The organism is Streptomyces sp. NPDC048639 (assembly GCF_043199075.1).
GTDB lineage: Bacteria > Actinomycetota > Actinomycetes > Streptomycetales > Streptomycetaceae > Streptomyces.
In genome coordinates, this window is the sequence record NZ_JBICVP010000011.1 from 56918 (window position 1) to 171364 (window position 114447).

At 71.5% G+C, this 114447-nt stretch carries 97 protein-coding genes, 4 tRNA genes and 4 pseudogenes (1 of these 105 running past the window's edge); 42 read left to right on the forward strand and 63 right to left on the reverse strand.

Going from position 1 to position 114447, the window contains the following annotated elements; genetic code table 11:
• Window positions 1-231: 231 nt before the first annotated feature.
• The 7 genes and pseudogenes from ACGFNH_RS27415 (at window position 232) to ACGFNH_RS27445 (ending at window position 7996) form a co-directional block, all read left to right on the forward strand.
• Complete coding sequence (locus tag ACGFNH_RS27415; RefSeq protein ID WP_393658136.1) at window positions 232-1410, forward strand: phosphatase PAP2 family protein; 1179 nt, start codon at window positions 232-234, stop codon at window positions 1408-1410.
• Window positions 1304-2602 (forward strand): annotated as a pseudogene (locus tag ACGFNH_RS27420) (hypothetical protein); the annotation flags it as partial. The gene ACGFNH_RS27415 and the pseudogene ACGFNH_RS27420, both read left to right, overlap by 107 nt.
• 184 nt (window positions 2603-2786) lie before the next feature.
• A complete protein-coding gene (locus tag ACGFNH_RS27425; protein WP_393658138.1) occupies window positions 2787-4346 on the forward strand; it encodes a hypothetical protein in 1560 nt (519 codons plus the stop codon).
• A gap of 79 nt (window positions 4347-4425) precedes the next feature.
• On the forward strand, window positions 4426-5781 hold the full coding sequence (locus ACGFNH_RS27430; RefSeq protein ID WP_393658140.1) for an AAA family ATPase: 1356 nt from the start codon (window positions 4426-4428) through the stop codon (window positions 5779-5781).
• Window positions 5782-6022: 241 nt separating this feature from the next.
• Entirely contained in the window at window positions 6023-6391 is a 369-nt protein-coding gene (locus ACGFNH_RS27435) for a hypothetical protein (RefSeq protein WP_393658142.1), read from the forward strand.
• 913 nt (window positions 6392-7304) lie between these two features.
• Window positions 7305-7829 (forward strand): bifunctional DNA primase/polymerase, encoded by a 525-nt coding sequence (locus ACGFNH_RS27440; protein WP_393658442.1) that lies wholly within the window; start codon window positions 7305-7307, stop codon window positions 7827-7829.
• Window positions 7830-7922: 93 nt separating this feature from the next.
• A tRNA-Lys gene (locus ACGFNH_RS27445) sits at window positions 7923-7996 on the forward strand.
• Window positions 7997-8123: 127 nt separating this feature from the next.
• Here the strand turns inward: ACGFNH_RS27445 and ACGFNH_RS27450 are convergent.
• Window positions 8124-9368: a M6 family metalloprotease domain-containing protein gene (locus tag ACGFNH_RS27450; RefSeq protein ID WP_393658143.1), complete on the reverse strand. Its 1245-nt coding sequence runs from the start codon at window positions 9366-9368 to the stop codon at window positions 8124-8126.
• A 927-nt stretch (window positions 9369-10295) separates the two neighbouring features.
• Between ACGFNH_RS27450 and ACGFNH_RS27455 the strand changes: the two genes are divergently transcribed.
• Complete coding sequence (locus tag ACGFNH_RS27455) at window positions 10296-11951, forward strand: putative bifunctional diguanylate cyclase/phosphodiesterase (RefSeq protein WP_393658444.1); 1656 nt, start codon at window positions 10296-10298, stop codon at window positions 11949-11951.
• Between the two features lie 24 nt (window positions 11952-11975).
• Here the strand turns inward: ACGFNH_RS27455 and ACGFNH_RS27460 are convergent, their stop codons facing one another.
• From ACGFNH_RS27460 to ACGFNH_RS27470, 3 genes are all read right to left on the reverse strand, one after another.
• Window positions 11976-13091, reverse strand: a complete 1116-nt coding sequence (locus tag ACGFNH_RS27460) for an LLM class flavin-dependent oxidoreductase (RefSeq protein ID WP_393658145.1) — start codon at window positions 13089-13091, stop codon at window positions 11976-11978.
• 605 nt (window positions 13092-13696) lie between these two features.
• Complete coding sequence (locus ACGFNH_RS27465; RefSeq protein ID WP_393658147.1) at window positions 13697-14431, reverse strand: decarboxylase; 735 nt, start codon at window positions 14429-14431, stop codon at window positions 13697-13699.
• A 523-nt stretch (window positions 14432-14954) separates the two neighbouring features.
• Entirely contained in the window at window positions 14955-15896 is a 942-nt protein-coding gene (locus ACGFNH_RS27470) for a decarboxylase (protein WP_393658149.1), read from the reverse strand.
• 224 nt (window positions 15897-16120) lie between these two features.
• Between ACGFNH_RS27470 and ACGFNH_RS27475 the strand changes: the two genes are divergently transcribed.
• Together ACGFNH_RS27475 and ACGFNH_RS27480 are read left to right on the forward strand one after the other, a co-directional pair.
• Window positions 16121-17086: a D-2-hydroxyacid dehydrogenase gene (locus tag ACGFNH_RS27475; RefSeq protein ID WP_393658151.1), complete on the forward strand. Its 966-nt coding sequence runs from the start codon at window positions 16121-16123 to the stop codon at window positions 17084-17086.
• Window positions 17087-17393: 307 nt separating this feature from the next.
• Window positions 17394-18800 (forward strand): amidase, encoded by a 1407-nt coding sequence (locus ACGFNH_RS27480; protein WP_393658153.1) that lies wholly within the window; start codon window positions 17394-17396, stop codon window positions 18798-18800.
• On the opposite strand, the gene ACGFNH_RS27485 is transcribed toward ACGFNH_RS27480, so the two are convergent.
• Window positions 18778-19281, reverse strand: coding sequence for a DUF3830 family protein (locus ACGFNH_RS27485; protein ID WP_393658155.1), 504 nt, complete (start codon window positions 19279-19281; stop codon window positions 18778-18780). The genes ACGFNH_RS27480 and ACGFNH_RS27485 overlap by 23 nt on opposite strands.
• Window positions 19282-19401: 120 nt before the next feature.
• Between ACGFNH_RS27485 and ehuB the strand changes: the two genes are divergently transcribed.
• From ehuB to ACGFNH_RS27515, 6 genes are all read left to right on the forward strand, one after another.
• Window positions 19402-20313: an ectoine/hydroxyectoine ABC transporter substrate-binding protein EhuB gene (gene ehuB / locus ACGFNH_RS27490; protein WP_393658446.1), complete on the forward strand. Its 912-nt coding sequence runs from the start codon at window positions 19402-19404 to the stop codon at window positions 20311-20313.
• On the forward strand, window positions 20310-21050 hold the full coding sequence (ehuC, locus tag ACGFNH_RS27495) for an ectoine/hydroxyectoine ABC transporter permease subunit EhuC (protein ID WP_393658157.1): 741 nt from the start codon (window positions 20310-20312) through the stop codon (window positions 21048-21050). Before ehuB ends, ehuC begins: the two co-directional genes overlap by 4 nt.
• A complete protein-coding gene (gene ehuD, locus ACGFNH_RS27500) occupies window positions 21047-21697 on the forward strand; it encodes an ectoine/hydroxyectoine ABC transporter permease subunit EhuD (RefSeq protein WP_393658159.1) in 651 nt (216 codons plus the stop codon). Before ehuC ends, ehuD begins: the two co-directional genes overlap by 4 nt.
• A complete protein-coding gene (ehuA, locus tag ACGFNH_RS27505) occupies window positions 21687-22499 on the forward strand; it encodes an ectoine/hydroxyectoine ABC transporter ATP-binding protein EhuA (RefSeq protein ID WP_393658161.1) in 813 nt (270 codons plus the stop codon). Before ehuD ends, ehuA begins: the two co-directional genes overlap by 11 nt.
• 232 nt (window positions 22500-22731) lie before the next feature.
• Window positions 22732-23490, forward strand: a complete 759-nt coding sequence (locus tag ACGFNH_RS27510; protein ID WP_393658163.1) for an IclR family transcriptional regulator — start codon at window positions 22732-22734, stop codon at window positions 23488-23490.
• A 153-nt stretch (window positions 23491-23643) separates the two neighbouring features.
• A tRNA-Lys gene (locus ACGFNH_RS27515) sits at window positions 23644-23717 on the forward strand.
• 92 nt (window positions 23718-23809) lie between these two features.
• On the opposite strand, the gene ACGFNH_RS27520 is transcribed toward ACGFNH_RS27515, so the two are convergent.
• Window positions 23810-25492 carry an AMP-binding protein gene (locus ACGFNH_RS27520; RefSeq protein ID WP_393658165.1) on the reverse strand — a complete coding sequence of 561 codons (1683 nt, stop codon included), beginning with the start codon at window positions 25490-25492 and terminating at the stop codon, window positions 23810-23812.
• Window positions 25493-25660: 168 nt separating this feature from the next.
• The gene (locus ACGFNH_RS27525; protein WP_393658167.1) at window positions 25661-26248 is read right to left on the reverse strand and encodes a lytic polysaccharide monooxygenase; all 588 of its coding nucleotides are present in this window, start codon (window positions 26246-26248) and stop codon (window positions 25661-25663) included.
• A 231-nt stretch (window positions 26249-26479) separates the two neighbouring features.
• Here ACGFNH_RS27525 and ACGFNH_RS27530 point away from each other — a divergent pair.
• From ACGFNH_RS27530 to ACGFNH_RS27545, 4 genes are all read left to right on the forward strand, one after another.
• Window positions 26480-26553 (forward strand) — tRNA-Lys (locus ACGFNH_RS27530).
• 111 nt (window positions 26554-26664) lie between these two features.
• Window positions 26665-27345, forward strand: a complete 681-nt coding sequence (locus ACGFNH_RS27535; RefSeq protein ID WP_393658169.1) for a FadR/GntR family transcriptional regulator — start codon at window positions 26665-26667, stop codon at window positions 27343-27345.
• 345 nt (window positions 27346-27690) lie between these two features.
• Window positions 27691-29610, forward strand: a complete 1920-nt coding sequence (locus tag ACGFNH_RS27540; RefSeq protein ID WP_393658171.1) for a glycosyltransferase family 2 protein — start codon at window positions 27691-27693, stop codon at window positions 29608-29610.
• Window positions 29607-31538, forward strand: coding sequence for a galactose oxidase-like domain-containing protein (locus ACGFNH_RS27545; protein WP_393658173.1), 1932 nt, complete (start codon window positions 29607-29609; stop codon window positions 31536-31538). Before ACGFNH_RS27540 ends, ACGFNH_RS27545 begins: the two co-directional genes overlap by 4 nt.
• A 221-nt stretch (window positions 31539-31759) precedes the next feature.
• Here ACGFNH_RS27545 and ACGFNH_RS27550 read toward each other — a convergent pair whose 3' ends face one another.
• From ACGFNH_RS27550 to ACGFNH_RS27610, 13 genes and pseudogenes are all read right to left on the reverse strand, one after another.
• Window positions 31760-32800, reverse strand: coding sequence for a glycoside hydrolase family 6 protein (locus ACGFNH_RS27550; protein ID WP_393658175.1), 1041 nt, complete (start codon window positions 32798-32800; stop codon window positions 31760-31762).
• A gap of 433 nt (window positions 32801-33233) precedes the next feature.
• Complete coding sequence (locus ACGFNH_RS27555; protein WP_393658177.1) at window positions 33234-33920, reverse strand: class F sortase; 687 nt, start codon at window positions 33918-33920, stop codon at window positions 33234-33236.
• Between the two features lie 15 nt (window positions 33921-33935).
• Window positions 33936-34694, reverse strand: coding sequence for a hypothetical protein (locus ACGFNH_RS27560; RefSeq protein WP_393658179.1), 759 nt, complete (start codon window positions 34692-34694; stop codon window positions 33936-33938).
• Window positions 34695-34931: 237 nt separating this feature from the next.
• Window positions 34932-35711: an HAD-IIA family hydrolase gene (locus ACGFNH_RS27565; RefSeq protein WP_360849305.1), complete on the reverse strand. Its 780-nt coding sequence runs from the start codon at window positions 35709-35711 to the stop codon at window positions 34932-34934.
• 266 nt (window positions 35712-35977) lie between these two features.
• On the reverse strand, window positions 35978-37063 hold the full coding sequence (locus tag ACGFNH_RS27570) for a 2-aminoethylphosphonate ABC transporter substrate-binding protein (protein WP_393658181.1): 1086 nt from the start codon (window positions 37061-37063) through the stop codon (window positions 35978-35980).
• 24 nt (window positions 37064-37087) lie between these two features.
• Window positions 37088-37885: an ABC transporter permease gene (locus ACGFNH_RS27575; RefSeq protein ID WP_393658183.1), complete on the reverse strand. Its 798-nt coding sequence runs from the start codon at window positions 37883-37885 to the stop codon at window positions 37088-37090.
• Window positions 37872-38756 (reverse strand): 2-aminoethylphosphonate ABC transporter permease subunit, encoded by an 885-nt coding sequence (locus tag ACGFNH_RS27580; RefSeq protein WP_393658448.1) that lies wholly within the window; start codon window positions 38754-38756, stop codon window positions 37872-37874. The genes ACGFNH_RS27575 and ACGFNH_RS27580 overlap by 14 nt, the downstream gene beginning before the upstream one ends.
• 235 nt (window positions 38757-38991) lie before the next feature.
• Window positions 38992-40089, reverse strand: a pseudogene (locus ACGFNH_RS27585) (ABC transporter ATP-binding protein); the annotation flags it as partial.
• A 1-nt stretch (window position 40090) separates the two neighbouring features.
• Window positions 40091-40768: a phosphonatase-like hydrolase gene (locus ACGFNH_RS27590; RefSeq protein WP_393658450.1), complete on the reverse strand. Its 678-nt coding sequence runs from the start codon at window positions 40766-40768 to the stop codon at window positions 40091-40093.
• Window positions 40769-40914: 146 nt separating this feature from the next.
• Window positions 40915-42033 carry a TIGR03364 family FAD-dependent oxidoreductase gene (locus ACGFNH_RS27595; protein ID WP_393658185.1) on the reverse strand — a complete coding sequence of 373 codons (1119 nt, stop codon included), beginning with the start codon at window positions 42031-42033 and terminating at the stop codon, window positions 40915-40917.
• Between the two features lie 208 nt (window positions 42034-42241).
• On the reverse strand, window positions 42242-43030 hold the full coding sequence (locus tag ACGFNH_RS27600) for a GntR family transcriptional regulator (protein WP_393658187.1): 789 nt from the start codon (window positions 43028-43030) through the stop codon (window positions 42242-42244).
• A 454-nt stretch (window positions 43031-43484) separates the two neighbouring features.
• A complete protein-coding gene (locus ACGFNH_RS27605) occupies window positions 43485-44381 on the reverse strand; it encodes a hypothetical protein (protein WP_393658189.1) in 897 nt (298 codons plus the stop codon).
• A 395-nt stretch (window positions 44382-44776) separates the two neighbouring features.
• Window positions 44777-46183: an ROK family protein gene (locus tag ACGFNH_RS27610; RefSeq protein WP_393658191.1), complete on the reverse strand. Its 1407-nt coding sequence runs from the start codon at window positions 46181-46183 to the stop codon at window positions 44777-44779.
• 55 nt (window positions 46184-46238) lie between these two features.
• On the opposite strand from ACGFNH_RS27610, the gene ACGFNH_RS27615 reads away from it, so the two are divergent.
• Window positions 46239-47486, forward strand: coding sequence for a Gfo/Idh/MocA family oxidoreductase (locus tag ACGFNH_RS27615; protein WP_393658193.1), 1248 nt, complete (start codon window positions 46239-46241; stop codon window positions 47484-47486).
• Between the two features lie 233 nt (window positions 47487-47719).
• Window positions 47720-48196 (forward strand): heme-degrading domain-containing protein, encoded by a 477-nt coding sequence (locus tag ACGFNH_RS27620; RefSeq protein WP_393658452.1) that lies wholly within the window; start codon window positions 47720-47722, stop codon window positions 48194-48196.
• 237 nt (window positions 48197-48433) lie between these two features.
• Here the strand turns inward: ACGFNH_RS27620 and ACGFNH_RS27625 are convergent, their stop codons facing one another.
• The 8 genes from ACGFNH_RS27625 to ACGFNH_RS27660 form a co-directional block, all read right to left on the reverse strand.
• Entirely contained in the window at window positions 48434-49753 is a 1320-nt protein-coding gene (locus ACGFNH_RS27625) for an MFS transporter (protein WP_393658195.1), read from the reverse strand.
• Window positions 49750-50319 (reverse strand): ArsR/SmtB family transcription factor, encoded by a 570-nt coding sequence (locus ACGFNH_RS27630; protein ID WP_393658454.1) that lies wholly within the window; start codon window positions 50317-50319, stop codon window positions 49750-49752. The genes ACGFNH_RS27625 and ACGFNH_RS27630 overlap by 4 nt, the downstream gene beginning before the upstream one ends.
• 457 nt (window positions 50320-50776) lie before the next feature.
• A complete protein-coding gene (locus tag ACGFNH_RS27635) occupies window positions 50777-51634 on the reverse strand; it encodes a fumarylacetoacetate hydrolase family protein (protein ID WP_393658197.1) in 858 nt (285 codons plus the stop codon).
• 188 nt (window positions 51635-51822) lie between these two features.
• Window positions 51823-52728, reverse strand: coding sequence for a YidC/Oxa1 family membrane protein insertase (locus ACGFNH_RS27640; protein ID WP_393658198.1), 906 nt, complete (start codon window positions 52726-52728; stop codon window positions 51823-51825).
• A 347-nt stretch (window positions 52729-53075) separates the two neighbouring features.
• Window positions 53076-53381, reverse strand: coding sequence for a DUF6412 domain-containing protein (locus tag ACGFNH_RS27645; protein WP_393658200.1), 306 nt, complete (start codon window positions 53379-53381; stop codon window positions 53076-53078).
• 154 nt (window positions 53382-53535) lie between these two features.
• Window positions 53536-55068: a sodium:solute symporter gene (locus tag ACGFNH_RS27650; RefSeq protein WP_393658202.1), complete on the reverse strand. Its 1533-nt coding sequence runs from the start codon at window positions 55066-55068 to the stop codon at window positions 53536-53538.
• A complete protein-coding gene (locus tag ACGFNH_RS27655) occupies window positions 55065-55316 on the reverse strand; it encodes a DUF3311 domain-containing protein (protein ID WP_393658204.1) in 252 nt (83 codons plus the stop codon). The genes ACGFNH_RS27650 and ACGFNH_RS27655 overlap by 4 nt, the downstream gene beginning before the upstream one ends.
• A gap of 100 nt (window positions 55317-55416) precedes the next feature.
• Window positions 55417-56139 carry a class E sortase gene (locus ACGFNH_RS27660; protein WP_393658206.1) on the reverse strand — a complete coding sequence of 241 codons (723 nt, stop codon included), beginning with the start codon at window positions 56137-56139 and terminating at the stop codon, window positions 55417-55419.
• A gap of 377 nt (window positions 56140-56516) precedes the next feature.
• Between ACGFNH_RS27660 and ACGFNH_RS27665 the strand changes: the two genes are divergently transcribed.
• The 5 genes from ACGFNH_RS27665 (at window position 56517) to ACGFNH_RS27685 (ending at window position 61570) form a co-directional block, all read left to right on the forward strand.
• Window positions 56517-57515 carry a YecA family protein gene (locus ACGFNH_RS27665; protein ID WP_393658208.1) on the forward strand — a complete coding sequence of 333 codons (999 nt, stop codon included), beginning with the start codon at window positions 56517-56519 and terminating at the stop codon, window positions 57513-57515.
• A gap of 174 nt (window positions 57516-57689) precedes the next feature.
• Window positions 57690-58070 (forward strand): very short patch repair endonuclease, encoded by a 381-nt coding sequence (locus ACGFNH_RS27670; protein WP_393658455.1) that lies wholly within the window; start codon window positions 57690-57692, stop codon window positions 58068-58070.
• 174 nt (window positions 58071-58244) lie between these two features.
• The gene (locus tag ACGFNH_RS27675; RefSeq protein ID WP_393658209.1) at window positions 58245-58775 is read left to right on the forward strand and encodes a nuclear transport factor 2 family protein; all 531 of its coding nucleotides are present in this window, start codon (window positions 58245-58247) and stop codon (window positions 58773-58775) included.
• 176 nt (window positions 58776-58951) lie between these two features.
• Window positions 58952-60133, forward strand: a complete 1182-nt coding sequence (locus tag ACGFNH_RS27680; RefSeq protein ID WP_393658211.1) for a serine hydrolase domain-containing protein — start codon at window positions 58952-58954, stop codon at window positions 60131-60133.
• A gap of 453 nt (window positions 60134-60586) precedes the next feature.
• Window positions 60587-61570, forward strand: coding sequence for an NAD(P)H-dependent flavin oxidoreductase (locus tag ACGFNH_RS27685; protein ID WP_393658213.1), 984 nt, complete (start codon window positions 60587-60589; stop codon window positions 61568-61570).
• Between the two features lie 87 nt (window positions 61571-61657).
• On the opposite strand, the gene ACGFNH_RS27690 is transcribed toward ACGFNH_RS27685, so the two are convergent.
• The 6 genes from ACGFNH_RS27690 to ACGFNH_RS27715 form a co-directional block, all read right to left on the reverse strand.
• Window positions 61658-62854: an ABC transporter ATP-binding protein gene (locus ACGFNH_RS27690; protein WP_393658215.1), complete on the reverse strand. Its 1197-nt coding sequence runs from the start codon at window positions 62852-62854 to the stop codon at window positions 61658-61660.
• 12 nt (window positions 62855-62866) lie between these two features.
• The gene (locus ACGFNH_RS27695; protein WP_393658217.1) at window positions 62867-63700 is read right to left on the reverse strand and encodes a carbohydrate ABC transporter permease; all 834 of its coding nucleotides are present in this window, start codon (window positions 63698-63700) and stop codon (window positions 62867-62869) included.
• Window positions 63700-64644 (reverse strand): carbohydrate ABC transporter permease, encoded by a 945-nt coding sequence (locus ACGFNH_RS27700; protein WP_393658219.1) that lies wholly within the window; start codon window positions 64642-64644, stop codon window positions 63700-63702. Before ACGFNH_RS27700 ends, ACGFNH_RS27695 begins: the two co-directional genes overlap by 1 nt.
• Entirely contained in the window at window positions 64641-65984 is a 1344-nt protein-coding gene (locus tag ACGFNH_RS27705) for an ABC transporter substrate-binding protein (protein WP_393658221.1), read from the reverse strand. Before ACGFNH_RS27705 ends, ACGFNH_RS27700 begins: the two co-directional genes overlap by 4 nt.
• Window positions 65985-66304: 320 nt before the next feature.
• Window positions 66305-67192, reverse strand: coding sequence for a hypothetical protein (locus ACGFNH_RS27710; RefSeq protein ID WP_393658223.1), 888 nt, complete (start codon window positions 67190-67192; stop codon window positions 66305-66307).
• Window positions 67193-67623: 431 nt separating this feature from the next.
• Window positions 67624-68979: a DUF445 domain-containing protein gene (locus ACGFNH_RS27715; RefSeq protein WP_393658225.1), complete on the reverse strand. Its 1356-nt coding sequence runs from the start codon at window positions 68977-68979 to the stop codon at window positions 67624-67626.
• Window positions 68980-69235: 256 nt separating this feature from the next.
• Between ACGFNH_RS27715 and ACGFNH_RS27720 the strand changes: the two genes are divergently transcribed.
• The gene (locus tag ACGFNH_RS27720; protein WP_393658227.1) at window positions 69236-70546 is read left to right on the forward strand and encodes an SGNH/GDSL hydrolase family protein; all 1311 of its coding nucleotides are present in this window, start codon (window positions 69236-69238) and stop codon (window positions 70544-70546) included.
• Between the two features lie 168 nt (window positions 70547-70714).
• On the opposite strand, the gene ACGFNH_RS27725 is transcribed toward ACGFNH_RS27720, so the two are convergent.
• The 4 genes from ACGFNH_RS27725 to ACGFNH_RS27740 are packed head-to-tail and all read right to left on the reverse strand — an operon-like array spanning window position 70715 to window position 74150.
• A complete protein-coding gene (locus ACGFNH_RS27725) occupies window positions 70715-71428 on the reverse strand; it encodes a DUF1707 domain-containing protein (protein ID WP_393658229.1) in 714 nt (237 codons plus the stop codon).
• Between the two features lie 31 nt (window positions 71429-71459).
• Window positions 71460-72458: an ATP-binding cassette domain-containing protein gene (locus ACGFNH_RS27730; RefSeq protein ID WP_393658231.1), complete on the reverse strand. Its 999-nt coding sequence runs from the start codon at window positions 72456-72458 to the stop codon at window positions 71460-71462.
• 17 nt (window positions 72459-72475) lie between these two features.
• Entirely contained in the window at window positions 72476-73297 is an 822-nt protein-coding gene (locus tag ACGFNH_RS27735) for an ABC transporter permease (RefSeq protein ID WP_393658457.1), read from the reverse strand.
• Window positions 73298-73352: 55 nt separating this feature from the next.
• Entirely contained in the window at window positions 73353-74150 is a 798-nt protein-coding gene (locus ACGFNH_RS27740; RefSeq protein ID WP_393658233.1) for an ABC transporter permease, read from the reverse strand.
• Window positions 74151-74373: 223 nt separating this feature from the next.
• On the opposite strand from ACGFNH_RS27740, the gene ACGFNH_RS27745 reads away from it, so the two are divergent.
• The gene (locus ACGFNH_RS27745) at window positions 74374-76668 is read left to right on the forward strand and encodes a transglycosylase domain-containing protein (RefSeq protein ID WP_393658235.1); all 2295 of its coding nucleotides are present in this window, start codon (window positions 74374-74376) and stop codon (window positions 76666-76668) included.
• Window positions 76669-76867: 199 nt separating this feature from the next.
• Here the strand turns inward: ACGFNH_RS27745 and ACGFNH_RS27750 are convergent, their stop codons facing one another.
• A complete protein-coding gene (locus ACGFNH_RS27750) occupies window positions 76868-77170 on the reverse strand; it encodes a GroES family chaperonin (RefSeq protein WP_393658459.1) in 303 nt (100 codons plus the stop codon).
• Window positions 77171-77255: 85 nt separating this feature from the next.
• Entirely contained in the window at window positions 77256-77576 is a 321-nt protein-coding gene (locus ACGFNH_RS27755; protein ID WP_393658237.1) for a DUF3618 domain-containing protein, read from the reverse strand.
• A gap of 134 nt (window positions 77577-77710) precedes the next feature.
• Here ACGFNH_RS27755 and bcp point away from each other — a divergent pair, with 134 nt between their 5' ends.
• The 4 genes and pseudogenes from bcp (at window position 77711) to ACGFNH_RS27775 (ending at window position 79654) form a co-directional block, all read left to right on the forward strand.
• Window positions 77711-78178 (forward strand): thioredoxin-dependent thiol peroxidase, encoded by a 468-nt coding sequence (gene bcp / locus ACGFNH_RS27760; protein WP_393658239.1) that lies wholly within the window; start codon window positions 77711-77713, stop codon window positions 78176-78178.
• 147 nt (window positions 78179-78325) lie between these two features.
• A pseudogene (locus ACGFNH_RS27765) lies at window positions 78326-78848 on the forward strand (HNH endonuclease).
• Window positions 78849-79370: 522 nt separating this feature from the next.
• Entirely contained in the window at window positions 79371-79517 is a 147-nt protein-coding gene (locus ACGFNH_RS27770; RefSeq protein WP_393658241.1) for an HNH endonuclease, read from the forward strand.
• 54 nt (window positions 79518-79571) lie between these two features.
• A tRNA-Leu gene (locus ACGFNH_RS27775) sits at window positions 79572-79654 on the forward strand.
• A gap of 54 nt (window positions 79655-79708) precedes the next feature.
• Here the strand turns inward: ACGFNH_RS27775 and rdgB are convergent.
• From rdgB to ACGFNH_RS27795, 4 genes are all read right to left on the reverse strand, one after another.
• Window positions 79709-80311 (reverse strand): RdgB/HAM1 family non-canonical purine NTP pyrophosphatase, encoded by a 603-nt coding sequence (rdgB, locus tag ACGFNH_RS27780; protein WP_393658243.1) that lies wholly within the window; start codon window positions 80309-80311, stop codon window positions 79709-79711.
• A gap of 311 nt (window positions 80312-80622) precedes the next feature.
• The gene (locus ACGFNH_RS27785; RefSeq protein ID WP_393658245.1) at window positions 80623-80994 is read right to left on the reverse strand and encodes a hypothetical protein; all 372 of its coding nucleotides are present in this window, start codon (window positions 80992-80994) and stop codon (window positions 80623-80625) included.
• A 378-nt stretch (window positions 80995-81372) separates the two neighbouring features.
• Window positions 81373-82104, reverse strand: coding sequence for a ribonuclease PH (gene rph / locus ACGFNH_RS27790; protein ID WP_393658247.1), 732 nt, complete (start codon window positions 82102-82104; stop codon window positions 81373-81375).
• Window positions 82105-82382: 278 nt separating this feature from the next.
• Window positions 82383-82658, reverse strand: coding sequence for a glucose PTS transporter subunit EIIB (locus ACGFNH_RS27795; protein WP_393658461.1), 276 nt, complete (start codon window positions 82656-82658; stop codon window positions 82383-82385).
• Window positions 82659-82828: 170 nt separating this feature from the next.
• Here ACGFNH_RS27795 and ACGFNH_RS27800 point away from each other — a divergent pair, with 170 nt between their 5' ends.
• Together ACGFNH_RS27800 and ACGFNH_RS27805 are read left to right on the forward strand one after the other, a co-directional pair.
• Window positions 82829-84100, forward strand: a complete 1272-nt coding sequence (locus tag ACGFNH_RS27800; protein ID WP_393658463.1) for a PTS transporter subunit EIIC — start codon at window positions 82829-82831, stop codon at window positions 84098-84100.
• Between the two features lie 169 nt (window positions 84101-84269).
• A complete protein-coding gene (locus ACGFNH_RS27805; protein WP_393658249.1) occupies window positions 84270-85574 on the forward strand; it encodes a PTS transporter subunit EIIC in 1305 nt (434 codons plus the stop codon).
• A gap of 66 nt (window positions 85575-85640) precedes the next feature.
• On the opposite strand, the gene lysX is transcribed toward ACGFNH_RS27805, so the two are convergent.
• Window positions 85641-88994 (reverse strand): bifunctional lysylphosphatidylglycerol synthetase/lysine--tRNA ligase LysX, encoded by a 3354-nt coding sequence (lysX, locus tag ACGFNH_RS27810; RefSeq protein ID WP_393658251.1) that lies wholly within the window; start codon window positions 88992-88994, stop codon window positions 85641-85643.
• Between the two features lie 80 nt (window positions 88995-89074).
• On the opposite strand from lysX, the gene ACGFNH_RS27815 reads away from it, so the two are divergent.
• A complete protein-coding gene (locus ACGFNH_RS27815; protein WP_393658253.1) occupies window positions 89075-89905 on the forward strand; it encodes a hypothetical protein in 831 nt (276 codons plus the stop codon).
• Window positions 89906-89967: 62 nt separating this feature from the next.
• Here the strand turns inward: ACGFNH_RS27815 and ACGFNH_RS27820 are convergent, their stop codons facing one another.
• Window positions 89968-90720 (reverse strand): MBL fold metallo-hydrolase, encoded by a 753-nt coding sequence (locus ACGFNH_RS27820; RefSeq protein WP_393658255.1) that lies wholly within the window; start codon window positions 90718-90720, stop codon window positions 89968-89970.
• A gap of 221 nt (window positions 90721-90941) precedes the next feature.
• Between ACGFNH_RS27820 and ACGFNH_RS27825 the strand changes: the two genes are divergently transcribed.
• A complete protein-coding gene (locus ACGFNH_RS27825) occupies window positions 90942-91487 on the forward strand; it encodes a type II toxin-antitoxin system PemK/MazF family toxin (RefSeq protein ID WP_393658257.1) in 546 nt (181 codons plus the stop codon).
• Window positions 91488-91642: 155 nt separating this feature from the next.
• Here ACGFNH_RS27825 and ACGFNH_RS27830 read toward each other — a convergent pair whose 3' ends face one another.
• Window positions 91643-92680 carry a LysR family transcriptional regulator gene (locus ACGFNH_RS27830; RefSeq protein WP_393658259.1) on the reverse strand — a complete coding sequence of 346 codons (1038 nt, stop codon included), beginning with the start codon at window positions 92678-92680 and terminating at the stop codon, window positions 91643-91645.
• A gap of 283 nt (window positions 92681-92963) precedes the next feature.
• Here ACGFNH_RS27830 and snpA point away from each other — a divergent pair, with 283 nt between their 5' ends.
• Window positions 92964-93635 (forward strand): snapalysin, encoded by a 672-nt coding sequence (gene snpA / locus ACGFNH_RS27835; protein WP_393658261.1) that lies wholly within the window; start codon window positions 92964-92966, stop codon window positions 93633-93635.
• 188 nt (window positions 93636-93823) lie between these two features.
• Here snpA and ACGFNH_RS27840 read toward each other — a convergent pair whose 3' ends face one another.
• The 7 genes from ACGFNH_RS27840 to clpS all read right to left on the reverse strand — a co-directional run bounded on the left by ACGFNH_RS27840 (window position 93824) and on the right by clpS (window position 98860).
• Window positions 93824-94774 carry a PLP-dependent cysteine synthase family protein gene (locus ACGFNH_RS27840; RefSeq protein ID WP_393658263.1) on the reverse strand — a complete coding sequence of 317 codons (951 nt, stop codon included), beginning with the start codon at window positions 94772-94774 and terminating at the stop codon, window positions 93824-93826.
• Window positions 94774-95079, reverse strand: coding sequence for a MoaD/ThiS family protein (locus tag ACGFNH_RS27845; protein WP_393658265.1), 306 nt, complete (start codon window positions 95077-95079; stop codon window positions 94774-94776). The genes ACGFNH_RS27840 and ACGFNH_RS27845 overlap by 1 nt, the downstream gene beginning before the upstream one ends.
• A 146-nt stretch (window positions 95080-95225) precedes the next feature.
• Window positions 95226-95336 (reverse strand): putative leader peptide, encoded by a 111-nt coding sequence (locus tag ACGFNH_RS27850; RefSeq protein WP_393658267.1) that lies wholly within the window; start codon window positions 95334-95336, stop codon window positions 95226-95228.
• A 161-nt stretch (window positions 95337-95497) separates the two neighbouring features.
• Complete coding sequence (locus ACGFNH_RS27855; RefSeq protein WP_393658269.1) at window positions 95498-95923, reverse strand: Mov34/MPN/PAD-1 family protein; 426 nt, start codon at window positions 95921-95923, stop codon at window positions 95498-95500.
• A gap of 131 nt (window positions 95924-96054) precedes the next feature.
• Window positions 96055-97518, reverse strand: coding sequence for an amino acid permease (locus ACGFNH_RS27860; protein WP_393658271.1), 1464 nt, complete (start codon window positions 97516-97518; stop codon window positions 96055-96057).
• Between the two features lie 440 nt (window positions 97519-97958).
• Window positions 97959-98549: a DUF2017 domain-containing protein gene (locus ACGFNH_RS27865; RefSeq protein WP_393658273.1), complete on the reverse strand. Its 591-nt coding sequence runs from the start codon at window positions 98547-98549 to the stop codon at window positions 97959-97961.
• A complete protein-coding gene (clpS, locus tag ACGFNH_RS27870; RefSeq protein ID WP_393658275.1) occupies window positions 98549-98860 on the reverse strand; it encodes an ATP-dependent Clp protease adapter ClpS in 312 nt (103 codons plus the stop codon). Before clpS ends, ACGFNH_RS27865 begins: the two co-directional genes overlap by 1 nt.
• A gap of 135 nt (window positions 98861-98995) precedes the next feature.
• Here clpS and ACGFNH_RS27875 point away from each other — a divergent pair, with 135 nt between their 5' ends.
• A complete protein-coding gene (locus ACGFNH_RS27875; RefSeq protein WP_393658277.1) occupies window positions 98996-100324 on the forward strand; it encodes a nicotinate phosphoribosyltransferase in 1329 nt (442 codons plus the stop codon).
• A gap of 448 nt (window positions 100325-100772) precedes the next feature.
• The gene (locus ACGFNH_RS27880; protein WP_393658279.1) at window positions 100773-101357 is read left to right on the forward strand and encodes an isochorismatase family protein; all 585 of its coding nucleotides are present in this window, start codon (window positions 100773-100775) and stop codon (window positions 101355-101357) included.
• A gap of 262 nt (window positions 101358-101619) precedes the next feature.
• Here ACGFNH_RS27880 and ACGFNH_RS27885 read toward each other — a convergent pair.
• Window positions 101620-101937 (reverse strand): annotated as a pseudogene (locus ACGFNH_RS27885) (hypothetical protein); the annotation flags it as partial.
• 127 nt (window positions 101938-102064) lie between these two features.
• Window positions 102065-104416: an immune inhibitor A domain-containing protein gene (locus tag ACGFNH_RS27890; RefSeq protein WP_393658281.1), complete on the reverse strand. Its 2352-nt coding sequence runs from the start codon at window positions 104414-104416 to the stop codon at window positions 102065-102067.
• A 366-nt stretch (window positions 104417-104782) separates the two neighbouring features.
• On the opposite strand from ACGFNH_RS27890, the gene ACGFNH_RS27895 reads away from it, so the two are divergent.
• The gene (locus tag ACGFNH_RS27895; RefSeq protein WP_393658283.1) at window positions 104783-105088 is read left to right on the forward strand and encodes a hypothetical protein; all 306 of its coding nucleotides are present in this window, start codon (window positions 104783-104785) and stop codon (window positions 105086-105088) included.
• Between the two features lie 13 nt (window positions 105089-105101).
• On the opposite strand, the gene ACGFNH_RS27900 is transcribed toward ACGFNH_RS27895, so the two are convergent.
• The 3 genes from ACGFNH_RS27900 to ACGFNH_RS27910 form a co-directional block, all read right to left on the reverse strand.
• Window positions 105102-105821 (reverse strand): RDD family protein, encoded by a 720-nt coding sequence (locus ACGFNH_RS27900; protein ID WP_393658285.1) that lies wholly within the window; start codon window positions 105819-105821, stop codon window positions 105102-105104.
• Between the two features lie 66 nt (window positions 105822-105887).
• Window positions 105888-107804 (reverse strand): RDD family protein, encoded by a 1917-nt coding sequence (locus tag ACGFNH_RS27905; RefSeq protein WP_393658287.1) that lies wholly within the window; start codon window positions 107802-107804, stop codon window positions 105888-105890.
• A gap of 256 nt (window positions 107805-108060) precedes the next feature.
• Window positions 108061-108468 carry a DoxX family protein gene (locus ACGFNH_RS27910; RefSeq protein ID WP_393658289.1) on the reverse strand — a complete coding sequence of 136 codons (408 nt, stop codon included), beginning with the start codon at window positions 108466-108468 and terminating at the stop codon, window positions 108061-108063.
• Window positions 108469-108665: 197 nt separating this feature from the next.
• Between ACGFNH_RS27910 and ACGFNH_RS27915 the strand changes: the two genes are divergently transcribed.
• On the forward strand, window positions 108666-109013 hold the full coding sequence (locus ACGFNH_RS27915) for an STAS domain-containing protein (protein WP_393658291.1): 348 nt from the start codon (window positions 108666-108668) through the stop codon (window positions 109011-109013).
• On the opposite strand, the gene ACGFNH_RS27920 is transcribed toward ACGFNH_RS27915, so the two are convergent.
• From ACGFNH_RS27920 to ACGFNH_RS27935, 4 genes are all read right to left on the reverse strand, one after another.
• Window positions 108951-109955, reverse strand: a complete 1005-nt coding sequence (locus ACGFNH_RS27920; RefSeq protein ID WP_393658293.1) for a sigma-70 family RNA polymerase sigma factor — start codon at window positions 109953-109955, stop codon at window positions 108951-108953. The two genes, ACGFNH_RS27915 and ACGFNH_RS27920, sit on opposite strands and share 63 nt — an antisense overlap.
• A 231-nt stretch (window positions 109956-110186) precedes the next feature.
• Entirely contained in the window at window positions 110187-111554 is a 1368-nt protein-coding gene (locus ACGFNH_RS27925) for an FAD-binding oxidoreductase (protein WP_393658295.1), read from the reverse strand.
• A gap of 84 nt (window positions 111555-111638) precedes the next feature.
• Window positions 111639-112739, reverse strand: coding sequence for a teichoic acid biosynthesis protein C (locus ACGFNH_RS27930; RefSeq protein WP_393658297.1), 1101 nt, complete (start codon window positions 112737-112739; stop codon window positions 111639-111641).
• 661 nt (window positions 112740-113400) lie between these two features.
• Window positions 113401-114447, reverse strand: partial view of a WS/DGAT domain-containing protein gene (locus tag ACGFNH_RS27935; RefSeq protein ID WP_393658299.1) — the 3' portion only. The gene runs 411 nt beyond the window's last position; 1047 of the gene's 1458 nt are visible here — the last part of the coding sequence; its start codon lies beyond the right edge, outside the window; it ends in the stop codon at window positions 113401-113403.

Below are 114447 nucleotides of genomic sequence, written 5' to 3' on the forward strand. Positions count from 1 at the left end.
GGTGGCGCCTTTGTTCCTTTTGTGGCGCCGCTTTCCATCATCGCTCACCGCCCTGCGGACAACCCGGCGGGCGATCTCCGCGTCTTCCCTCTCGCACACCCGCCAACGGGGGCCGGACAGCAGGTGAACGTGGTGCTGCGAGGTCACCGGGGCAGTGTGTACCGGATCCGGCTTACACCGTACGGTTGACCGCGCGCCTGTTCGGCGCCTGAACACTTGGAGAGCGTCCGGATGCCCCGTACCGCGCCCGCACCCGTGCCCGCGCACCGCGCCGGAGGATCACGCGGCATTCTTCCTCGCTGGTGGTCCGAGCTGTCACTGCTCATCGTGGTGTACGGCGCGTACTCGGCGGGCCGGCTCCTGGCCCGGGGCGACACGGCGATGGCCGTCGACCACGGACTCGCCATCCTCCGCATCGAGAAGACGCTGTACCTCAACGCCGAGCATCCGCTGAACCGTCTCTTCACGGAGTACGCGTCCCTGGGCATACCCGCCGACTTCGCCTACGCCTCGCTGCACTACCTCGTCACCCCGGCCATCCTCGTCTGGCTCTGGAAGCGCCGCGCCGCGCACTACCGAATAGCCAGGACCTGGCTGATGGTCTCGACCCTCATCGGCCTGGTCGGCTTCACACTTCTCCCGACCTGCCCGCCCCGGCTCCTCGCCGAGGGGTACGGCTTCGTGGACACCATGGCGCAGTACGGCTCGTACGGCTGGTGGGGCGGCGAGGCGAGCGCGCCGCGCGGGCTCGGCGGGTTCACCAACCAGTACGCGGCGATGCCGAGCCTCCATGTGGGGTGGGCCCTGTGGTGCGGGGTGATGCTCTGGCGCCACGGGCGGTCCCCGCTCGCCAGGGCGGCGGGTGTCGCCTATCCGCTGCTCACCACCATCGTCGTGATGGGCACGGCGAACCACTACTTCCTCGACGCCGCCGCCGGTGCGGCGGTCATGGGGATCGGGCTGCTGCTGGCCCGGCCGACGCTGCGGCTCGGCGACAGGATCCGTGACCGGGTCCGCGTGCTTTCCTCCACCGCCGCCCACGCCACCCCGGACTCGCCCGACTCCCCCGGTCCGCGCGGCTCTTCGGCCCTCCCCGGCCCCTCCGCCGCGCCGGCGCTCCCGGCGCAGCGCACGCGCGCCGCCGCGACACACGACGCGGCAACCGCTTCCGCGGTCGCCTCCGTTGCGGACTCCATGGGCGACTCCCTGGCCGGCTCCCTGGCTGCCGGATCCGGCGCGGAGGGGGGAACCACCACGCTTGTCGGTGACGGATGCGAGACTTCGGCGGGTGAACGGTTCCCTCGACAGTCGAGCCGCGGCGGCCGATCCCAGGACGCCGCCACCGCGGTCGGCGCGGCCACCTCAGGCTCCACCCCGGCCGGCGACGGCGCTCCGGCAGCGGCTCGCTGAGCTGCGCGGGCCCACCGCGCTGCCGCATCCGCTGGACGCCCGCGCCCTCGCGGCGCTCGCCGCCAACCCGGGCTGCCGCCGCCGTGCGCTGCTCGACGGCGCGGGGGTGGACAAGGCGGCGCTCGCTCACGCACTCGGCGCGCCCGCGAACTTCGGCCAGTCCCAGTTCGCCTTCGTCCGTGGCAACGCATTCGAGGCACGCGTCCGGGCGGACGACGGGGCCGAGCTGATGCGCCTGCTGTGCGCGAGCCTCGGTGCCGGCCAGGAATTGCCCGGGGAGGTGTCCGTACCCGACCTGTCGGCCCCGGGCCCTGAGGGCCGGACGGCCCGTACGCGCCTGGCCCTTGAGGAGGCGACCGAAGCCGGCCGCTGGTCGCTGCTGTTCCACCCGATGGTGGCTCTCGACGTGGCGGGCTCGCGCGCGTATTTGGAGCCGGACGCGGTGGCGGTGCACCCGGATGGGAGATGGACCGTCGTCGAGGTCAAGTCCTTCCCTGTGGTGGACGGTTCGGCCGACGCCGCCAAGGTGGGCGCCGCCGCGCGGCAGGCCGCCGTCTATGTCCTGGCGCTGGAGGACCTGGCCTCGGAGCTGGGCGCCGCGGGCCCCGGCCCGGACAGCGGCGGCGGCCCGGACGGCGGCGGCCCCGTCCGGCACACCGTGCTGCTGGTCTGCCCCAAGGACTTCTCCAACCTGCCCACCGCCGAACCGGTGGACATCCGCAGACAACGCGCCGTCACCCGGCGGCAGTTGGAGCGCCTCACCCGGATCGAGGAGATCGCCGCCGCGCTGCCCGACGGCACCACGTTCGACCTCCGCCTCGCCGACGACGGCAGGACGCCGACACGGCCGGCCGACGAGCTGACCGCAGCCGTCGAGGCGGTCGGGGCGACGTACGCGCCGGACTGCCTCGCCGCCTGCGAGCTGGCGTTCCACTGCCGAGCCCGGGCGCGTGAGGCCGGTGCGGTGGAGGCTGTCGGCCGTTCGGCCCGCGGCGAACTCGGCGGCCTGACGACCGTCGACTCGGTCCTCGCGGCGGCCTGCGGCGAGGAGGGGGACAAGCGCCTCGACGGCGAGGAGTACGGCGTGGCCGACGCGGACGACCCGGCGGTGGCCGCCCTCCGCCGCGCCGCGGCCCTGCGCGCCGAAGCGCTGTCCACCACGGCCGGGCGGGGCGGTGCGGCATGCGGCTGACCCGACCGCACCCCGGGCACCCGCCCACCCTGCTCGGGCACCCGCCCACCGCTCCGGCGGGGCGCCCGTCCGCGAGGACGGCCCCGCACGGGGTGAGTGCACCACGCCGCGTCACCGCGCGGACAACCCGGCCCGCCACCGCCACCGCGACCGCCCATGTGCACCGCCGGGGACCGGAGTTCGCATGTCGCTGATCACGACGCTGGCCCGCCTGGAGGCCGTACGGGACGGTCGCGCGCGCCCGAAGACGACGGTGCGGCACCGCCAACTGTCCGCCCGCCCACTGGCGTTCGTCCCCCTGACCACCGCGGGCGAGGCCGGCGCGCCCCTGGGCGCCCTGGTCGGCACCGAGCGCGACGAGCCGCGGTTGCTGGCCGTGCCCCAGCCGCGCGACCGCGATCTGCGGTTCGCCTTCCTCTCCGAACTGGCCGACGCCGTCCTGCCGTACCTCGAGTCGTATGCGGACGGCGTCGAGACCGAGGAGCGCAAGGAGACCGATCCGGAGACGGGCAAAAGAGTCCCCGTCGAGGTCGAGTTGTGTGCGGACGCCCCGCAGATCCTGGTGCCCAGTACGGCGGGCGTGGAGTTCGTACGGCTGCTGGGCCGGTCGATGCGGTTCCGCCGCACCGCGGAGCAGGACCCCGACACCCCCTACCCGGCACCCCCGCGCGTGCCGCTGCTCGGCCGCTGGCTGACGCACTACGGCGAGCGGTCCCGCGTCCCCGGGTCCTCATTGCTGCTCTCGATGACCGGGGCGCTGTCGCGCCACTGGGCGACGGGCCAGAGCGACGTCGAGGACCAGCACCTGGGCGCGCTCCTGGCCTGGATCGACCCGGGGGAGGGCGAGTCGGGCGCGGAGGCTGCGCTGCGCGCGGAGCTGGAGCGCGGCCACGACGGGCTGCTGCGGTGCCCGCCCGCGGGACCCGCCACCGACCCGGTCTTCGACAACAAGCGGCTGGCCCCCGCGATGGTCCGCTACGACGCCGCACGCGCCTCGGACGCACCGAGGGCGGTCACCCGCGCCGAGGAGGAGATCCGCGACCTCCTCCTCTCCCAACTGCGACCGACATGGGACGCCCTCTGGCACGGTGTCGATCTGCTGCGCGCCCTCCCCGAGGGTGACCATGTCGCCGACCGCTGGAAGCGGGACCGCTGGTCCTACACCGGCCACCGCGACCGCGTACGGGCCGGTGAACCGCCGCAGCCGAAGCGGGACGACGCCGTCACGGCCGCCCAGAAACTGGCGGCGCGTGAGACGGCCCAGGCGCTGCTCGACGCCCAGGAGGCGCTGGACGACCCCCTGGTGATGGCGGGGCGACGGATGGCCGGCGAGGCGTTCGCGGGCGAGGTGACCGAGGTGGTCATGGCGTACAGCGAGGCGAAGGTGCCCCGGCCGCGTCCGCTCGTCACGATCCGCACCGGCGACCGGCCGCATCTGGCCGAATCCGTGAAGGTCCATCGCGCGCTGGCGGACGGCAGGACCCAGACGGGAGAGTTCGTGGGCCACGAGCCGGACGGCGGTCTGGTGGTGCGCCTGACGGGCGGGATGGGGCGCGGCAAGGTCCCCGAGCCCGGTTCGGTGCCGGAGTCCGGTGACCAGGTGTGCTGGACGGTGTTCGAGCACGCGCCGCGCGGCGGCCCCGAGTTGCCCGATCCGGAGCGGACACCGTGGACGCACGGCGGCCCGCCGGGGTCCGCGACCGCCGACAGCCCCGACCCCGTCACCTCGGAGGACCACCTGTGACGCGTACGCCCCCGTCACCCCTGCCGCCGCGGTCCGCGCCGGCGCCGGCCAGCGCCTGCGCTTCCGGGGAGGCGGGGCGGTGACGGACAACACCGACAGCCGCGGACTCGATCCGGGTGCCGCCGCGGCCCGTGCCACGGACGCGATCCTGCACGACACGCTGCACGGCAGGCACCGCGGTGTGGTCGTGGACTCGCCGCCCGGCGCGGGGAAGTCGACGCTCGTGGTACGGGCGGCACGGGAACTGGCCGCCGCGGGGCGCCCGTTGATGATCGTGGCGCAGACGAACACCCAGGTGGACGACCTCGCCGACCGGTTGGCGACCGCCGACCCGGACCTCCCGGTGGGCAGGCTGCACAGCAGCGAGCCGCACCCGTACGACCCGGTGCTCGACGAGCACCCCTCGGTCGTCATGTCCTCGAAGGCCGCTGATCTGAAGGGGCTGGAGGTCGTCGTCTCCACCGCGGCCAAGTGGGCGCACACCAAGGGCGTCGAGCCGTGGCCGCATGCCATCGTCGACGAGGCGTACCAGATGCGCTCGGACGCGCTGCTGGCGGTGGCCAGCCTCTTCGAGCGGGCGTTGTTCGTCGGCGACCCGGGCCAGCTCGACCCCTTCAGCGTGGTGGGCGCCGAGCAGTGGGCGGGCCTGTCGTACGACCCGTCGGCCAGCGCGGTGAGCACTCTGCTCGCCCACAACCCGGACCTGCCGCAGCACCGCCTGCCCGTCTCCTGGCGGCTGCCCGCCTCGGCCGCGCCTCTGGTCTCCGGCGCCTTCTACCCGTACACGCCCTTCCGCAGCGGCACGGACCACGGCGACCGGCGGCTGTCGTTCGGGACCGCATCCGACGGCTCGGCGGCGGACCGCGTGCTGGACGAGGCGGCCGCGTCGGGCTGGGGGCTGCTGGAGCTGCCCGCCCGGCGCACGCCGCGGACGGACCCCGAGGCGGTACGGGCGGTGGCCACGGTGGTGCGGCGGCTGCTGGACCGCGGCGGAGCGGCCGTCAGCGAACGCTCCGAGGAACCCGTACCGCTGACCGCCGACCGGATCGCGGTCGGCACCGCGCACCGCGACCAGGCGGCGGCCGTACGGGCCGCACTCGCGGAACTGGGCGTCACAGGCGTCGCGGTGGACACGGCGAACCGGCTCCAGGGCCGGGAGTTCGACGTGACGGTCGTACTGCATCCCCTCTCGGGACGGCCGGACGCCACGGCCTTCCACCTGGAGACGGGACGGCTGTGCGTGCTCGCCTCGCGGCACCGGCACGCATGCATCGTGGTGTGCCGGGCGGGGGTGGGCGATCTGCTGGACGAGCATCCGTCCGCGGAGCCGGTACAGCTCGGGGTGACGGTGAAGTTTCCCGACGGCTGGGAGGCGAACCACGCGGTGCTCGCGCACCTCGCCGAGCACCGGGTGACGTGGCGGGGGCCGGGGTGAACGCCGTCGACCTGGGCTCGGGCAGGGGCAGGGGGCGGCCGGAACCGCCGGGGCACGGCGGCGAGCACGAGGGGGCGGCACCCGACCGGACGCCCTCATTCCGGTGGGTACTTGCCAAGCGCGGGACAATGAAGGCGTACCCGGGCCCGCAGGGGCATGGGCAGAGGAAGCGTTGCAGCGAACGGAGCGATCGGCGCACCGGCCCGGCCGGGCGGCGTCGGAGAACGTCGGAGGTAGGTCCATGTCGGAGCCGCGGCCGGCTCATCATCAGGCGGACGACCCGCAGCGGCGGCTGCGGCCTGCGGCGCTGATCTTCGAACCCCCGGAGGCCGTGGAGGGCGAGGAGCACTTCTTCGACCTGGAGTCGATGGAGGATCCCGGCGAGCTGCTGGCCAGGGCGACGGAGCTGGCGGTGGCGTTCCAGGAGGCCGCGGACCGCGCCACGGAGTTCCAGGCCATCGCGGCAGCACAGCTCGCCGACCCCAAGCGGTTCGACAGGATCTCCCCCGCCGCGATCGCGGAGCGCGCGGACTGGAGCGAGGACTACGCCCGGAAGATGATCGAGTTCGGCCGCGAAATGCTGAAGGGCGGCGGCCCGGCCGCCGAGTAGTGCGGCGGGAGGCACGGCAGAGGCGGCACGTGGACGGGCCGGTGGCGGTCGCGGTGCGGCGGCTTTCGTGGACGGCCGCTTTCGTGGGGCAGCGGCTTTCTTGGGGCTCGGTGGGGCGGTCTGTCTGGTTCGGGTGGGGGTTGTTGCCCGGGTAGCGGCCGGTGATGGGTGCTTGAGCATCCGGACGGGCACAGGCCCTGGCTGAGCCAGGTACCCGGAAGTACTGCCGTCGCCCGGTCACGCAACAGACCGACCAAGGCGCCCCGCCCGGGCAGCCGACTGAGCCGGTCCCCGGAACCCGTCGCCGAAATGCTTGACCGAAGGCAAGCAACTCCACAACGGGTGCAGCGGGGAAGCGCACGGCCCCCGAGCGCCTGCCCGAACCCCGCCGTGCCACCGGCGAAGGCCCGCCGCGGGAGCCACCGACGGGCGGGCTCGCGGGCGGCCGACGCGCGGAGGGTGCGCGGTCGGTGCGCGGAGGGTGCGCGGTCGGTGCGCGGAGGCTGCGTGACGGCGCGCGCGATGCGGGCGATGCGGGCGTCGGACTCCCAAGCGGGGACGGCCCGTTGAGGGGCGGCCCGCGTTCCGCATCCGCAGGAGTCCCGGTACGCCCAGCGAGGCTGCGCACCGTACGCCATCACGGCCTGTTGTGTCCGGTTTTCCGGTAAATCCGGAAACGGAGCGAGCCTCCCGCGTAGGTGTATATGCCATGAGCGATTGGCAGCGGAACCTCCGGCACCTCGACACCGACCACCGTCTCGACGTCTTCGCGGCGGTCCGCGGCGAGAGCGGCGTGCGTGGCGGTGACGGCGTTCACGGCGGGGGCCGGAGCCACGGGGACGGCGCCCACAGCGCGAGCTGGGGCCATGACGAGACCGGCCGGCCCGCGGGGCCGGAGCCCGCGCCGGACCGCATGGCCGCCCGGGTCACCGCGGCCGGCGCCGAATGGCTCGCTTCGGCGAGCTCGTACCCCCGCAGCACGCTCGCGCTCTGGTCCGCCCGCCCCACCGCCCCGGTGGTACTCCCCTGCGGCTCCGTCTTCGACGTGATCAATGTCCCCGCGGTGTTCGGCCGCCGCATGCTGAGCCGCCTGTGGTCCGACGGCCCCGGCTCGGGGCCGGTGGCGGCGCATCGCGGACGGATGCTGATGTTCACCGCGCCCGGCACCGCGCACCGGCTCCCGGCCCTGCTCGGCTGGGTGGGCAATCCGCCGACGAAGTCGGGGGGCGAGTGGGGCGAGGCCGTGCCGCCGCTGCTGTGCCACGGCGCCGGTGACGCGGTGACCGTGCCGCCGCTGAACCCGCCGTCCTCCACCGAGGCCGACGGATCGCGCTGGCTGGTCGCCCCGGACGTACGGCATCCGTGGCTGCCGGGCACCGAGGTCCTGCTCTGGGCGTGCGTCCAGGCCGGGCGCAGCGGCGTACTGGTGCCGGGCTGAGGGGCCGGGGAAGCGGCTCGCAGGCCCTTGTCGGGCCCGGAAACTATCGATTTTCGTTCCGCAGGACCCGGATGCTAATGTCTTCCCCGTCGGGCGCCGCTAGCTCAGTTGGTTAGAGCAGCTGACTCTTAATCAGCGGGTCCGGGGTTCGAGTCCCTGGCGGCGCACACGTACGGTTCTTACCGTTGACCTGGGCTTTCTCCTCTGCGAGAGAGCCCTTCGTCATGTTCTGCACCTGCGCCTGCACCTTCTGCACCCGCACCGCATTCTTCATCGGCCGATGCGGCCCGGCTCTCACGGCAGGGTGGTCCGCACCGTCCAGCGGCCGGACTCGTCGGTGGCCAGCACCTCCACCGCCACCCCGCTGGCGTGGTCGGTCAGCCGCTCCCCCACGTTCAGAGGTGCGTCGGCCAGCGGCGGATAGACGGAAGCGGCCGGGCAGGCGGAGGACCGCGGATGCCCATCGAGGATTTCCACCGGTCCGCCACCGGAGGCGATGAAGCTACGGATCCGGTAGACGAGCACACCCTCGGTACAGGTCTCGCTGTCGTTGCCGTGCGCCTCCCGTGCCTCCACGGCGATCGCGGTCGAGAAGCCCGTACGGATCACCACCAGGCGCTTGCGTCCGGCGTTCGCGCCTCGGACGGACGGGGCGGAGAGCGGGTCCAGGCTGTGCAGGGTCGTACCGCTGCGATCGACGCAGCCGATCTGGTCCCGGCCCAGCCAGCCCAGCTTCCACTTGTGCCAGCCGAACGGCTCGGGCGCGAGTCCGAACTGGCTGCCCATGAGGTCCCAATCGCCGACATAGGTGTCCCAGTCGCTCTTGCCGTCCTTGGGGCGGTGGTAGAGGTCGGGCAGGTCGAAGACATGGCCGGTCTCGTGGGCGAGAACGTTCCGGTCGGGCGGATGCTCCTCGAAGACGGTGACGACCCGCCGCACATCGGTGCCGTCCGCCCGCAGGGGCTGGTCGAAATTGACGACCTTGGTGGCGTCGGAATCCACGCCCGGCGCGTCCGGGTCCGCCACGAGATACACCACGTCGTAGCGGCTGAAGTCCACATGGGGATCGGCGGCGGCGATGGCGTCGCGCAGATACGCGGAGCGCCGGGCCGGATCCCAGTCGCGCTTTATCCCGTACGAGGCCGACGACTGCGGCATCCGCACCCAGGAGCGCATCGGGTCCGCGTTCAGCCGGAACCTGCCGTAGGAGGCGCGCTCGAAGAAGCGGGAGGTATCGGGGAAGTAGTCGGCGGCCAGTTCGGCGGGGCCGACCTGGGGCTCGGAGTCCGGGAAGGACAGGAAGACCATCACGGCGTCGAGACTCCGCGCGGGGCGCGGGTAGGCGGCGTTCCAGGTGTCGTTGCCCTCGGAGTGGTGCTCGTCGGTGCGCTGCAGGGCGCAGGGACCGGCGGGACTGACGGCGGAGGCCGGGCCCGCGACCAGGGACGTGGCAATGACCGCAGTGAGGGAGGTGAAGCCGGCGGCGAGGCTGCGCAATCGCGACCGGTCCACTCGCCCGGGTGTCTGCGGACGCGGCACGTCGACCTCCCGGAACGGAATCGGGACACCTCATCCACCTTGCGATGGTTTGTCCACCGGTGCCCTGTTCCGCTGACCTGGTCGAGTGAGCCGCGCGAGCATGTTCATACATAACAGAAAGTCATTGCCGGTCCGGGAGGCGCAGAGCCGCTCAGAACAAGTGCAGAAACGATCGTCCACTTGTCACCGTCGCAAGAGCCCCCGGGCCCGTTACTGGAACGGCCGTTGCGCGAACCTCTATGATCGGCACATTTCCAGCGCGGATTCCTCCATGGGCGGCCGTACGCCATCGGCCGGACCAGCTCTACGAATCTGTACGTGACGAGTGCACTGCGGGAGCGAGCCGTGAGCGAATCCCCCGACGGACCGGGCCCCATGCCCCGCCGCATTCCACCGACGGTCACCGACCGTAATCGGAGGCGGCGGCCCGCCGGTCCGGTGTCGACGGTTACCGGAACCGGAGCCGCACCGGCAACCGGAATCGCGCCAGGGGCCGGCTCGGGGACCGGGAACGGGATCGGGCCGACGGCGGAGACGAGGACAGGGGTGGCCGGAGTGACCGGCGTCGGGGCGGGCTTCATCAACGGGATCCCCCACCGAACCGGCACCGGCGCGGGATGGGCGACCGGCACCGCCCGTACGACGGGAACCGTGGCCGGCTTTCTCGCAGGGATGCCCCGCGGTACGGGCGTCCGGACCGGCAACGAGACAGGCGCGGCAACGGGCGCCCCCACCGGTGCCGGTGCGGGATACCCGGCCGGGAGCGGCACTGCCCGGGGCTTCGGGACCGGGACGTTCGCGCGAAGAGGCGCGGTCGTCGGTACGGGGGCGGCCGGCACCCGCCGCGGTGTCGCGATCCGCGACGCCGGACCGCGCGACACCCGGGCCCAGGACATCCAGGCCGCTTTCAACGCCGCTCGGCTCGCGATGGCCGTGGTCGGCCGCGACGGCCGGGTGATCACAGCGAACCGCGCACTGGGGACACTGCTCGGCACCGACCCCGCACATCTCGCCCACGAGGCCGCCGCGGACCTCGTCGACCTCGGCCACGACTCCCGCGTCCGGGCCGCGTACGGCGAGGTCCTGCACGGTCACGGCGAACCGCTGCGCTGCACCCGGCGGCTCAAGGGACCGGACGGCCGGCCACTGTGGACCGAAGTCACCGTCGCCTCGCTGCCCGACCGCGGCAACGCGCTGCTGTCGGTGGCCGACATCACCGACCGGCGCGACCTTCAGGCCAGACTGCGCCATCTGCAGATGCACGACCCCGTGACCCGGCTGCCCAACCGTGCCCTCTACTTCGAGCGGCTGGCGGCGGCTCTGGGCCCCGAGGCGTACGCCCGCGGCGGTACCGGCAGGATCGGGCTCTGCTATCTCGACCTCGACGGCTTCAAGGCGATCAACGACACGCTCGGGCACCGGGTCGGCGACGAACTGCTGCGGGCCGTGGCCCAGCGACTCGTGCAGTGCGCCGAACAGGCCGGGTACGGCAGGCGCGGCGGCCACCTGGTGGCTCGGCTGGGCGGCGACGAATTCGCGGTCCTCGTCGAGGACTCCACCGGCACGGAACAGGTCTCGGCCCTCGCCGGCTCAGCGCTGACCGCGCTGCAGCAGCCGTTCGACCTGGCCGGACAGCGGCTGTCGGTATCGGCGAGCATCGGGGTCGTGGAACGGGTGACCGCCGGGACGAGTGCGACCGCGCTGATGCAGGCCGCGGACACCACGCTGTACTGGGCGAAGTCCGACGGAAAGGCTCGCTGGACGCTCTTCGACCCCGAGCGCAACGCCCACATGATGACGCGACAGGCCCTGTCCAGCATGCTGCGGCCGGCCGTGGAGCGCGGGGAGTTCACGCTCGAGTACCAGCCGCTGGTCGGACTCGGGGACGGGGCCGTACGGGGCGTCGAGGCACTGGTGCGGTGGCGGCACCCGCAATTCGGAATGCTGGCGCCGAATCGGTTCATCGGGCTCGCGGAGGAGGACGGCTCGATCGTCGAACTCGGCCGCTGGGTGCTGGAGAACGCCTGCCGCCAGGCGCGGCGCTGGCAACTCGACCACCCGGAGGCGCCACCGGTCTTCGTCAGCGTCAATGTGGCCGTGCGGCAGGTCTGGGACTCCGACCTCGTGGCGGACGTCGCCGGGATCCTGGAGGAGACGGGTCTGCCGCCCGAGCTCCTCCAGCTCGAACTGACCGAATCGGCGGTGATGGGCTCGGCCGGGCGTCCCCTGCAAGCCCTCCAGGCGCTCAGCGAGATGGGTGTCTCGATCGCGATCGACGACTTCGGGACCGGCTACTCCAACCTCGCCTACCTCAGCCGGCTACCGGTGTCCGTACTGAAACTGGACGGGTCGTTCGTCCGTGGTTTCCAGGACGCCGAACACCCCAACCCGGCGGACGAGACGATCGTCGAAGCGATGGTGCAGCTCGCGCACCGGCTCGGTCTCACCGTCATCGCGGAGTGCGTGGAGAGCGCCGACCAGGCCGAACGCCTGCGGCGCATCGGCTGCGACACCGGCCAGGGCTGGTTCTACTCCCGGCCGGTGCCGCCGGACCGCATTCCGGCGCTGCTCGGCGGGGTGTGAGTCCGGCCGAGCAGCGCCGAACGCTCAGCCGGCGTCCGAGTCCGGCAGCCCGTAGGCCCCGGCCATCAGCTCGTACGAGCGGAGGCGTGCCGACGGGGTGTGCGCATTCGTGGTGATCATGAGCTCGTCGGCGCCGGTGCGCTTGGCGAGGGCGTTCAGGCCGTCGCGGACCTCCTCGGCCGTGCCGTGGACGACGTTCGCCAGCCAGCTGTCGGCGAACTCCCGCTCCACCGGGCTCCATTCGTACGCCTCGGCCTCCTCCGGCGAGGGGATCAGGCCCGGCCGCCCGGTGCGCAGCCGCACCATCGACAGGGCACCGGTCAGCGCCTGACGCCGGGCCTCCTTCTCCTCGTCCGCCGCCAGCGCCGAGACACCGATGAGCGCATACGGCTCGCTGAGCACCTCCGAGGCACGGAACGCCTCGCGGTAGAGATCGAGGGCCGGCAGTGTGTTGGCCGCGGAGAAGTGGTGGGCGAAGGCGAACGGCAGGCCGAGCATCCCGGCGAGCTGGGCGCTGAAACCGCTGGAGCCCAGCAGCCACACCGGCGGGCGCGCGGGCGACTGCACCCCGCCCGGAGCCGTGGCCTGAACGGGCCCCGGCACGGAATGAATACGGCGGTACGGGTGGCCGTCCGGGAAGTCGTCGTCGAGGAACCTGATCAACTCGGCGAGCTGCTGCGGGAAGTCGTCGGCCCCCTCTCCGCCCTGTGCCCCGCGCCGGTCGGTACGGCGCAGCGCCGCCGCCGTGGCGCCGTCCGTGCCGGGGGCGCGGCCGAGGCCGAGGTCGATCCGCCCGGGAGCCATGGCCTCCAGCGTCCCGAATTGCTCGGCGATCACCAGCGGAGCGTGGTTGGGCAGCATGACTCCGCCGGAGCCCAGGCGTATGCGGTCGGTGTGGGCGGCGAGGTGGGCGAGGATCACGGCCGGGGAGGAACTCGCGACACCGGGCATCGAGTGGTGCTCGGCGACCCAGAAGCGGTGGAATCCGAACCGCTCGGCGGTCCGGGCCAGCTCGACGCTGGTCCGCAGCGCGTCGGTCGCCGTCAGCCCGGTGCCGACGGTGGCGAGGTCGAGTACGGACAGCGGAACAGGGGCAGTTCCGTGCGCCGTGCCTCGGATCGTTGCGTGCGGTGTGGCCATGCGGCCCGCCCTCCTGGTCGATCGGCTTCCACTCCACCACAACCGGAGAGGGGCTCCGGTTCATTCCCTGGGGTCGTGGGAGCCCGGGGGTCATGTGAACCCGAAGGTCGCGTGAAGCGGCCACTGAACCCGAAGGTCGTGTGAAGCGGCCACGCGCTTCCGGCGGGCGGCTTTCACCGTGAGGACACCCGGGGCCCTTCCTGCTCCTGCGGGTGCCGACCCCCTGCGCTCACCCGCAGAACGCCGTGCCCACGGGCCGACGGGCCGCCCGACAACAGCACGCCCTCCGCACGGAGGCGACACCGCTCGGCCAGGCTCACCCCTCGGCCCACGGGGTGCCAGGCATCGGACGTCTCAAAAACGTCAGCGCCTCGCCTCTTCCTCTATTCCTCGCGCGCGGGCAGCCGAGACCGCCCGCGCGGGCCGCCCGACCGTCACAGCCCGCGCGGGCCGCCCGACCGTTACAGCCCAGAGGTCGCCGCAGGACCTCAGGACCTCGGCCAACCTGCATCCCGGCTGCCGGTGCGCCCCGGCCGCCGCCCCTGCCCCGCCGGGAGCGCCTGCCGGGCAGGACTGCCCCGCCCGGCAAGCGCCGGTCACGACGGTCAGGCCTTGGTGAACAACGTGCCGAGGTTCGGGCGGGAGACCGAGCGGTTCAGGAGGCGGAGACCTTCCCAGGTCGTGACCTGGTTGGCGGTCAGCACCGGCTTGCCGAGCTGCGCCTCGAGCTCGACCAGATAGGCGGCGGTGTGCAGAGCCGTGTCCGGCAGCAGGACGACCTGAGCGTCGGGGTGGTCACCCGCGCGGGCCAACTCCAGCACCTCCTCCTGCCCCCAGGTGCCGACCTCGGCCGCGGTGATGATCCCGCTGCCGCGGATCGCGACGACCTCCGCTCCGGCCGCCTTGAGAAAGGCCATGAAGTGCTCGGCAACGTCCTCCGGGTAGGTCGCGGCGATGGCGACCCGCTCGGCTCCCAGCGCCTGGATGGCGTGGGCGAAGGCGAAGGACGTGCTGGACGCGGGGAGCCCGGCCGTCTCCGACAGCTCCCGGACCTGCTCCTGTGCGCCCTCCCAGCCGAAGACGAAGCTCGCGCTCGTGCACGCCCAGACCACGGCCTGCGCCCCGCGCGACTTCAGCTCCTCGACGCCCGCGGCGAGCCGGGAGGCCGAGCCCATCTCGAGGAGGGCGTCCACGCGGTGGGCGTCCTCCCCGATGTCCGTGTGGACCAGAGGGAGCCGGACGCCCGCGGCCAGCATTTCTTCGATTCGCGGATAGTCGTCCTCGGCCGAGTATCCGGGGTACAGGAATCCCACCGCGGGTCCTGTCGTCGCGTGCGTCATCTCCACCTCCGCGTCATGTGTCTCTGTTGATCCGTGGCTGAGTCCGGCCGGTTCGGTTCGCGCTCACCACCGTGGCACCCTGCCGCCGGGTCGCTCTGCACAACTGCTTTCAATACACCGGCCAGGGCGGCGAGGTTCCGCCCGCCGCTTCCCCTGTACGAGTGAGCCGGCCCGTTTGGCCCGGCCCGTGCAGCCGGGCCGGGCCGGCCGGCCGGGTCACTCCCACCGCTCCGGCTACCCCGCACCGACGGCCTTGCACCCGCACGCCCCGCCCCCGCACACCCCGCCCCCGCACACCCCAGCGCCCGTACGCCGTAGCGTCCGCGCGCCGAAGATCCGCCAAGCCCGAGGCGGCCGCCGACCAAGGGAACACCGGCTCGGATGCCCCGACGCCGGGCGCCGCCGCCCGCCCGCGCACCACAGCCCCGTACGGGACCGCTCACGCGCGCCGAAGCGCCGCCCGCGAACAGGCCGGTCCTCGGCCTGCCGGCGTCGGCCCGAACGCGCCGGCCCTTCCGGCCCGTCAGGTCGGCGGGATCCCGCCCGGTTCGTCCGGGAACGGAAACGGCGGTGGTTCGAGGCCGTCACCGGTCTCCGGCTCCGGCATACCCGGCGACCCGGCGAAGGCTGCTTCGATCTCGTGATGCGGGGGTTCTCCCGGCGGAGCCTGCGGCTCCGGGGTCAGCTCCACGGGCGGCGGCGACGAGGACATCGCCGCGGGCCCGCGCCTGGCCACCGGATCCAGCAGCGCCTGGTACGGGCCGACCGCCTGCGCGCCGATCCGCTGCAGCGCGGCCCATATCGTCACTTGGTTGGCCGAGAGGACCGGCATCCGCAGCTCCGCCTCGAGCTGCGGGATCACGTCGTAGGTCGGCAGGTTGGTGCAGCTGATGAACAGCGCGTCGGCCGCACCGACCACCGCTTGCCGCGCCATGTCGACCACATCCCGGTACGGCACCTTCCAGATGTGCCGCGTCAGCCCGAGGTAGGCCCGGCCGGTGACCGTGACGCCGCCTTCGGCGAGGTAGTCCTCGAGCGAGGTCGTGACCGATCTCGTGTACGGCGTGACCAGGGCGATACGTCGTGCGCCGATCTCGTGCAGCGCGTCGAGCAGCGCACCCGAGGTGGTCAGCGCCGGCATCTCGCCGGCCTGTTCCATCGCGGCGCACATGCCCCGCTCCCCGGCGACACCGGCGACGAAGCTGCCCGAGGTGCAGGCGTACGCGACGACCTCGGGCGCGACCGCGCCGAGGGCGCGCACGGCCTCCCGCAGAGTCTCGTGCTCACTGACGAGCCGGGCGAGGTCGAGGCTGACCTCGACCGGCACAAAAGGGGTGCGTGTCAGGTGGAGCGACACATCGTCCGGAACCCAGCGCCACAGTTCACGGTCGAGCGCGAAGTCAAATGGTGCAACGACGCCCACACCACGTTGCGGGTGTGGGCCTCCCAGAAAGGAGACGTCCATTTCAAGCCCCAATACGACGGAGGCTGGGCCGATGGCCGCAGAAAACGGCAGATCCAGAGAGCCGGTGCACGCCGGGACGTCGGGACAGGGATGTGGGACAGAAGCCCGTGTTGACGAAGGTAGTTTCCGCTCCCTAGCGTGGTCAATCCTCGCATCCCACGCCGTTCAGCGCTCTCTCTTCCGGAGAGAGAATCCGATCTACGTTTCGAAACGGTGTCCTGCCCATGTCCGAACAGGTTCTTCTCGTTTTCGGCACCGACCCGACGCCCAAGCTGGACCGGATCGCCGGCCGCGCCCGCGTCGTTTTCGCTGATGAGCAGAGTCTCCCCGGCCTGCTGCCGACCGCCGACGCCCTACTGGTGTGGGACTTCACCTCCGACGCCGTGCGCGACGCCTGGCCGAGCGAGAGCCCGCACCCGCGCTGGGTCCATACGGCGAGTGCCGGGGTCGACAGACTCCTCTCCCCCGAGCTGACCGGCTCCGATACGGTCCTCACCAATGCCCGGGGTGTTTTCGAGCAGCCCATCGCCGAGTACGTGGCCGGGCTCGTGATCGCTATGGCCAAAGATTTCAGCGGCACTTGGGAATTGCAGCGGCAACGGCGCTGGAAACACCGCGAGACGATGCGGCTGGCCGGCACGAAAGCCGTGGTCGTCGGCTCGGGGCCGATCGGACGGGCCATCGCCAGGACCCTCGCGGCGCTCGGAGTCGAGGCGGATCTCGTCGGCCGAACGGAGCGCAGCGGTGATCCCGAGTTCGGAACGGTGCACGGCAGCGCTGCGCTGTCCGGGTTGCTGCCGTCGGCCGACTGGGTGGTCTGTGCGGCACCTCTCACGGAGGACACGCGGGGGATGTTCGACACCTCCGCGTTCGCCCGGATGAAGTCGTCCGCCCGGTTCATCAATGTCGGTCGCGGCCCGCTGGTGGTGGAGAAGGATCTCGTCGACGCGGTCCTGAAGCGGACGATCGGCGGTGCGGCCCTCGACGTCTTCGAGAACGAGCCGCTGGCGGCGGACGACCGGATCTGGGACGTGCCGGGGCTGTTCGTCTCGCCGCACATGAGCGGTGACACGGTCGGCTGGCGGGATGCCCTGTCCGAGCAGTTCCTGGACAACTTCGATCGCTGGGTGGCCGACGAGCCGCTGCTCAACGTCGTGGACAAGAAGCTGGGTTACGTCCCGGTGACCTGACGCGGGCGGGGCCACCGGCGCCTCGCCCCACGGGCCACCGGCCCGGGCTCCGGCAACCGCGCCCGCCCCGTCCACACCCGGCCCCGAACCTCTCCGAACCGAACCGATCCGAACCGCACCCGAGCCGAACCGGACCCCACCCGAACCGGACCCGAGCCGGAATCCGCGTTCGCGTCCCCGCCCCGCCGTGGGCCTCCCGGCGCCCCGGACCTCCGCGTCCCGGCCCGGACCCCACCGCTCCCGCGCACCCCCGCGGCTCCGGCCGTACCGCCCACCGGCCCCGCCGGTGCCCACCCATGGAGGGTCGATGACCGATCTCGCCGATCTCACCGCAACCGAGCTTCTGGCCGGGTACGCCTCCGGGGCCTTCTCCCCGGTGGAGGCGACCCGCGCCGCCCTCGCGCGGGTCGAGCGGACGGAACCGGCCGTCAACGCCTTCGTACGGGTCGACGCCGAGGAGGCGCTCGCGCAGGCCGCCGAGTCGCAGGAGCGGTGGAGCCGCGGTGAACCGGACGGTCTGGTGGACGGCGTACCGGTGACGGTGAAGGACATCCTGCTCCAGCGCGGCGGGCCGACCTTCCGCGGTTCCCGCACCATCCGCGCGGAGGGCCGGGCGTGGGACGAGGACGCGCCCTCGGTGGCCCGGCTGCGCGAGCACGGCGCGGTCTTCCTGGGCAAGACGACGACGCCGGAGTTCGGGTGGAAGGGCGTGACCGACAGCCCGCGGGACGGGGTGACCGGCAACCCGTACGACCCGCAGCGCACCGCCGGCGGCTCCAGCGGCGGGAGTGCCGCGGCCGTCGCGCTGGGCGAGGGACCGCTGAGCCTGGGCACGGACGGCGGGGGTTCGGTGCGGATCCCGGCGTCGTTCTGCGGGATCTTCGCGCTGAAGCCCACCTACGGAAGGGTGCCGCTCTACCCGGCGAGTGCGTTCGGCACGCTGGCGCACGTCGGCCCGATGACCCGGGACGCGCTGGACGCGGCGCTGCTCATGGATGTGATCTCGGGGCCGGACTACCGGGACTGGTCGCAGCTCGGCGCGGTGACAGCGAGCTTCCGGGACGGCATCGACGGCGGTGTCGAGGGGCTGCGCATCGCCTACTCACCGTCCTTCGGCGGTCGGGTCGCGGTGGATCCGCAGGTGGCCGAATCCGTACGGCGCGCGGTGGAGCGGCTGGCCGAGCTGGGGGCGCGTGTGGAGGAGGCCGACCCCGGCTTCGACGATCCTGTGGAGGCCTTCCACGCCCTGTGGTTCAGCGGCGCGGCCCGGGTGGTGCAGCCCCTGGGCCCGGATCTGCTGGAGCTGCTCGATCCCGGTCTCCAGGAAGTCGTCGCGCAGGGCGTTCGGTACAGCGCGCTGGACTACCTTGCGGCGGTGGACGTGCGGATGGCGCTGGGCCAGCGGATGGGTCGCTTCCACGGCGACTACGACCTGCTGGTGACCCCGACGCTGCCGATCACCGCGTTCGAGGCGGGCGCGGAGGTCCCCAAGGGGTCCCGCCACCACCGGTGGACGGGCTGGACGCCGTTCACCTACCCGTTCAATCTGACGCAGCAGCCCGCCGCGAGCGTGCCCTGTGGGACGGATCGCGACGGGCTGCCGATCGGTGTGCAGCTGGTGGGCGCGCGCCACTCGGACGCGTTGGTCCTGCGCGCGGCGCACGCCCTCTACACGAGCGGGGCGGCCGAGATCAGCCCGCCCGGCGGAAGTTGAGGGTCTCCCCCAGCGCTCCCGCGCGCCACAGGTCCTGGCAGGCTTCGGCCATCCGGTCGAGGCCCTCGACGATCGTGCCCCAGACGATGCCCGGGACCCAGCCCGCGTCTCCGTTGATCAGCAGGTTGTTCCGCTCATAGAAGAGCGCGAGGTCCACGACCGTGTTGCGGCCCTGATGCTTGGCGTCGGTCTCGTACCCGTACGACTTCGTCCCCAACTGTGTGTCGGTGAAGGTGAAATAGCACAGGTCGCCCGGAATCGGAGTGATCGTGGGGTTCTCCAGTGGCGGTTCCTCCGGTGCAAAAGGTGGCAGGAGGGCATAGATCTCGTTCCGCGCGTACTTCGCGTGGTAGACGTCGCCGCCCAGCGGCAACGCGTTCCACACCGCCTCACACGTGATCGGCGCGCGTTCGTCGAGGAGCTTTGCCATACAGGTGACACCGCGCTTGTCGAGCGAGACTTCGATGAAGCGGTCGGCCATCGTGGGTCCTCTCGGTCGGATACGGGATCAATTGTGTCCCAACGGTCAATAGAGCTGCGCTTGCATCAAGGGCTGAAAACAGCCTGCATGAATCGCGCCGTCTCGGGTAGCCGCGCGGCCATGGCTCCACCACAGGGGAACGACATGATCGGTAGAAGTGTCGGCCGCCGCTCCGTGCTCGCGGGAATGGCTGCCATCGGTGCTGCGGCCGCGGTCGGCTGCAGCCGGGTTTCCACCGCGGACACGACAGGGGGCGGGAATCTGCTGGAGCGCCTGCGCGCGCAGGGCAGCGTCAAACTGGGGATCGCGGGCGAGATCCCCTTCGGCTACATCAGCAAGCAGGCTGAGATCACCGGGGAGGCTCCTGAGCTCGCCAAGGTCATCTTCAAACGTCTGGGAGTGCCCAACGTCCAGGCCGTCCCGACGGAATTCGGTTCACTGATCCCCGGTCTCAATTCACAGCAGTTCGATGTGATCGCCGCGGGAATGTTCGTCAACCCGGAACGCTGCGCACAGGTTCTCTTCGCGGATCCGGACTACGAAGTGCTGGACGCGTTCATCGTCCGCAAGGGAAATCCCAAGAACATCCAGAGTTACGCCGACATCAAGAAGTCGGGTGCCAAGCTTGCCAGCGGCACCGCGTATGCCGAGATCGACTACGCGGTCGATGCCGGAGTCCCGAGAGGCGAAATCCAGATTTATCCGGACCAGTTGGCCGGTCTGCTCGCCGTGGCCCAGGGACGAGCGGACGCATTTGCGGGCACAAGCCTCACCGTCCGCAATGTCATCAATCAGACGAAGAATCAGAAGGTGGAAGGAACCAAACCCTTCCTCCCGAAACTCGACGGAAAGCCCGCGTACGGCGCGGGCGCTTTTGCGTTCCGCAAAGGCGAGACACAACTGCGGGACGCCTTCAATGAAGAGCTGCACAAGATGAAGAAGAACGGCGAGGTCCAGCGAGTCCTCAAGCCCTTCGGATTCACCGACACCGAGATGACCGAACTGACCGCAGAGGAGCTGTGCAAGAAATGACAGCTGAACTCTGGGAACTCATCTTCAAGGGCATCTGGGTCACGGTCCAGCTCACGATCTACAGCGCGGCGCTCGGTGCGTTCGTCGCCTTCACCGTGGGCATCGGCCGCACCTCCCGCTTCTGGATCCTCCGCTTCCTCTCCGGCTTCTACGTCGCGGTCTTCCGCGGGACCTCGGCCCTGGTGCTGATGTTCTGGCTGTTCTTCGTGGTGCCGCTGGCCTTCCAGTGGCAGTTCGTGCCGCTGTGGGCGGCGACGCTCGCCCTCGGCCTCTCCTACGGCGCGTACGGAGCCGAGATCGTCCGCGGCGGTATCGCCGCGGTGGCCCCGGCGCAGCGTGAGGCCGGCATCGCGCTGAGCTTCACGCCGATGCAGCGTCTGCGGCGGATCATCCTTCCGCAGGCGATCCCCGAGATGATGCCGCCCTTCAACAACCTGCTGATCGAGCTGCTCAAGGGCACGGCCCTGGTCTCGCTGCTCGGCGTCGGCGACATCTCGTTCGCCGCTCAGCTCGCCCGGCTCGCGACCGGTGAGAGCGGCAGCATCTACTTCACGATCCTGGTCATGTACTTCGTCCTCGCCTTCCTCCTCACCCGCGTGATGCGGCTGATGGAACGCCGGGCCAAGGCCGGCATCGGGCAGGAACCCCCGAAGGGCGGCGGGATCATCCGCAAGCTCGCCATCCGTGAGGAGACCGAGCAGGCCTCCAACATCAACATGACGGGTGGTGCGCGATGAGCTGGAGCTGGTCCGTAGTCGGCGACTTCATGCCGATGTTCTGGGACGGCGTGAAGGTCACGCTCGAGGCGACCGTCCTGGGCTCCCTGCTCTCCTTCGCGCTCGGCCTCGTCTGGGCGCTGCTGCTGCGCACCCCGACCCGGTTCGTGCGCTGGCCGGTGGGCATCTTCACGGAGTTCATCCGCAACACCCCGCTGCTGGTGCAGCTGTTCTTCTTCTTTTTCGTGCTGCCGGAGTGGGGTATCCAGACCACCGCCCTGGCCACCGGAGTGATCGGCCTCGGCCTGCACTACTCGACGTACACCGCCGAGGTCTACCGCGCGGGTATCGAGGGTGTCCCGGTCGGGCAGTGGGAGGCGGCCACCGCGCTCAGCCTGCCGCGGACCCGCACCTGGGGTTCGGTGATCCTGCCGCAGGCGATCCGCCGCGTCGTCCCCGCGCTCGGCAACTACGTGATCGCGATGCTCAAGGACACGCCGATGCTGCTGGGCATCGGGGTGCTGGAAATGCTGCAGCAGGCCCGCCTGTTCGGAGCGGAGACCTTCCAGTACGTCGAGCCGTACACGGTCGTCGGCGTCGCCTTCATCCTGATCTCCTACCCGGCTTCCCTTCTCATGCGATTCCTGGAGCGTCGTCTTGTCCACTGACAGCACCCAGACCCCGTCCGTCCCGGGAAACAAGGACGGCAGCGAGCTGATCCGGTTCGACCAGGTGACGAAGCGCTTCGGCGGCACCACGGTCCTGGACCACCTGGACTTCACCGTCGCGCCCGGCAAGCACGTCACGCTGATCGGCCCGTCGGGCTCCGGCAAGACGACGATCCTGCGCCTGCTCATGACGCTGGTGAGACCGGAAGAGGGCACCATCAAGCTGGCCGGCGACTATCTCACCCACGAGGAGAAGAACGGCAAGCTCGTCCCCGCCGGCGACAAGCACCAGCGGGAGATCCGCAAGAAGATCGGCATGGTCTTCCAGCAGTTCAACCTCTTCCCCAACATGAAGGTGCTGCGGAACCTCACCGAGGCTCCCGTGCACGTCCTGGGACTGACCAAGGACGAGGCGGAGGAGCGGGCGCGCGAGCTGCTCGAACTCGTGGGCCTGACCGAGCACATCGACAAGTACCCGACCCAGCTCTCCGGCGGGCAGCAACAGCGTGTGGCGATCGCCCGGGCGCTCGCGATGCGGCCTCAGGTGCTGCTGCTGGACGAGGTCACCTCGGCGCTCGACCCCGAACTGGTCGCGGGCGTCCTGGATCTGCTCCGGGACATCGCGCGCACCACGGACATCACCATGCTCTGTGTGACCCACGAGATGAACTTCGCCCGGGACATCTCGGACGACGTATTGATGTTCGACGCGGGCAAGGTCATCGAATCGGGCCCGCCGGAGAAGATCTTCAGCGAGCCGGAGCACGAGCGCACCCGCGAATTCCTCAGCGCCGTGCTGTGAATTCCGCAGCTCCGGCTTGCGCAGAATGACTCTGGCATATGCCAAGGTGGCGCGCCCCTGCTTACGGCCATGGGGCGCGCCATTCAAACTCCTCAACACCTGCTCCATTCAGGTCTCTTGACGGCTATCGTGGTAACGAGCCCGCCTGCCGGGAGCGGTGAGGAGTGCCTGCGAGCCGTGACCTGCAGCCACGGGACTGACGCAAGCGGTCACAACCTGCTAGGGGGAAACCGTGGCGCTCAAACCCGAGCCGACCGCGCCGTTCCATTCGGTGCAGTACGCACTGCGCGTACTCGAATGCGTCGCCAAGCACACCGGCGGCGTCACCGATGTTCAGATCGCGCGCGAGACCGGCCTGCCCACAGGCCACCTCTCCCACCTGCTGCGCATGCTGCGCCGCGAGGGCTATGTGGAACAGGTCACCGGCGGCGCGTATGTCGTCGGTGAGTCCCTGGTGCTTCTGGGCTCCGCGGGGAACCGCCAACAGGCCCTCTACGACAAGCTGCAGCGCACCCTCTCCGAGATCCGCGACTCGGTCGGCGCGGCCGTCTACATAAGCCGCTACATCGACGGTGAGATCAAGATCACGCAGTATGCGGACGGACCGCGCGCCCCCAAGGTGAACGAGTGGGTGGACTTCCGCTCCGCCGGGCACGCGAGCGCGGTCGGCAAGTGCCTGCTGACGCAGCTCGACCACAACGGCCGCCGCGACCACCTCGCCCGCCACAAGACCGCCCGCCTCACCTCGCGGACGATCACCAGCGAGAAGGTCCTCTTCTCCCGGCTGGACAACCAGCCGCCCACTGTCCCCGTACTGGATCTCCAGGAGTACGCGGTCGGTACCGTCTGCGCCGCAGTGCCGATCACCGCGGGCAGATCGGTGGGCTGCCTCGCCCTCTCGATGCCGATCGAGAACGCGCACCGGCTGCGCCAGGCCGCGGACGCCCTCAACCGCAGTGCCGCACCGGTGCTGCTGTCCCTGACCCTCTGAGCGCATCGGCGCGAGTCGACCGGCCCGGGCGCACCTCGGCCCGCTCCGGGGGACGTACGCCCGCTCGTGACCGCATGCCCGGTCGTCGTCGGCCGGGCGCACACCCGGTCCGGAGCAGCGCTGCGGAACAGGTACGATGTTCGACGTCAGCAGGCGCCGCTAGCTCAGTTGGTTAGAGCAGCTGACTCTTAATCAGCGGGTCCGGGGTTCGAGTCCCTGGCGGCGCACATGACACTCCGGGTCTCCTCACCATCGGCGAGGAGACCCGGAGTCGTTTCGCGGCACGACCGACGGCCCGGCGTCGCGGGCCCGGGACGCCTCACCGGCCGAGCAACTCCTCGCGCCCCTGCGCCCGGTAGCGCTTCAGCAGCGCCTCCAGATCGTCCTCCCCGAAGCGGCGGTACGCGCTGCCGCACGGCCCCGCGTCCATCGGCGACCACCACACCGGGTCGCCGCAGCGGAACCCCTCGCGGCGCAGCCACGACCGGTGGATCTTGTTCGTCGCGGTGACCGGCATGGCGGCCGGAAGCCGTATGAACCGGGGCGCCATCTTCGTCCCCAGGTCCGGCTGGGCGGCCAGGAACGCGGCGAAGTCCACGGGGTCGAAGGAGCGGGGGCCGTCGCGCAGCACCAGCGCGGCCATGACCTGGTCGCCGGCTACCGGGTCGGGCACCGCGTGGACGGCGGCGGAGACGGCAGGGGCGTAGCGGGCGAGGATGTTCTCGATCATCGCCGCACCGAGGTTCTCGCTGTCGACGCGGAGCCGGTCGTCGGTGCGGCCGGCGAAGTGGAAGAAGCCGTCGGTGTCGCGGATGAAGAGATCTCCGGTCCAGTACCAGCCGTTGCGGGTCCGGGCCGCGCCCGCCTCCTCGTTGCGCCAGTAGCCCTCGAAGGGATTCGGTCCGCGGTTGACGAGTTCGCCGATCGCCTCGTGGCTGCCGAGCAGCCGCCCGTCCGCGTCCAGGCGCGCCCGCGGCCGCTCCTCCCCCGTCTCCGGGTCGACCACGGCGAGGTCGTCGCCGGGGGCGGCCCGTCCGATGGCGCCGGTCGGGGCGTCGGGGCTGTGCTGGATGGCGGCGCCGCCCTCCGAGGAGCCGTAGCCCTCGACGAGCCGGGTGCCGAACCGGGCGGTGAAACGGGCCGCGTCGACGGCGCCCGCCTCCGTGCCGAACCCGGTACGCAGCCGATGGTCGCGGTCGTCGGGGCGCTCCGGGGTGGCCAGCAGGTACTGGACTGCCCGGCCGACGTAGGTGAAGTACGTGGCTCCGAAGGCCCGTACGTCGGGCAGGAAGCCGGAGGCCGAGAAGGTCCGGCGCAGGGCGATGGCCGCACGCCCCGCGAGTGCCGGTGCCCAGTCGGCCACGACGGCGTTGCCGTGGAACATCGGCATGCAGATGTAGTGCACGTCGTCCGGACCGACGCCGAAGTGGCGGACGAGGGAGTGCGCGGCCGCCGCGAGCCTGCCCTGTGAGCAGATGGCCGCCTTGGGAGCGCCGGTCGAGCCGGAGGTGAAGGAGAGCAGCATCCGGGTGCCGGGCCCGACCGGCCCGACCGTCGCCTCGCCGGGCTCGGTGTGCGCGTACGGGGCGAGGTGTTGTGCGTAGGACGGTGCGTCGACGACGAGGACCCGGTCGCGGGGGACGGCCATGTCCAGGCCCGCCAGGAGCGGGAGGCGGGACCGCTCGGTGATCAGCAGGGAGCACTCGGTATGGCGTATGTCACGCGCGAGTTCGGGGCCGCGCCGGGTGGTGTTGAGTCCGACGACGGTCGCCCCGGCGAGCGCGGCGGCGGCCAGCCACATCGGGTAGTCGGGCACGTTGTCCAGCAGGAGGCCGATGTGCGGCAGCGCGCCCGGTGGCAGCAGATCGGCGAGCAGTGCCGCTCGTGCGGCGGCTCCGGCCGCGACCTGGTGGTGGGTGAGGACCTCGTCCTGGAACATCAGGCCCGTCCGGTGGTCGCCCCACCGGTCGCGTACGAGGTCTGCGACGGTCTCCATCCGCATGGCGCACGACGGTAACTGACGTTGCGTCAGATGTGGAGACCGCGTCCCGGACCGGTCCGTTGGGGCGGAACGGTCCGGGACGCGGCCGCGGGCCGGCGAGCCGCCGGACCCGCCGGGGCCGCGCCCTTCCGGATCACCCCGGGCCGGGGCCGATCCGGAGGGCGCGGCCTAGAACTGGACGTCCGAGCACGCGTAGAAGGCGTTACCCGTGTCGGCGACCGTCCAGACGGCGAGGATGATGTGCCGGCCCGTCTTGCCCGACGGGATGGTGCCACTGTGGGACAGGGTCGATGGCGGGCGCTGACCGTTGTAGGGCACCGTGAGGAACGGGGCGGTCTCCAGCGCGGCCCGGGTCAGCGGCCGGCTCGGATCCCAGCCGTTCCTGGTGATGTAGTAGCGGAAGTCCGTGGTCGCGTGCGCCGCGGTGAACTGCCAGCGGAACGTGTGGGCGCCGGCCGTGACACCGGTCGCCGGCCACTGACCGCCGCGCGGGTCGTCGAGCTGGGCGAAGCGGCTGTTGCCACCCGCGCAGATCTTTCCGTCGGCGGGCCCGGAGGCGGGGAAGCCCTTCGGCCCCTCGACGCTCTGCGGCTCCCACTGGATGTCACCGCAGCCCGTCACGGTGCCGTTGGCGCACAACTTCTGCCTGCTGATGGGGGAATCGGTGTAGCCGTGGCTGCTCGCGCTGCTTGTGGCGAGGACCGAGACGCCGATGACGCCGAGCCCGACCAGAGCAGCGCCGATCTTCTTGCGCATGCTTCGCTCCAGATGAACGGGGAGAGGTTCCGCGAGCTGAGCTCAGCCGTGCCGGGTGATTTCCAGGTCTAGACCAAGTCGCAGCGTAGCCCCGCCCGTTGAACATGTCCAGACCAATCGGAGCGGGCCGCACCCGGACGCGGGCAGGCGCGCGAACGCCTTGCGCAGGGCCGGAAATGTCCCGCGTTCGGAGCACCCCGGCGCATCGGGTAGGATCTTTGATGTCAGCACGCGCCGCTAGCTCAGTTGGTTAGAGCAGCTGACTCTTAATCAGCGGGTCCGGGGTTCGAGTCCCTGGCGGCGCACGTGACACTCTGGGCCTCCTCGCCACCGGTGAGGGGGCCCGGAGTCGTTCCGGGGCTCGTGCGGCGGTCTCGCGGCTGGTCAAAACGGAGGTTGCGGTGCACAGTCGCGGAATGGCGAGCGACATCCAGGAGCGCATCAAGAAGCTGATCATCGACCAGCGGCTGCCGTCCGGCGCCCCGCTGCCCACCGAGACCGAATTGATGGACCTGCTCGGGGTCAGCCGGAACTCGGTCCGCGAGGCACTCAAGGCGCTGCAGGCCATGGGCATCGTCGAGATCCGGCACGGCTTCGGGACGTACGTGGGGCCGATGTCGATGGCGCCGATGATCGAGGGCCTGACCTTCCGCACCGTCGCGGGCCACTACCGCGGCGAGGACAGCCTGCTCCAGCTCCTGGAACTGCGCGAAGCGATCGAGACCGGCCTGATAGCGCGACTGGCCGGCCGCGTATCCGAGGGCGATCTGGTTGAACTGGACGCGCTCGTGGCCCGTATGGAAGAGGAAGCGGCAGGTGGTGCGGTCCGCGCGGACACCGACCGGGCCTTCCACGCCGCCCTCTACCGCGGTTTCGACAACCTTCTGCTGAGCGAGGTGCTGGAGGCATTCTGGGACGCCTTCCACCGTGTGCGCACCGATCTGGTGGACACGCACTCGGATCCGAGGACCACCTGCCGGCAGCACCGGGAGATCCTCGAAGCCGTCCGCTCGGGGGACGTCGTCCGCGCGGAGAGCGCCGTACGCGACCACTTCACGGACATCCGCAAACGCCTGCGCCGCTCCCATCGCGCCTGATCACTGCCGCAAACCCGCCTCCCCGCAGGTGTCCTGGGTGCCGAAGCTCGCCCTTATGGCACCCCAGCAGAACGGGAACGGAGTGTTTGCTCTGCTCGTCACCTCTGCGACTCCGGGGCCATTTGGGGGAGTTGGGACTGAATCACTCGGTCGCGCTCCGTGATAAATCCGGGGCGCTGTTCACGCGGTGATACGGGAGTGGGCATCATGCAACCGAAAGGTGTTCGTTCCCCGTCCTACGGAACGGCCACCCGCACACGCATTCGGACCGGGTCGGTCAAGGGGGACCACTGGCCCGGACCAGACGAACGACCGACCACAGACCCGCGTGCGGGGGGAATACTCATGACGTCGACGCCTCACGGCGCCGGGCACTCCTATGACACCGAGCGGGAGACCGAGCGGACGACGCGCCTGCGTCTACCCCGGCAACTGCGCTCGCCGCACGGCCCGCGTACCCGCAAGCCACTGCCGCGCTACGACTACGAGCACTACAGCCGGCTCGCGGGCCCCCTCACGCAGCCCGACCCGGGCAAGCCGTACCGGGTGCGCTACCGCAGCCTGATGGCCGACGAACCGCACCGCATCCGGGCCGCGTTGCTGCTCGGCGCGGCCCCGCTGGTCTCACTGGGCCTGCTGGTGTGGCTGATGCAGCCCGCGCACTGGACGAAGCGCGACAACGCCTCGGACACCCTCCTGGTCCTCGACGTGATCATGCTGGTGTCCATCGGGCTGATCGAGCTGTTCCGTACGCTCAACGTCCTCTCCAACGCGCACGCCACGCTGGTGGCCCGCGACCCCGTCCCCGTCGTGCCGGAGAACGGCACCCGGGTCGCGTTCCTCACCTCCTTCGTCCCCGGCAAGGAACCCCTCGAGATGGTCACCAAGACCCTCGAGGCCGCCGTCCGCATACGCCATCGCGGGCTTCTGCACATCTGGCTGCTCGACGAGGGCGACGACCCCGCGGTCAAGGAGGTCTGCGCCCGGCTCGGCGTCCACCACTTCACCCGCAAGGGCGTCGCCCGGTGGAACCAGCCCAAGGGCGCGCACCGCGCCAAGACCAAGCACGGCAACTACAACGCCTGGCTCGACGCCCACGGCGACGCCTACGACTACTTCGCGTCCGTCGACACCGACCATGTCCCGCTCCCCAACTACCTGGAGCGGATGCTCGGCTTCTTCCGCGACCCCGACGTCGCGTTCGTCATCGGCCCCCAGGTCTACGGCAATTACGACAGCGCCGTCACCAAGGCCGCCGAGAGCCAGCAGTTCCTCTTCCACGCGCTCATCCAGCGCGCGGGCAACCGCTACGGCGCCCCCATGTTCGTCGGCACCAGCAACGCCGTACGCATCAAGGCCATCAAGGGCATCGGCGGTCTGTACGACTCCATCACCGAGGACATGGCCACCGGTTTCGAACTGCACCGCCACAGCAACCCGGAGACGGGACGCAAGTGGCGCTCGGTGTACACCCCCGACGTGCTCGCCGTCGGTGAGGGCCCCACCGCATGGACCGACTTCTTCACCCAGCAGCTCCGCTGGTCCCGCGGCACGTACGAGACGATCCTCAAGCAGTTCTGGAAAGCGCCCTTCACGCTGCCGCCCGGCAAGCTGTTCAACTACACCCTGATGGTGATCTTCTACCCCATCTCGGCGATGAACTGGATTCTGGCCGGGCTGAGCTGTGCGCTGTTCCTGGGCTTCGGCGCCTCCGGTGTCCAGATCGACCCGGCGATGTGGATGATGCTCTACGGCAACGCCTCCGCTCTCCAGATCGGCCTCTACATCTGGAACCGGCGGCACAACGTCTCCCCGCACGAACCCGAGGGCTCCGGTGGTGTGGCGGGCATGGTGATGTCCGCGCTGTCCGCCCCGATCTACGCGCGCTCCCTCATGGACGCCGCCCTGCGCCGCAAGAGCAAGTTCGTCGTGACGCCGAAGGGCGACTCCTCCAGCCCCGACACCCTCTTCGGGACGTTCCGGATCCACTTGTTCTTCCTGCTGGTCTTCGGCGGATCGCTCGCGTCCTCCTTCTACTTCGGCCACAGCCACCCCGCGATGATCCTCTGGGCCTCCCTCGCCCTGGTCATCACGGCCGCACCGATCCTCGCCTGGCGGTGGACCATCCGCCAGGAGAAGCGGAAAAAGGCCCGCGGAGGACCTCCGCCCGGCGGCGGGCCCGCTCCCACGGCCCACCGGCCTGAGAGCGCCTGGCCCGCGAACGACCAGACCCTGCAGATCGCCCTTGGGGGACGCAAGACATGAAATACCGTCCAAGCCGCCGTACGCGCCGGATAGCCATCGGCACGACGGCGGTGCTCGTGCTGGCCGGAATGAACGGGCCCGCCCTGTTCCGCTTCGGCTCGGAGAAGTACCACGCGTACAAGATCAACCGGCCGGACTACAAGGCGGCGAACGGCCACTGGGATCTCCTCGACGTCCCCGAGGAATTCCGGATCAACACCATTCACGCCGCGCTGCTGCACACCGGCAAGGTGCTGCTCATCGCGGGCTCCGGCAACAACGCGGAGATGTTCAAGGCGAAGACCTTCCGCACGGTGCTGTGGGACCCCGAGCAGAACACGTACAAGAACATCTCCACGCCCAAGGACATGTTCTGCGCCGGGCACACTCAACTCCCGGACGGAAAGCTGCTGGTGGCGGGCGGCACCCAGCGTTACGAGAAGCTGCAGGGCGATGTCGAGAAGGCCGGCGGTCTCATGATCGTCAAGAACGAGGACCCCGACGAGCCCAAGACCCTGCGTGCGGGCACCCTCTTCACCGGCAAGTCCAGCGGCAAGACCTTCGAGTCCAAGGACAACCTGCTGGTCCCCCGAGCGAAGAAGACCACGGACCCGGTCACCGGCCAGGCCCGGGTCACGGCCAGCGAGGCCCGCGTCTATGTCGAGGCCCGCCAGAAGGGCCGGAAGCACAGCACCGGCGACACCGACAACTACCGGATACGCGGCCTGAAGGGCGCCGACGCCCGGAACCTCTACGGCATCGCCAACAAACTCTCCTTCGACAAGAAGGACTTCCAAGGCATCAAGGACTCCTTCGAGTTCGACCCCGTGGCCGAGAAGTACATCCGCGTCGACCCGATGAACGAGGCGCGCTGGTACCCGACCCTCACCACGCTGGAGGACGGCAGGGTCCTGTCCGTCTCCGGACTCGACGAGATCGGCCAGGTCGTACCCGGCAAGAACGAGGTCTACGACCCGAGCACCAAGCAGTGGACGTACCTGCCCACGAAGCGCTTCTTCCCGACCTACCCGGCGCTCTTCCTGACCGACGGCGGCAAGATCTTCTACAGCGGCTCCAACGCAGGTTACGGCCCGGCCGACAAGGGCCGCACCCCCGGCCTGTGGGACGTGGACACCAACGAGTTCGACCCCGTGCCCGGCATGAGCGACCCGAAGGTCCTCGAGACCTCGATGTCGGTGATGCTGCCGCCCGCCCAGGACCAGAAGTTCATGGTGATCGGCGGCGGAGGCGTGGGCGAGTCCGAGAAGTCCAGCGAGAAGACCCGGGTCGTCGACCTCAAGAAGGACGACCCGCGCTTCAAGGACGGCGCACCGCTCTCCGAGGGAACCCGCTACCCGGGCGGCTCGCTCCTCCCCGACGACACCGTGTTCGTCTCGGGCGGCTCCGGCGACTACCGCGGCCGCAGCGGCAGCAACATCCTCAAGGCGCAGATCTACGACGCCAAGAGCGGCACCTTCCGCCGCGTCGCCGACCCGACCGTCGGCCGCAACTACCACTCCGGCACGCTCCTGCTGCCGGACGGCCGCATTATGATCTTCGGCTCCGACTCGCTCTACTCCGACGACGCCAACACCAAGCCGGGCGTCTTCGAGAAGCGCATCGAGATCTACACCCCGCCCTACCTCTACCGCGACAAGAAGCCCGAACTCGGTTCGGGCCCCGAGCGGATCGCACGGGGCGGCAGCGGCACGTTCGGGACGGGGGACGCGGCGGACATCAAGAGCGCCCGGCTGATGCGGCCCAGCGCCGTCACGCACGTCACGGACGTCGACCAGCGGTCGATCGCGCTGGACATGAAGAAGACGGGCAAGGGGGTGCAGGTGACGGTTCCGGACGACCGGTCCCTGGTGCCGTCCGGCTGGTACATGCTCTTCGTCACGGACAAGAAGGGCACGCCCTCGAAGGCCCGTTGGGTCGAGGTGCCGTAGCCGGGGGGCGCAGCCGGACCCAGTACTCGCGTCCGCGCCCGACCCCGGTGGGTGGGCGCGGGCGCGGGGACCGGGGTCAGCTCCCGGCGCGCCGAGGTCCTGGGCCGCTTCCTGGCGACGAGGGGGGCCTGAGCCGCTTCCTGGCGACGAGGACCCGGGTCAGCTCCTGGCGACAAGGACCCGGTCCGCGCCGGAGGAGGGGAACCGGGTCCGGAACCGCGTCAGCTCTTGGCGTTGCGCGCCAGCTGCAGTGCGTACTTCGGCCACCACTGGCCCGCCGCGGGACCCCCCTTGCAGGCGCCGTCCGACTCCCCCGGCCGCTTGATCCACAGATACGCGTCGACCAGATCGTCACCGGTCCGCGTCGTCGGCGGCTCGCCGAGCGCCCGGCCGGGCGGATTGCACCACGCCTCGGGATCGTCCTTCCCCGGGGCCGGGCCATTGCCGTTGCGACTGGTGTCGATCACGAACGGCTTGCCGCCGACCATGCCCGACAGCTTCTTGCCGTACGCCGTGTTCTCGTCGGTGGTCTGGTAGTTGGAGGTGTTGAGCGCGAAACCGTCGGCCTTGTCGATGCCGGCCCGCTTCAGGGGCTCGACCATCCGGCCCGGGTCGGTGATCCAGTGCGGATTGCCGGCGTCCAGATAGACCTTGGTGTTCGGCAGGGCCTTGAGCTTGGCCACGGCCTCGGACAGCAGGGCGTACCGCTCCTCGTGGAACTGCTGCGGGGTGCAGCCGTCCTCCACATGCGGCAGTGCGTCCGGCTCCAGGACGACCGTGGTCCTGCGCTCGCCGATGCCGTCGATCGCCTTGCCGAGCCAGTCTCGGTACGCGTCGCCGTCCGCGGCACCGCCCTTGGAGTACTGGCCGCAGTCGCGGTGCGGGACGTTGTAGAGCACCAGCAGGGCTTCGCGGTCGGCCTTCTCCGCCGCTTCGGTGAAGCCGCGGGCCTGGCCCTCCGGGTCCTCGATGCCGATCCACTCGGCGGCCGGCTGCCGGGAGATCTTCTCGATCAGTTCGGCGTCCGCGTCCCGCCCGTCCATGCGGTAGGCCGCGGCCTGCTCGGCGGCGCTGCCGTCCGGGTTGACCCAGTACGGAGCCCGGGACTTGGGCTGCTGGGCGCCGCCCGCGGCGTCCTCATCGGTGTCCGAGCCATCGGAACAGGCCGAGAGGAGCAGCAGGGCTCCCGCCGCTGCCGCGGCCCCCGCCCTGAGCCGGACGCGCGCCCTCCCCTGCCCGCGGCCGGTGCAACTGCCGTACATCCGCTCCCCCTTGGCTCACTGTCCGGGGCGGCGGTGCTCCGGCGACCTGTGTCGCGGGCCCCGGCCCCCATGGTCAAGACCGGTCGGCCCCCATGCTGACACACCGGACGGTGCGCCCAGCGGTCCGTCCGCGCTTCGTCGACCGGCTGTGACAGCCCTCTCATCCGCGGCGGGTGCGGCCTTCCCCGGCTCCGCAACTCCCGGTCACACAGCGGTCACCCGAACCCCCATCCGCTGCAGCGGAAGTCGAGCAGCTGCGCATCGCCCAGGTCCTCAGCCCCCTCGGTGCGAGGCGAGCGCCGCTCGTAGACGATCAGGCAGGTCGGTCAACGGCCGCGCACGGCGACCGCTGCCTCTCGTGCGCGCGGCGCCAGGTGATCGGCCACCGCGCTCCGGAAGCCTGCCGCTCTCTCCGGACGGCTGCCGCTTCTCTCTAGACGCCCGCCGCGACATGCCCGCGTACCGCGGTCAGGTACGCCGAGACGACGACGTTCGCGGAGTACACATGCCGCTTCGGGTCGTAGGTGCCTCCGCAGGTGATCAGCCGGAGTTCGGCGCGATGGCTCTTGCGCGGCCCGTACACCCGTTGCGGGTCGAAGCGGTCCTTGGTGAACACCTCGACGGCCTCCACGGTGAACTCCGCGACCGATCCGTCCTCCCTCGCGACGCTCACCCGCGCACCCGGCTCGACCGACGCCAGGCGGTGGAAGACGGCGGGCGCGGTGTGGGTGTCGACATGGCCCACGAGGAGGGCGGTGCCGACGGCGCCCGGGGTGGGGCCGCCGCCGTACCAGCCGACCTGGCCCGGGGCGCTGTACGGCGGCGGGTCGACGGCTCCGTCCGCGTCGAGGCCCCGTTCGACGACGGGGGCGCGGACGCCCGCGGTGCGGATCTCCAGTCGCTCGGGGCGGGCGGGCGTCAAGGGCGCGTACGCCGCGGGGAGTTGCGGTCCGGCGGGACGGCCCACCGCGGCCGCATCGCCGGTACCCGGGGACGTGATGCCCGGGCCGTCGGTGATGCCCCGTCCCCAGAACCAGAAGCCGAGCAGCACCACGACCCAGATCAGGGCGGTGATCAGGCCGCCGGCTCCGGTGCGGCCGGTGCGGCCACGGTCGTACACCGTGGTCCGCCCGCCTCAGTCGCCCGCCGCCGTGTCCACCCGGCGGCGGCGCAGCGCGATCCCGGCGAAGGCGAGGGCGGCGGCGCCGGCGAGTCCGGCCGCGACGACGAAGTGGGCGATGCCCGGGCCGTCCTCCTTCTCCGCGGCCGCGGGAGCCAGGACGGCGGTGCCGCCGCCTCCGGCGCGTACGGGCGCGGTGGGGGTCGCGTGCGGGCTGTGGCTGGAGTGCGAGGCGACGATGGTGATCGTGGCCTGGACACCGCAGTCGCACTTGACGGTGTGCCGGCCGGGCGAGGCACTCGACTTGATCTTCGCCTCGCCGTAGAGGCCGCCGCGGGAGTCCGAGGCGAGCCGGGCTTCGGTGACGAAGACCTCCGACCGCACGACGACCTTGGTGCCCTTGGTCTCCTTGAGCCCCTGGACACGGATCTCGACCTCGGCGCCGGGCGCGACGACGGACGGGGTGATCTTGAGGTTCTCCGAGGAGGAGGGAGCGGAGCTGCTGCTCGCGCCGTCGCCCGTCTCGTCCCCGAACTCGTCGGAGAGCGACTCGGTCAGCGGATCGGAGAGGGGGTCGGATCCAGGATCGGAGAGAGGATCGTCGGCCGGCATATCGGCGATGCTGCCTGCGGGCGTCTCCTCGACCGGTTCGACGTCGACGGCGTACGCGGGAAGAGCGACCGCCGTGCACAGGGCGGCCGCAGCGACGATCACGGCCGCGCGCCGGGGCAGGCGGGACGGACGGGTGAGCCGGGTGCGCGGGTCAGAGCCCATCGTTGAACCTCCTCACATTCAAGAAGGTTCACCTGGCGCCGTGCCCGCCGCACCCGCAGAGTGCCCGGATTGCTCCGTTCGGTGACCGTGCCCACCGGCTGCCGCACGCAGCGGCCGTGCGGAGGGGTGCTGCGCGCGTACGGAGGGGTCCGGCGTCCGTACGCGCGGGAGCGGCGGTCCGTGCGCGCGGGAGCGGCGGTCAGTACGCGCGGATGCGGCGGTCAGTGCGCCGCCGTGTCAGATGCGCTCGACGAGATCCGCGATCGAGTCCACGACGGTGGAGGGCCGGAACGGAAAGCGCTCGACCTCCTCCGGCTTCGTCAGCCCGGTGAGCACGAGGAAGGTCTCCATCCCCGCCTCCAGACCGGCCAGCACATCGGTGTCCATACGGTCGCCGATCATCGCGCTGGTCTCGGAGTGCGCCCCGATGGCGTTCAGCCCGGCCCGCATCATCAGCGGGTTCGGCTTGCCGACGAAGTACGGCTCGCGGCCGGTCGCCTTGGTGATCAGGGCCGCGACGGATCCGGTGGCGGGCAGCGCTCCCTCGGCGGAGGGCCCGGTCTCGTCGGGGTTGGTGGCGATGAACCGTGCGCCGTCGTTGATCAGGCGGATGGCCCTGGTCAGCGCCTCGAAGCTGTACGTACGGGTCTCGCCGAGCACCACGTAGTCCGGGTCGGCGTCGGTGAGGACGTAGCCGATGTCGTGCAGCGCGGTGGTCAGCCCGGCCTCGCCGATGACGTACGCGGTGCCGCCCGGCCGCTGGTCGTCCAGGAACTGCGCGGTGGCCAGGGCCGAGGTCCAGATGTGCGCGACGGGCACGTCGAGCCCCATCCGGGACAGCCGGGCGTGCAGGTCGCGCGCGGTGTAGATGGAGTTGTTCGTCAGCACCAGGAACGGCTTGCCCGACTCACGGAGCCGCTTGATGAAGGCGTCGGCCCCGGGGATCGGAATGCCTTCGTGTATGAGGACGCCGTCCATGTCGGTGAGCCAGGACTCGATCGGCTTGCGCTCCGCCACTGAACTGATCTCCGCTCTCGGTGGCCGGTGGTCCGAAAGTCTCAGCCTAACGGCGGCGGGCCGTGGACGACCCCGGCGTCCAGGGCGCGGACGGTCCGGCCCGGCAGAGCCCCGGCACGGGCCCGGACCGCCCGGCCCCGCGGCACACGGCACACGGCACACGGCACACGGCACACGGCACACGGTCGATCGGCACACGGTCGATCGGCACACGGCACACGGTCGATCGGCAGGCCCGTGACCGCGGCGCCCGCCCGTCACCGCGGTCAGCTTCCGGTGGCGGACTTCCAGGCGTCGAGGTAGCTGTCGAGGTTCTCCGCGATGTCCTTCCAGTCCGGCTCGAAGACCTCGACGCCGTCGACGATCGCGGCCAGCTCCTTCGCATCGGCGCCGGTCGCCTTGACGTCGCCGCGGGCCGGGAATCCGCCGCCGACCTCACTCGCCTGCCGCTGGGCGCCCTCACCGAGCATGAAGTCCAGCAGCTTCCGGGCGTTGGCGTCGTGCGGGGCGTTCTTCATCAGCCCGGCGGCGTACGGCAGGGCGAATGTCGTCGGCTTGCCGCCGTCCTTCGCCGGGAACCAGATGCCGAGGTTCGGCATGGACCGCGACTGGGCGTAGTTCATCTGCACGTCGCCGTTCGCGGCGAGGATCTCGCCCTTGTCGACCTTCGGTGCGAGCTTGCTGGTCGAGGACGACGGGCCGACGTTGTTGGCCTGGAGCTTCTTCAGATAGTCCATCGCCTGCCGCTGCCCGCCGAAGTCGTGCATGGCCTTGATGACGACGGCCGTACCGTCACCGGCGACACCGGGGGTGCTGTACTGCACCTTGTCGCGGTAGCGGGGGTCGAGGAGCTGCTCCCATGTGGTGGGGGCGGTCTTGAGCTCCTTCTTGTTGTAGACGAATCCGGCATAGTTGTTCACCACGGAGGTCCACGCTCCGTCACCCGCCTTGCCCGCGGCGGGTACCTGTTCGGATCCCCGCGGCTTGTACGTCTGCAACAGGCCCTTGTCGTCGGCCTGCTGGATGAAGGGCGGCAGGGTCACGAGGACGTCCGCCTGCGCGTTGGCCTTCTCCCGCACGGCGCGCTGCACCATCTCGCCCGAGCCGCCCTCGACGTACTCGACCTCGATGCCGGTCTTCTTCTCGAAGTCCGCGAAGACGCGGTCGTACCAGCCGTCGCCGTTCTCGCCCTTGAGGCCGTCGGCGCTGTAGACGGTGACGGCCTTCTCGTTCGACGCGGTGGTGGTGACGGAGCAGCCCGTCAGGAGTGCGGCCAGGGCGAGGCAGGCCGTGGCGGCGGCTATGGAGGTCAGGGAACGGGAACGGACGCGGGAGGGGCCGGAGCGGTGCATGGCGTTTCGTATCTCCTGGGGCGGCTAGCGGTACGAGGCCTTGGTTCGGATGCGGGAGACGGCGAGCAGCACGAGGAGCGTGGTGCCCATGAGGACGACGGACACGGCGGAACCGGTGAAGAGGGAGCCCCGGTCGGTGGCCGCGAAGATCCGGACGGGCAGCGGCGTCCAGTCCGGCGGGTAGAGCATCATCGTGGCGCTCAACTCCCCCATGGACAGGGCGAAGCAGAGGCCGGCGGCTGCTGTGAGGGACGGAAGCAGCAGCGGCAGCTTGACCCGCAACAGCACATACGAGGGGCGGGCGCCGAGCGCGGCGGCCGCCTGCTCGTAGGCCGGGTCGAGCCGGACGATCGCGGCGGACACGGACTGGTGGGCGAACGCGGTGACCAGGACGGTGTGCGCGAGGATCACGATCCATCGGGTCCCGTTGAGCAGCATCGGGGGCGTGCTGAACGCGACGAGGACGGCCAGGCCGACGACCACGGACGGCACGGCGACCGGCAGCATGAACAGCGCGTCCACGCACCGCCGTCCGCGCCTGCCGAGCGCCGCGGCGGCCAGCGCCGACCAGGTGCCGACGGCCAGGGCCAGCAGGCTCGCGGACACGGCCGTGACCAGGCTGGTGATCAGTGCCTGGAGGGAATCGCCGCGCACCGCGGACGCGTAGTGCCCGGTGGTCGGCCCCGACGGGAAGGGGCCGCTCCAGCTGGTGGAGAACGACGCCGCCAGGACGACGAGCAGCGGCAGGGCGAACAGCGGCAGGAAGAGCGCGATGAAGAGCACCTGGACGGCCCGGCGGCCCGTACGGCTATGCACCAGCACGGCGGCTCACCACCTTGTAGAGGCCGTAAAGCCCCACGGAGATCGCGACGTTGACGACGGCGACGACGCAGGCGCCCGGGTAGTCGGACTCCAGGATCGCCTTGCTGTAGACGAGCATCGGGAGGGTCGTGACGTCCTTGGCGCCGGTGAACAGCACGATCCCGAACTCGTTCAGGCACAGGACCAGCACCAAGCTCCCCCCGGCGGCGAGCGCCGGCAGCGCCTCGGGCAGGATCACCTGCCGCACGATCCGCGCCGGGCGTGCGCCGAGTGAGGCGGCGGCGTCGATCTGCGCGGTGTCGACCTGGGAGAACGCGGCGAGCAGCGGGCGCATCACGAACGGTGTGAAGTACGTGATCTCGGCCAGGACCACGCCCCACGGCGTGGTGAGGAAGCCGAAGGGTCCAGTGGCCGCGCCCGTCGCGTCCGCCCACAGCCCGTTGGCCATCCCGGCGGAGCCGTAGACGAACAGCAGGGCGAGGGTGATCAGGAAGGACGGGAAGGAGAGGAAGACGTCGATGAACTTCGACACCGCCCTGCCTCCCGGGAACGGCACGAAGGCGATGACCAGCGCGAGGAGGAAGCCGAGGACGAGGCAGCCGGCGGTGGAGGCGACGGCGATCCACACGGTGGTCGTCAGCGCTTCGCGGAACGCCTCGGAGGCGAAGACCTCGGTGTAGGGCTCCAACGAGGTGCCGCCCTCGTCGGGGGTGACGGACTGGCGCAGGACGAGCGCGAGCGGGTGGAGGAAGACCACCGCCAGAACGGCGACGGGCGGCACGGCCCACAGCCAGGCGGGGACGCGGCGGATACGGGCTGGGCGAGCGGGGCGGTCGGCGCGGCCGGGGCCAGGCCCGTACGGCGTGGCCAGGGGCGCGGCGGTGTCACTGGCCACGGGCAACTCCCCCAGGGCTCGCGGTGGGTGTGCTCCGGGAAGCGGGGTCCATGGGCTTCCCGGCCGGGCCGGTGGTCGTCACGGCGGTGGGCACCGCAGCCGGCGTGACGTCCGCCCGCGCAGCCGCCGTAGCGCCCGCCACCGTCGTAGCGCCCGCCGCCGTCGTGGACTCCGCCACCGCATCCGTCGTAGCCACCGCATCCGCCGTGGCGTCCGCCGCCGTGACCGGGAGCAGCACCGCGTCCTCCGGGGCGAAGGAGACGGCGGCCTCCTCGCCCAGCGCGGGCGGGACGCGCAGTTCGCGGACGTCCGCCTTCAGCCGTACGCCGCCCTCGGTCTCCACGAACAGCCGGTGCGTCGCCCCGCGCCACTGCACCTCGGCCACCCGCCCCCGCAGGGTGTTGGGCCCCTCCCCCAGCGACACCAGGTGCGGGCGGACGCACAGCGTCGCGGCGGCCCCGGGCGGTACGGGAGTGGCGGGTGCCTGGGCCCGCAGCTTCGTGCCGCCCAGGTCGACCACGGCGAGATCGCCGTCGGCCCCGGACTCCGCAGCGCTCAGCGTCACGGGCAGCAGGTTGGCGTTGCCGACGAACGAGGCGGTGAACTCGGTGCGCGGACTGCGGTAGAGGGCTTCGGGCGTGCCGCAGTCCCGCAGGCGGGCCCGGTCCATCAGCGCGATCCGGTCCGCCAGGGTCAACGCCTCCACCTGGTCGTGCGTGACGTAGAGGATGGAGACGTCGGGCAATTCACGGTGCAGGCGCGCCAGTTCGGCGAGCATGCCGCTGCGGAGCTGGGCGTCGAGGGCCGACAGCGGCTCGTCCAGGAGCAGGACGCCCGGACGTATCGCCAGCGCCCGGGCTATCGCCACGCGCTGCTGCTGTCCGCCGGACAACTCCCGCGGATAGCGCCGGGCGTAGGCCGCCATGCCCGTCATCTCCAGGGCCTCGGCGACCCGTTCGGCGATCTCGCGACGCGGTGCCTTGCGGGCCTTGAGCCCGAACGCCACGTTGTCCGCGACCCTCATGTGCGGGAAGAGCGCGTAGCTCTGGACGACCATGCCGATGCCGCGCCGGTGCGGGGGGAGCGCGGTGACGTCAAGCCCTCCGAGGAACACCCGTCCGGAGACGGGCCGTACGAATCCGGCGACCGCCCGCAGCGCGGTGGTCTTGCCGGAGCCGGAGGGGCCGAGAAGGGCCATCACCTCGCCCGGCTCGACGGTCAGGTCGAGCGAGTCGAGGACGACGTTCCTCCCGTACGCCACGGAGACGCTCTCGAAGCGGATCCCCGCGGCCGGCGCGGCGGCAGTCATCTCACACCACCCCGGTCCCCGTGGCGTTCGCGGGCACGGCCCCGACGACCGCAGGCAACTCCGTGACGGAGCCCAGGACATGGGTCGCGCCCGCGGCGGTCAACTGCTCGCGCGCGTGCGCTCCGGTGAGGACGCCCGCGACGACCGACGCACCGGCGCGGCGGCCCGTCAGCATGTCGTACGAGGTGTCGCCGCAGACCGCGATCTGCCGTACGTCGTCGGTGGCCGTGCGCAGCAGCGCGGTGAGCACCATGTCCGGGTACGGGCGGCCGCGGCCCGCGTCGGCCGGGCAGAGGGTGAGGTCGGCGATGTCGTACCAGCCGAGCGCGTCGAGGATGCGGTCCTGGGTGGCGCGCGAGAAGCCGGTGGTGAGCGCGACCTTGATGCCCGATTCTCGCAGTGTCCCGATGGCGTCGGCCGCGCCCGGCAGCGGCGCGCAGTGCCCGTCGTCGACGAGGTCGTGGTACGCCTTCTCGAAGGCCGTGTTGGCCTGCTGCGCGCGCTCCTCGTCACCGAAGAGGTGACGGAAGACGGAGATCTTGGACTCGCCCATCGTGGCCCGGACATAGTCGAGTTGGGCGGTGTGCTCGGCCGATCCGGGCTCGACGCCCAGCTGTTGGGCAGCGGCCGCGAAGGCCCGCTCGACGAGTCCGCCGTCGGCGACGGTGGTACCCGCCATGTCGAGGACGACGAGCCGGACGGCTGCGCCGGCTTCGGCGGTCCCGGTCGTGTCGGTGGCCGTGTCCTTGGCCGCGCTCGTGTCGGTGGCCGCGCTCGTGTCGGTGGCCTCGGCCGTCGTGTTGTCGCTGTTCTCGGTCATCTCTCCTACCAGCCCAGTTCGTCGGCGGTGGTCTCGGCGATCGCGGGGGCACAGGTCATGCCGCGGCCACCCGGCCCGGTAACCAGCCACACCCCGTCCTGCACCTGCTGCCGGTGCACGACCCGCCCCGTATCGGTGCACTGCGCGTACACCCCGGCCCAGCGGCGGCGGATCCTCGGCAGCGGCCGGCCGAGGATGCCCTCGACGACGCCGGCGAGGTGCTCGTACGGGTCCTCGACGACGTCGAAGCCGAACGGGTCCTCGTACTCGTGGGTGTCCCCGATGGTCAGGCCGCCGTCGCGGCGCTGGACCATCAGCAGTTGCATCCGGTGCGCGTCGGCGACCGGTGGCTGGGCCTGTGCGGCGGTCAGGGCGTCGAGCGCCTCGCCGCCGTAGGCCGGGTAGTAGCGGAAGCTGTCGGCGTCGGCGACCGAGGTGGTCAGCTCCTCGCCGAGCGGGTCGGTCTGCATCATCTGCAGGCGGACGCGGCGGACGGGCAGGTCGGGGACCAGTTCCCGGACGAGGCCGCCCAGCCAGGCTCCGGTGCACAGGACGACGGTGTCGCCGGTGTGCACCTCGCCGTGGTCGTCGCGTACAGCGGACGCGCCGACCTCGCGTACCTCGCGGCCGCCGAGGAAGGTGTAGCGGCCGGACTTCAGCAGCTCCGCCTTCAACGCCCGTTGTGCGGTACGCGGTTCGACGGCGGCGTCCCGCTCGCACCACAGGGCGGCCGACATCTCGCCGCGCAGGGCCGGGTTGAGGGCGCGCGCCTCGTCGGGGCCGAGCAGCTTGTAGCCGCGGGCGGCGGCGTCGGGGCGCTGCAGTACGGCCTGGGCGACGGCGAGTTCGGCCTCGTTCGTGACGACGGTGAGGGAGCCGTTGGGGCGGAAGCCGAGCTCGGGAACGCGCTCGCCGATGCCCTCCCAGAGGGCGCGGGCGCGCAGCGCGGTCTCCAGCTCCTCCCCTCCGGCGCGTCCACTGACCCAGACGAGGCCGAAGTTGCGCAGGGAGGCCCCGCGCGCCTCGCTCTCGCGCTCGATGTGGAGGACCTCATGGCCTCGCTCCACTGCGTGCCAGGCGTGCATGGTTCCCACCACGCCGGCTCCGACGACTATCACTCGCATGCCGTTGACGCTCCTTGGATCGGATGGCCCGGAAGGATCCGGTTGGCAAAGCCATGGTGAACGGGCAGGCAAATTTGGCCTAGACCCGTTATCCCTTCGTGATATTCATCCGCCCACTCTGCGGCGATATGTACCGTCTACGGATGCAACTGGGGCAGAGTTTCCAAGCTTTTGGACCCTTTATCCCTGGTTCAACTTCTCCGTCGCGTCAGTCCGAAGCGCCCGGCTGCCCCGTGCCCGGCCCCCCGAGGTGGGCAGTGAAACTGAACCGGTCCCCCCGGTAGAGGGAGCGGACCCGTTCCAGCGGGCGGCGGCCCGTGTCCCGCGACACCCGGTGGATCAGCAACATCGGAAGCGCGGGCGGTGTCCCGATCAGCAGCGCCTCACGCGGCGTGGCCAGAACCGTCTCCAGCCGCTCGTCCGCGTCGCCGAAGCCGATGCCGAGCCGGTCGTGCAGATAGACGTAGAAGGAGGAGTCGGGGTCGAAGTCGCCGTCGAGCCGTGGCACGCGCGCCACGGTGACGTAGGTGCTCTCCAGCCCGACCCGCTCGTCGTCCGCCAGCAGCACGCGCTCCAAGTGCCATACGGCCTCGCCGCGTTCGAACCCGGTCTCCTCTGCCAGCCGGTCGGGGCAGGGGAAGCGGTCGAGGCTGATGAGCGTACGGCCGGGGCGCCGGCCCTGACGGCGCACCCCCTCGGTGTAACTGGCCAGGGACAGCGGCTGCTCCAGCTTCGGCCCCGCGACCACCGTGCCCCTACCGGCCCGCCGCAGCCGCCCCTCCAGCAGCAGCTCGCGCAGCGCCTGCCGTACGGTCTCGCGCGAGACCTCGTAGCGCACCGAGAGGTCGCGCTCGGTCGGGAGCGGTTCGCCCTCGCCCAGTTCGTCGAGGAGGAGGGCGAGCCGGGTCTTGACGGCGTAGTACTTGGGCACGCGCCCGTGCTCCGGGACGCCGGAGCGGACGGGCGCGCCGGGCGCCTGGTCGTTGGGGTAGTCCACGGGGGGATCGTCGCAGACGGGCGGCGGGGTCGCCGCAGCGATACGTGATCACGTGCCGGGGGGGGACTGACGCAGTACGTGATCGCGTGCGGGGCGCTGACGCGGCACGTGATCACGGGAGTTGCCGCGGCCATCGCTTCCCCTGCCCCGACTCCTCGCAGGGTCACGCCGGCGGGCACGGCGGCGGGGCGGCAGGGCGCGGCGGCGGGCGGACGGGCCGTCGGGCCGTCGGGCCGTCGGGCCGTCGGGCCGTCGGGCCGTCGGGCCGTCGGGCCGTCGGGCCGTCGGGCCGTCGGGCCGTCGGGCCGTCGGATGAGCATGCACAGCAGCGGCGAACGCGTCACCGTGCGCGGACAGCGGCTCGCGCGTCAGCGTCCGCGGGCAGCGGCGGGCGGTTGCTTCAGCGTGCGATCCCCGCCGGGTTCTCGTCGGCCCGCGACGGTAAGCGGTCGCTTCAGCGTGTGCGGCGACGGGCGAGGGCCACGAGGACCGCGCCGCCCACCAGGCACACACCCGCCACGACCCCGAGCCAGGTCAGTGCGGCGCGGCCGGTCCTGGCGAGGACGTCGGCCTCGCCGGCGGTCTGCGGGCGTGGCGCGTTCGGCTGCTGCGCGCCCATGCCGTCGGAGCGCCGGGCCTCGTCCTGCCCGCCACCGGACCTGCCGTGCGCGTCGTCCCGTCCCGATCCGCTGCCGTCACCGGCCGTGCCGTCGCGCTGCCCGGTGTCCGCCGCAGTCGCGCTGCCGTCGCCGCGGATGTCGAACTCGTAGTCGTTGGACTCGCCGACCCAGTCGCCGTCGTCGTCCCGGCGCTGCACGGCCGCGACGTTCAGGCGGACGTGATCGCTCTTCGTGCCCTCGGCGAAGCCCATGCGCACCTTCACGGTGACCTTCTTGTGCGGCTTCACGGCGAAGCCGTCGAAGCCGTCGCCCTCGAAGACGCCGATGTGCTCGCGCTCCTCCGTGGTCTCGAAGCCGACGGTCCGCCACTCACCGGCCCCGCCGTCGTAGAACTCCAGCCCGATCCGCTCCGTGGCGAGTGCGCGGTTGCGGTCGACGAGGACGGCGATGGGGTGGATGTTGCGGCACTCGGCGTTCGTGGTGTTGCGCAGATCGAGGTTCCAGGTCGCCCTGTCGGCACCCGCCTCGTACGTCTTCCGGCCGTCGCGGATGCGGGCCTCGATGGGGAAGTCCTCGCTGTCCGGATCACCGCAGTACGGCGCGAGGGCGCGGTCGCGCGCCGCGGGCGGCTCCGTGGGATCCGCTGCGGCCGTGGTGGCGGGAAGGAGGATCAGGGCGGCGGGGGCGATCACAGCCAGGGCGGCGGCGAGTACGGGTGTACGCAGGCGCATGAGGGACCTTCGTGAGGGCGCGGCGATCGGCTGCGCACCGGCGAACGGTACGGCCGGTGCCCCCAGGACCCTGCCACGCGGGCCCGCGGACGGGGGTGGCGGCGGGCGCGCGGGCGGCGGAATCCCCCTCGATCAGCCGACGTTGCGCTGATCCGATGGAGGTGCGTCGCCCCGTCGCCACGGCGCCGCCCGTTCGGCGCGGGGCCGCTGTGCCGCCCGTTCGGCCGTTCGGCCGTTCGGCCGTTCGGCCGTTCGCCACCGTGCCGCCCGTTCGGCGCGAGGCCCGCCGCGCCGGGCGGAGCGTGGCAGGGGTGGTGCCGGGCGGAGCTGTTGCGGGGCTCGTGCCGGGCGGGGAGGCGGCGGGCGCGGCGGCGCAGGCCGGGCTCTGTGCGGCGTCAGGGGGCGGTTTCGGCGCGGCCGAAGAGGGGGGCGAGGACGAGTTGTGCGGCCCCGAGGGCGACCGCCCGCTCGCCGTCGGGCACGACAGAGACCGGCACCGTACGGCCGGTTTCCGCGCCGTCCCTTCCGGCGCGCTCGGCGACGACGGCCGACACGCCCCGTACGAACACCTCGGCGTCGGCCACGGCGACGCGTCCGCCGAGCAGGACGCGGTCGATGTCGAGCAGCCCGACGAGGTTGGCCGCCCCGGTGCCGAGGACGCGCGCCGCCTGCGCGATGTCGCCGCGCGCCACGGCCGCCAGGCACAGCGCCTCGATGCAGCCGCGGCCGCCGCACTCGCACGGCGGGCCGTCGAGCTGGACCACCTGGTGGCCGAACTCCCCTGCCGCGGTGCGGCTCCCGCGGTACAGCCCGCCGCCGAGGACGAGCCCGGCGCCGAGACCGGTCCCGACGTGGAGGTACGCGAACGACGCGTGGCCGCGGCCACCTCGTCCACCGCCGCCCCGGGCCACGTGTTCGGCCGGGGCTGCGTGTTCGGGCGGGGCTCCGTCGTCGGCCCCGTGTTCAGCCGCACCGCCTTCGGCCGGAGGCTCGTCGCGGCGCAGTGCCACGCCGAGAGCGGCGGCATTGGTGTCCTTGTCGAGGACGACGGGAAGGCCGAGCCGGGCGGCGAGCGCCTCACGCAGCGGAAACCCGTCCCACTGCGGCAGGCCGGTGACCCGGCCGAGCACGCCGCTGCGGTGGTCGAGCGGCCCGGGGCAGGCGACGCCGACGCCGATGACCGGCCAGGGCGCGCCCCCGGGCTCGTACGGCGCACCCGCCCCGAACTCGTACGGCGCACCGGTCGCCGCCGGGCCGAACGACGGACCCGCCCCGAACTCGTACGACGGGCCCGACCCGGGCTCGTACGACGGGCCCGGCCCAGGCTCGGCCGACGTGCCCGTCCCAGGCTCGTACGAAGCACCTGCCGCCGGGCCGGGACCGTGCCGCAGCAGTTCCCGGACCTCGGCCACCGCCCGCCGCAGCACGGCCTCCTCCCCCGCGCCGAAGTCGAAGGGCACACTCCGCACCGCGACCGGCTCGCCGGTCAGGTCCGTGAGGACTGCGGTCAGCTCGTCGCGGTCCAGGTGCAGCCCGACCGCACTGCGCGCGCCCCGGACCAGGCGCAGGACCGTGCGCGGCTTGCCGCCCGTCGAGGCGCGGCGGCCGGCCTCGGCGGCCAGGCCCGCCTGGCGCAGTCTCGCCGTGATCTTGCTGACGGCCTGTGGGGTCAGCCCGGTGCGCTCGGCCAGCTCCAGGCGGCTGATGCCGCCCTCCCCTGCCGTGCGCAGCAGATCGAGCACGAGCGCGGCGTTGTGGCTGCGCAGTGCGGGCAGATTGGCTCCGGAGTCACCCCTGTTCACGCGGCCATTCTCCCTCCCGCTTGCAGTTTGGCAACACCGTTGCTTAAGTGGCCCCATGACAGGCACTCCGACCGGCACCCCCGCCACCAGCAGCGCTCCGGGCACCGCCGCGGGCTCCGGCCGCGGCGCGAGCGGCCCCTTCCGCGTGGGGCTCGTCGGCTACGGCCTCGCGGGCTCCGTCTTCCACGCCCCCCTCATCACCGCGACCGAGGGCCTCGTGCTCGACACGGTCGTCACCTCCGACCCCGAGCGCCGCGAGCAGGCGCGCGCCGAGTACCCGGACGTACGGTTCGCGGACTCGCCCGACGAGCTGTGGCCACGGGCCGCCGGGGCCAGGGCCGGAGCCGGGGCCAGGGCCGGAGCCGGAGCCAGGGCCGGAGCCGGAGCCAGGACCGGAGCCGGAGCGGACCGTACGGGCCGGGACGACACTCTCGACCTGATCGTGATCGCGTCCCCGAACCGCACCCACGTGCCGATCGCCACCGCCGCGCTGGAGGCGGGCCTTCCGGTCGTCGTGGACAAGCCGGTCGCCGGGACCGCTTCCGAGGCCCGCTCCCTGGCGGCCCTCGCCGACGAGCGCGGTCTGCTGCTGTCCGTCTTCCAGAACCGCCGCTGGGACGCCGACTTCCTCACCCTCCGGGGGCTCCTCGCGGACGGCGGCCTGGGCACCGTCCAGCGCTTCGAGTCCCGTTTCGAACGGTGGCGGCCGCAGCTCAAGGGCGGCTGGCGCGAGTCCGGTGACCCGACCGAGATCGGCGGCCTGCTCTACGACCTCGGGAGCCACCTCGCGGACCAGGCAGTCGTCCTCTTCGGCCCGGCCGTACGGGTGTACGCGGAGTCCGACGTCCGCCGCCCCGGCGCCGAGGCCGACGACGACACCTTCATCGCGATCACGCACGCGAACGGGGTCCGCTCCCACCTCTGGGCCGGCGCCACGACCGCCCAACTCGGCCCCCGCTTCCGGCTCCTGGGAAGCAAGGCAGGCTATGTGAAGTACGGACTCGACCCGCAGGAAGCCGCCCTCCGCGAGGGCCTGCGCCCCGCGCCCGGCTGGGGAGCCGAGCCCGAGTCGCTGTGGGGGCGGATGGGCGCGGGCGAGTCTCCCCTGACCGGCGGCGGCACACCGGTGCCCACGGTCCCGGGCGACTACCCTGCCTATTACGCGGGCGTCGCCGCCGCCCTCCGCGACGGCACCCCACCGCCGGTGACGGCACACGAGGCAGCGGCGGCCCTGGACGTGCTCGAGGCTGCCCGCGTCTCGGCGCGGGAAGGCCGTACAGTCACGATCGGAGGTGACGCCTGATGGCTCAGGCACCGTCGGATCGAGAGGGTCAGCCGACCCCGGGCGGCGCGCCGCGCGCCGCAGGCACCGCGGGCACGGGCGGATCCCCGGCCACCACGAGCGGCGGCCCGGCCGGCGCAAGCGGATCCCCGGCCGACCGCGGCGAACCGGCCGAACACGCGCCGCCGCCGGGCGGGCATGGAGCCCCACTGGAGCCCGACGCGTCCGCCGATCCGCGTGAGGCGGCGGCCAAGCTGATCCCGGAACTCGAGGCGCAGGAGCGGCGGCTGGTCCTCAAGTCCTTCACCCATGAGCACGCCTGGCACCTCGGCTCGATGCTCGTCGAGCTGGCGCGGCTGCGCCATGCCCCGGTCGTGGTGGACATCCGGCGCGGCAGGCAGCAGCTGTTCCACTGCGCCCTGCCCCGCACCTCGGCGGACAACGACGCGTGGACCGACCGCAAGCGGCGAGTGGTGGAGCGCTACGACGAGAGCTCGTACCTCGTCGGCGCCCGGTACCGCGCCAAGGGCACGACGTTCGAGGCGTCCTCGCGGCTGGACCCCGACCGGTACGCGGCGCACGGCGGAGCGTTCCCGATCACCGTCGAGGGTGCGGGCGTCATCGGCACCGTGACGGTCTCCGGCCTGCCGCAGGCCGAGGACCACGCGCTCGTGGTGGAGGCCCTGGAGCGCTTCATCGCGGCGGGCCGTATCGAGGCGGCCACGCACTGAGGCCGCCACGCCGCCGTACGCTGAGGCGCCCCGAGGCTGCCGCGCGCCGAGGCTCGTACGGCCCGTGGCTCCGGCCGTACGAACCGTCTTCGGGGGCGCAGTGCCGACACGGACGGTCAGCGCGAACGGCCGGTCGCGGACAACCGGTTCAGGTACGCCGGGTCGCGTACGGCCGGGTCGCGTACGGCCGGGTCGCGTACGGCCGGGTCGCGAGGTTGCGTGTCACGTGGTGCCGGGTCACGGCGCGGCCGGGCGCGGCACGGCCGCTTCCGGCTCCGTGCGCAGCGGGGTCGTCGGCAGGTCCCGGCACCGCCGGATCGGGGAGAAGCAGAGGATCAGTCCGGCGAGGGGAACACCGGCGGTCATGATCCACATCGCGGGTCGCACCCCGAGCACCTCTCCCAGTACGCCGCCGAGAAGAGCACCGAGGGGAATCGTGCCGAAGTTGAGGAACGCGGCGCTCGCGGTGAGCCGTCCGAGCAGTTCCGGTGGGCAGTAACGCTGCTGGAAACCCGCCTTGATCACATTGCCTCCGACCACGCCCGCGGAGACGCAGAAGCCGCCGGCGAGGAACAGTACGGTTCCCGTCCCGCCCGTGGTGAGCGGGATGAGAAGGGCGAACACCGGTAGTCCCAGCTCGAAGAGGAGCATCGCGCGGGCGGTGCCGACCCGGCCTGCCGTACGGCGGGCGGCGAACGCGCCGACGACTCCTCCCGCGCCCGCGGCCGCGATCAGCCCGCCGACGGCGCCGGGGGCCAGCCCGACGTCCCGGACCAGGAAGACCAGGAGGATGGACTGGTAGCCCATGAGGGCGAGGTTGGACGTGGCGCCGAAGAGCGTGAGCGTACGCAGCCAGACATCACCCGCCACCAGCCGCAGCCCCTGGCCGACTTCCGCGGTCAGGGTCCCGGCAGGGCGGGCGGACCGGGGACGGCGTGGCTCCCGGTGCCGTATGCCGGACAAGCACAGCAGGGCCAGGAGAAAGGTCGCGGCGTTGATGAGCATCCCGTTCACCGCGCCCGCGAGCTGGGCGATCAGACCACCGGACCCCAGGCCCGCGATCTGGGCGGCGGACGCGCTCCCGTGCAGCTTGGCGTTGCCCTCGGCCTGGTCGGCGGGTTCGAGGACGCCGGGGAGGTACGCGGTGTAGGCGGTCTGGAAGAACACCGCGGCCGTACCCGTCAACAGGGCCACGGCCAGCAGCAGTCGGACGCTCAGCAGGCCCGCCCACGCGGCGGCCGGTACGCCCGCGTAGAGCACGAGGGAGACCGCTGCCGCGGCCAGCATCACCGGCCTGCGGGGCAACCGGTCGACCCAGACGCCCGCAGGAAGGCCGATGATCAACCAGGGGAGCCAGGCGGAGGCACTGAGCATCCCGACCTCGAACGTGTCGGCATGCAGGGTCGACACGGCCACCAGCGGCATGGCCACCCCGGTGACGGATGCCCCGAACTTGCCCGCGGTCTCGCCGCACCACAGCAGGCGGAAGTCCCGGTGACGCCACAGAAGTCCGCCGCGAGCGCTCCGGAGAAGCCCGCCGCGACCGCTCCTGCTCATGCGGTGTCGCGCTTTCGCCGCTCTTTGCGCGGGAACGACTGGAGCTGCACGATCACGGGCAGGGCGTCCGGGTCCGTCCCGGCCGAAGCCTCCTCGGTCTCGGTGTAACGCGCGACGACACCCATCAACTCGTCGTTCAGCGACCGAAGCTGAGCAGGAGTCAGTCGGAGGTCGCGCCAGTCGGAGATGGTTCCGACGTCCTGCCACTGAGGCTCCCAGTCCTCGGCGAGATAGCCGGTGACACGGCCGAACTGCTGCTGCACCAGCTCGTGCATGTAGACCTGGAGCGCGCCGCGCGTCGCGGGGTCGTGCCGGAACTCCGACGTGTTGAGCACCATTCTGTCCTTGACCGCCCGCCACCATCGCTCGCGCTTGGTGCCGCGGTCCCTCTCCTCCTCGATGAAGCCGTGCTGGGCCAGGTGGCGCAGATGCCAGCTGACCGTCCCTGTGTTCTCCCCCAGGCGTTCCGCAAGGCGTGTGGAGGTCGCGGGCCCGTCGAGAGTGAGCGCTTCGAGGATGTCCATCCGCAGGGGATGGGCGAGGCCACGCAGGCTGCGGGCATCCATGCGGCGGGTGGGCCGGGGTGCGGGTTCCGAGGCGCTCACCGTCGATGCGGGTTCTGTGGCCCCTGACTCCGTGGCTCCCGAGGTGCGGTGGTCGGGCTCGTCCGTGGTCATGACGGCATCGTAGGATGCAGAGACTTCTCTGCATAGAGTCACTTGCAGAGGAATCTCTGCACTCTCACACTGCCTGAGGCACGCACCGGCCCGAGGCGCGCACTGCGGGAGTGCGAAGGGCGGGTGCGCCGTGCCCGGAGACGCGGGTGAACGGGAGCCGGTCGCGTACGGACCCGGGCCCAGTCGCCTTAGGCGGGCAGGGCCCCGCGCTCTTCCGGGCCGCCACAGCGGTCCGGCTTGCGGGGCGGCACAGCCGCTTCCGGTCGCCCCACGCGGGCAGGGGCGGAGTCCCTCCGCCCCTGCGATGTCCTGCGATCGCCCTGCGATGTCCTTCCGTGCTCCGGTGCTAGGCCGCCCTCAACGCCTGCCGCTGGCGGCCCAGTCCGTCGATCTCCAGCTCGACGACATCACCGGGTCGCAGATACGGCTTCGGGTCCGGGTGGCCGAGGGCCACGCCCGCGGGCGTACCGGTGTTGATGACATCGCCGGGGTAGAGCGTCATGAACCGGCTGAGATAGCGCACCACTTCGGCCACCGGGAAGATCTGGTCGGCGGTCGTGCCGTCCTGCTTGACCTCCCCGTTCACGCTCAGCCGCAGCCGCAGCGCCTGCGGGTCGGCGATCTCGTCGGCGGTCACGAGCCAGGGGCCCAGCGGGTTGAACGTCTCGCAGTTCTTGCCCTTGTCCCACTGGCCGCCGCGCTCGATCTGGAACTCCCGCTCGGAGACGTCGTGCGCGATCGTGTAGCCCGCGACATGGGCCAGGGCGGCCTCGGCGGACTCCAGATAGCGGGCCGTACGACCGATGACGACGGCCAGTTCGACCTCCCAGTCGGTCTTCTCACTGCCCCGCGGCACGAGCACCGCGTCGTCCGGGCCGACGACGGTGTCCGGGGCCTTCATGAAGACGATCGGCTCGGTGGGAACGCGCGCGCCCGTCTCCCGCGCGTGGTCGTGGTAGTTCAGCCCGATGCAGACGATCTTGCCGATCCGGCCGACCGGCGGCCCGACCCTCAGCCCGGCGCCGTCGAGCACCGGGAGCTCCCCGCTCGCGGCGGCGGACCGTACGCGTGCGAGCGCCGCGTCGTCCGCGAGCAGCTCGCCGTCGATGTCCCGCACCAGGTCCGAAAGATCCCGCAGGCCGCCGTCACGGTCCTGCAGCGCCGGGCGTTCCGCTCCGGCCATTCCGACACGCAGCAGCTTCACCGTCACACTCCCGTGGTCGTGTGCCGCCCCTGCGAGCCTCGCTCGCCGGAACGGCTCGGACGATGGGTGCGGCCACCGGCCGAGGATCGGTCGATCATCCAAGGCCGGTCTCCGCTCCACAAGACCTTGTTCACGGAATGGACCGTCCGGCCGTCACCTCACGCTTTCCGGACCGTGTCACCTCACCGTCACTTCACGGTTGCCGTCCGCATCACCTCACGGTTGCCGGTCCGGCGGCGGGGGCCCGTCCTGGAACGGCCCCCGTTGTCGTTCCCGTTCCCGTTCCCGCTTCCGTTCCCGTTCCCGTTCCCGCGGTGCAGCCAGGCCCGCTCGGCTGCCGACCAGGCCGTGGTCGTGGCGAGGTAGAGCCCGGCCGCGAGCGGAACGAAGGCGGCGGCGAGCAGTGTCCCGAAGGACAGCAGGGGCAGCACCCTGGCCATTGCGGCGGGCACGGACGCAGCGGGGTCACCCTCCGCACCCCTCGCCCTACTTGCCCTCGCCGTACCTGCCCCCGCCGTACCTGCCTTTGCCACCCCGGTCCTCGCAGCACCCGCCGTCGCCCCGTCGACGGCAGTCGCGCCCTTACGGGCCCGCAGATACGTCCAGGTGGCGACCGCGGCGATCACCGCGAACAGCCCCAGGTACACCAGCCCCTGCGCCCCGAACAGGCCACCGTCGGCGAGCGCATCCGCCCACCGTCCGCTGAGCGGTGCCCCGAACAGCGAGTGGTCGAGGACGTCGCCGCCACCATGGGCGAAGAGCCGGTACATCACAAAGAACACCGGCAGTTGGGCCAGCATCGGCAGATACCCCGCGAGCGGCGAGGTTCCCGTCTCCGCGAACAGTTCGGCCGTCGCTCGTCGCAGTCGCTCCGGATCACGGCGGTGCTTGCGCTGCAGTTCGGCGATGCGCGGCGCGAGAGCGGCCCGCGCCTTCTCGCCCCGCGCGGCAGCCCGCGTGAACGGATGCAGCGCGAGCCGTACGCACAGGGTCAGCAGAACGATCGCCGCGGCGGTGGCCGAGCCGCCGGCGAGCGGATGGAGTTGATCGGCGAGGTGCGCGAGCAGTGCACCCAGGGATGCGGAAACAGACATGGGTCGAGCCCTCCGGGGTCTCGTCGTGCCGGAATGTCGGAAGGCCGGGATGCGTGGAACCGCGGAACGGCGAAACCGCCGCAAGCACGGAAATCGCGGAACGTGGAGTCGGATCCTCGGATCCGTCGCAATCCCGGAATCGGCATGACGAGCCGCGCGGGCTCCCGGAACGTCTTTCCCGATCACTGCGCTCCACGCAGGATCACGCGAGGCGTGCCACACCCGAGGTGCGCACGATCGACGCGATCAGACATGCGGCGTCGAAGCGATCACGCATACGCACGGCATGCGCAGGCGTGCACGGGAGAACGGGAGAACGGGAAGGAATCTGAAGGACCGGGAAGCCCTTACGCGGCCGTCGGAAGGCGACGGCCGGGTGCTCGGGGCCGTGGACGGCCTGCCGCATCGGGATCCCTCTGCGGCAGGAAGGCCGTACGGCGCTCCCGGTCCCGTATCGCGGTGCGTATGCGTCCCGGTGGTACCGCCGGGGCGGGCGCGGCGGAGAGAAACGCGTGGCAGAGCAGCACCAGGGCGGCGGTCGCCGCCGCCGCGGTCAGCGCGGTCGCCAGGCCGCTCTCGGCGAGGAGCACCGCGAGCAGCAGGAAGAACGCCATGGCGATCTGCGCGCGCCACACGCGCACGGCACAGGTCATCGTCCTCCCCCTCCCGGTTTCGCCCCGAGTCCCGCAGTTCACGGGTCCGCGGAGTCCACGGGCCTCCCGGATCCTGAAGAAGTCCCCGAAGCCCCGGCATCCTCCGCAGCCCCCGGCATCCCCGGGAGACTTCTTGCCTCGTCTGCCCGCGATCCTAACCCCCTCCACCGACAACGGACATGGGCGAGCGTTCCGGAAGCGCCTCCTCCGCGAGAACGTCCTCGTCGGGCCGCTCGTCGACCCGCTTCGGCCCCCCGTACGTCACCCCGATCGCGACCACGAGATTCGCCGCGAGCGCGACGATGCCGGCGTTCACCCCGCCGACCGGATCGTTCCCGCTGAACACCAGCGCGCACACCAGCGCGACACCGACGCCCAGCCCGGCGACCGCACCGGCGAGCGTCAACCGCCGCCACAGCAGCCCGAGGAGCACCATCGGCACGAGCTGCGCCATCCCCTCGTACGAGATGAGCGAGAGCCGTACGAGAGTGTTCGGCGCGATGTAGGTCAGGACCAGCGCGAGCGCCCCGGCCACGACCACGACGACCTGCGCTGCCGCCTTCTCCCGGCCCGGCTTCCGCTCCTCCGCCTCACCGGACCGCCGGAGGAGCGAGAACACGCTCCGCCCCCACATCGTCCCGATGACCAGCATGAAGACCGCCATCGGCACGATCGACGACAGCGCTGCCGCGACCCCGATGACCCCGACCGCCCACGCGGGCAGCGAGTCCACGACCAGCTTGAAGAGAGCGAGGTTCGAGTCGGCGCCGGCCAGTTCCGGGACGACGAAGAGCGCCGCCATGCCGAGCAGCATCGGCACGAACAGGAGAACGTTGTAGCAGGGCAGCCAGATCGCGTTGCGCCGCAGGGCGTCGGCGCTCCGGGCACCCAGGTAGCCCGCGACGGTGGTCGGGAAGATGACGACGGTCAGCGCGTTGAGCAGGGAGGTCGTGAGGAACCAGCCCTCCCCCAGCCCCGGGGAGTCGTGCCCGGGCAGGGTCAGCCAGGCGCTGCGCTCCTCGGACATCCTCGCGAGCAACTCCCCGTAGCCGCCGAAGTAGTGCAGGGGCACGTAGACGGCGAGGAACCCGAGCGTCCCGATGACCAGCACGTCCTTGAGCACGGACACCCAGGCGCTGCCGCGCAGCCCGCTGACGACGACGAAGCCCGTGGCGACCAGAAAGGCCAGGAAATAGGCCCAGTTGAGGCTGATGGCGCCGTAGGAGATCGTCGAGACGACGACGCCCATGCCCGTGATCTGGAGCTGGATGTAGGGCAGCAGGAAGACGGTGGCGAGGACGGCGACCGCGGCGCCGAGCCACCGGCTGCCGAACCGGTGGGCCACGATGTCGGTGATGCCGACGAGCCCGTGCTTCCTGGCGTACGCCCAGAGCATCGGCCCGACCACGTACCCGGCGGCGTATCCGCAGGACATGTACGCGATGACGTAGAGGACGGGCGCGCCGTAGGTGTAGCCCCAGCCGGCGGCGCCTAGGTAACTGAAGCTGGTGTAGCCCTCCCCCGCCATCAGGACCCAGATGAAGACGGCGCTCAGGCTCCGCCCGCCCACGGACCACTCCGCGAGCCCGCCGCCGGCCCCGCGCCCGCGCACGGCGAGCAGGCCGAGGGCGACGGTGAGAACCATGAAGACACCGAAGACGGACGTGGCGACGGCCGCGTTGCTCATCGCGCCCCACCCCTGCCGCGGTGCCCGGCCGTGCTCCGCGCACCGTTCCCCGTCCGGCCCGCCCGCCGGTCGCCCCTCCAGGCGAGCCAGACGGCGACGGGGGTCGCGGCCGTCGCACCCAGCAGCCAGACGAAGAGGAAGGGCAGACCGAGCACGACGGGCTCGACGCGGTTCACCAGGGGCACGGCGCCGAGGAACAGCACGTACGGGACGAGCAGCCACAGCAGATGAGGACGACGTGTGAGCACGCCGCCCGACCCTACTCACCTCTCCCGCCCGCGACGAGGCGCGCGCCCCACGCCCTCACGGCGCGCCCGTCCGCCCGGCTACGAGGTACGGGCCCGGCCGCTACGAGCCGCGCGCCTCCGCACGCTCCAGCCGCCCCCAGACGACGAGGCGGTATCGGGACGTGTACTCGGGGGTGCAGGTGGTGAGCGTGATGTAGGACCCGCGCTCATCGAACCCGTAACCCCGCCGCACCGAACTCCGCGGCACCGCATCGATCACACTGCCGTCGGCGGCCGAGGTCTGCGGCAGGGTCTTCGCGATCCGGTACGTGAACCGGCCCTCGCGCGTATCGACGCGTACGACGTCACCGGGGCGCAGGCGGTTGATGTACCGGAACGGCTCGCCGTGCGTGTTCCGGTGCCCGGCGAGCGCGAAGTTCCCCTCCCGGCCGGGCTGTGCGGTCCCCGGATAGTGGCCGACGTAACCGCGGTTGAGAACACCGGACTTGCCGATGCCCTGGGCGATGGGCGCGGTGACGCCGATCCGCGGGATGCGGATTACGGCGTAGGCCTGGTCCCGGCGGGGCGGCGCGGACCGGCCGTCCGCGTGCCCGGCTCCCTGCTCCGGTGCCGAGGACGCGCCCTCCTCCGGGGGAGGCGAGGGCTCGGTGTCCGCGCCCGGTGCCCGGCCCCACTCCTCCTCCAGTGCGTGCACCTGGCGTTCGGCGCCGGCGCGGGCCTCGCGGTTGGTCCACCAGAGCTGGTGGACGACGAGGAGCAGGACGACGAGACCGAGGGTGACGGCGGCTTCGGCGGATCCCCAGAGGACGCGGGCGAGCAGCACACGGGGGCTGAACTCCCGTCGTCCGGAACACCATTGCCTCTGCCGTTCTCGCAGGACGGCGGACGCCCGCATCCGCGTACGCGCTCCCACTCGCACCGCCTCCCGCCCTCCGGCTCCTCCGACCCCGGCCCGGCGGGCGCACGATAGGCCTTCCCCCTTCAAGCCACCAGAGAGAGAGCGGGTCCCGTCGGAGCGCGGACGCGCGGACGCACGGAGCGCGGACGCGCGGACGCACGGAGCGCGGACGCGCGGATGCACGGATGCACGGAGCGCGGACGCGCGGATGCACGGATGCACGGAGCGCGGAGCGCGGAGCGCCGGGAACGCCCACGGCACCACCGGGGACGCCTGCTCCCGTACGCAGTACGGTGTGCAGCATGCCGCCCGAGACCACCCCCGCCCACCACGCGTCCGAAGCCGAGCGCCTGGAACGCATCGCGCTGAAGTTCCCGCAGGACAGTGAGCAGTTGCTGCTGCAGGCCGCGGCCCACTGGGAACTCGCCGACGAACGCCCCCGGGCCAGTGCCCTCTACGACCGGCTACTCACCGACAACCCCCGGAACCCGCTCCTCATCAAGGCGCTCAACGCCGCGAACCTCTGGGAACACGGCCACGAGGCCGAGGCCCGCGTCCTCATCGACGGCATCCGCGCCGCCGCCCCGCGGGACTCGACGCCGTGGGAGATCATCGCCGAGACCCTGGAGGCCCACGACGAACTCCAGGCCGCACACGACTGCTTCACGGCCGGGGCGACCCTGCTGATCGACGGCGACGAGATCCCGTACGAGGCGGGCCTCCTGCTGAACGGCCGCCACCGCGTCCGCCGCCTCCTCGGCAACCCCCACGACGCATGGGACGCCCTCGCCGACACCCAGCACTCCGGGGAAATCCCGCTGGACGAACTCCACGACCCCAAGCGCCTGTGGGCACTCGGCTCGGACGACCCGGCCGAACTCCGCGCCGAAATCGACCGACTCCGCGCGGAGTTGGGCGAACGCCGCGCCGCGCTGTCCCGCCCGTACCCGGTGGCGGTCCTCCACTGGCCGGAGGCGGAACTCAGCGAACTCCTCGCGGCGTACCCGGGGTTGGCCTCCGAATACCCCTCGCACACGGAACACCTGACCCGCATAGAGACGGCGCTGCGCGACCTCACCTCGGCGATGTCGAACCAGACGTTCGGCATCGTCACGGGCACGGTCCCCTCGTACGAGGCCTTCGCGGCAGCGGAACAGACAACCCCGGACGCGGCCGCGCTGCTCCCGGAATACGCCACGAACCTCGCGGCCCGCGGCCGCGCAACCCCCTGGCCTCCGGCCCGGAACGCCCCGTGCTGGTGCGGCTCGGGACACGCGTACAGGGCGTGCCACGGGGCGTAGGCCCCCGGCCGGAGGACGCGCTTCGCCACGGTGCCCCGCGCACCGGGCGACTCGCGGTCGGTGCCGCCGGGCGGCTCCGCCGCAATCGACCGGAGTGGCCGGCGCGTTCCCCGCCCCACGGATCACAATGGTCGTGTGCCAGCGATCCCGTCCTCACCATCCGTATCCGCCCGCATGAGCCGCCAGGCCAGCCGGAACACCACCCCTGAGCTGGCCGTACGTCGTCTGCTGTACGCCTCGGGCCACCGATATCGCCTGCATCGGCCCGTCCCCGGTCTCCGCCGTCGCACCATCGACATCGCCTTCCCCGGACCCAGGATCGCCGTCTTCCTGGACGGCTGCTTCTGGCACGGCTGCCCCGAGCACGCCACCCATCCCAAAGCGAATGCCGACTGGTGGCGACAGAAACTGGACCGCAACATGGCCCGGGATCTCGAGACCACGGACAGCCTGACCGCGTCCGGCTGGACGGTCCTCAGGTTCTGGGAGCACGAGGATCCCAGGGCCATCGCGGATCGTGTCGCGGCGACGGTGGCCGCGACACGCACGGCATGACGACCCGCGCACCGACCAGGGGCACTTCAGGCCCTGCGCCAGAGCCAGTCCTTTGTCGGCCACGCCTCGTTCGGGGCCATGCGGGACTCGGTTTCGGTTCACCGCGCGGCGGTCCTCGCCCGGATCTATCCTGATGGGGCCGAGGTCCGGGGCCGTGACGCGAGGAGCGTTTCGATGGCCGATCACGCCGCGATGGAGCGGATCTGGGAAGCCCATATGGCCGGTGAGTTCGTCGCGCAGGACGTCGAGGCCACCATGAGCACGATGACCGGCGATCCCGCCGTCCTCCACGTGCCCACCGCCATGGGCGGGATCGGGTACGACGCGGTCAAGGACTTCTACGCCCGCTGGTTCATCGGGCGGAACCCCGAGGATTTCACCGTGCGTTCCCTGTCCCGCACCGTGGGGGATCACGGCATCGTCGACGAGATGATCGTGTCGTTCACCCACGACATCGAAGTCCCCTGGATCCTGCCGGGCGTCGCCCCCACCGGGCGGTCCGTCAGCGTGCCCGTCGTCGCCGTCGTCGGATTCCGGGGCACGGCCGTGGCCGGCGAGCACATCTACTGGGATCAGGCCGCCGTCCTCCTGCAGACGCAGCTCCTGGGCGCTGGCGCCGTCCGGCACCTTCCCGTCATCGCCGTCCCCGAGGACGTGCTCGACGGCAAGGTGCCCCTCAACCGGCTCACGGAGAGCTGGCCCTGATTCGCCGCCCCGCGCAGCTCGACTCCCTGCCCAGCGCATCTCGACTCCCTGCCCCGCGCCGTCCGACGGAGCCCCCGCCCCCACCGATGAGTTCTGCCTCTCCGCCCCGTCTCCATCAGCGACAGCTGCCGCCGCGTCCCGCGGCACAGGCGTACGCCGAAAAGAGCGGAACGACCATGGCCGATGACACGCACAGAGACGGGCCCCAGCGGGGTGGCGTGAAGAGCGGGTTCCAAGAGGGCGTTCCGGGCGACGGCGGCGTCCAGGGGCAGGTGCAGCACGCCATCGACCAGCTCGTCGCGTCCGGTGCCGAACGCGGCGTGCAGGTCGCCGTGTTCCGACACGGTGAACTCCTCGTCGACTCCGTCGCCGGTGTCGCCGATCCCGCGACCGGCCGCCCCGTCACCTCCGGCACCCCCTTCTACAACTACTCGATCGGCAAAGGCGCGACGGCGACCGTGGCGCACGTGCTCGTCGAGCGCGGGCTCTTCACGTACGACACTCCCGTCGCCGAGCTGTGGCCGGAGTTCGGCGCGCGCGGCAAGGGAAGCGTGACCGTACGGCACGTTCTGACGCACTCGGCCGGAGTCCCGGGGATTCCGCAGGACACCACGCCCGAGGACTTGTGCGACTGGGAGCGCATGTGTGCCGCCCTGGCCGATGCCGAGCCGTGGTGGGAGCCGGGCACCCAGGTCGGCTACCACGCCTACACCTTCGGCTACCTCGTCGGCGAGATCGTCCGCCGGACCACGGGCAAGCCGGTCTCCCAGGTGCTCCGCGAGGAGGTGACGGCCCCGCTCGGGGTCGCCGACGAGCTGTGGTTCGGCATGCCGGTCTCCGAGCATGCCCGTCTCGCGCCCCTCGAAGACGCGGAAGGCTCCGAGGAGTTGATGGACGCGATGCCCGCGGATCTGCCGATGTTCCGGGCCGGTCCGCTGTCGCTCTTCCCGACCGCCGCGCTGGGCAACCGTACGGACATCCTCGCCGCCGACATCCCCGCCGGCGGAAAGACCAGCGCCCGCGCCATCGCCCGGATGTACCCGGCCCTGCTCGGCGAGGTCGACGGCGTACGGCTGGTCTCCCCGCAGCGGCTGCGGGAGGTCACCGCCGAGGCGGCGAGCGGCGTCGACGCGGTCTTCGGCAATCCGTCCACGTGGGGGCTGGGATACGCGCTCGGCCGGCCCGGCTGCGAGGGTCCGGAGGCGGCGACGGCGTTCGGGATGGGCGGTGCCGGGGGCAGCTTCGCGTACGGGGACACCGGGACGGGCATCGCGTTCGCGCTGACCAAGAACCGGCTCACGGCCGACTTCGACGCCGTCGGGCGGGTCAGCGAACTGGTCAACGCCGCCCTCGCCTGATCCTTCCGCGGGAGCCGCGCACTCCGCATTGTCCGCATCCCCGCATTGTCCGCGGCGTGCCGACACCACCCGGCCGCCCACCGCCGTGCGGGTCCACCCCCACCGCACGGGTCCGGTCCACCCCCACCCGAAGACCGGCCCGGGGTGGACCCAGCCCCCGCGACCGCACTCATCGCACCCCCACCTCGATCCCCCGCGCCGCACTCGCAGCCCCGCACCGATCCCCCGCACCGCACCCCGTCCCACCGGAATGCCACGCCCGCCCACCGGGGGGATGATGGGAGTGGTCCCGAGCCGCGGTCCACCCGGCCCGGCCCAGGAATCCGCGGCACGCCCTGCGGCCCCGGGTCCGGCAGGTCGTGGCCCCGCACCCTGTGCCCGCCCGCGAGGCGACGGGCAGAGGGCCGGAACGCGCGACGCCCTCTGCGCCCGCTCCCGCCGGAGGTGCTGCACATGCTCCATACGCCCGTCTGTGACCTGCTCGGCATCGACGTCCCCCTCGTCTGCGCGCCCTTCGGCCCGTGGGAGGAGGTCGGGCTGGCGGCCGCCGTGTGCGAGGCGGGCGGACTCGGCAGCCTCGGTACGGCAGTCCGGACCGTGCCCGCCCTCCAGGAGCAGTGGTCCGAGCTGCGCCGGCTCACCGACCGTCCGTTCGCGATCAACCACACGGCGCGACCGCTCGACGAGGGCGCATTTCAGGCGACGGTCGAGGCTCACCCCGCCGCCATCTCCTTCCATCTGTCCGTCCCCGCCGATCTGATCGAGCGCGCCCACGAGGAGGGCATTCTCTGGATCCAGCAGGTGATGGACTCCGAGCAGGCCGCGGAGGCCATCGACGCGGGGGCCGATGTCCTCGTGGCGCAGGGCGGTGAGGCCGGGGGGCACGGCGGGGACGTGAGCACCATGGTGCTGGTGCCGCAGGTCGTCGACATGGCGGGCGATACGCCGGTGATCGCCGCCGGCGGGATCGCCGACGGGCGGGGGCTGGCGGCGGCGCTCACCCTCGGTGCCCAGGGTGTGGCCATGGGGACGCGCTTCCTGGCGTCGGCGGAGATGAGCGCGTCCGAGGCGTGGAAGAACCGCATCGTCGCGGCGGACGCCCGCGACGCGGTCAAGGCGACCAACAGCGAGCGCATCCTGCCGCCGTACACCGAACCCGGCAGCTACGGCGTGCCCCGCTCACTGCACACCACACTGGTGGACGCCCTGCGCGAGCACCCCGGCGACGTCGACCCGGCCGAGGCCGTACCGCGCCTGATGGCGGCCATACGCGGCGGGCGCGGCGACGAATACCTGCCGTTCACCGGGCAGTCGGCGGGGCTGGTCCACGAGATCCTGCCGGCGGGCGAGATCGTGCGGAGGGTTGTCGAGGAGGCGGAGACCGTCCTCGCCGGGACGGCGGCCGCGCACGCTCCCGGTGTGGCGGACCCGCCCTGACCGGGCCGCGCACGCCCCGGGTGTGGCGGACACGCGCTGCCCCGGCGCGGCGCCACCGGACCCCGCGTTCAGTGAGCCGTACGAGGCTCAACTCCCGTCCCGGTGCTCCGGATGCGTCAGGTTGACCCCCGTGGCCGGGTCGAAGATGTGGGCCTTCGCCACGTTCACGCACAGCTCGATGCGCTCGCCCTCCCGCGCGCGGGTCGCCGCGTTCAGGCGGGTGACGACCTGGTGGCCGCGGCTGCCGGCGTCCTTGAGGCCGGAGTCCGTCGCGAGCTCCTCCAGTTCGTCGGTCATCGCCCGGTGGCCCTCCTCCTCGAAGTACACGTACGCGTCGGAGCCCACGGACTCCACCACGCCCACCGTGGTGGAGAAGGTGTGGAAGGGGCCTCCCCGGCTGGTGTCCGCAAGCGACGCGTCCTCGAACTCCTCCGGCCGGAAGCCGACGATGAGGTCGCGGGGAGCGTTCTGCCGCTCCAGGGCCTGGCGGGTCCGGTCGTCCAGGGGCAGGTCGCCGAGGGAGGTGCGCAGGTCGCCGCCCTCCAGCGTGGCGTAGAGGAAGTTCATGGCGGGCGAGCCGATGAAGCCCGCCACGAAGAGGTTGCGCGGCTCGTCGTAGAGGTGCTGCGGTGTGCCGACCTGCTGGACGACGCCGCTGCGCAGTACCACGACGCGGTCGCCGAGCGTCATGGCCTCGGTCTGGTCGTGCGTCACGTACACGGTGGTCGTACGGAGACGCTGCTGGAGCATGGAGATCTGGGTCCGCATCTGGACGCGGAGTTTGGCGTCGAGGTTGGACAGCGGCTCGTCCATGAGGAACGCCTTGGGGTTGCGGACGATGGCCCGCCCCATCGCCACCCGCTGCCGCTGGCCGCCGGAGAGGTTGGCGGGCTTGCGGTCCAGATGCTCCGTCAGATCGAGGATGCGGGCGGCCTCTTCGACCTTCTCCCGGATGGTGGCCTTGTCGACCTTGGCCAGGCGAAGTGCGAAGCCCATGTTGTCCCGCACGCTCATGTGCGGGTAGAGGGCGTAGCTCTGGAACACCATGGCGATGTCGCGGTCCTTGGGCGCCTTGTCGTTGACGATCTGGTCGCCGATCCGCAGGGTCCCCTCGGTGATGTCCTCCAGGCCGGCGATCATGTTGAGCGTGGTGGACTTGCCGCACCCGGAGGGGCCGACGAGGATCACGAACTCCCCGTCCTCGATACGGAGGTTGACATCCCGTACCGCCAGGGCACCGTCCGGGTACCGCTTGGTGATTCCTTCGAGAATGATCTCGGCCATCGGTTCAGCCCTTCAGCCCTTGACCGCCCCGGAGGTCAATCCGGCGACGATGCGCCGCTGGAACAGCAGCACGAAGACGATGATCGGTACGGTGATCACCACGGCGGCCGCGGCGATCGACCCGGTGGGCTGCTGGAACTGCGAACTCCCGGTGAAGAACGCCAGCGACGCGGGCACGGTCCGTGCCGCCTCGGTGGAGGTCAGGGAGATCGCGAAGAGGAAGTCGTTCCAGCAGAAGATGAAGACGAGGATGGCGGTGGTGAAGACGCCGGGCGCGGCCAGCGGGGCGATCACCAGCCGGAACGCCTGCGCAGGTGAGGCGCCGTCGACCTTCGCCGCCTTCTCCAGGTCCCAGGGGATCTCGCGGAAGAAGGCCGAGAGGGTGTAGATCGCCAGGGGCAGCGAGAAGGTCATGTACGGGATGATCAGCCCGGGCCAGGTGTCGAAGAGGCCGAGGATCCGCTCGATGTTGAACAGCGGTGAGACCAGCGAGATCGGCGGGAACATCGCGATGAGCAGCGACATGCCGATCAGCGGCCGCTTGCCGGGGAAGCGCAGCCGGGCCACCGCGTAGGCGGCCATGGTGCCGAGCGCCACGGCGATGGCGGTGGCGATGAGCGCGATGCCGATCGAGTTGATCAGGGCGCGGGTGAACTCGGAGGTGTCGAAGATGCCGCGGTAGTTCTCCCAGGTCCACTTGTCCGGGACGAAGTTGCCGTCGGTCAGCGTGCTGGGCGCCTTGAACGAGAGGGCGACGATCCACCACACCGGGAACAGTGCGTAGAGGACGACGACCAGGTTCACAACGGACCAGGCGACGACGTGCCGCTTGCCTGCCTCCGCCATCAGCGGTTCACCTCCGAGCCGGGTGCGGCCGTGCCGAAGAGCTTGATGAAGACGAACGCGATGAGCGAGACGCAGAGGAAGATCAGCACGGAGACCGCGGACCCGATGCCGAGGTTGAGCGCGGTGAAGAGGTTGTCGTAGCCGAGGATCGACAGGGACGCCGTGTCGTGGGCGCCGGCCGTCAGCACATAGATGTTGTCGAAGATCCGGAAGGCGTCCAGGGTCCGGAAGAGCAGCGCCACCAGGATCGCGGGCTTCATCAGCGGGACGGTGACGAGGAACAGCCGCTGCCAGACACCCGCGCCGTCCACCATCGAGGCCCGCAGCGTCTCCTCGGGGACGAGCGCGAGCCCGGCGAGCAGGAGCAGCGCCATGAACGGGGTCGTCTTCCACACCTCGGCGAGGATGATCAGTCCGATGGCCTGCCACTGGTCGGTGAGCGGCGCGCTGCCCTCGGGGAGCAGCGAGGCGAGGTAGCCCATGTCCGGGGTCCACGCGAACTGCCAGGAGAAGGCGCCGACGACGGTGACGATGCCGTACGGGATGAGGATGGCCGTGCGGACCGTGCCGCGGCTGAAGATCGTGCGGTGCATGACGATCGCCAGCCCCATGCCGAGGACCAGTTCGATGGCGACGGAGACGGCTGTGACCAGGACGGTCACCCAGAACGCCTGCCACCAGAAGCCGGAGGAGAGCACCGCCCCGTAGTTGCTCAGGCCCACGAACTCGGCCATCGCGGGGAAGCGCAAGTCGTAGCGCTGGAAGGAGAGATATACGGCGTAGGCGATCGGGTAGGCCGTCACGGCGAGCATGACGACGACGGCGGGGGCGCACAACAGCCAGCCCAGGCGCCGTTCCTGGCGCGCGCCCGCCGACGGCGCGGCCTTGGCGTCCTTCGCGGCGGCGCCTGCCGGTTCCGGCCGGGTGCTCGGTGGTGTGGTCACGGGATCAGCCCCTTGGACTGCAGCGCGTCGTTGATCTGGCCTCTGATCTCGTCGACCGCGCTCGCCGGCTGGATCTCCGCGGGGGGCGAGAGGGTGTGGGAGATCACGATCGAGACGTTCTGGTACGCCGGGGTCTTGGGGCGGACGCTCGCCGTCTCCAGGGCGTTCAGCACCTCGCGCGCGAAGGGGTAGTCCTTGGCGAGCGCCTTGTCGGTGTAGAGGTCGCGGAGGGTGGGCGGCAGGCCGCCCTGGAGCGCGGCGGTGAGCTGGTTCTCACGGTTGCGCAGGCACAGTGCCGCCTCGTACGCGAGGTCGGCGTGGCGGGAGTAGGAGCTGATGGCGAGGTCGATGCCGCCGATGGTGGGGCGGGAGGGCCGGCCGGCGTCGACGCGGGGGTAGGGCGCCCACTTGAAGTGCGGGAAGAGCTTGGGGTTGTTGGCCTTCATCGAGGGATAGACGAAGGGGTAGTTGATTTCGAAGGCCGCGGTGCCGGACTCCATGGCCAGCCGGTTCTGGTCCTCCATCTGGTTGGTGAGGGAGGGGTCGGCGGCGGGCGAGCGGGCGAGGTCGCGCATGATGCCGGCGGCTCGTACGGCGGGCGGGCCGAGCGAGGGCTGCTTCCCGTCGGGCGTCATGATCGAGCCACCGGCCGACTCCACCAGGGAGTTGAACCAGACGGTGAGCCCTTCGTACTGGGCGCCCTGGATCTCGACGTAGTGCGGCTTGCCCTGCTTGGCGAGAGCGGAGGCCATGTCGATCATCTCGGCCCAGGTGGTGGGCGGCTTGGGGACCAAGTCGTCGCGGTACCACAGGAGTTGGGTGTTGGCGTTGTACGGGACCGCGTACAGCTTCCCCTCCCAGGTCGCCGTCTCCAGCGAGGTCCGCAGGGTGCCCTGGACGGCCTGGTCCCGGTTCTGCCCGGTCCACGGCCGGATCCAGCCGGCCTCGGCGAACTCGGCGGGCCAGGTGACGTCCAGGCCGAGAATGTCGAGCGAGGAGTCCTGCGCGGAGAGCCGGCGGACGAGTTGCTGCCGCTGTCCGTCGGCGGCGCGGGGGAGCTTGTGATACGTGATGGAGTACCGGCCGCCCGAGGCACGGCCGCAGTCGTCGGCCGCCTTCTGCAGGGCACCCGAGTCGTCGGGGAAGTTGTACCAGTTCAGCTCAGCGCGGCCACCGGATTCACCGCCGCCTCCGCACGCGCCGAGTCCCAGCGCCAGCAGGGGCAGGACGGCGGCGAGGGCGCGACGGCGGCGGCGCGCGGAGCGAGTGCGCCCGCGGCGCGGCGGTGGCCAGGAGCCCGGGGAGCGGCGTCCCGTCACCGGGCGGGCTCGTCGGTCCATGCGCCCTCCACCTCAAGTCCGGAGCCGGCACCGGCGGGCGCGCGGTGACCCTCCGTACCGTCGTCGGCAACGGACCCTAGACCTCGGGCATACCGATATCAAGCTCCCTTATCGGGCATAGCGCACGGGCGGCTCAGCGCCATCCCCCCGTCAGGGGCCCGCGGCACCGACCGCGAGGTGGCATACAAGGCGATGCCCCCTGGCTCTCGGGGAAGCCAGGGGACATCACCACCGACTCCGGTCGGGGTGGTCGGACGGACCACCCGACGACCGGCTCCGCTCATTTCCGGCAGGCTCGGTCAGGACCGGTCAAAGACCAGTCAGGAACGGCCGGCCTTCGCACGGCGGCGTACGACCACGACCCCGGCGCCGAGGGCGACCGCGGCGAGCGCGCCACCCGCGACCAGCTCCGTGGTGCCCAGCCCCTGGGAACCGCCCTCACCACCGTGGGTACCACCACGGGGGTTGCCCGTGACGGTCACGGTCGCGGTGGCCGTGACACGGTCGGGGCGGGCGGCCGCGCGGTCGCTGCTGCGGTTGGCGCGCATCCAGTCGCCGCCCTCGTAGCTGCCGGACTGGCTGTCGGCCTCGGCGCCTGCGTCCTCACGGGCGCCGGCGCCCATGTCGTTGCCGGCGTCGCCGCGGCCGTTGCCCATGTCGCTGCTCGCGTCGCCGCGGCCGTTGCCCATGTCGTTACCGGCATCGCCCCGGCCGTTGTCCGCGCCGGTGCCGGCGTCGGCGTCACCGCGGCCGTTGCCCATGCCGCTGCCCGAGTCCGGGCGGCCGTTGCCGGTGCCCGCGTCGGCACCCGCGTCCGTACCGGCGTCGGCACCCGCGTCGGCACCGGCGTCAGCACCGGGACCGTCACCCCGGCCGAGGATGCAGGTCCCCCGGACGGTGTACGTGCCGGGCTCGAGGTGCCGGTGCACCTTCAGCGTGCCGCGGAAGACACTGTGGTCGGACTCCTTGAAGAACACCGTCCCGGCGCGGGAGCTGCCTTCGGCACGCTCGGTGCCCCGAGGACAGAAGAGGGTCAGGCTGACGGTCCCACCCGGGCGGACCGAGTCCGGGTGCGCGATGAGACGGGCATGCGCGCCGCCGCCGTAGGGGTGGTCGTCAACCGGCTGCGCGGCGATGGCGGCCGGGGCGGCCAGGGAGACTAGGGCGCCGGCGGCGAGGGCGACACCGGCTGTGCGGTTGAGTCGCACAGGAACTCCTTCCCGTGGACGCGAGAGCGGGGCGGTTGCCCCGCGTGGGTTGGGCGCCCGCGTCCTACGGGTCCAGGGAATGTGCTCCCGGACGAGCCCGCGCGCTGACGGTCCGTCAGTGATCACCCGCGCGGACCCGCCGCTCGGGCCGACGGACCGTCACTTCCCCAGGTCAGCGGGGTGGCGTCCACCATTCGCCGCAGCACGGAAAATTACGCTGCACAGCGGACAGGCCACCGGACCTCCATTCGCCGCGCCGGCGTCCGGCCGCCTGCCGTACAGCCGAGCCTCCCGTACGGGGCGGAGCGCCGGTCGCCGACGGGACGCCGGTCGCTGACGAGGCGTCGGCCACCACCCCGCGCGACCTCCCTCGCCCGGCCGCATCCCCGTCTGACGGCCCGGCAGCACACCACGGCCGCCGGGCCGCGGGTCTACGCGCCCATGGCCCGCGACACCGCGTAGATGACCAGCCCCGCCAGCGCGCCGACCACCGTGCCGTTGATCCGGATGAACTGCAGGTCCCGGCCGATGTGCGCCTCGATCTTCCGCGACGTCTGCTCGGCGTCCCAGCCCGCCACCGTCTCCGTGATCAGCGCCGTGATCTCGTCCTGGTACGTCGTCACCACATGGACCGCCGCGTCCTCCAGCCAGTGGTCCACCTTCGCCTGCATCCGCTCGTCGGAGGCCAGCCGTTCGCCCAGCGACCGCAGCCCCGTACGCGTCCGCAGCCGCAGTTGGCTGTGCTCGTCCTCCGAAGCCGCCACGACCATCTGACGCACCGAACCCCACGCCGAGGCGATGACCTCCTGCACCTCGCCGCGCCCCAGCACATCCGTCTTCAGTCGCTCCACACGCGCCCGCGTGTCCGCATCCGACCGGAGGTCGGCCGCGAAGTCGGTGAGGAAGCGGTCCACGGCCCCGCGCGCCGGATGGTCAGGCATGTCCCGCATCTCGCCGGTGAAGCGCAGCAACTCCTTGTAGACCCGCTCACCGACGCGCTTGTCCACAAAGCGCGGCGTCCAGCCGGGCGCCCCGCCCGTGACGGCCTCCATCACCGAATCGCCGTGCATGACGAGCCAGTCGTGGGCCCGTACGCACACCAGGTCCACCACCTTGCGGTGCCCGCCGTCCTCGACGACCTTCTCCAGCAGCGCGCCCAGCCCCGGCGCGACCTCCTGGGCGTCGGCGCGGCGGGTGATGGCCTCGGCGACCACCGCCTGGACGTCGGAGTCGCGCAGCACGCGCAGCGCTCCGCGCAGCGCGGTCGACAACTCGGCCGTGACGCGGTCGGCGTTGGCGGGTTCGGCCAGCCAGCCGCCCAGCCTGCTGCTGATGCCGACGGACCGCAGCCGCTGCCGTACGACGTCGGAGGACAGGAAGTTCTCGCCCACGAAGTCGCCGAGCGTACGGCCCAGGGTGTCCTTCTTGGTCGGGATGATCGCGGTGTGCGGGATGGGCAGGCCCATCGGCCTGCGGAACAGCGCGGTCACGGCGAACCAGTCGGCGAGCGCGCCGACCATCCCCGCCTCGGCCGCGGCGGCCACATACCCCGCCCACGCGCCTCCCGCACCCGCGGTCTGCCGCCATTTGGCGAACGCGTAGACCACCGCGACCAGCAGCAGCAACGCGGTCGCGAACGTCTTCATCCGGCGCACGCCGCGCCGCCGTTCCTCATCCGCCGCGCTGTAGGCGAACGCCCCCCGCGGGACGGCGGATGAGGCGGCACCCGGCCGGGCATCCTTCACCCCACCGGCTCCATCGCCTTTGTCCGTCCTCGTCCGGTCCATCCGCTCCACCCGTTCACGAGTCCTACCTGTGCATGGCCATCATGTGACGCACTACCTGCCCTACTGATGGAACGCTCCGGGAGTTCCCGGCGTCTGTCAGAACGGGCACCCCCGACAGGGCCCCCCGCCGGGCGATCACACCATCGTGGGATCATGATGGGTCCGTCGGAACGAGCGCCACCGCAGTCGCCGCCGACCGCCCGTCACCCACCCAAACCGGAGCCGCGGGCTCCCCTGTTCGAGGAGAACGCCGAGCATGACCAAACGCCATGGTTATGCCCTGCTCGCCGCGCTAGCGGCAGTTGTGGTCCTCATCTCCACCGCGATATTCATCGGGGTGGGCGGGAGCAGCGAGTCCTTCAACAACGCAGCACCCCGCAAGCCCCGCGGCTCGGCCGCACCCGCCTCCGCGGGCGCCTGGGTCGGCACCTGGGCCACATCCCCCGCAGCAGCGGAGCCCAACACCCCCAACGGCTACGCGGGGATGTCCATACGGAACGTGGTGCGCACCAGCGTCGGCGGCACCGGCGCCCGTATCCAGCTCTCCAACCTCTACGGCAAGCGGCCGCTGACGATCAGCCACGCCACCATCGCGCTGGCCGCCGCCCCCAGCAACCCCACGGCCGCGGCGGGCACCCTGCGCCGGCTGACCTTCTCCGGCAACCCGTGGGTGACCATCCCCATCGGGCAGTCCGTCACCAGCGACCCGACCCGGCTGAACATCCCGTCGGCCGCCGACCTGCTCGTCACCACCTACTCGGCGAACCCCTCCGGACCGGTCACCTACCACCCGCACGCCCGCCAGACCTCCTACCTCGCGCGCGGCGACCGGGCCGAGGACGTGGCGGGGACGGCGTACACCGAGCAGACCCCGTCCTGGCGCTACCTCACCGCCGTGGACGTGCTGACCAACGAGGCGCGCGGCGCCGTCGTCGTCCTCGGCGACTCCATCACCGACGGCATCACCTCCACCGCGGGCGCCAACCGCCGCTTCCCGGACTTCCTTGCCGAGCGGCTGCGCACCGAGCCGGGGGCGCCCCGCTACAGCGTGCTCAACCACGGCATCAGCGGGAACCGGGTCCTCACCGACGGCAACCTCTTCTCCGCCGAGAACCCCAGCGCGCTCAACCGTGCCGAGCGCGACGTCCTCAAGGCCACGGCTGTCCGGGCCGTCGTCGTCGAGCTGGGCGTGAACGACATCCTCCGCCCCCCGCAGCAGACCGACCCGCGGAAGATCACCGAAGGGCTGCGCCGCCTGGTGCAGCAGGCCCACGCCCGCGGTCTGCGCGTCGTCGGCGGCACGCTCACCCCGTTCTACGGGCACCGGGGATTCACCCCCCGCCTGAACGCCGTACGGGAGCAGGTCAACGCCGAGATCCGGTCCGGACAGATCTTCGACGAGGTCGTGGACTTCGACCGGGCCCTGCGCGACCCCGCCCAGCCCCTGCGGCTCCTCCCGCGCTACGACGCGGGCGACCACCTGCACCCCAGCGACGACGGCTACCGGGCGATGGCCCAGGCGCTCGACCTGGCCCACCTGAAGGGCTCGGCCCCGGCACAACTCTGACGCGGGGGCGAAGCGATACGGGCGGGCCGGGGCCTTCGGGTCCCGGCCCGCCCGTTGTCCATGCCCGCCGGTTGTCCAGCCCCTCCCCGGCAAAGAACGGAGCGATACGGCCGCAGCAGCCGCGGGCGCGAAAGCAGCCGCGCGGCGCGAACCCCGAGCCGTACGGCGCTACTCCAGCTCCTTGCGCCCCCGCCTCCGCTGCTCCCGTTCCTCCAGCTCACGCTCCCGCTCCAGCTCCCGCCACTCCTGCCGCTCGGCCTTCAGCCGCCGCCGCTCCGCCCTGGCGAGCTTCCGCTCCACGGCCACCCCGCCCCAGAAGGCGAAGCCGCTGACCACCACGCGGGGCGCACCACGCTCACCCGGCTCCTCCGCCGCGCTCTGGTCGAAGCCGCCCATGACACCGAAGCCGCGCACATCGACCTCGACCCCGGGCGGTACGACGATCTGGACCCCGCCCATGATCGTGAAGCACCGGATCTCGACCTCCCGGTCCTCGAAACGGGCCTCGCGCAGATCCAGCTCTCCCCCGCCCCAGAACGTGAACGCGGTGAAGCGGCGCGGCACGGTCCACCGCCCCTTGCGCTGGAAGCCGCTCATCACGGCGATGCCCTTCGTGGAGCTCGCCGGGCCCCCGATCCGCTCCTGCCAGTCGGCGGAGACGGTCGCGGGCTCGCCCACCGCCGCCCCACCGGCGACCGGCAGATCGCGCGTCAGCGGCTCCAGATCGGCGTACGTACGGGCCCGGTACGCGGCCCCCAGCCGCTCGTCGAACTCCTCCATGTCCAGCCGGCCCTCCGCCACGGCCTCGCGCAGGATCTCGGCGACCCGGTCGCGGTCGGCGTCGGAGGCCCGCAGCTCGGGCAGATCAGGGCGCTCGCTCATGAGGAACACCCTATGCGGGCCGTGCCGTTCCTCACAGGGCGGAACGATCCGCGTACAGCTTCGCCACGACCTCCTCGATCGCCGGCTCCCGCACCGACAGATCCACCAGCGGATAGCCGTCCGCGACCGCCGCGACCACCGGTGCCGCGCTCTGCGTCGCCGGAAACGCCAGCCACTGCCGCGGCCCGTCGACCCGCACCGTCCGCGCACCCGGCACCCCGGAGATCGGCGGCAGCTCCCGCTCCAGGTCCACCACCAGCGTGCGCTCGCTCTCCCCCACCGCGTGCAGCCCGTCGAGCCCGCCGTCGTACATCAGCCGCCCGTGGTCGATGACCATCACACGCCGGCACAACTGCTCGATATCGGTCAGATCGTGGGTGGTGAGCAGCACCGTCGTCCCCCGCTCGGCCCCCAAGTCCCGCAGAAACGACCGGACTTTGCCCTTGCTGACCACATCGAGACCGATCGTCGGCTCGTCGAGGTAGAGCACCTCGGGGTCGTGCAGCAGGGCCGCCGCGATGTCGCCGCGCATCCGCTGCCCGAGCGAGAGCTGCCGTACGGGCACATCCAGCAGCGCGCCCAGGTCGAGGAGCTCGACGCAGCGCTCCAGATTCTCCCGGTAGCGCGCGGCGGGGATCCGGTACAGCCGGCGCACCAGCGCGTACGAGTCGCCCAGCGGCAGGTCCCACCACAGCGACGTGCGCTGCCCGAACACCACCCCGATACGGCGGGCCAGCCGCGTCCTCTCCCGCGACGGGTCGATGCCCGCCACACGCAGACGGCCACCGCTGGGCACCAGAATCCCCGTCAGCATCTTGATGGTGGTCGACTTCCCGGCACCGTTCGGGCCGATGTAGCCCACCGTCTCGCCGCGCGCGACCCGGAAGGTCAGCCCGTCCACGGCCCGCACCTGCCGCTTCTCCCGGCGCCAGAGCCCCGCCCTCCGCCGTACCTCGAAAACCTTCTCCACACCGTCGACGTCGATGAACGCCTCGTCCGCCATGCCCGCCGCACCCGTCGTCCCGGCCATCTCCACCCCTTCCGCCCTCAGTTCCCCGTGCTCCGGTACGAGCGCAGCCCCACCCGCCACGCCGCCCCCGCGACCGCGCAGCACACCACCGCGACCAGGGGCGAGGCGAACGCGAGCCCGTCCGGCAGCCCGAGCGGATCCGGCCGGCCCAGCACATACAGCGCCGGCAGCCAGTTGACGAAGGCCAGCGGCACCACGAACGTCACCCCGCGCACCATGTCCTTCGCGAAGACCGTCGGCGGATACTGCAGCAGCGTCGTCCCCCCGTAGGTGAAGGAGTTCTGCACCTCCGAGGCGTCCTGCGCCCAGAACTGGAACGCCGCCCCCGCCACGAACACCGCCGCGAAGATCGCCGCCCCGCTGACCACCATCAGCGGCACCATCGCCACCTTCACCGCAGTCCACTCCACCTGCACCTGCGTCAGCGACCAGACCAGCACCAGGAGACCCTGCGTGACCCGCCCGAGCCGGCGCAGTGCGAACCGGTCCGCCGCCACCTGCGCCAGGACGGGAGCGGGACGCACGAGCAGGGTGTCCAGCGTCCCGTCGCGCACCCGCCGCCCCAGCCGGTCCATGCTGCCCATGACCAGATCCGCCAGACCGAACGCCGTCCCGGCCGTGCCGTACAGCAGGGCCACCTCCGGCAGCGTGAAGCCGCCGAGCGTCGAGACGTGCGAGAACATCAGCAGAATCGCGACGAAGTCCAGCGCAGTCGCCGTGAAGTTGCCCAGCGCCGTCATGGCGAACGACGCCCGGTAGGTCATGGTGGAGCGCACCCACATCGCAGCGATCAGGCCGTACGCCCGCACGCCCGTCGCCAGAGCCCGCCCCCTCGTCAAGGCCCGGTCCGCCGCCGGGTGCCGGCCCCCCGCCCGGCTCAGCGCCTCGCGCGCCTCACCCACCCTGGACCACCACCTTCCGCGTGGCGACCGACTGCAGCGCCCGGCCGGCCACGAGCAGGGCGACCGCCCACCCGGCCTGGAAGCCGTACGCCCTCAGCAGATCCCACCCCGCGTACGTACCGAGGTAGACGTCCGCCGGAACCTGCAACAACGAGGACCACGGCAGCGCGCGGGCCAACTCGCCCAGCAGACCCGGGAAGAGCGTCAGCGGCAGCAGCATCCCGGAGAAGAAGATCCCGGCCAGCCAGGCGATCTGCGCCACCCCCGCGCCGTCCATCAGCCAGAACGCCGACAGCGCCACCAGATAGCGCACCCCGAAACTCACCACCACGCCCAGCGCCACCGACAACAGGAAAGCGGCGAGCGCGGACGCCGACGGCACCACCAGATCAAAAGCCAGCGCACCGACCGCCATCGGCGCCAGCCCCCGCCCCAGCAGATGGAACGCCGCCCGGCCCAGATCCGCGGAGAGCCACCACAGCTGAAGGTCGGCCGGGCGGGTCAGATCGATCGCGATGTCACCGGTGCGGATGCGCTCGATCAGCTCGTCCTCGAAGCCGCCGCCCATCAGCGCACACGTCATCAGAAGCGCCTGGCCGAGCCAGACGTAGGTCAGCGCCTCGGGCAGCTCGTAGCCGCCCAGCCGCGGACGCTCGTCCCACAGCGCGATGTAGGTGTAGGCCATGATGAAGCCGAAGACGGTGTTGGTGAACACGCCCGCCGCGGTGGCCACCCGGTACGTCGCATAGCGCCGGAAACCGCTCACGGCCACAGCCCCGTACAACCGCATGGCCCACGCCCCCCGACCGCTCCGCCGTCCCCCGCCAAAGGGGAGGAGCTTAGTCACGTTGCAGGCGGGCTGCCATCGGTTATTCACGCGATGGGGTGGTTTGACGGAGCCAACCGGCCCGTGACAGAGCGGTCCTGAGAGCGCGGCGACCGATCCGTACGGGGCCGGGAATGCGACAGTTCCCTACGGGACGGGCCTACCACGCGAAACGGAGTCCCCGCAGATGAGCAGCCATCCGCAGCGGCAGACCGACCGTGGCACGGCACCTCCTCCCGGCCGGGCACCGACCGGCGGCGTCCCGGCGCAGCCACCCCGGCCGCCCGTGCCGTTCCTCCAGGCCCGGCCCCCGCGGCCGAAGCGCACCGGCGTGCGCCGCTTCCTGCCCACCTGGCGCATGACGCTCGGCGGCATCCTGCTGTTCCTTCTCACCCTGACCGGCGGCTTCGTCGCCGGCTACATGCTGGTCGAGATCCCGCCCGCCAACGCGGCCGCCGTGAAGCAGAGCAACGTCTACCTCTACGCGGACGGCTCCCCGCTCGCCCGCGACGGCGACGTCAACCGCGAGAACGTGCCCCTCACCCAGGTCCCCAAGCCGGTCCAGCACGCCGTCCTGTCCGCCGAGGACCGCGACTTCTACTCCGAGTCCGCCGTCGACCCCAAGGCCATGGTCCGCGCAGCCTGGAACACCGTCACCGGCAAGGGCCGCCAGTCCGGATCGACCATCACCCAGCAGTACGTCAAGAACTACTACCTCGCGCAGGAACAGACCCTCACCCGCAAGGTGAAGGAGTTCTTCATCGCCATCAAGCTCGACCGCGAGAAGAGCAAGGACGAGATCCTCACCGGCTATCTGAACACCAGTTACTTCGGGCGCAACGCCTACGGCATCCAGGCCGCCGCCCAGGCGTACTACGGCAAGGACTCCGCCGACCTCACCACCGCCGAAGGCGCCTACCTCGCCGCGCTCGTCAACGCCCCCAGCGCGTACGACGTCTCGGCCCACCCCGAGAACAGGGCACGGGCCGACGCGCGCTGGAACTACGTGCTCGACGGCATGGTCAAGGAAGGCTGGCTCGACCAGACCGAGCGGGCCGCCATGACCTTCCCCAAGCCCGGCAGGACCAAAGCACCCCCGGGCATGTCCGGACAGCGCGGCTATCTCGTCGAAGCCATCAACACCTACCTCAGCGGCAGCGGCGCCATCGGCGAGGACACCCTGCAGGCCGGCGGCTACCGCATCACCACCACCCTCGACAAGCGCAAGCAGAAGGCCATGGCCGACGCGGTCAAGACCCAGCTCATGAGCCGGCTGACCCCCTCCCGCCCCGTCGACCGCTACGTCAGGGCGGGCGGCGCCTCGATCGACCCGCAGACCGGCCGGGTCGTGGCCATGTACGGCGGCGTCGACTACACCAAGCAGTACGTCAACAACGCCACCCGCCGCGACTACCAGGTCGGCTCCACCTTCAAGCCGTTCGTCTTCAGCGCGGCCGTCGAGAACGGCTCCACCACCCAGAACGGCCGCAGAATCACCCCCAACACCCTCTACGACGGCAGCAACCGCCGCGAGGTACAGGGACGCAGCGGCCCCACCGGCTACCGGCCCGGAAACGAGGACGGCACCGACTACGGCGAGATCACCGTCGCCGAGGCCACCGACAAGTCCGTCAACTCGGTGTACGCGCAGATGGGCGAGGACGTCGGCCCGGAGAAGGTCAAGGAGACCGCCATCGCCCTCGGCATCCCCAAGAACGCCCCCGGCCTCGCCGAGGCCCGCCAGTCCGTCGCCCTCGGCGTGGTCAATGCCAGCGTCCTGGACATGGCGAAGGCGTACGCGACGCTCGCCAACCACGGCCGGCACGGCACGTACACCCTCGTCGAAAAGATCACCAAGGGCGGGCAGCATGTGTCCCTGCCCGAACGGGAGAGCAGAGCAGCCGTCTCACGCCAGGCCGCCGACACCACGACGTCGATGCTGCGCAGCGTCGTGGACAACGGCACCGGCACCGCCGCCCAGTCCGCGGGCCGCCCCGCCGCCGGCAAGACCGGCACCGCGGAGGAGGACAAGGCCGCCTGGTTCGCCGGCTACACCCCCGACCTCGCCACCGTGATCGCGGTGATGGGACAGGACCCCAAGAGCGGGGAGCAGAAGCCGCTGTACGGGGCCGGGGGGCTCGACCGTGTCAACGGCGGTGGATACCCGGCGGAGATCTGGGGCCGGTACACGGCCGTGGCACTGCAGTACACGGCGGCGACGTCCTTCCGCCTGCACCTCCAGCCGGGCGCGGAGGCCGAACCGAGCGAGCCGGCGGAGTCGGCGTCGTCCGGGTCGCCGTCGGCGTCGGCGTCGAGCGGATCACCGTCGGGGAGCCCGTCCGGCTCACCGTCGTCGGCACCTGCGGCGACGGGCAGCCCCCGGCCGCCGAGCACCACGCCGTCGGCGTCGCCGACGCGCTTGCCGACGACATCGCCGATCACGCCGCCGGACGAGGACGAGTTCTTCCCCGACAGCTCATAGCGGGCGTGCGGAGACGCCGGCTTCCGGCTTCCGGCTTCCGGCTTCCGGCTTCCGGCTTCCGGCTTCCGGCTTCCGGCTTCCGGCCAGCAACTTCCGCCACCGGCCGCGCGGGCGGCCCGAAGGCGGAAGGTTTCTGCCGGCCGGAGGAACACAGCCGGTCGCCGACGACCGGACACCGCACAGCGTCAGAGAGGAAGCGTCAGAGATAGAGCCCGGTCGAGTCGTCGGACCCCTCGAGCCGCTCAGCGGCCACGGCGTGCAGATCGCGCTCGCGCATCAACACGTACGCCACCCCGCGGACCTCCACCTCGGCACGGTCCTCCGGGTCGAAGAGAACCCGGTCCCCCGGCTCCACGGTCCGTACGTTCTGCCCGACCGCGACCACCTCGGCCCAGGCCAGCCGGCGGCCGACCGCCGCGGTCGCCGGGATGACGATGCCCCCGCTGGAGCGCCGCTCCCCCTCGGGGATGTCGGTGCGGACGAGCACACGGTCGTGCAGCATCCGGATGGGCAGCTTGTCGTGGGTAGCGTTCGTGCTCACGCCATGACCGTACCTGCCCCGGGATGGGCGAAGTGCGCGCAGGGTCCTAACCGCGGCGGCGACGCGTGGACACGGCCAGCAGACCGACGACGGCGACGGCCGCGAGCGCCACCGGAACGATCCGCTCCAGCCGCGGCGAACCGTCCTCCGAGACCAGCTTCCCGCGCACGTCCGAGACCGTACGGTTCACGACCACGTACGCCCGGCCCGCAGTACGGTCGACCGCCGAGGCCGCCCTCGCCTTCGCGTCGCCCACGATCGTCTTCGGGTGCACCCGCACCGCGATCTCGTCGAGCGTCGCCGCGAGCGCCTGCCGCCTGCTGGCGATGTCCGCCTCGATCTGCGCCGGGGTCCTGGCTTCCGACACCGCGCTGCCTCCGTCGTTTTGGGTTGTCCGTGATGGACAGTCTGTCAGCTCGCCGGGGGGCGTGCCCCATGGCACCCCCGTCACCGCGGCTAATCTCTCGGGTAGCAGCACGAGCGATGAGGAGAACTTCAGCCATGAGCGACCGACTGCAGCCCGGCGACACCGCCCCCGCGTTCACCCTGCCCGACGCCGACGGCAACGAGATCTCCCTCTCCGCCCACGCCGGCCGCAAGGTCATCGTCTACTTCTACCCGGCCGCCCTGACGCCGGGCTGCACGAAGCAGGCCTGCGACTTCACCGACAATCTGGAGCTGCTGACCGGCGCGGGCTACGACGTGATCGGCATCTCGCCCGACAAGCCCGAGAAGCTGGCCAAGTTCAGGGAGAAGGAAGGCCTCAAGGTCACGCTGGTCGGCGACCCCTCGAAGGAAACCCTGGCCGCGTACGGCGCCTTCGGCGAGAAGAAGCTCTACGGGAAGACCGTGACGGGCGTGATCCGCTCCACGGTGATCGTCGACGAGGAGGGCAAGATCGAGCGCGCCCTCTACAACGTGAAGGCCACCGGCCATGTCGCGAAGCTGATCAAGGACCTCAACATCTGACGGCCCCAGCCCCGACCTCGGCCCGGGAACAGCGGCCCGCACCGCATACGGTGCGGGCCGTTCCGTTTCCCGGGGGTGACCGCCGCGCTGTCGGTTCGTCACTCAGTGCGAGACGGCGAACACGCGGCCGTATCCGTAGGGGGAATCATGGCGGCAAGCCTGTACACGAAGGAACACCTGGCCGAGGCTGCGGCATCGTCCCGCACACTGTGGGAAGTTCTGCAGAAGCTGGGGGTGGACCCGCAGAGCCCGACCCGGAAGTACCTGCGCGAACGCATGAGGAAACTGGGCGTCGACCCGCCCATTTCGAACGCGAGGGCGCGCGCTGGACCCGGGATGTGCTGGAAACAGCGGTGGCCGCCTCGACGAACATGTGCGACGTCTTACGGCACTTGGGACTCGACGTGGTCGGTGGCCGGCACACCCACATCAGTCGCCGGGTCCGCTCTCTGGGTATCGACACATCGCACTTCACAGCGACGCGTGGTGCGAAGCCGTCCGGCAAGGCCACCCGCTTCCTCTCGAAGTCGATCACATCGACGGGAACTGGCGGAACAACATGCCCGACAACCTCAGGCTTCTCTGCCCCAACTGTCATTCCGCCACGGGCACATACCGCGGCCGTCAGTCGAGGTTGCGGGGACATGCGCCGACCGGAGCGCCGCGATGAGCTCCTCGATCCGCTACACGAAAGAGCGGCTGGCGGACGCGGCGGCGGCGTGCGGGAACATCGACGAGGTCATCCTTTCTCGGTGCACGTCCCTATCACCAGTTGAGACGCCACCTCATAAGACTCTTCGAGCACTTCGGGATCGGCATCTCCCACTTCTCTCGGCGCGGTCCACGGGGCAGCCGACCCCGACCGTCGAAGACGGGGCTGGAGGAGGCGGTACGAGCATCCGACTCGATAGCGGCCACAGTGCGACGGCTGAACAGGCCGGACAACACCGCGACTCGAAGCCGCTTGCGCCAATGGGTCGCCGAGGACGGCCTCGACGCAGGGCACTTTCTCGGGCAGGCCCATCAACGGGGAAGGCCCGCACGAGAGCGCAGAGCGGCGGATGAGGTGCTGGTGATACGGCACGACGAGCGGCGCACGTCGTCGTCCGCCCTGCGCCGGGCGGTGGGGGAAATCGGTGTTCCGGAACGGTGCTCCGGGTGCGGTACAGGTCCGTCGTGGAACGGCCGTCCCATGGTGCTGGAAATCGACCACATCAATGGGGACCGGCGTGACAACCGAGCGCAAAATCTTCGATTCCTCTGCTCGAACTGCCATGCCATCACGAGCACATGGTGCCGGGGCGGTGACCGCAGAAAGAATTGCGAGGGTGCCCCGTAGCACCTCCCCACATGTGAGCCCGAGCCGCACGCCCGCTACGATGGCTGCCAGCCTGCGGCCGTTGCTGAATGGTATAAGCGGAGGTTTTAGGTGCCTCTGGGAGAAATCCCATGTGGGTTCGAATCCCACCGGCCGCACAAACCTTGCAAAGGAAGGCCCGAGCTTCTCCACGAGTCCGGGCCTTCCCTCCGTCACCCCATCAATTCGCGGATCACCGGAGCCAGGGCACGGAAGGCCTTGCCGCGGTGGCTGATCGCGTTCTTCTCCTCGGGCGTCATCTCCGCACACGTACGGGTATCGCCCTCCGGCTGGAGGACCGGGTCGTAGCCGAAGCCTCCGGTGCCGGCGGGGGTGTGGCGGAGTGTGCCGTGCAGGCGGCCCTCGACGACGCGCTCGGTGCCGTCCGGGAGCGCCAGGGCCGCGGCGCAGGCGAAGTGGGCCTGGCGGTGCTGGTCGCCGATGTCGGCGAGCTGGGCCAGGAGCAGATCGAGGTTGGCCTTGTCGTCGCCGTGCCGGCCCGCCCAGCGGGCGGAGAAGATGCCGGGCGCGCCTCCGAGGACGTCCACGCAGAGGCCGGAGTCGTCGGCGATTGCCGGGAGTCCGGTGGCGCGGGCGAGGGCGTGGGCCTTGAGGAGGGCGTTCTCGGCGAAGGTGACGCCGGTCTCGGGGACGTCGGGGATGTCGGGGTACGCGTCGGCTCCGACGAGTTCCACCGACACCCCTGCCCCCGTGAGGATGGCGTGGAGTTCGGTCACCTTGTTGGCGTTGCGGGTGGCGAGGATCAGACGCTGCATGGTGCCGATTATCCGCCGCCCGTACGGCGGGCGGTGCGGGACCCTGCCAAAACGGCCGCATCGGAAGTCCGCCCGGCGCCCGGCTGCCGAGTCGCGGCCGTTGCCTGGTCCGGGACGGCCTGCGCCTGATTCCGTTCCCGGGTCGGCGAAGAGTCCGGGCCCCGGCCGAGGCTCCGGTCGGCGCCGAGTCCTGGCCCGGCCGGCATACGGTTGGGGCCCCGGTCGGCGCCCGTCCGGGGCCCGGCAAGCATCGGACCGGAGCCGGTCCTGGCCCGGTGGGCGCACGGTCCGGGCCCCGGCCGGTCCGGGGATCAGCCCGGGGAGCAGACCTTGGTCAGCTCGTTGGCGGCGTTGGTGACCGGGGTGACGTCCGGGGTCTTGCCCTGGTCGACCGACTCGCGGACGCCCTTCACGGCGCCGTTCAGGTCGTCAACGGCCTTGCTGACATCGGCGTTGTCGGTCTTGTCGCCGATGTCGTCGAGGTTCTTGTCGATCCGGTCCAGGGCCCGTTCGGCTTCGGCCGGGTTGTCCACGGCGGAGGAGGCCGCCTGCTGGAGGTCCTCGACGCTGGTGAGGATCGCGTCGGCGGTCTGGGCGCAGTCCAGGGCCTTCTCTACGGCGCTGCATGCGGTGGTGACCGGCACGGCGACGGCTACTGCGGCCAGGGCTGCGATGACGGTCATGCGGCGGCGGTGGGCCATTGGGTCGGGTCCTCCACTGTTATGCCGGCGAGTGAGCCGGAGTTGCTGGGCGTACGGGCGGACGTCGTCCGTACGCCCGTACAGGTAAGTACGCCGGAAGGCGGCGCATCGGTTGCACGGGTGGGCGGACTACCGGGGGGCGCGGGTCGTGCTGGGCGCACCGCTGCTGCGGCGGGTGCCGGGGACGGGTCGTACGGGCGGGTGCCGGGGACAGGTTGTACGAGCGGGGCCAGGACGGGTCGTACGGGCGGGTGCCGGGGACGCCGTTGCCGTGCGCGCCCGCGTCGTCGCCGTGCCGTACCGGTCGGAGTCACTCGCGCGCCTCCGGGCCCGGCCACCGCGTACCCGTCGATCGGTTCGCTAGAGCGGCCGGGCGAGGACTTCGCGCTGGGCGGAGTCGAGCTGGGCGCAGCCTGCGACGGCCAGGTCGAGCATGGAGCCGAGTTCCTCGCGGGCGAAGGGTGCGCCTTCGGCGGTGCCCTGGACCTCGACGAAGCGGCCGTCGCCGGTGCAGACGACGTTCATGTCGGTCTCGGCGCGGACGTCTTCCTCGTAGCGGAGGTCGAGGAGGGGGGAGCCGTCGACGATGCCGACGCTGACGGCGGAGACGGTGCCGGTGAGGGGCTTGCGGCCGTGCTTGACGAGTTTCTTGGACTGGGCCCAGGTGATGGCGTCGGCGAGGGCGACGTAGGCGCCGGTGATGGCGGCGGTGCGGGTGCCGCCGTCGGCCTGGAGGACGTCGCAGTCGAGGACGATGGTGTTCTCGCCGAGGGCTTTGTAGTCGATGACTGCGCGCAGGGAGCGGCCGATGAGCCGGGAGATCTCGTGGGTGCGGCCGCCGATCTTGCCTCGTACGGATTCGCGGTCGCCGCGGGTGTTGGTGGAGCGGGGCAGCATCGCGTACTCGGCGGTGACCCAGCCTTCGCCGCTGCCCTTGCGCCAGCGCGGTACGCCTTCGGTGACGCTGGCGGTGCAGAAGACTTTGGTGTCGCCGAAGGTGACGAGGACCGAGCCCTCGGCGTGCTTGCTCCATCCGCGCTCGATGGTGACGGGGCGCAGTTGGTCGGGGGTCCGACCGTCGATACGAGACATGGGGTGACCTTATCTGCTGGGCCGAGGGCCCCGATTCCGGTGGGGATACGGGGCCCTGGGCACGCGAGCGGGGTGGCTCACTCCGTGTTCGACGGTCGGCGTCCTGGTGTGGACGGCTGGTGGTTCAGGTGAGTTCTTGGCTGCGGTCGCGGCACGTCGATGCGGTTGCGGCATGACGTCGATGCCTTCACCGCATGACGTGGATGTGTTCACCGCATGACGTGGATGCGGTTCACGGAATGACGTGGCTGCGGCTCACATCGTGACGTCGACGCGGCTCACATCATGTCTTCGATGTCGGCGGCGACGGGGTCGGCGTCGGTGCCGATGACGACCTGGATGGCGGTGCCCATCTTCACGACGCCGTGCGCCCCTGCGGCTTTGAGGGCGACGTCGTCGACGAGGGCGACGTCTTCGACCTCGGCGCGGAGGCGGGTGATGCAGCCTTCGACCTCGACGATGTTCTCGATTCCGCCGAGTCCGGCGACGATCTTCTCAGCCTTGGTGGCCATGGGCACTCCTGCGTGTTCGGGGCTTCGGTTTCGCCGCCCGATCGTTTTTCACCGTAATGCACGTTCGGACCACGTTCGCGGGCGTGTGTCCGCCATCTGACGCATGATGACGACCACTGATCCGTGCCCGCGCAATGCGGTGCCGCCGCGCCGTGGAACTGGTCTACACCAGTTTGCCGTCCCGGCCAAACCCGCGGCCTCCGGGAGGTCCGATGAGCACCGACACCGCCGCCGCAGGACAGCAACCGCCGGGGAGGGCATGGACGTCGGGCCTCTTCCAGGGGCTGCAGAAGATGGGGCGATCGCTGCAACTGCCCATCGCGGTGCTGCCGGCGGCGGGCCTGCTGGTCAGCCTCGGCAATCTCTTCTCGGCCTATCTGCACGGGGATTTCTGGACCAGGACCGCCGAGGTCCTCACTCGGGGCGGGGGCGCGATCCTGGACGTGGAGCTGGGGCTGCCGCTGCTGTTCGCGATCGGGGTGGCGATCGGCTTCGCGAAGAAGGCGGACGGCTCGACGGCGCTGGCGGCGGTGGCCGGGTTCCTGGTCTATCACGGGGTCCTGACGGCCTATCCGGTGCCGGGCTCGGTGGACAGCGAGCATCCGGAGGGCGTTCCGCAGAATCCGGGGGTGCTCGGCGGCATCGTCATCGGCCTGCTGACGGCGGTGATCTGGCAGCGGTACCACCGCACGAAGCTGGTGGACTGGCTGGGCTTCTTCAACGGCCGCCGCCTGGTCCCGATCCTCATGGCGTTCGTGTGCGCGGTGCTCGGCGTCGTCTGCGGTCTTTTGTGGGATCCGGTCGGGGACGCGCTGACGACGTTCGGCAAGCAGCTCATCGATCTGGGGGCCTGGGGCGCGGGGATCTTCGGTGTCGCGAACCGGCTGCTGATCCCTATCGGGATGCACCAGTTCCTGAACACCTTCTTCTGGTTCCAGGCGGGCCAGTTCACCGCGCCGGACGGGCAGGTGGTGCAGGGCGATCTGACGCGCTTCTTCGCCGGCGACCCGGATGCGGGCCTGTTCATGTCGGGCTTCTTCCCGATCATGATGTTCGGTCTGCCGGCGGCTGCGCTGGCCATCACGCACTGCGCCCGTCCCGAGCGGCGCAAGGCGGTGGCGGGGCTGATGTTCTCGGTCGGCCTGACGTCGTTCGTCACGGGTGTGACCGAGCCGATCGAGTTCTCGTTCCTGTTCGCCGCCCCGCTGCTGTACGGCATTCATGCGCTGCTGACGGGTGCCTCGCTGGCGATCACCTGGGCGCTGGGGGTGCATGCGGGCTTCAGTTTCTCGGCGGGTCTGATCGATTACGTCGTCAACTGGCATTTGGATACGAAGCCCTGGCTGATCATTCCGATCGGTCTGTGTTTCGCCGTGGTCTATTACGTGGTCTTCCGGGTTCTGATCACGGTGCTCGATCTGCCGACGCCCGGACGGGAGCCGGAGGACGTGGAGGCCGAGGTGGAGCGGGACGTGACCCGGTAGCCGGAGATCATGGAATCGCCGGGAAGCGCGGGTTCCTCATCCCGCCTCCCCCGTGCTAGAACATGGTCTACACCACTGAGTGGTGTAGACCACATGGTATGGACCACTCGGCACAGGCCACCGTCCCCGGGCCGGTCACAGGCCCGCTTCGCGTCCCCGAAGGAACCCCATGAGTACGACGACCGCGAACGCCGCGGCGCCCGCCAAGAAGCGGGGCTCCGGCCTTTTCCAGGGTCTGCAGAAGGTCGGCCGCAGCCTGCAGCTCCCCATTGCCGTCCTCCCGGCCGCCGGCATCCTGCTCCGCCTCGGCCAGCCGGACGTCTTCGGCGCCGAGGGCCTGGGCTGGGACAACGTGGCCAAGGTCTTCGCGGGCGCGGGCAGCGCGCTGCTGGACTCCTCGCTCGCCCTGCCGCTGCTGTTCTGCATCGGCGTGGCGATCGGCTTCGCGAGGAAGGCGGACGGCTCGACGGCTCTGGCCGCGGTGGCCGGGTTCCTCGTCTACTACTCGGTGATCCACCAGTTCCCGGTGCCGGGCCCCGACGGCGCCACCTTCGTGCAGACCAGCTTCCTCAGCGGCGCATGGCAGAAGGGCTCCGAGGTCACAGCGGCGTCGTACCAGAACCCGGGCGTCCTCGGCGGGATCGCCATGGGGCTGCTGACCGCGGTCCTCTGGCAGCGCTTCCACCGCACCAAGCTGGTGGACTGGCTGGGCTTCTTCAACGGCCGGCGCCTGGTCCCGATCGTCATGGCCTTCGTCGGTACGGCGATGGGTGTCCTGGTGGTCCTGGGCTGGCAGCCGATCGGTGACGCCATCACGGCCTTCGGCGAGTGGATGACCGGCCTGGGTGCCGCGGGCGCCGGGCTGTTCGGCCTGATCAACCGGGCGCTGATCCCGATCGGGATGCACCAGTTCGTGAACACCGTGTCCTGGTTCCAGCTCGGTGACTTCACCAATGCCACGGGCCAGGTCGTCCACGGCGACCTCAACCGCTTCTTCGCGGGCGACCCGGGCGCCGGCCAGTACATGTCCGGCTTCTTCCCGATCATGATGTTCGGCCTGCCGGCCGCCGCGCTGGCCATCGCGCACAGCGCCCGCCCCGAGCGGCGCAAGGCCGTCCTCGGCATGATGATCTCGCTCGCACTCACCTCGTTCGTCACGGGCGTGACCGAGCCCATCGAGTTCTCGTTCCTGTTCATCGCGCCGGTGCTGTTCGGGATCCACGCGGTGCTGACGGCCCTGTCGATGGCGATCACCTGGGCCTTCGGCGTCCACGCCGGCTTCACCTTCTCGGCCGGGGCCATCGACTATCTGCTCAACTGGAACCTGGCCACCGACCCGTGGAAGATCATCCCGATCGGTCTGGTCTTCGGCGCGATCTACTACGCGCTCTTCCGGTACGCGATCACCCGGTTCGACCTCGCCACGCCGGGCCGGGAGCCGGAGGAGGAGGTCGAGGACCTCACCAAGGCCTGAGCCCGGGGCCCGAGGGCCTGGAGGCCCGAGGGTCTGGAGGCGCGAGGGTCTGGAGGCGCGAGGCCGTCAGCGCTGCCGTACGAGCGGGAAGGGCAGCGTCTCGCGGATCGTCAGCCCGGTCAGGAACATCACCAGGCGGTCCACGCCCAGGCCCAGCCCGCCCGTCGGCGGCATGGCGTACTCCAGCGCCGTCAGGAAGTCCTCGTCCAGCTCCATCGCCTCGGGGTCGCCGCCCGCCGCCAGCAGGGACTGCGCGGTGAGGCGGCGCCTCTGCTCCACGGGGTCGATCAACTCGGAGTACGCGGTGCCCAGTTCGGTGCCGAACGCGACGAGGTCCCAGCGTTCGGCGAGCCGCGGGTCCTTGCGGTGCCGGCGGGTCAGCGGCGAGACCTCGGTGGGGAAGTCCTTGTAGAAGGTGGGGAGTTGGGTGCGCTCCTCCACCAGCCGCCCGTACATCTCCTCCACCACATCGCCCCGGGTGTCCTCGGGGATGTGCGGGACGCCCACCCGGTCGCACAGCTCCAGCAGCCTCTCCAGTCCGGTGTCGGCGTCGATCTCCTCGCCGAGCGCTTCGGAGAGCGCGCCGTAGACCGTCTTGACGGGCCACGGGCCGGAGATGTCGTGCTCGGTCACCTTGCCGTCGGCGTCCGTGGTGCGGACCACCTGCGCCCCGAACGCCGCCTGGGCCGCGCCCTGGATCAGTTCGCGGGTGAGGTCGAGCATCACGTCGTAGTCGGCGAACGCCTGGTACGCCTCCAGGGAGGTGAACTCCGGGTTGTGCTTGAAGGAGATGCCTTCGTTGCGGAAGTTGCGGCCCAGTTCGAAGACCTTCTCCATGCCGCCGACGCACAGCCGCTTCAGATACAGCTCCGGGGCGATCCTCAGGTACAGGTCCAGGTCGTAGGCGTTGATGTGGGTGGTGAACGGGCGGGCGTTGGCGCCTCCGTGGATCTGCTGGAGCATCGGGGTCTCCACCTCCAGGTACCCGCGGTCGAGCAGGCCCTGCCGCAGCCCCTGGACGGCGGCGCTGCGCGCGCGGATGACCTCGCGCGCCTCCGGGCGCACCACGAGGTCGACATAGCGCTGCCGGACGCGGGCCTCCGGATCCGCGAGGCCGTGGCGCTTCTCGGGCAGCGGGTGGAGGCACTTGGCGGTGAGCTGCCAGGAGGTGACGAACAGCGACAGCTCGCCGCGGTCGCTGGCGGCGATCTCGCCGGTGGCGGTGAGATGGTCGCCCAGGTCGGTGTCGGCGGTGAACCGCCTCATCACCTCCGGGCCCGTACGGTCGCGGCTGAGGACCAGTTGGAGGTCTCCGGTCCAGTCGCGGAGCACGGCGAAGACGACACCGCCGAAGTCGCGTACGAGGAGCAGCCGTCCGGCGACGGTGGCCTGTTCGCCGGTGCGGGCTCCGGGCGCAAGGCCCGCGTGCGCGGCGCGGATCTGCGCCAGGGTGTGCGTACGGGGGGTGGCGACGGCCGGGTACGGGTCCACGCCGTCGGCCCGCAGCCGGTCCAGCTTCCGCCGTCGTACGCGGACCTGTTCGGGCAGCCCTGCGAGGGGGTCGACCTGCTCGCCGTCGCGGCCCTCCGGCGGTCCGGCCAGGCCGAGTTCGCCGAGTGAGGGCAGGCCGGCGGTGCTGGCGGGGGCGGTGATGCCGCGTGGCCGGCCCTTGCCCCACAGGGCGCGCAGGCTGGGTACGGACACGAACCCCTCGGCGATGCCGGAGGCGAGGCTGATGCGGGCGAGGGAGCCGGCGTCGGCGTAGCAGAGGAACCGCGGATACCAGGCGGGCTGGTACTTCACGTTCGACCGGTACAGGGCTTCGAGCTGCCACCACTTGGAGAAGAACAGCAGCAGCCGGCGCCAGGCGCGCAGCACCGGGCCCGCGCCGATCCGGGCGCCCTCCTCGAACGCGGCGCGGAAGACGGCGAAGTTGAGGGAGATACGGCGTACGCCGAGCCGCCCGGCCCGATCGCACAGTTCGGCGACCATGAACTCGGTGACGCCGTTGGGAGCGCTGCGGTCACGCCGCATCACGTCCAAGGAGACGCCCTGCCGGCCCCAGGGCACGAAGGACAGCAGCGCCACCAGCCGCCCGTCAGCGTCGAACGCCTCGACGAGCAGGCAGTCGCCGTCGGCGGGGTCGCCGAGGCGGCCGAGCGCCATCGAGAAGCCGCGCTCGGTCTCGGTGTCGCGCCAGGCGTCGGCCCGCTCGACGACCTCCCGCATCTCCTCGTCGGTCAGGGCGGAGTGGCGGCGGATGCGGGTGGTGACGCCCTGGCGCCGTACGCGGGTCACGGCCTGCCGGGTGACGCGCATGTCCCGGCCGTCGAGGTCGAAGCCCGCGACGTTGAGGACCGCCTCGTCGCCGAGCTGAAGGGCGCTCAACCCGCCCCGCCCGTACGCCCTGGCGCCGTCCTCGCTCGCGCCCATGACGGCGGGTGTCCAGGCGTAGCGACGGGCGAGCCGGGTCCACTCCTCGATGGCGGGGTCCCAGGCGCCGGGGTCGCCGACGGGGTCGCCGCTGGCCAGGCAGACCCCGGCCTCGACGCGGTAGGTGACGGCGGCCTTGCCGCTGGGCGAGAAGACGACGGCCTTGTCGCGGCGGGTGGCGAAGTAGCCGAGCGAGTCCTGGTCCCCGTAGGCGCCCAGGAGGGCGCGGATGCGTGGTTCCTCGTCGCCGTGGAGCGAGGCTTCCAGGCGCTGGGAGCGGAAGAGGGTCGCGGCGGCGGCCAGCAGCGCGACGGCACCGAGCAGCCCTTGCAGGAAGTAGTGCCAGCGGGCCGGGCGGCCGTCGAACTCCGAGGCGGGCACGAGTCCGCCGAGGACGCGGTTGGCCGCCCAGGGCAGGGCCTGGCTGCGGGGCAGGCTGCCGGGGAACGCCTCGACCAGGGCCCAGCCGAGAAGGATGGCCGCGGCCAGGCCCACGACGAGGACGAGCAGGGCGCGCCAGAGAGCGCCGCGGCGGGTGTCGGCGGAGAACTCGCGGCGGGCCAGGATCAGCAGTCCCATCGCCGCGGCGCACACGAGGAGGGACGGGACGGCGTCCCATTCGCCTGTGGCCATTGCGACGACGTCGGCCAGGATCACCAGCCCCAGGTAGGCGATGACCAGGCGCCGGGCGATCTTCTTGCGGGCGGCGATGGCGGCGGCGAGCAGGAAGAGAAACGCCGCGTAGGCGAGGTTGGCGCTGACCGGGACGGTGAGGAACTCCAGGAAGCGGGTCACGGGCGCCAGGACGCTCCGCAGGGGCGGGATGACGGCCGTGACGGCGCAGTACAGGGCGAGGCCGCCGAAGAAGGCGCCGAATCCGCCGGGAACCCGGTGCAGGAAGCGGTCCCAGGGCCGGTGGCGTTCGTCGTCGGGCCGGGGTCCCCGGGCCGGAGCGGCTTTCCGGCTCGTTTCGCCGATGGCGCTCATGCGGCCACTGTAAGGAGGCCGCCCGCGGGCCGCTCGCCGAGGATTGAAGGGCCGGGGCCGGGGTCGGCTAGCGTTTCGGTGTGGTGACGTTGGCGCAGGGCGGCTGGTTCCACCGGGAGATCGTGGGCACGGGGTTGCTCCCGCTCTTCGTCTTCCTCTGCTCCTTCATCGCCGGATTCGGCGTCATCCGCTTCAGTGTCCGCATGATCCGGGCGCAGGTGCGCTGGTGGCCGGGGAATGTGCGGACCGGCGGACTGCACATTCACCATGTGGTGTTCGGCGTGGTGTTCATGCTGGTCAGCGGGGTGTCGCTGATCGTGGTCCCGGACCCGTCGGACACGGTGAAGTCCGTGCTGGCCGGAGTGTTCGGGGTGGGGGCGGCGCTCGTGCTGGACGAGTTCGCGCTGATCCTGCATCTGCGGGACGTCTACTGGACGGAGGCGGGGCGTACGTCCGTCGACGCCGTCTTCGTGGCCATCGCCCTGTGCGGTCTGGTGCTGCTCGGCTTCCGTCCGGTCTCGGTGATCGACTGGTCGGGCTATCGGTCGGACCCGACGCCCGGCAATGCGCTGCTGCCGGGCGGGGTCCTGCTGCTGGCGCTCGTCCTCGCCGTGATCACCCTGCTCAAGGGGAAGGTGTGGACGGGGCTGCTGGGCCTGTTCCTCCTGCCTCTGCTGGTCATCGGCGCCATCCGGCTGAGCCGCCCGGAGGCTCCGTGGGCCCGGTGGCGCTACCGCGACAAGCCGAAGCGGCTGGCGCGGGCGGCGCGGCGTGATCAGCGCTGGCGGCACCCGGTGATCACGGCGAAGATCAAGTTCCAGGAGTTCCTGTCCGGCAGGCACGACCTGCCGGACCTGTGGCACGAGCTCCAGCACCGCGCCACCCACCGGGACGACCGCCGCGACCGGTGACGGCCCCGCGTGGGGCGGGCGACAGGACGGCGAACCTACGGGGACGGGTGCGGCGCGGGGGGCTAGATCTCGTAGACCGCGCCGGCGCGGGCGAGTTCCACGGGCCCGTCGAAGACCTCGCGGGCGTCCCGCAGGTTGATCCGGGGGTCGGTCCACGGCGGGATGTGGGTCAGCACCATCCGCTCGACGCGCGCAGCTCGGGCGGACTCGCCGGCCTGCCGTCCGTTGAGGTGCAGTTCGGGCACGTCCTCCTTGCCGTGGGTGAAGGACGCCTCGCACAGGTAGAGGTCCGCGCCCTCGGCGAGGGAGTCGAGGGCGGCGCAGGGGCCGGTGTCCCCGGAGTAGGTCAGGACGCGGCCGCCGTGCTCGAGCCGGAATCCGAACGCCTCGACGGGGTGGCACACCCGGTCCGTGCGGACGGTGAAGGGGCCGAGGCGGAAGGCGCCGGGCTCCAGGGTGCGGAAGTCGAAGACCTCGCTCATCGACTTCTCGGAGGGCACATCGTCGTACGCGGTGGTCAGCCGCTGCTCGGTGCCCTCGGGGCCGTAGACCGGGAGGGCCTCGGCGCGGCCGCCGTCGTGGCGGTAGTAGCGGGCGACGAAGTACCCGCACATGTCGATGCAGTGATCCGCGTGGAGATGGCTGAGGATCACCGCGTCGAGGTCGTAGAGACCGCAGTGGCGCTGTAGCTCGCCGAGGGCTCCGTTGCCCATGTCGAGGAGCAGCCGGAAGCCGTCGGCTTCGATGAGGTAGCTCGAACAGGCCGAGTCCGCGGACGGGAACGACCCTGAGCAGCCGACGACGGTGAGCTTCATCAAGCAGAAACCTCCGAGGCTGGGCCCCCGTCTCGGGAGACCCGGGGGACGGTCCGGGGCGGGCGTGCGGTGGGCACGGGTGAGCGCTTGCGGTCCGTCGAGCGTAAGGCGCGAATCGGGTGGTCGCCCCTCCACGGAGTGGTGTTGTGGGGGAACTCACCCATTGCTTCACCGGTACGGGGGGCGCCACCGCTCTGTGTTTCGAAGGTACGGTGCTGCGCGTGAACACGACGTGGTGGTGGGCGCTGGGCGCGGTGGTCGTGGTGATCGCACTGATCGCGTCGCTGGTGGACGGGTGGGGCCGGAGCGACCGGGGGCCGCGGCGGAAGCCGCGCGGAGCCAGGCCGCCCGGCGCGGGCGGTGGCCGGCCGCGCGGGCGCGGTGACCGCAGGCCGCCGGCGCGGCCCGGCCGGCGGGAACCCGGGAAGCGGACGCCGGGGAAGCGGACGCCGGGGAGCGGGCCGCGGCCGGGCGAGATCTGGTGGGCGGAGGTGCCGTACGAGGACGGGCCGGGGTCCAAGGACCGGCCGTGCCTGGTGCTGGCCCTGCGCGGGGAGAGCGCACTGGTCGCGAAGATCACCAGCCAGGAGCGGGAGGGCCGGGCCGGGGTGATCGCCCTGCCCGACGGGACCGTCGGGGACGCGGCCGGACGGCGCAGCTATCTGGAGACGGAGGAGCTGCGGGAGGTACGGATCGGGGGGTTCCGGCGGCATGTGGGAGCGGTGGACCGGACGGTCTGGGCACGCGTACGTCACCTCTCGCGCTGATTCACGCCTGCTCACGCCTGTTCATGCCTGCTCACGCCGGTCTCCGCGGGGCGGGGCGGGGGCCCGCAGGCGCCGGGACCCACGTGGTGGCGGCGACCCGGCGGATGCGCCCGTGGAGCACCCGGCGGCCTCGGCGTCCGGTGCCGGGGGCGGTGTCAGGTACCGCGCGCCACGCGGGACTGGGGCGGGAGTTGGAAGGCCTCCAGGGGCGGCCGCGGGGGTGCGGGGTCACCGGCGCCGTGCAGGAGCGGGCTGTTGTGGCGCATGAGCCACTGCCGGTACGCCGGGCTCGCCCAGGCCGCCTCGACGTAGGACTGCTCCAGCTCGCGATGGAGCATCGCGATGTCGGTGACCGCGGCGGCACCCGGCCGGGCGATCAGCAACAGGCGTACGGCCAGCGGGTCGTCGGCGAGCGGGAGGATCGTCATGCCCGCCCGTGAGCGCGAGGTCGGCTGGCACGGGCTCACCGTCTCGCCCGACACCACCAGGTCCGCGGCCGTGGTGATGTCCCGTACGGCAACGGTGCGGGGTTCGCATCCCAGGGTGGCGAACGCGCGGCGCAGAGCGGCGTACTCGTCGTCCGCGGCCGGGTCGACGATCCAGCTGTCCGTCACCAGGTCGGCCAGCCGTACCGAGGAGCGGCCGGCCCGCGGGTGCTCCGTGGACACGGCGACGAACTGCGGCTCCCGTTCCACCACGACGCGCTGGTCGAGGCCGGGGGGCACACGGAGCGGGAAGAACTCCGGCTCGTGCACGAACGCGACGTCGAGCTGGTTCGTCGCGAGCATCTCCAGCAGGGCGTTGGACGACACCTCTATGTGGATCGTGGTGTCGGTGTCGGAAAGCCGGTCGCGGACCCGGCGGAGCCAGCCGACGACCGCCCGGCTGGCGGTACTTCCGATGCGCAGGCGCGAGGTTCCCCCGCCGACCGCCGCGTCCTGGGCGGCGCTCATCAAGGCGCTCATCTCGGCGACTATCGGGCGGGCGCGTGACAGCACGGAGCGCCCCAGCGGCGTCGGCCGGCTGCCGGTCCGCTCGCGGGTGAACAGCGTGCCGCCGACGGCCTTCTCGATGCGGCGGAGCTGGGTCGTCAGGGAGGGCTGTGTCATGCCCAACTGCACCGCGGCTTTGCGCACGCTGCCGGCATCGGCAATCGCGCACAGTGCTCGCAGGTGCCTCACATCGAGCTCCACGCCCGGAGAATAACGGCGTTTCAGCTCTCCAGGCCAGACCTACAAAGGCTGCGAAATCCGGTATTGCCCCCATGAATCTGCGATCAGACGTTATGTCTCGGTGGATGGTCAATTCGGTGGGAAATGAAGGGGGATTGGCTGACGCTATCGGGAGTTGGCATCATCCCGCACAGCCGGAAACGCCCCGAGACTCTGAGTACCCAGATGTTCTCCGTACGGCCCTCCGTCGCTCACCCAGGCGACTCAACGGGGCCTGTTCGGAAATCGATTGGAGACTCCCCCCATGAATCGCTCCAAGATATTCGGGACGACAGCCCTCGGGCTCGGGCTGCTCGCCTCGATGGCCGTGGTGCCGGCATCGGCCGCCGACTCCACGGCGGACGCCCGTTCCGCCGAGCGCCACGCCGCGTCGATCGCGGCCTACTCGGGCTCGGCCGAGGACCAGGCCAACACGCGGGCGTTCTTCGAAGCCGTGATCAAGTCGGCGAAGGCCAAGCAGAAGGCCACCGGCAGCGCGGCGGTCACGGTGACCTACGACGCGAGCGCGGCGCCGACCTTCGCATCGGAGATCGCGAACAGCACCTCGGTCTGGAACTCCTCCGTCAGCAACGTCCAGTTGCAGGAGGGCGGAAACGCCGACTTCACCTACCGCGAGGGCAACGACCCCCGCGGTTCGTACGCCAGCACCGACGGCCACGGTCACGGCTACATCTTCATGGACTACGCGCAGAACCAGGAGTACGACTCCGACCGCGTCGCCTCCCACGAGACCGGGCACGTGCTGGGCCTGCCCGACCACTACGAGGGCCCGTGCTCGGAGCTGATGTCCGGAGGCGGCCCCGGCCCCTCCTGCACCAACGACAGCCCGGACGCCAACGAGTCGGCCTCGGTCGACCAGTTGTGGGCCAACGGCTTCAAGGGCCTCAACAAGTCCGAGCTGGTGACCGCTCGCTGAGGTGAGCACCCGGTGAGGTGACCGCTCCCCGAGCGGTCACCTCCGCCAGGACGTGGTAACCGCCCTACCCCCACAGGGGCGGTTGCCGCCCCGGCCCCCAGCGGGGGCCGGTCGCCGCGGACGGCGGCGGGAAAGGGACGGAGGGGTCGACGGAATCCTGGCCGGGTCGGGCCGGGCCTCTTCGGGGCTCAGGCCCAGAGCTGGCCCTGGAGGGCCTCCACCGCGGCTTCGGTGGATTCGGCCGTGTAGATGCCCGTCGACAGGTACTTCCAGCCGCCGTCCGCGACGACGACCACGATGTCCGCGGGCTCTCCCGCCTTGACGGCCTTGCGGCCCACACCGATCGCCGCGTGGAGCGCCGCCCCCGTGGAGACGCCCGCGAAGATGCCCTCCTGCTGGAGGAGTTCGCGCGTCCGGCGCACCGCGTCCTCGGAGCCGACCGAGAAGCGGGTCGTGAGGACCGACGCGTCGTACAGCTCGGGGACGAAGCCCTCGTCGAGGTTCCGCAGTCCGTAGACCAGGTCGTCGTAGCGGGGCTCGGCGGCGACGATGCCGACATCCGGCTTGTGCTCGCGCAGATACCGCCCGACGCCCATCAGGGTGCCGGTGGTGCCGAGGCCGGCGACGAAGTGCGTGATGGAGGGCAGGTCGGCGAGGATCTCCGGGCCGGTGGTCGCGTAGTGTGCGCCCGCGTTGGCCGGGTTGCCGTACTGGTAGAGCATCACCCAGTCCGGGTGCTCGGCCGCGAGCTCCTTCGCGACCCGTACGGCCGTGTTGGAGCCGCCGGCCGCCGGGGAGGGGACGATCTCGGCGCCCCACATGGCGAGCAGTTGCCGCCGCTCCTCGGAGGTGTTCTCGGGCATGACGCAGACGATGCGATAGCCCTTGAGCCTGGCCGCCATCGCCAGCGAGATGCCCGTGTTGCCGGACGTCGGTTCGAGGATGGTGCAGCCGGCGGTCAGCCGGCCGTCCTTCTCCGCCTGCTCGATCATGTGGAGCGCGGGCCGGTCCTTGATCGAGCCCGTGGGGTTGCGGTCCTCCAGCTTGGCCCAGATCCGTACGTCCTCGGACGGGGACAGCTTCGGCAGGCGGACGAGCGGGGTGTTGCCGACCGCTGCCAGGTGGGAGTCGTACCGCATCAGTGCCGTCCGGTGGGGCCCAGGTACGCGGCGGAGCCGCCGGCGACCGCCGGCAGGATCGTGACGTTGTCGCCGTCGCTCAGCTCGGTGCCGATCCCCTCGAGGAAGCGCACGTCCTCGTCGTTGAGGTAGACGTTGACGAAGCGGCGCAGCTCGCCTCCGTCGACCAGGCGCTCGCGGATGCCGGCGTGCCGGGCCTCGAGGTCGGCGAAGAGCTCATCGATGGTGGCGCCGCTGGCCTGGACCGCCTTCTGGCCGTCGGTGTAGGTGCGGAGGATGGTCGGGATGCGGACCTCGATGGCCATGTGCGGGCTCCTGTCGGGATAAGGCGAAGGGCGGGCGCGCGGCGTCGTCCTGCGCCGGCGGCGGGAGGGAGGTGCGGGGTGGTGCGGCGGTGCGAAAGCGGTACGTGCCCGGCGGCCCGTACGGGCCCGCGGCGGGCGGTCGTGCGTCAGGCGGCGGTGCGCGGACACATGGCGCTGGCGAGGCGGCACAGGTCGACGTGCAGCCGCGCCACGAGCAGGGTGCCCGGCGTCTTCTCGCTCACGTCTTCCACAACCATGGGCTCATCGTAACGATTCCCCGTCCAGTCTCCGGGACCCGGTCCCACGATGCGGACGTCTTCTTGGACACTGCGTCGGCGGTTCCCCGACGCAGGGTCCCGGACCCGAAGGTTCCGCTCAGGGCTTTCCCGGCTCTCCGGGCGATGCCGCGGCTGCCCGCTCAGTAGGCCGGGACGACCGTGACCTCTTCCTCCGCGACCTCGCCGTCCACGATCCGGAAGGACCGGAACTGCACCGGGCCCTCCTCGTGGCCGCACTCCGCGGTCGAGACGAGGACGTAGTGCGCTTCCGGCTCGTTGGCGTAGGAGATGTCCGTACGGGAGGGGTAGGCCTCGGTGGCCGTGTGCGAGTGGTAGATCACCACCGGCTCCTCGTCCCGGTCGTCCATCTCCCGGTACAGCTTGAGCAGGTCGGTCGAGTCGAACTCGTAGAACGTCGGCGAGCGGGCCGCGTTGAGCATCGGGATGAACCGCTCCGGGCGGCCGGAGCCGGCCGGGCCCGCGATGACGCCGCACGCCTCGTCGGGATGGTCGGCGCGGGCGTGCGCCACGATCCGGTCGTGGAGGTCCTGGGTGATGGTGAGCATGGCCAAAGGATAGGAGGGGTGGCGCGAAGCGCCTCGGCCCAGGGTGGCGGCGGGCGGCGGGCAGGCACGAGGCGGCCTCCGGATACCGATCCGGAGGCCGCCTGTGGGACGCGCGTCGGGGCGCGGCCCGGTCACTTCGGGACGGACTCGGCCTTCCGCTGCTCGACCGGGGCCGCGACCTGCGGGTTGCGGGCCTTGACGACCAGCCAGCCGATGGCGAGGCAGAACGCCCAGCCGGCGCCGACGTACAGGGAGACACGGGCCTCCGAGTCGTACGCGATCAGGCCGGTCACGAAGATCAGCGAGGCGAGCGCCACATAGCTGAAGAGCGAACCGCCCGGCGCCGGGAAGGAGGAGCTGGGCAGACGGCCCGCCTTGACCCCCCGCCGGTAGCGGATGTGGCTGACGAGGATCATCATCCAGGTCCAGATACCGGCGGCGGTGGCCACGGAGGTGACGTAGCCGAACGCCTTCTCCGGGACGACGTAGTTGAGGACCACGCCGATGCCCATGAGGGCGACCGAGACGGTGATGCCGATGGCCGGGGTCTTACGGGCGTTGAGCTTGCCGAAGGCCTTCGGGGCCTCGCTGTTGGACGCCAGGTCGCGCAGCATCCGGCCGGTGGAGTACATGCCGGAGTTGCAGGACGACAGGGCCGCGGTGAGGACGACGAAGTTGATGATGCCCGCCGCGAGCGGGATGCCCATCTTCTCGAAGCCGTGCACGAACGGGCTCTCACCGGCGGAGAACTCGGTCCACTTGATCACCGAGAGCAGGACGACCAGGGCACCGACGTAGAAGACGATGATGCGCCAGGGCAGGGTGTTGATCGCCTTGGGGAGCGTCTTCTCCGGGTTCTCGGACTCGCCCGCGGTGACGCCGACGAGCTCGACGGCCAGGTAGGCGAACATGACGCCCTGCAGGGTCATCAGGCTGGAGCCGACACCGTTCGGAAAGATGCCGTGGTGGGCCCAGAGGTTGCTGGCGGCGGCGGTGTCACCGGCGTCGGAGAAGCCGAGGGTGAGTACGCCGAGACCGATCACGATCATGCCGATGATGGCGGTGACCTTGATCATCGAGAACCAGAACTCGACCTCACCGAAAATCTTCACCGAGATCAGGTTCACACCGAACAGCACGACCAGAAAGACCAGCGCACTGACCCACTGCGGGATCTCCGGGAACCAGAAGTGGATATAGATCGCGGCGGCCGTGAGTTCGGCCATGCCGGTCACGACCCACATCAGCCAATACGTCCAGCCGGTCGCATAGCCGAAGAACGGGCCGAGGAACTCGCGGGCGTATTCCGCGAAGCTGCCGGAAACCGGCCTGTAGAGGAGCAGCTCACCGAGTGCTCGCATGATGAAGAAAATGACGACGCCCGCGAGGGCGTACATCAGGATGATGCTCGGGCCGGCCTTGGCGATATTCGCCCCGGCACCCATGAAGAGACCGACGCCGATGGCGCCGCCGATGGCGATCATCTGGACCTGGCGACTGCCAAGTCCCCGCTGGTAGCCCTCTTCAGGGGTGTGGCCCGCGGCCCCACTGCCGTCAGCGTTGTTGTCATCTCGCGCGACCTGCACTGAGGTCATGATGCTGCGCCTTTCTCCACGCCCGACCGGCCTCTCGGCTCGGATCGGGTCCCGACCCCCCGGAAATGGATGGAGTTGCATACCGGCGATCAGCCGGCTCAGCACCCCTGCCAGGACAGGGGTGTTGTCCCGGCAGGCGTCGTGCAGGTTTATCACGCGCCGAACGGTGGTTCGGGGAGACTTCCGTGGCGTGAATCACAAGAAGAAGCGGACATAAAACGCAACCGCCCCTCAAGAACACGGGGGCGGTTGCTGGATCGTTATCCGGATCTGAGTGTCCGTTGAGCGAACGCAAAATGGACGTTCCTCAATCAGTTTGCATGAGCGCGACATCCGAAAGGCCACCGGGGGCCCGCCCGGCGCCGCAACCGGAGCCGCAACGGGTGCCGCGACGTGAATGCCGTCACGTCCCGGCACGGCAGTCCCGCGCCCTCGCGGCGCTACGCCATCAGCGTTTCCACGAGGGACTCCTGGAGCCCGCCGAGCCAGAGGTACGCCATCACCATCGGCTTGCGCGGATCGGAGTCCGGCAGCCGGTACAGCTCGTTGTTGTCGTCGTCGTCCGCGACCTCGAGCCGGGTCCCGATGGTCAGCCGCAGGTCGTTGAGCGCGCCCAGCCAGCGCCGGGACTCGTCCGGGCCGAGCTTGAGCACCGCGCCGCCGTCCCCGGCCGGCGTGAGGGCGTCCAGGGAGCGGACGACACCGAGCGCGTCGTCGCGCTTGCGCGCCCGCAGGTCGTTCTCGGTGTACCGGCGGAACTCGGCCGCGAACTCCAGGGTCTCCTCGTCGGGCTTGGCCTCAGGGCCGCCGTACGCATCGGGGAAGAGCCGGGCCAGCGCGGGGTCGGCGGGCGGCTCGCTCGGCCCCTCGGAGAGGATCGCGGCGAGCGGATCCCCGCCCTCGGCGGGCTGGTCACCGGCGCCGACGAGCTCCATCAACTGCACGGCCAGGCTGCGCAGGATGGCGATCTCGACCTCGTCCAGCGCCACGGCGGCCCCGCCACCCGGGACGGCCTCGAATTGCCCCGCCATCAGCGGTCCTGCTGCAGAGTCGCCCACAGCCCGTAGCCGTGCATCGCCTGAACGTCGCGCTCCATCTCCTCGCGGGTGCCCTGCGAGACGACGGCGCGGCCCTTGTGGTGAACGTCGAGCATCAACTTGTGGGCCTTGTCCTTGGGGTAGCCGAAGTACGCCTGGAAGACGTACGTCACATAGCTCATGAGGTTGACCGGGTCGTTGTGCACCAGGGTGATCCAGGGGACGTCGGGCTCCGGCACGACGGAGGGTGCTTCGCTCGACTCGGGGCGCTCGATCTCGACGGGGGCGACACTCACGCGTTCCATGCTGCCACCCGGGGAGGGTCATCGCCTAAACCGCTGCCCGGCGTCCCGGGCCGGGATGCCGGGCCCGGAAGGGGGTTCGAAGTGCACCCGAGGGGAAATCGTCAAAGTGACGAGTATTGGGGGTACGATCCTGCCATGAACACAGCGGACCTGCGCCTGCCGGTGGATGTGCCGTCGACCGCCCTCTTCACCGACCACTACGAACTGACCATGCTGCAAGCCGCGCTGCGGTCGGGCTCGGCGAGCCGGCGGTCCGTCTTCGAAGTCTTCACCCGCCGGCTGCCCACGGGCCGCCGCTACGGCGTCGTGACCGGTACGGGGCGTGTCCTGGACGCCGTGGAGAACTTCCGCTTCGAGGACGACGTCCTGGAGTTCCTGCGCGACCAGCGGATCGTCGACGAGCCCACGGTCGCCTGGCTCGCGGACTACCGCTTCCGCGGCGACATCTGGGGCTACCCGGAGGGCGAGGTGTACTTCCCCGGCTCCCCCCTCCTGCGCGTCGAGGGCAGCTTCGCCGAGGCCGTCCTGCTGGAGACGGTGATCCTCTCGATCCTCAATCACGACTCCGCGGTCGCCGCCGCGGCCTCCCGCATGGGCGTCGCGGCGGGCGAGCGGCCGCTGATCGAGATGGGCGCGCGCCGTACGCACGAGCTCGCAGCGGTGGCCGCCTCCCGCGCGGCGTACGTCGGCGGCTTCTCCTCCACCTCCGACCTCGCGGCGGGCTTCCGCTACGGCATCCCCACCGTGGGCACCAGCGCCCACGCCTTCACGCTGCTGCACGACAGCGAGCGGGACGCCTTCACCGCGCAGGTCGCCTCGCTCGGCCGGGGCACGACGCTGCTGGTGGACACCTACGACGTGGCCGAGGCCGTACGGCTGGCGGTGGAGATCGCCGGCCCGGAACTGGGCGCCGTACGGATCGACTCCGGCGACCTGCTGCTGGTGGCCCACCGGGTGCGGCAGCAGCTCGACGACCTGGGCGCGGAGAACACCCGGATCGTGGTGACCAGCGACCTCGACGAGTACGCGATCGCCTCGCTCGCCGCGGCCCCTGTGGACGCGTACGGGGTCGGCACCCAACTGGTCACCGGCAGCGGCCAACCGACCTGTTCGATGGTCTACAAGCTGGTGGCGCGGGCGGAGTCGGACGCACCGGACGCACCGCTCGTGCCGGTGGCGAAGAAGTCGCTGGGCGGCAAGACGTCGATCGGCGGCCGCAAGTGGGCCGCGCGGCGCAAGGACGAGCACGGTGTGGCCGAGGCGGAGGTCCTCGGCACGGGCGAGGTCCCGCCGGAGCTCGCCGACGACCTGCTCCTGGTGGAACTCGTACGCGACGGCCGCGTCGTGGGCCGCGAGCCGCTGGACGCGGCGCGCGACCGCCATGTCGAGGCGCGGGGGAACCTGCCGCTGTCGGCGATGCAACTCTCCCGCGGGGAGCCGGTGCTGCCCACGGAGTACCTGTAGCGGCGGATGCTGCCGCGTCCGCCGCGGCAGCGCGGTGCGGGGGGCGCCGACCTGAGACCACCATGAGCGCTTCAATCACGAAATGTCCACACGGTAGGGCGACTTCGCCCGCGGACGGATCCCGGCGCTGCGGCGAATGGATCCCGACGCCGCATCGGAAGAAGGCCGCCGCGGCCCAACGATCCTGCCGCGGCGGGACGTTACGGCCCCGGGAAGGGCCGCCGGTGGCGGACGCGCCGCCTGGGATCCCTGCACGCCGGCGGGAAGAATGGGGCCTCGGCACCGCCGGGCCGCGCCGGTTCGGTCCCACCCGCAGCGGGAAGAAAGAGGCGGTCCGCAGTCTTGGGGGCGTGGGAGGCGACCCTCTCCCGTGCGGTGTCGCCAGTCCCTACCCTCGGGTGGCGGGGTTCCCCGCACCCCGCCGCTCACCAGCCGGAAGGCATGCGTCATGCAACGGGCACTCATCGTCGTCGATGTGCAGAACGACTTCTGCGAGGGCGGCAGCCTCGCTGTCGAGGGAGGCGCGGACGTCGCCGCCGCGATCACGGACATGGTCGCGCAGACGCATACCGACTACCGCCATGTCGTCGCGACCCGCGACTTCCACATGGACCCGGGCCACCACTTCTCCGAGACTCCGGACTACGTGGACAGCTGGCCCCCGCACTGCATAGCGGGCACCGAAGGCAGCAGCTTCCACCCGAACGTCGCGCCCGCCATAGCCTCCGGGGCCATCGAGGCGGTCTTCTCCAAGGGCGCGTACGCCGCGGCGTACAGCGGCTTCGAGGGCACGGACGAGCACGGCATCTCGCTCGCCGACTGGCTTCGGGCCCGCGGCGTGACCGTGATCGATGTGGTCGGCATCGCGACGGATCACTGTGTACGAGCCACCGCGCTGGACGGCGTACGGGAGGGGTTCGCCGTGCATGTGCTGCTCGACCTGACCGCAGGTGTGTCGGACATCACAACCCAGAAGGCGCTCGACGAGCTGCGCGCGGCGGGCGTGGAGCTCAGCGGCAAGCCGGTCGTCTGACCCTCGCGCCTGGCCGGCCGCACCCGGCGCGAGCCGCCCGCTGAGGCCCCGCGAAGCCGAGCCGGGGCCGTGGGGCCGCGCGAGCGCCGCGAGGCCCGGGGCGGGGGCGTGGGCCGCCTCAGGACTACAGCGCCGCCGACCACTCGGCCAGGATGCCCTCCCAGGCCCACGTGGAGGCCGGGCCCGTGGGGATGTGGTCCGGCAGCGGGCTCACCGGGGGGCGGGCCGGGGTCCGGGACTGGGGCTGCGCCTGGGGCGGGGGCCGCAGGAGCGTGCGGATGGGGTGCCATGACTCGGTGTCGTCGTCCAGTGACGCCTTCCACACCAGCCCGTCCGGATGGTGCAGCACGGCGGTGACCTCGTCGGGCGTCGGCGGCTCCGCGTTCCCCCGCAGGTAGACCGCCCGCAGGCCGAGGTTCCGGAGCCTGGTCAGGGCGCGTGCGCGGTTCGCGGCGTGCACGAGCACGCGGACCCGGGCAGCGTCCCGGACGCCCTCACAGGGCGCCTTCTGGGGACGCGGCAACGACAGCGCGACAACCACGCTGCCGCCCGGAAGCTTGACGAATCCTCCACCGGCCATTGCCCTCGGATCTCCCCCGTTGAGACGTTGTGTCAATAAGAAAGCTTGCCAGAGCATCTAAACGCGAACGGCCGCCGCCCGCTAGAGGGCGGCGGCCGAATGCGCTCTGACCTGCGAAGATAACGATTTACTTCGCTGAGGGCCCGACCCGGAGGATCATGAGGGAGCCGTCACGGGCCTCCTTGAGGATCTTGATCCGGGTGTTGGTGTCAGTAACCTTGACACCCGCCGTCGGGTTCGACTCGTCGTAGTAGTCGCCCGCGCGGTCGTCGAAGACGGAGACGCCCTTCTTCGACTTGACCTTGGCGGCCTTGCCGTCGTTGTGGAGCGTGAACCCGTCGGTGCCGTAGCGGCTGAACGGCGAGTCGTACGCCTGGATGCGGTTGCGCATCAGGGTGCCGTCCGCCCACTTCTCCTGCTTCGGGTGCGCGTCGACCGGAAGGATCAGACCCTCACCCGGGTGCACGCCCACGTTGTTGTCCGCCTGGGAGGTGTCCCACAGCCAGAGGGCGAGGCCGTTCTGGTACGGGTAGTGCTCCACCCAGTTGGGGCGCTTGGTGGCGTAACCGAAGTTGTACGGGCCGGTCTTGAGGGTCTTGTCGTACGAGACGTACTGCCGGTTCTCCGCGATGTAGTACTGCGGGTAGTCCTTGGTGAAGGACTCGCCGATGCGCGAGAAGCCCTTCGCCGTCCAGCCGTTGTCGTCGCCCTCGGCGCCGTCCTTGAACAGCTCCTTGCCGTCCGCCGTCACCGCGATCTCGTCCGCCGCGAAGCCCAGCTGGGCCGCGCCGCCGTCCGTCTGGTAGCGGAAGCGGATGTCGATCTTCTTGCCCGCGTAGGCGTCCAGCGGGAAGACGAGCTTCTTGTACTTCTCGGAGACACCGGTCAGGGCCGGCTTGTCACCGCCGTCGCGCGGGATGGCCTTGCCGTCGGCGGTGCCGTCGACCGGGGTCCAGCTCGCGCCGCCGTCCGCCGAGACCTCGGCGTAGAGGTAGTCGTAGCCCTCCTCGATGTCCCACCAGCCGTTGAGCGCGAGTTCGGCCTTGGACTTGCCGGTGAGGTCGACCGGACGGCTGAGGGTGTTCTTCAGGTCGTCGCCCATGTCGCTCCACCACTGCTTCGAGCCCGCGGCGGGCTTGGCGATGGTGGTGGTCTTCGACTTGACCGGGAGCTCGACGACGAGACCCTGCTTCAGCTTGGTGTTGTACTCGGCCACGCCCAGCGCGTGCGTGGACTTCTTGCCGGCCTTGGCCTTGTCGTACTTGAGCCAGCCGAGCTGCAGCTTGTCCCAGGCGGTCATGTCGCCCGGCAGGTCGCCGATCTCGTTCTTGCCGGTGCCGAGCCAGGAGCCCGAGGACATCAGCGACCAGAAGCCGACGGACGACTCGCCCTTGCCGGTCGTGTCGTAGAGGTCCGGCAGACCGAGGTCGTGGCCGTACTCGTGGGCGAAGACACCGAGGCCGCCGTTCTCCGGCTGCATGGTGTAGTCACCGACCCAGATGCCGGTGTCGCCGATCTGGGCGCCACCCGCCTGGTTGTCCGCGGGGCCGGTCTTGCCGGCGTCGGTGCCGTACGCGTACCAGCGGTGCGCCCACAGCGCGGTCTCGCCCTGGACACCGCCGCCCGCCGACTCGTCCTCGCCCGCGTGGACGATCTGGAAGTGGTCGATGTAGCCGTCGGACTCGTTGAAGTTGCCGTCGCCGTCGAAGTCGTAGCGGTCCCAGGCGTCGTACTTCGCCAGCTGCGCCTTGATCTGCTCCGGGGTCTTGCCTGCGGCCTTCTGGTCCGCGGCCCACTGGTTGACGCCGTCGCGCACCGCGTCCCAGACGTTGGGGCAGTTGGTGTCACCGCAGTAGTTCGAGCCGTAACGGGCCTCGTTCCACTTGACCTTGACCCAGTCCGCGACCTCGCCGTCGACCGAGTAGCGGCCCGAGGACTGCTTCTCGTAGTACTTCTTCAGCGACTGCTTCTTCTTCGCCTTCGAGAAGTACATGTCCTCGAAGTACTTGCGGTTGTAGTCCTTGCGCCAGGCCGTGCTGTTGTCGTCGGCACGGTCCGGCTCGGCTATCTCGTTGTGAGCAGGGCCGGGCTTGCCGCCGTACTTCACGACGGGCGGCTTGGGACCGGAGCCGTCGGGGTCGAACGTGGTCGAGTCGTCGACCTTGTCGCCGAACTCCACGAGGATCGTGAAGATCTTGTCGGTCTTCTCACGGCCGAGCTCGACGTACTTGTTCTTGCCGAGCTTCACGACCTGGGAAGCGCCGCGCTTCTCGGCCTTCGCATCCCCGGCGAGCACGCGCTGGAGCGCGTCTTCGCGCTGCGCCTCCTGGCGGTCGCTGAACGGACCCTTCAGGTCGTGCTCGACATCCTGCTTCGCGGGCGCCGGGTCGCGACGCTCGATGTCCGCGGGCCGGTCCTCCGCCTGTGCGGCGCCGACCGTCAGCGCGGCCGCACCGATCGCGGCGACCGCTGTCACCATGGCGGCGGATCTTATGGCCCGCCGTCCGCTTCTCGCGTTCTTCACTTGTTGTTGCCCTCCCCGATTGCTGCGTGGTCAGGGGGCATTGGACCGGAGACTGGGCAGAAAAAACAGATCTTGACTTGCACACGCCAGGCGGGTACGTTATCTGGCTTATGCCTTCCGGTATCCGGAAGGCCGCGGACGGGGCGGCCCGTCACACCTGCTCACCCGCCCAACGGGCGCGTCCGTCTCGGCAGTTGGAATGCCGAATGACTCCATGCGCCCCCTGTGCACCGGTGGCGTGGGTAAGGTCACGCTTACCGTCGGTTAGCCTCGGGCAGACAGCACTCATACCCTGCATCAGCCCCGAGGACGGAACCCGCCATGCCGCGTCCGACCGCAGCACAGCTCGCCTACGGTTCGGCCACCGTGGTCTTCTCGACCCTGGCCATGCTCCTGCTCTCCCAGACCCGTTCGGGGTTCGGGGTGACGGTGATCGCCTTCACCGGGCTGGCCCTCGGACTCCTGGTCGCCCTGACGGTCCCCGCACCCCGCACGGCACGCCCCCGGCCCTCCTCCGCCGAACAACGCGGTGAGCGGCTCGGCGCGTCGGTGCCACGGGCCCGAACCCGTTCCGGCTCCGGCTCCGGCTCCGGCTCCCGTGTCGAGGAGCACTCGCTGCACCACTGAGCCCTCCCGCCCGCTACTGCACTTCCACGACAACGGTCTTGGCCGCCTTGTCGTGCAGACACTGGCGGTACGGCCGGTCCCAGGTGCACCACAACACGTTGACCAGCCAGAAGATGAAGCCGCAACAGGGCACGATCTCCGGCACGGTGTAGACGCAGGCGCGGATCCAGCCCGGTGCGCCCCGGGGCACGGACCCGTCCTCGAGCATGGCGACCCGGATGTTCATCAGCTTCTTGCCGACGGTCTGCCCGAAGCGCGTCAGCATCAGCCCCTCGTAGATGAGGTACACCAGCAGGGACACGCCCTGGACCGCGGCCTGCCGGCCCGAGTCGTCGGTGTCCGTGGGGTCGTACCCGCCCACGGCGAAGTACATGATGAGCCCGACCGGGACGAAGATGATCAGGGCGTCGATGATGCGGGCGACCAGGCGTTTGCCCCGGTTCGCCAACGGCGGCATCCCCGCGAGCGGATCGGCGCCGTACGGTGAACCGCCGTACGGCTCCTGCCCGTACGGCCCCTGGCCGTAGGGGCCGCCCGCGCCGGGCGGCGGCGGAGCGCTCCACGAGCCCTGGCCCGGAGGAGGCGCGGAACCGTCACCGGGCGGGGGCGGCGGCGCCTTGTCGTACGGCGATCCCCCTCCGGCACCGGAACCGGGAGCGTCCTGCGGGCGCTTGCGGAACGGGTCGTCCTCCGGCGGCTCGCCGGAACCCGGTGGCGGCTGATCGGTACTCATGCGCACCAGTCGACCCCCGCTCGACCGCGGCCGCAGCCCGGAAGGAGCCGTTCGGGCGACCGTCGCTCAACCGGCCGAGGCGCTCCCGCCCGTGCCCGCCACGAAGCTGCCTGCCACCTTGTCGTGCCAGCACTGGCGCCACGGCCGGTCGAACAGGCACCACAGCACGTTGACGACGCCGACGGCGAGCACACCGAGGACGCTGTAGAGCAGCCAGCGGCGGAGGGCGGCGCCGAAGCCGAGGGCTTCGTGGGACTCGATGCCCAGCACCGTGATCCCGCACAGCCGCTTGCCCAGCGTCCGGCCCCACTTGGCCGTGGGCAGCACCTCGTACAGCACGCCGCCGAGGAGCAGCACTGCGAGGACGATGCCGAGATGGACGGCGGTGGTGCCGTCGACCAGCCAGACCGTGACGGTCTCCCCGCTCAGTTCGGCCTGCTCGATCTTGTCGTCGATGTGGTCCGACGCCTTGGTCCACAGCGGCACGGCGGCGGCCGCGACGGCGCCGCCCAGCAGCAATGTGTCGATCAGCCGGGCGGCGAGCCGGCGGCCGAGGGAGGCCGGGCGGACGGACGCCTGGGCCTGCGCCGCTTGCAGGAACGGATCGTCGACCGGGGGCCGCCAGGGGATGACCGGTTCGGACGCTTCCGAACCGCCGCTCTCGGGCTGCGCGAGCCGGAGCGCCTGCTGCGGCCACGAGGCCTGACCGCCACCGGGGCCCTGGGTGACGGGACCGGCCGGGCCGGGCGAAGAAGGCTGCGGGGCCTGGGTGTTGGGGGGCGCGGCGGCTGTGGCGGGGCCGGGCGCGGGGGTGTTCGGGGCGGGCGCCTGGGCGTTCGGGCCCGGCACCTGGGCCTGCGCCGGGCCGTGGGATGACTGCGCCGCCGCCGGGCCGGGCTGAGCCGGAATGCCGCCGCCCGGAGTGCCGGTCCGCCGGGCGCGGCGGATGGCCATGGTGCCGTCGGTTCGCCCGTCGGACGCCTGGGAACCCGCGGACGGGCCGGGAGTGGCCCGGATCGTCATCGTCCCGTCCTGCGGGGCCTGCACCGGGTCGGACCGGTCCGTACGCCCGGACTGCCCCGGGGCCGAGCCGCCGTCCCGCGCCGGGGGCACCGAGGGCGTCCCGCGGTCGGCACCCGGCCGTACGGCGCGGATCGCCATCGTGCCGTCCGCCTCCGCCTCGCCGCCCGCCGCCGGACCCGTGGCAGGCGGCGCGGAGGCGGAGTCGGCGCCCGCGTCGGTGCGCAGGGCAAGCCGTCCGTCGGTTCGGGGGCGGTCGCCCTCGGCCGCCGGTCCGCGGTCGCTTTCGCGGTCGCGTTCGACGGAGGACCGCCCGCCCCCGAGGTCCACGCTGCCCGGCGTACCGCCCTCACCGGACGCGGCTCCGCCACCCGTACGCGGATCGCCCGCGCCCGTACACGGGTCGGCGCCGCCCGTTCGCGGGTCGCCGGTACGCGGGTCGCCCTCGGACGGGTTCGCGCCCCAGGAGACCTGGCCCCGGTCGCTCATGCCCGTCTGGCGCGAGGCGTCCGCGCCCCAGGCGGAGGCGGGTTCGGGGCGCGAGCCGTGCAGGCGCTGGGGGTCGCTCCAGTCGATCCCCTCGGAGGACTGTGCGTCCATCGCGCCGCGCGGCCTCAACTCGGGGAGCGCGGACCCCGGTCCGGCCTGCGGTCCCCCGCCGCCACCCGCCTCGTCGACGAACACCGGCCCCCGCTCCTCCGGTCCCGGCTCAGGGGAGGCGGACGGCGCCCCGCCGGGCGGACCCGGCATGGCCTCGCCGTCGGCCGGGGCCGGCCGGCTCGTCCCCGGGACCCACGCGGCACCGTTCCAGTACCGGATGTAACCGGGAATGGACGGGTCGGGGTAGAAGCCGGGGGCGGGGCTGCCTCCGGCAGATCCTGAGGTAGGGGCGCTCATAGACCGTGTCCCGTCGTATCTGCTCTTGCCGTGCTGTGCGGTTGGCAGGAGCAGTCTGCCGCACATGCACGGTGGGGTGTACTGGGCTCCGTCACCGCCCGCGGTCCTGCGCACGCGGGCCGGAGCGCACCGTCCACACATACCAGACCCGGGAGGGGGCCCGAGTCCGTCGTGCGGCCCGGTCTCCTTCCGCATACCCACCCGGTCCCGCCCCGAACGGCGCGGCCCGCCCGGCGCACCGCGGCGGCGCGCGATTCCCGGGCAGGAGCCTCAACTCCCGCCCGGGACAGGGGAGATCGCCGGGCCGCGATCGTGCCGCGCCTCAGGCCGCCCGGCCCGCCACGCGTCGCAGGAGTTCCGCGGTGCGCTCGCGCCGCGCCCAGGCGATGCAGGCGACCGGTACGGCCGCGATGACCGGGACGAGGACGCCCTCACCGTCGAGCACGACGATGTGCGTGATTGTGGCGCCCGCCATCAGGGCGAGGAACGCCGACGCGGCCAGGCCGGCCAGCGCGGGGATCAGCAGGGCGACCGCACCCGCCAACTCCAGGCCGCCGATGAGGTACATGAACCCGTCACCGAAGCCGATCTTGTCGAAGGTCTCCCTCACCTCGTCCTGGCCCATGAGCTTGGGGACGGCGCTGAGGGCGAAGAAGAGGGCGGCGGCGATCTCCAGGACCCGTACGGCGATGTGCGTACGTCGCGGTGTCGTTGCTGTCGCATCGGTCATCGTGGGCTCCTCCGGTGGCGTTCACGTTCCTGCGTGCTGGTGAGGAGTTGGACGGCACGCCGGCGCAGAACTCATCGGTGCCGCATTCCCGCATCCCGCGGGCCGGGCGGCGATGAGTTCGGTGCCGCCGCCGGGTCTCCACTAGGGAAGACCACGACGGGAGGCAGGCTTTGGCCGGTCCGGATGAAGAGCCCACGGTGGGGACGATCGTCCTCGCCCTTGACGGTCCGATCACGGCCGCTCATGTGCCCTGGCTGTGCGAGCGCCTCGGGGTGCTCCTGCGGGGCAGTGACGCCGAGACGGTGACCCTGGACGTGGGCACGCTCGTCGCACCGGACGTGCTCACGCTGGAGGCCCTGGCACGGCTGCAGCTCACCGCACGGCGCATGGGCCGCCGTATCCGGCTGCGTCACGCCGGCGACGAGCTGCGCTGCCTGCTGGCCGCCTCGGGCCTGGCCGAGGTCCTGCCCGTGTGCCCGGTGTTACGGGTCGAGCCGGGGCGGCAGGCCGAACAGCGGGAAGAGCCGGGCGGTGTCGAGGAATGAATTCAGCCCGGAGATGCGGCCGTCCGACACCTCGATCACCTGCAGGGCCCACGGTTCGTGGCCGCCGTTCACCGCGTCCGGACGGTACTGGCCGAAGGCCGGTGAGCCGTTCGCCGTGACCCCGAGGAGCCGCGAGCCGCGGCAGCCGTGGCCGGGGCCTGTGAGCCACTCCAGGATGTCGGGGTGGCCGCGCAGCCACAGCTCGTACGGCGGCATGGACAGGGTCGCGTCCTCGTGGAGCAGCGAGGTGAGCGAGTCGAGGTCGTAGCGCTCGAAGGCGTCGACGTAGCGGGCGAGCAGCGCCCGCTGCTCCTCGTCCATCGGCCTGGCCGTGTCGGTGGACGCGATGTCGCTGGAGGCGATGGTGGCGCGCGCCCGCTGCAGTGCGCTGTTGACCGAGGCGACGGTGGTGTCCAGCAGTTCGGCGACCTCGCTCGCCTTCCACGCCAGCACCTCGCGCAGGATCAGCACGGCCCGCTGCCGGGGCGCCAGATGCTGCAGCGCAGCGATGAACGCCAGCCGCACCGACTCGCGGGCCACGGCTACCTCGGCCGGGTCGCCGGCCGTCGGGAGCATGCGGCTGTCGGGCATCGGCTCGATCCAGGTGACCTCCGGCAGGGCGGGGCCCAGCGGGGACGCGGCCGTCTGCGGGGAGGAGAGGTCCATGGGGCGGGTGCGCCGCTCCTTGCCGCCCAGGATGTCCAGGCAGACGTTGGTCGCGATGCGGTAGAGCCAGGACCGGAGGGCGGAGCGGCCCTCGAAACGGTCGTACGCCTTCCAGGCCCGCACCATGGTCTCCTGCACGGCGTCCTCGGCCTCGAAGGCCGAGCCGAGCATGCGATAGCAGTAGCCGGTCAGTTCCGTCCGGTGCTGCTCCAGGCGGAGCTCCACGTCGTCGGAACCGCGCGTCGCGGTGTCTTGTGCGGGAACGGATTCACTCATGCGAGGGCCCCTGTCGATCTCCGGCCGCGGCCCCGACTGGGCGCACCGGCCTCTTCAACCGCCTCACTGGGCACCCTATCCAGACGAAGTGCACCCCTCCACCCGGATCCGCGAGAAGACACGTACGAGCCGCTGCGGCGGCCTCCGCCCGCGCGATGCGCAGCCGTACACGACGGGGTACGGGCGCACGCGACCCCGCACGTGAGGGCCCCGCGGGGCGGAAGAACCGGGCTAGAAGATCTTGCCGGGGTTGAGCAGGTTCAGCGGATCGAAGGTCTGCTTGATGCCGCGGTGCAGCTCCAGTCCCACCGGCCCCAGCTCCCTCGCCAGCCACTCCTTCTTCAGCACGCCCACGCCGTGCTCCCCGGTGATCGTGCCGCCCAGGTCGAGCCCCAGGGCCATGATCCGGTCGAAGGACGCGCGGGCGCGGCGCGACTCGTCCGGGTCGGCCGCGTCGAAGCAGACGACCGGGTGGGTGTTGCCGTCGCCTGCGTGGGCGCACACGCCGACGGTCAGGCCGTACTCCTCGCCGATGGCCGCGGTGCCCTCCAGCATCGCGGCGAGCTTCGAGCGGGGCACGCACACGTCGTCGATCATCGTGGCGGTGCTGACCTGCTCCAGCGCGGTGAGGGCCAGCCTGCGGGCCTTGAGCAGCATCTCGGACTCGGCCGCGTCCTCGGCGGGCACGACCTCGGTGGCGCCGGCCGCCGCGCACAGCTCACCGACGGCGGCCAGGTCCGCTGCCGGGTCCGGGGTGTCGAACGCGGCCAGCAGCAGCGCCTCGGTGGACTCCGGCAGGCCCATGGAGGCCATGGCGTTGACGGCGCGGAGCGTGGTGCGGTCCATCAGTTCGAGCAGCGAGGGCGCGTGACCACGGGCCATGATCTCGCAGATCGCCTCGCACGCGGCGGCCGTGGACGGGAACTCGGCCGCCAGGACGAGCTGCTGCGGCGGCGCGGGCTTGAGCGCGAGGACGGCGCGGACGACGACGCCGAGGCTGCCCTCGGAGCCGACGAAGAGGCGCGTGAGGTCGTATCCGGCGACGCCCTTGGCGGTGCGGCGGCCGGTCGTCAGCAGCCGCCCGTCGGCGAGGACGACGTCGAGCCCGAGCACGTACTCGGCCGTCACCCCGTACTTGACGCAGCACAGGCCGCCCGAGGCGGTGCCGATGTTGCCGCCGATGGTGCACTGCTCCCAGCTGCTGGGGTCCGGCGGGTAGTAGAGCCCCTTCTCGGCGACGGCGCGGGAGAGCGCGGCGTTGACGACGCCCGGCTCGACGACCGCGATCCGGTCCACCTGGCTGATCTCCAGGATCCGGTCCATCTTGACGAGCGAGAGCACGATGCAGCCGTCCGAGGCGTTCGCGGCGCCGGACAGCCCCGTCCGCGCGCCCTGCGGCACCACCGGGATACGCAGTTCGGTGGCGGTGCGCATGACGTGCTGGACCTGCTCGACGGTGCGGGGCAGGACGACGGCGGCCGGGGCGCCCGCGTCGCAGAAGCTCGCCATGTCATTGGCGTAGGAGCCGGTGACGTCGGGGTCGGTCAGGACGGCCTCCTCCGGGAGCCCGTCGCGCAGTCGCTCGATGAGGTCAGCCATGTTCCCAGCCTCGCACCGGCGAGCCCTGCTGGGAAGATCGACAGGCGAGGCACCCGGAGGCCTCAGCCGCGGCTCGTGCGAGGGCTACTCCACGGAGTAGAGGGACAGTTTGCGCCCGCCGACCGGTCCCGAGGCGAACCCCATGTACAGCCGGGGGCCCTCGCCGCGCAGCACCGCCAGCCCCTCGGGCTCGCGCAGGTTCAGGGCGTACACGGTGTCGGAGCGCACCTGCTGGACGACCTCCCCGGTGCGGGCGTCGATGCAGTACAGCAGGGCGTCGCCGCGGTCCGGGGGCGGGCTGTCGGGGTCGTGGGTGTGGCCGAGCATCTGGTACACGTAGTCGCCGTGGAGCGTCATCCCCTGGAAGGGCAGGGCGAGTTCGGTGCCCGGCTGAGCGAAGTCGGCTCGTCGCACGAACCGTCCGGCGATGAAGGCGTCCAGGTCGTAGAGCGCGTACCGGCGGAGCCCGGCCAGCCCGTAGCGCAGCAGCAGCCGGCGGCGGTCCTGGTCGAGGGCCGCCGCGTTGTTGGTGGTCCCCGGGAGCGGCCAGTGGGCGGTGACGGCGGGGTCGGAGCTGTGGAGCACCGTGCCCGCGGCGTACGGGAAGCGGCCGACCGCCCGGCCGTAGCCGGACTCGGGATTGACATCGCACTCGGTCCACAGCGTGACGGTGCCGCTGTCCGGCGGCGCGTCCTCGACGGCCATCACGGTGCCGTGGCCGAAGCCCTTGAGGTACATGCGGTCGAGGAGGGCGCCGTCCCAGGAGAGCCGGTTCATGCACAGGTCGCCGGCGAGCGACCGTTCGGCGTGGGTGTACGCGCGGGATTCGCCCGGCAGTTGGACGCCTCCCGAGATCAGCTGCACCGCGTAGATGTGGCGTCGGCTCTCGTCGAACGCGAACGACTGCATGACGGTGGTGTGGTGCAGCGGCTTCTCGGCGAGCCGGCGGGTGGACGGGAGGCTCAGGTCGAACGGCGCGTCGGCGGCGGGCGCTTGCGTGCTCCGCGATTCCGCGGCGCGGGTGCGGGGCGCCGCGGCGGCAGGGCCCGCAGCCGTGACCGTGAGGGAGGCCGCCGTCGCACCGGCGAGCCCGAGAACCGTACGGCGGCCCGGCGCCGCCGCCCGACGGCCGCGGTCCTGTCCCCCCGCTCTCCCGGCGTGCCCGGCATCCCCGCGTCGTCGCATGCGAGCACTATCGGGTCTGCGCCCGCGCACACGCCCGTACGGCGTTCCGGGGCGGCGTGAAGTTCATCCGGACGCCAGGACGTTCATCCGTACGAGCCGTACGAACCGTCCGGGCAGCGCTCCGGGAGCGTCGGCGCCACAGGGCTGACGCCATCTCAGGCCGGATTTCGTCTCGGCCCTGTGGCAGCTGAACCCTGGCTTTGCCCGCCGGCGCCCCAGAGGGCCGAAGCTCGCTCCACTCGGAGCGGATCATGAGTAGCCGCTGCTCACGTGCCGCACCGACTGGCGTGCTCGAATACGTACTCGTGCCGTCTTTACAGTCCGATCACATCCTGCGCCCACCGTGGTCACACCTGGCTCCTCACTTCACATGCCCTGGGAATGGTGGACTTTGATGTGTCTCGCCGCCGCGTTCCTGGTCGCCCAAGCAGGATTTCTGCTCGCCTGGGCCCTTGGACGGCGCCCTCGTCGTCACCCTGTCCGCCCGGGCAGCGAGGAGCACCGTGCAGCAATCGCGTCGGTCGATGACGGAGCGGCACGCAGTCTCGCATCCTGGCGGACCATGAGCACGGCCGAACAAGCCGCGCACGACGAAAGGCAGTTGGCGGCCGCCGCCGAGTCGACCCGGCTCGGAAGTCCGCGCCCTCACCGCGAGCTGACGTCATACAGCCCCAATACCGAGAGCTTCGGAACCCTTCGCCAGGACGAGCACCTCGTCGCGCACCCGGTCGGCGAGCGGCGCGCCGAGAGCGGCGTGAGCCGCGTCCGTGAGGACGGCGACGACCGCGGTCGGCCCGTGCGTGGTGAGTGACAGGGCGAGAGGGTGCTCGGGACTGAGGGCGGGGACGAGCGCCAGCCGTTCCAGCGTCGCGCCGCCGATGGCCAGAGCGGCGGCTCCGGTCCGTACGTTGGTGCAGAGGAGCGAGGAGTAACGCGGGGAGTCGGTGTATCGCGCGAACGCGTCGCGCACGGCCCCGCGGCGGCGAGAGCTCTGACGCACCATCCGGGCCTGGGCGAGGGCGAGGCGGTGACCCGCCACCCGGCGGGAGGAGGCGTCGACGGCCGCGAGGCGGTCCGGTGCGGAGAGGGCCGGGGACGCGGGGAGCGGGAGGCGGACCGTCGTGTAGTGGTTGCCGAGGAACGCCTCGTCCAGCGGGGAACGGAGGTCGACCGGGACCATCGCGCGGACGCCGGGCAGTCCGGGACGGGCGCCGAGTACACCGGTGGAGCCCAGCCCGGCGGCAACGGCCGCGAGGAACACGGAGTTGACGGAGGCGGGCTCACCGGGCAGCGTCCGGCCGGCCGCGCGCAGTGCCGCCACGGGAAGCTCGCTCCGGGCCAGCGCACGCCCCTCGTCGACCCGCGTGTGGAAGGGCAGCCGGCGCCCCGCGGGGAGCAGCCCGGCCGCTGCGCGCAGCCGGGCGGAGCGGGGGGCCGGGGTCAGGGCGAAGGGCTCGGCGAGGTGAGCGGCGGCCGGTGGCAGGGGGTACGCGCCGGGGCCGTCGAGGAGGATGCGGAACAGGGTGATCAGGGCCTTGCCGTCGAGCAGGGCGTGATGGGCCCGCAGCAGGAGCGCGAACCCGTCGGCGGCGGGAAGCAGATGGAGCCGCCAGGGCGGTACGGGGTCGCTGCCGCCGCCGTCTCCGTCGCCCTCGTCGAGGGGCTGTGCGAGCAGCGTCGCCGCGAGGACGTCCACCCCGTCAGGGGT

Bases quoted from the DNA above. Each gene is read 5' to 3' on its own strand.
- ehuB (WP_393658446.1), top strand. From the start codon at position 19,402: ATGGCTCCACCACAGGGGAACGACATGATCGGTAGAAGTGTCGGCCGC.
- ACGFNH_RS27475 (WP_393658151.1), top strand. From the start codon at position 16,121: ATGTCCGAACAGGTTCTTCTCGTTTTCGGCACCGACCCGACGCCCAAG.
- ACGFNH_RS27460 (WP_393658145.1), bottom strand. From the start codon at position 13,091: ATGGCCACACCGCACGCAACGATCCGAGGCACGGCGCACGGAACTGCC.
- rdgB (WP_393658243.1), bottom strand. From the start codon at position 80,311: ATGCAGCGTCTGATCCTCGCCACCCGCAACGCCAACAAGGTGACCGAA.
- ACGFNH_RS27425 (WP_393658138.1), top strand. From the start codon at position 2,787: ATGTCGCTGATCACGACGCTGGCCCGCCTGGAGGCCGTACGGGACGGT.
- ACGFNH_RS27705 (WP_393658221.1), bottom strand. From the start codon at position 65,984: ATGGACCGACGAGCCCGCCCGGTGACGGGACGCCGCTCCCCGGGCTCC.
- ACGFNH_RS27910 (WP_393658289.1), bottom strand. From the start codon at position 108,468: ATGACCGATGCGACAGCAACGACACCGCGACGTACGCACATCGCCGTA.
- ACGFNH_RS27665 (WP_393658208.1), top strand. From the start codon at position 56,517: ATGCCGCCCGAGACCACCCCCGCCCACCACGCGTCCGAAGCCGAGCGC.
- ACGFNH_RS27865 (WP_393658273.1), bottom strand. From the start codon at position 98,549: ATGGCGGGGCAATTCGAGGCCGTCCCGGGTGGCGGGGCCGCCGTGGCG.
- ACGFNH_RS27435 (WP_393658142.1), top strand. From the start codon at position 6,023: ATGTCGGAGCCGCGGCCGGCTCATCATCAGGCGGACGACCCGCAGCGG.
- ACGFNH_RS27615 (WP_393658193.1), top strand. From the start codon at position 46,239: ATGACAGGCACTCCGACCGGCACCCCCGCCACCAGCAGCGCTCCGGGC.
- ACGFNH_RS27725 (WP_393658229.1), bottom strand. From the start codon at position 71,428: ATGAGCGAGCGCCCTGATCTGCCCGAGCTGCGGGCCTCCGACGCCGAC.
- ACGFNH_RS27800 (WP_393658463.1), top strand. From the start codon at position 82,829: ATGAGCACCGACACCGCCGCCGCAGGACAGCAACCGCCGGGGAGGGCA.
- ACGFNH_RS27440 (WP_393658442.1), top strand. From the start codon at position 7,305: ATGGCCGCCCGGGTCACCGCGGCCGGCGCCGAATGGCTCGCTTCGGCG.
- ACGFNH_RS27645 (WP_393658200.1), bottom strand. From the start codon at position 53,381: ATGACCTGTGCCGTGCGCGTGTGGCGCGCGCAGATCGCCATGGCGTTC.
- ACGFNH_RS27560 (WP_393658179.1), bottom strand. From the start codon at position 34,694: ATGGGCTCTGACCCGCGCACCCGGCTCACCCGTCCGTCCCGCCTGCCC.
- ACGFNH_RS27855 (WP_393658269.1), bottom strand. From the start codon at position 95,923: ATGCTCACCATCACCCAGGACCTCCACGACCGGATCGTGGCGCACGCC.
- ACGFNH_RS27465 (WP_393658147.1), bottom strand. From the start codon at position 14,431: ATGACGCACGCGACGACAGGACCCGCGGTGGGATTCCTGTACCCCGGA.
- snpA (WP_393658261.1), top strand. From the start codon at position 92,964: ATGAATCGCTCCAAGATATTCGGGACGACAGCCCTCGGGCTCGGGCTG.
- ACGFNH_RS27685 (WP_393658213.1), top strand. From the start codon at position 60,587: ATGCTCCATACGCCCGTCTGTGACCTGCTCGGCATCGACGTCCCCCTC.
- ACGFNH_RS27860 (WP_393658271.1), bottom strand. From the start codon at position 97,518: ATGACCTCAGTGCAGGTCGCGCGAGATGACAACAACGCTGACGGCAGT.
- ACGFNH_RS27670 (WP_393658455.1), top strand. From the start codon at position 57,690: ATGAGCCGCCAGGCCAGCCGGAACACCACCCCTGAGCTGGCCGTACGT.
- ACGFNH_RS27930 (WP_393658297.1), bottom strand. From the start codon at position 112,739: ATGCGACGACGCGGGGATGCCGGGCACGCCGGGAGAGCGGGGGGACAG.
- ACGFNH_RS27535 (WP_393658169.1), top strand. From the start codon at position 26,665: ATGGCGAGCGACATCCAGGAGCGCATCAAGAAGCTGATCATCGACCAG.
- ACGFNH_RS27675 (WP_393658209.1), top strand. From the start codon at position 58,245: ATGGCCGATCACGCCGCGATGGAGCGGATCTGGGAAGCCCATATGGCC.
- ACGFNH_RS27895 (WP_393658283.1), top strand. From the start codon at position 104,783: ATGCCGCGTCCGACCGCAGCACAGCTCGCCTACGGTTCGGCCACCGTG.
- ACGFNH_RS27550 (WP_393658175.1), bottom strand. From the start codon at position 32,800: ATGTACGGCAGTTGCACCGGCCGCGGGCAGGGGAGGGCGCGCGTCCGG.
- ACGFNH_RS27630 (WP_393658454.1), bottom strand. From the start codon at position 50,319: ATGGATGCCCGCAGCCTGCGTGGCCTCGCCCATCCCCTGCGGATGGAC.
- ehuD (WP_393658159.1), top strand. From the start codon at position 21,047: ATGAGCTGGAGCTGGTCCGTAGTCGGCGACTTCATGCCGATGTTCTGG.
- lysX (WP_393658251.1), bottom strand. From the start codon at position 88,994: ATGAGCGCCATCGGCGAAACGAGCCGGAAAGCCGCTCCGGCCCGGGGA.
- ACGFNH_RS27740 (WP_393658233.1), bottom strand. From the start codon at position 74,150: ATGCGGTTGTACGGGGCTGTGGCCGTGAGCGGTTTCCGGCGCTATGCG.
- ACGFNH_RS27720 (WP_393658227.1), top strand. From the start codon at position 69,236: ATGACCAAACGCCATGGTTATGCCCTGCTCGCCGCGCTAGCGGCAGTT.
- ACGFNH_RS27485 (WP_393658155.1), bottom strand. From the start codon at position 19,281: ATGGCCGACCGCTTCATCGAAGTCTCGCTCGACAAGCGCGGTGTCACC.
- ACGFNH_RS27605 (WP_393658189.1), bottom strand. From the start codon at position 44,381: ATGCGCCTGCGTACACCCGTACTCGCCGCCGCCCTGGCTGTGATCGCC.
- ACGFNH_RS27640 (WP_393658198.1), bottom strand. From the start codon at position 52,728: ATGTCTGTTTCCGCATCCCTGGGTGCACTGCTCGCGCACCTCGCCGAT.
- ACGFNH_RS27570 (WP_393658181.1), bottom strand. From the start codon at position 37,063: ATGCACCGCTCCGGCCCCTCCCGCGTCCGTTCCCGTTCCCTGACCTCC.
- ACGFNH_RS27650 (WP_393658202.1), bottom strand. From the start codon at position 55,068: ATGAGCAACGCGGCCGTCGCCACGTCCGTCTTCGGTGTCTTCATGGTT.
- ACGFNH_RS27470 (WP_393658149.1), bottom strand. From the start codon at position 15,896: ATGGACGTCTCCTTTCTGGGAGGCCCACACCCGCAACGTGGTGTGGGC.
- ACGFNH_RS27920 (WP_393658293.1), bottom strand. From the start codon at position 109,955: ATGAGTGAATCCGTTCCCGCACAAGACACCGCGACGCGCGGTTCCGAC.
- ACGFNH_RS27840 (WP_393658263.1), bottom strand. From the start codon at position 94,774: ATGCGGTACGACTCCCACCTGGCAGCGGTCGGCAACACCCCGCTCGTC.
- ACGFNH_RS27680 (WP_393658211.1), top strand. From the start codon at position 58,952: ATGGCCGATGACACGCACAGAGACGGGCCCCAGCGGGGTGGCGTGAAG.
- ACGFNH_RS27730 (WP_393658231.1), bottom strand. From the start codon at position 72,458: ATGGCCGGGACGACGGGTGCGGCGGGCATGGCGGACGAGGCGTTCATC.
- clpS (WP_393658275.1), bottom strand. From the start codon at position 98,860: ATGGAACGCGTGAGTGTCGCCCCCGTCGAGATCGAGCGCCCCGAGTCG.
- ACGFNH_RS27845 (WP_393658265.1), bottom strand. From the start codon at position 95,079: ATGGCCATCGAGGTCCGCATCCCGACCATCCTCCGCACCTACACCGAC.
- ACGFNH_RS27480 (WP_393658153.1), top strand. From the start codon at position 17,394: ATGACCGATCTCGCCGATCTCACCGCAACCGAGCTTCTGGCCGGGTAC.
- ACGFNH_RS27590 (WP_393658450.1), bottom strand. From the start codon at position 40,768: ATGGCGGGTACCACCGTCGCCGACGGCGGACTCGTCGAGCGGGCCTTC.
- bcp (WP_393658239.1), top strand. From the start codon at position 77,711: ATGAGCGACCGACTGCAGCCCGGCGACACCGCCCCCGCGTTCACCCTG.
- ACGFNH_RS27545 (WP_393658173.1), top strand. From the start codon at position 29,607: ATGAAATACCGTCCAAGCCGCCGTACGCGCCGGATAGCCATCGGCACG.
- ACGFNH_RS27715 (WP_393658225.1), bottom strand. From the start codon at position 68,979: ATGGACCGGACGAGGACGGACAAAGGCGATGGAGCCGGTGGGGTGAAG.
- ACGFNH_RS27625 (WP_393658195.1), bottom strand. From the start codon at position 49,753: ATGAGCAGGAGCGGTCGCGGCGGGCTTCTCCGGAGCGCTCGCGGCGGA.
- ACGFNH_RS27925 (WP_393658295.1), bottom strand. From the start codon at position 111,554: ATGGCTGACCTCATCGAGCGACTGCGCGACGGGCTCCCGGAGGAGGCC.
- rph (WP_393658247.1), bottom strand. From the start codon at position 82,104: ATGTCTCGTATCGACGGTCGGACCCCCGACCAACTGCGCCCCGTCACC.
- ACGFNH_RS27525 (WP_393658167.1), bottom strand. From the start codon at position 26,248: ATGCGCAAGAAGATCGGCGCTGCTCTGGTCGGGCTCGGCGTCATCGGC.
- ACGFNH_RS27745 (WP_393658235.1), top strand. From the start codon at position 74,374: ATGAGCAGCCATCCGCAGCGGCAGACCGACCGTGGCACGGCACCTCCT.
- ACGFNH_RS27770 (WP_393658241.1), top strand. From the start codon at position 79,371: ATGGTGCTGGAAATCGACCACATCAATGGGGACCGGCGTGACAACCGA.
- ACGFNH_RS27415 (WP_393658136.1), top strand. From the start codon at position 232: ATGCCCCGTACCGCGCCCGCACCCGTGCCCGCGCACCGCGCCGGAGGA.
- ACGFNH_RS27850 (WP_393658267.1), bottom strand. From the start codon at position 95,336: ATGGTTGTGGAAGACGTGAGCGAGAAGACGCCGGGCACCCTGCTCGTG.
- ACGFNH_RS27905 (WP_393658287.1), bottom strand. From the start codon at position 107,804: ATGTGCGGCAGACTGCTCCTGCCAACCGCACAGCACGGCAAGAGCAGA.
- ACGFNH_RS27880 (WP_393658279.1), top strand. From the start codon at position 100,773: ATGCAACGGGCACTCATCGTCGTCGATGTGCAGAACGACTTCTGCGAG.
- ACGFNH_RS27540 (WP_393658171.1), top strand. From the start codon at position 27,691: ATGACGTCGACGCCTCACGGCGCCGGGCACTCCTATGACACCGAGCGG.
- ehuC (WP_393658157.1), top strand. From the start codon at position 20,310: ATGACAGCTGAACTCTGGGAACTCATCTTCAAGGGCATCTGGGTCACG.
- ACGFNH_RS27890 (WP_393658281.1), bottom strand. From the start codon at position 104,416: ATGGTGACAGCGGTCGCCGCGATCGGTGCGGCCGCGCTGACGGTCGGC.
- ACGFNH_RS27785 (WP_393658245.1), bottom strand. From the start codon at position 80,994: ATGACCGTCATCGCAGCCCTGGCCGCAGTAGCCGTCGCCGTGCCGGTC.
- ACGFNH_RS27900 (WP_393658285.1), bottom strand. From the start codon at position 105,821: ATGAGTACCGATCAGCCGCCACCGGGTTCCGGCGAGCCGCCGGAGGAC.
- ACGFNH_RS27690 (WP_393658215.1), bottom strand. From the start codon at position 62,854: ATGGCCGAGATCATTCTCGAAGGAATCACCAAGCGGTACCCGGACGGT.
- ACGFNH_RS27520 (WP_393658165.1), bottom strand. From the start codon at position 25,492: ATGCGGATGGAGACCGTCGCAGACCTCGTACGCGACCGGTGGGGCGAC.
- ACGFNH_RS27595 (WP_393658185.1), bottom strand. From the start codon at position 42,033: ATGCGAGTGATAGTCGTCGGAGCCGGCGTGGTGGGAACCATGCACGCC.
- ACGFNH_RS27875 (WP_393658277.1), top strand. From the start codon at position 98,996: ATGAACACAGCGGACCTGCGCCTGCCGGTGGATGTGCCGTCGACCGCC.
- ACGFNH_RS27805 (WP_393658249.1), top strand. From the start codon at position 84,270: ATGAGTACGACGACCGCGAACGCCGCGGCGCCCGCCAAGAAGCGGGGC.
- ACGFNH_RS27695 (WP_393658217.1), bottom strand. From the start codon at position 63,700: ATGGCGGAGGCAGGCAAGCGGCACGTCGTCGCCTGGTCCGTTGTGAAC.
- ACGFNH_RS27750 (WP_393658459.1), bottom strand. From the start codon at position 77,170: ATGCTGCACGACCGTGTGCTCGTCCGCACCGACATCCCCGAGGGGGAG.
- ACGFNH_RS27455 (WP_393658444.1), top strand. From the start codon at position 10,296: ATGGCCGTGGTCGGCCGCGACGGCCGGGTGATCACAGCGAACCGCGCA.
- ACGFNH_RS27820 (WP_393658255.1), bottom strand. From the start codon at position 90,720: ATGAAGCTCACCGTCGTCGGCTGCTCAGGGTCGTTCCCGTCCGCGGAC.